The following is a 115,343-nucleotide window of genomic DNA, read 5'->3' on the forward strand; positions in this document are numbered from 1 at the left end:
GCTGGAGTCGGGGATGGAATCGTTACCAAAGCGTTAATACAGCCATTGGCGTGTTAATACCCTTGTGAATAAGTCGCGGGATAGAATGCAATCCCCATAATTCACAGGCCCTACTATCTACTAAAACCCTTTTAAATTTCTTTATTAAAGTTATTGTTCACCCGATTGGACGACCTTGAGCCAAGCCCGAAATCTCAAAAAAGCAAGCGAGCCGATGAACAGCCAGACCCAGACACAGAACAGCCGTTTGCCGGGCCAAGGAAAGCCGCTGATCCGTGCGTTGACCGGTCAGGCGCAAACCATACCTCCGATGTGGCTCATGCGACAGGCGGGCCGTTATTTGCCCGAGTACCGCACATTGCGACAGCAAGCGGGTGGGTTTCTGGATCTGGTTTACAATCCAACCTTTGCGGCGGAGGTGACGATCCAGCCCATTCGCCGGTTCGGGATGGATGCCGCGATTTTGTTTTCCGACATTCTGGTTATTCCGCAGGCGCTGGGCCAGCATCTGGAATTTCGTGAAGGGGATGGGCCGCGCCTGAACCCGATCCGGTCCGCGGCGGAGATGGCGCCGCTGTCCTTTGCCAATTTTGAAAAAACCTTGTCCCCGATTTACGAAACCATTCGCACCGTGCGGTCCCAGCTGGACCGTGAGGGATTTGCGGATACGGCGTTGATCGGCTTTGCGGGCGCGCCGTGGACGATTGCGTGCTACATGGTCGATGGCGGTGGGTCGCGCGATTTTGCCGAAACGAAAAAATGGGCCTATGGCGATCCCGACGGATTTGGCCGCTTGATTGATTTGATTACCGAAGCCACCGCCGCGTATCTGATCCAGCAGATCGATCATGGCGCGGAAGCGGTGCAATTGTTCGACAGTTGGGCCGGGGCCTGTGACGAGGGTTTGTTCCGTCGGTATTGCATTCAGCCCGCGAAAACCATCGTGAATTTGATCCGGGCGTCGCACCCGGACGTTCCAATCATTGGCTTTCCGCGGCAGGCGGGACGATTGGCGCTGGATTACGTGCAGGGCACGGGCGTGAATGCCATTGGGATTGATCAAATGATTCCGACGCGCTGGGCCGCGCAAAGTTTGCAACCGCTGGCGTGCGTGCAGGGCAATCTGGACCCGGTCTGTTTGCTGACCGGTGGGGATGCGATGCGCGAAAACGTGCAATCCATTCTGGACAATCTGGCGGGCGGGCCGTTCGTGTTCAATCTGGGTCATGGCATCATCAAGGAAACGCCGCCGGATCATGTGGCGCAACTGGTTGCGATGGTGCGTGAATATTCAACAGGCAAAGCGTAAAGACCATGACACAGGAAAAAATCGCCGTTGTTTTGTTTAATCTGGGCGGGCCGGACAAGGCGGAATCCATTCGCCCGTTCCTGCTGAATTTCTTCATGGATAAAAACATTATCCGCGCGCCGTTGCCGATCCGCGCGCTGATTGCGCGGTCCATTGCGAATAAACGCACGAAGAATGAGGCCGGAACATCATACGGTTTTATGGGCGGGCGATCCCCCTTGCTGGAAAACACGCAAAAACAGGCCGATGCCCTGCAAAATCATCTGCAGCAGACGCAGGGCGCGAAAGATTGGAAATGCTTTATCGCCATGCGCTATTGGCATCCGATGAGTGATGAAACCGCGCGCGCCGTGGCCGCGTATAATCCGGACCGCATCGTTCTGGTGCCGCTCTATCCGCAATTTTCAACCACCACGACATGGTCGTCATTGCAGCAATGGCGCAAGGCCGCGGACGCAATCGGGCTGGATAAACCGGAAAGCCTGTTGTGTTGCTATCCGACCGAAGACGGGTTTGTGCAAACATCCGCCAAACATGTGCGCGCCGCGTATGATGCCGCGATTGCCGACGGACACACGCCCCGCATTTTATTTTCCGCCCACGGGTTGCCGGAAATTGTTGTGAAGGACGGCGATCCGTATCAATGGCAATGCGAACAAACCGCCGCAGCGATTGCGCGCGCCGCTGGATTGGAGAACGCGGATTGGATGTCGTGTTACCAAAGCCGCGTTGGCCGCCTGAAATGGATTGGCCCATCCACGGATGAAGCGTTGGAACAAGCGGGCCGCGATAAGGTCGGCGTAATTGTTTATCCGCACGCCTTTGTCAGCGAACATGTGGAAACATTGGTTGAAATCGAAATTGAATATCGCCACAAGGCGGATGAATTGGGTCTGCCCTATTTCGCCCGCGTGCCCACCGTGATGGATGCGCCCGATTTTATTGCCGGGCTGGCCCGACAAATTGATCTGCGCTTGAACGGCGAAAAAATTGCCGCGCACGACAACCAAAAATCCATCTGCCCGGCGGAATTTTCGCAATGCTGCCAGCGGCGCGGGCAAGATCTCGTCAACTGCAAACATCAACAGAAAGCCGCATAAATGGCATCCTTCCTGCTGACCTATTACCTTTGGATCAAAGCCCTGCATATCATCGCGATTATCGCGTGGATGGCGGGCATGCTGTATCTGCCGCGCCTTTACGTTTATCACGCCGAAGCGCCCAAGGGATCGGACAAGAGTGAAACATTCAAGGTGATGGAGCGCCGCTTGCTGCGCTTTATCATGAATCCGGCGATGATTGCGTCACTGGTCTTTGGTGTTCTGATGATCTGGGCCAACCCGGATTTGATGAAACAGGGATGGATGCATGCCAAGCTGGGCTTGATTGTTTTGATGTTTGGCTTGCACGGCGTATTTTCAAAATGGCGCAAAGTGTTTGAGCGCGATGAAAACACCCGGTCCGCGAAATTTTATAAAATCTGGAACGAAGCCCCGACCCTTTTGATGATCATCATTGTGATTATGGCGGTGGCGGAGCCGTTTTAAAGGGGCCGTTTTAAACGATCCGTTTAATGAATGCGCAAAACCGGGGTGAGATCATCCCGGTTTTTGTTTGTGGCACAAAGGGCGGCGCGAATTTCATTGACGCCGTAATGAACAACGCTGCGATCATCCTTCGGGGCGCTGGCCAGGTCCCAGATATGCGCATAAAGATCCGCCGCACCCGCGTAGGTTTTCGTGGCCGGCAGTTGCAGCAACAATTGCGGATCGTTGTCCAACATGAAGCGGGCGGCATCCTGAAACGTTTCGCTTAAGGGGTCATGATGGCCGGGGTCGGTATTATCAACCACCAGCCCACGGTCATTCGCCACCTCCTGCAACAGCACCAGCAAGGCGGGCAGGGTGCGGGCGCGAATGGTCAGGGCGGCGGCCTCGATGATCAGGTCCCGGGGGTTATTGCGCACGCTGGCATAATCATTCATGCCGTGCAGGATGCGGAATATGGCATGGCGCAGCGGGCGGCCGGTTTTGTCCGTGGCGTTGCCCGGCGTCGCCGTCAGGGCGTAGCGCCCGGCTTGGTCAATGTCCTGGCGCAGGGACAGGGCATCCGTTCCGGCGAGGACGGCCAGCACGCGCGCGAAGTCCAGCGCCAGCATGCCAAAGGCCTGGGCGTCCGGGGTCGGTGGAGAAGAGGGCGCGTCCATCGTAACCATGATCAGAATACTCCTTGAAAATATTATGGGAACTATGGCGATGCGGGCCCGGCCTGTCAACAAAAACCACCAGAAAAAGGCCGGAAGGCGGGTGTGGGGCGATGCGGGCGGCATAAAAACTTGACGCACCTGCCTCTTTTGGGTATAAAAGCCCTGTCTTTGACGACTATATCCCACACATTGCCGGTTTTTTTGGAACGCCCGCCACGACGAACAGCCTTGGGCCGCCCGCGGTAAAACCTGTGACAGAGCGCCGCGGCCATAGACAAGACGGGCCGTTTGGATGGCAGACGGGATCAAGACAAAATTAACAACCCCATGGAATAATTGAGGAACGGCAGCTCGAAAGCGCCATCAGGATCAAAACAGACCCCAGAATAATCAGGCGGGTCGCCCCATCCCCCAGACTTTCCTTTCAGAGATTTTTTCAGCTTAACCAAGCCAACAAGGTGAATATTGCATGAACCTGCAAGAACTGAAAACACGGTCCCCGGCCGAATTGCTCGCTTTCGCGGAGGAGCTGGGTCTCGATAACTGCAACACCATGCGCAAACAGGACATGATGTTTGCCATTTTGAAGCAGCTGGCCGAGGAAGGGGTGCCCATCGCCGGGGCGGGGGTTTTGGAAGTGCTGCAGGACGGGTTCGGGTTCCTGCGCTCCCCGGAAGAAAACTATTTGCCTGGCCCGGACGATATTTACGTTTCCCCCTCCCAAGTGCGCCGTTTCGGCCTGCGGACCGGGGATATTGTTGAGGGTGAAATTCGCGCCCCGAAAGATTCCGAACGCTACTTCGCCCTTCTCAAGGTCGGCTCGATCAACGGGGAGGCCCCGGAAAAGATCCGCCACCGCATCAACTTCGACAACCTGACCCCGCTCTATCCGGAACGGAAAATCAAGCTGGAACTGGCTGATCCGACGAAAAAGGGCATGTCCCAGCGTGTGATCGAACTGGTTAGCCCGCTGGGCTTTGGCCAGCGTGCCTTGATCGTGGCCCCGCCGCGGACCGGTAAAACCGTTTTGATGCAGGACATTGCCCATTCCATCGCCACCAACCACCCGGATGCGTATCTGATCGTTCTGCTGATCGACGAGCGCCCGGAAGAGGTGACGGACATGGCCCGCTCGGTCCGGGGTGAGGTTATTTCCTCCACCTTCGACGAACCGGCGGCCCGCCACGTTCAGGTGGCCGAGATGGTCATGGAAAAAGCCAAGCGTCTGGTCGAACACAAACGCGATGTGATTATCCTGCTGGATTCCATCACCCGTCTGGCCCGTGCATACAACACCGTTGTGCCGTCATCGGGTAAAGTTCTGACCGGTGGTGTGGATGCCAACGCCCTGCAACGCCCGAAACGCTTCTTCGGTGCGGCCCGTAACATTGAACAGGGTGGGTCGTTGACCATCATCGCCACGGCCCTGATCGAAACAGGCAGCCGTATGGACGAGGTTATTTTCGAAGAATTCAAAGGCACCGGTAACAGCGAGATCGTTCTGGACCGCAAGATTTCCGACAAACGCGTTTTCCCGGCCATCGACATTCAGAAATCCGGCACCCGGAAGGAAGAATTGCTGGTCGACAAGGCCACGCTGTCGAAAATGTGGGTTCTGCGTCGGATCCTCAACCCGATGGGCACCACCGATGCGGTGGAGTTCCTGATCGACAAGATGCGCGACACGAAATCGAACGACGATTTCTTCCAGGCCATGAACCAGTAGAAATTTTTTCGTTTCATCGAATTGTGAAAACGCCCCGGCAAATTCGGGGCGTTTTTTTGTTCGCGTGATTTGTGCTGTACGGTAAGTGTGCATACGGCCCTGTACATTAGGATGACACACTCTTGCCACAGGGCGCGTTAGATAAAATTATCCATTGTTTTTAATAAGTTACCAATCAATTTCGAAACGAAAGACATGGACGGCAAAGCGTTACAGGCCTTAGGATTATAGAAGGTAGTGTAGCCTTTCTTTCATTGCGCATCGTCGTTTTTGCGGCGGACTGGTTTCAGTCCGATGCGACCGGCTGCGCCTTTTTCAATGGTGGGTATCATGTCTTTGATCATTTCCAATGGGCGGATCATGCCCAAAACACGCACATTCCAAAAAACAATTCTTGCCGGACTGGCTGTCATTGTCATGCTGGCCCCGGCTTCGGCGCGGGCGTTTGAAACCAGCTCCCCGACCAATACAGAGGCGGCGGCGATTGTGCCGTTTTCCTTGAAACTGCCCTTGCCGACGGCGGATGGGTGCCTGCCGTTATTGCACAAATCGACGGGCGAAAATCCGGCCTATGCGATGGATCAGACGCGCCGGTCCCAGGGCGAGTCCGCATCGGTGTCGATTGTTGTGGGGGTGCGTTTTGCTCTGGGGTCCGAGCCCAAACGTCGTCCATCCCATCGCGCGGCCCCGGATGAAACCATGGCCTTTGGCGCATGGACGGTGCGGGATGATGGTGTTGGCAATTCGCAGGCGCTGGCCATGTCGGACTATCGCCGATGCCGGGCGCAGCTGCAGGATCAGCGTTAATCCGGCTTGGGGCCCAGTTCCCGCCGCATGACGCGTCCGGCCCCTTGTGCCATGGCAAATCCGACCAGCCCACCCACAGCGAAGACGAAGGTGCTGAGAACTGTGATCTGGCCGCGCAATCCGGAGGATTGCCCCTGTTGTTCTTGCGCCGTGCCGAGACAGGCGAGCAAGGGCCATTTATGCAGGGTGCCGTCCTGTGTGCTGGCGGCATAGCAATGGCCGATTGATGTGTGGAGCGGGCCTTCTTGTTCAAATTCAAGCCGGGCTTGGACGCGGCGATAATCGGCCTCGGTGCCGTGTGTTTCAGAAAAGCGATCGGCAAAATTCTGGATCTGCGCGGCGGCCGACCAGTGATCCATCAAAGGCGGTACACCATGGGCCAAACCCATGACTGCGGCGCTGGCCGACACGCCGAGGACGAAATTGCCAATGGCCTTGAAACGAAAGGCGCGACGAAGCGATACAGGGTCCATTAGAGGGGGCCTTTTAACGTGTTTTCAACTTTGGCTTTTAGCGTTTTATACTCGGTCTGTAGCGCATTGATGGCCTGTTGATCGGCCTTGTTCCGGCGATAGGCGCCGGGCAGGCCATATAGCGACATCACCATCAGGACGCCCAGAAACCAAGTGCTCGGGTCGCGTACAATGCGGTCTTTCACCTGCACCCGATCCCGCACGGGGTCATAGTTTTTCAGGCATTTCAGGGCCGCATCACCATCCAGAACAAAAACAGTGTCGGCGGATGTCTGTGTGGTGTTTTGGTCCATGCAGGCCTTGTCCCGGGCCGTGGGGGCAAGCTGTTTTTGCAGATTGGTGTAAGCGGTATAATCGCGCGCACTGGCGGCAAAGGCCGCCATAAAGGTGCCGTCGGCATTCCGGATGTTTTCATTCGCGGTTTTATCGACGACGCCTTTGATGCCAAGTGCAAACACAATTGGCAAAACGGCGGTGATCAGGGCGAATTTGTTGAAATTGGTCCGCAAGGATGTGCGGCGGTTGATCTCGGTGCGCAATTCACGAACCCGCGCATAATCGGCGCGCAGGGATGGGATGTCGTCATGGCCATGATCGGGTGGTGTGCTGGACATTGCGGTCGGCCTTATCGTTGCGGCGTCAGGGGTTTGAATGTGTCGACAGGCACGTCGAGCAGGGCGGCTTTTTCCACCATGTTGGCCTGGTATTGCGCATCACCGTTTTTAACGGCCGCTTTAGTCTTTTGCTGTTTGACGAAAAACACCGCTGCGGTGAAGGCGAAGAACAGCGTCATGCTGCCAAAGGTTGGGCCGACCATGGGTTCGGCGTCACTGCCCTTGGCCCCGTTATAGGCCCCAAATGTTGCAGCGATGGAAGCCCCGGTGATGGCGGCGGTGGCCGGCGTCATCTTGCTGTAGAGGGCCAGCTTGCGCATGCGGGTTTCATGCTGGCGGATTTGCGCATTCAGAACGTCCAGCCGGTCGATGGCGGCGGAGAAATCAATATCGGTGTCGTCCGTATTGTGACTGTCGGTCATTTAGAAATCCTGATGCGTATGGGCTTTGATGCGGGCGTGCAGAACGTTGTGACGCTGCGCGTTGGCCTGATAGGCGGGCATGGCTTGATCGACATTCTGTCGCAGGGTTTTGGCTTTATACAGCAAGGCGGTCGCGCACAGGGCGAAGACGAGGCTGACCGACCCCGTGACGGCCAGGAACCCATCTTTGGTATCGTTTGCGGTCAGGCGCGCGTGCACGGTTTCGCTGTAAAACGGTGCGGCCCCGGCGGCGGCGGCCAAGCCACAGACCGCGAGCGATACAATCCCGTTGGTTTTGCATTCAAAGCGGCGGCGCTCCAGTTTTGCCAGCGCCGTGAACCCTTCACGCAGGGTTTTGATTTCGGCCAGATCGCGCTGCAAATCCTGCATCGCGGCGGCGTGGTCCGGTTTGGTGTAGGCGGGTTGATCCTGTTCCATGGTCTCGTCCTTGGTTTTATTTTTCAGCGTGAGACGGCCCGTACCCTAGGGCTGGAGCGGTTGACCGTCAAGGGAAAGCATATATTAGGGAAACGTTATCGTTCGAGTTTCGGCAAGGCCCGCTGGGGCAGGAGCGAGGGCAGGGGTTCGCCGTCATAAAGCGGATTGTTGCGGATGGCTTTCGATTGTTTGTGATGAGAGCGGATCTTGTTCCAGAAAATATCAGCACCCTTGTAGAGGGCCAGGCTCGACCCGACGATGCACAGCAGCCAGGCGGTGCTCAGATCCTTGTCGTCTGGCGTGTTCAGCGCGGCGATTTCATCGGCCAGACATTTTTGCACCAGTGTGCCATGGACGCTCCCGACGTCGGCGGGGTCGTTTGTATAGCGCGTCCAGCAAGCCAGACCTTCGGGCAGGGCGCGTAAATCCATCACCGCTTGTGATGTGTTGGGCAGCGGAGCGTCTGCGCCCTTGAAGGCGGCGGCCAGACTGACGATGTCGGCCTTATGCTCTGCGATGCGGATTTCTTCGGGTGTTTTATATTTGACTTTATAGGCCGCGGTTTGAAAGCCGATAACGGCCGCAGCACACAGCCCGGTTTTAGCGTAGGCGGATCGGATGGAGTTTCTGCGCTCCATATCCCATGCGAGGCTAATATCGAGGGCCAGCTTGCTGCGGGCCCATTCTGCATTTCTGGGTGCCGAAGGTTCGACCCGGACAATGATGTCGGCGGTCTCGAACGACGGATTGCGCAGCGGTTGTTCCGCACGCAGTTTGGCATAGTGGTGATAAGCTTTTTTAGCCATGGTGTAGCTTAGTCCAGTCGCGGGGCTTTGGGTGTTTGCGCATCGCGTTGTGCGATGAGGGCGGCCAGGTCTTTTTTGCTGTCCTTCCGCATCATTCCGATGAGGGCTGTTACAAGGGCGGCAGCAACAAACAAAAGCCCGGATTCCACGTAATGCGGGCCCTGTTCTGCGCCCTGTTTATGAACGTTCGCGGGGGGTGTGGTCAGCGTTTCATAAGCGCTGTATAACGCCGCGCCCAGCAAGCTGGTCGGAAGGGTGATTGATACAATACTCCCGGTAACCATGACCTTTTTCTCACTCGCGATCCGTGCCTCCAGTGTGCGCAAATCCTCTTCATCCGCGGGCGGAAGCGTGATGATGATATTGTCATCGTTCCATGTTGGAATGGTTTTTTCATCCGGCTGTACGGATGCTGTCGTATCCGCAAAGGCGGTGCGCGGGCGCGGCGGCGGTGTGCGTGAATCGGCGACCATGGCGATTTAATCCTTATCGAATGTCAGTGCGGGCTGCTTGATTTTGAACGGACCGGGCAAGGGCTGGCCGTTATATTCCGGGTTATTGACGATGAGATCGCGTTGGTGACGGATGTCCGCGCTTATCTGTTTGGTGCCGAATTTTGTAAGCACGGCTCCGACGAGGGCAATAACTGTGAAGACGGCACCAACAACGGTGTCGTTGTGATAGTCGGGGTTTGGGTCAATCAGAAAGGGGGAAAATTCATCACCCAGACATTTGTGCAATGTTGCGGTTTGAATGGTGCCGGAATCAGTTTGGGCGCTGGTGTATTTTTTCCAGCAGGCGTTACCTTCGGGTGTAGCGCGCACATCAATCACCACCTGTGCCGTGTTGTGCAGGGTGGTGTTCAAATCGGCCACGCTGTAATAGGCATCTTTCAAGCGAGATTTTTTAGCTTCGTTGTCCACCACTTGTTGTTGGAAGGCCGCCTTATGTGCGATTTCATCTGGCGTTGGAATGGTGGTGTAAAATGTAAAGCCACCAAGTGCAGCGGCTGCAGCGATACACGCGTTACCAGCGGCCAATGTGCGGGCCGTTTGGATCTGATCTGGACGGCTGTAATCATCCCAGGCGCGTTGTAACAGGATGCGATTGATCTTGCGTGTTTGTTCATCCATCGCGTCCGCAGTGGGTTCGGGCGCGGTGGTGACAATGATGTTATCACCTTCGGACCATGTTGGAATGATGGTTTGTTCGTCCGTTTGACCCTGTGCCGCGTGATCCGCAAAATCGGCGCGTCCGCGTGGGGCCGGTGATCGTTTGGGTGGGTAGCTCATTTTTGCCCCATAAATTCTTATGAAAATATTGGGGCAATATAGGGTGCTGGTGTCCGACGAGTCAATAAATTTTCATAATATTATATTAAGTAGAATTTATCTTTTAAAATCAGCGCATAAGGCCGGAAATCCACTCCGGCGTTCCGGTGCCCAGAACAAGCGTCACCCCCAAAATCACGGCCAGGGCGGCAACGGTGCAACCCCAGGCGGCCCAGCCGGTTTTTCCGGCGCGGGGCATGAATTTTTTGCGCTTGTCCGGCGGGATCATCGGGCGGACCAGATCGAGGATGCGGGCGCGGGTGACGAACCGCGCCGCATGGGTCAGGGCGTAGCCGAACAATCCGGCCCATGCGCAATCCACCACGGCGGACACGAACAAGGGCGCGGGCACCGGCGGCATCGCCGCCCAGAAGGTTCCACGCAAGCCACCCATAAACCACAGCGCATAAAATCCGCCCGTGGCGATTGTTCCGACGGCCAGCGTCATGATGCGGGACAGGCGGGTGAGGCGGGCCAGCCCCTGCGCCGATAACATCACCAGCCGTTCAATCGCATCAGCTTCAATCCCGGCGGTGTAGCGTTTGCGCACCATCGCGAAGGCTTTTTTCGGCGGCAGGGTGGCGGCGGCCAGCAGGGATGTGGCGATGATTTTTGTGCGCGCGGATTCGTGCAGGTTGTTTTTGACGCTGAACCCGTTGGCGGCCTGATGTAGGCGTTCCACGCCCGGCGCGATCAGCCGTTCCAGAAACGGCGGGAAGTGCAGCAATTCACCGTTAAACCCCAGCATCTGGCCGGATAAAACCTGATCCCCCAGCTTGAATTGGATCATGCCCCACGGCAGGCGGGCGTGATAGGGGATGATAACCTCGTCCCGGATATGTTCGGCGGTGCGCAGTTCTTTTTGCCAGGCCTGTTGTTCGTTCCCCTGCAGCACGAACAGTTCGGCGTGCCCGTCGGAGACCAGCGCCGGGCCGTATGTATCAATCATCGGCGGCAGGGCGACCGGCAGATCGTAAAGATCATAGGCAAAGCGTGTCAGGGCATCAAAGCTGACATAGGCGATATCGCTGATGCGGCCCGAGGCATTGCATTGTGCGCACCCGACGCGGCCCGTGCCGGTGCAGGGGCGGCATTTCATCTGCCCCGTTTGGTGGCAGGCTTCGCACCCAATGACGCGTTTGCCATGGCATCGGTTACAGGGCATGGGCTGGTTGGTGTTTTGATTGCGAATGGTGCCGTTGCCGTGACAGGCGGGGCAGTTCAATGTGCGTTGCCCGCGGCAGCGATGACACGGCAAACGCCCATCACCATTGCACGGCCCGCACGCCAGCTTGCCCGTCCCGCTGCAGGGATTGCAGCTGTTATGGTGCACAAAACTTTTGTTCAGACGGTCGAGTTTGATGACCAGATTATTGACGGCAAAGCCCTTGTCCGCGCGTTTTTCCAGCACGTCGATCGCGTAATTGACGATGACGCTGTTGCGTGTGGTTTTTTCAACCTCGGTCTGGATGCGCATGTGCAGGTCGGCGGTGGAGCCGACCACTTCGGCGTTGCCCTGTTTTCCGGGTACGGATTTGTGCGCGATCTGGTGACGGATTTCGAACAAGGTGCGGGCGTCGAAATTGATGATGGCCCCGTCGAATCCGTCCAGCATGACATCCTCGGCCTTGGCCCCGTTGCCATGGACCAGCGCCTTCATCCGCTTGGTGGCCAGTGCCAGAAGATGGGCATCGACCGGATCAATCTGCAACGGCTCACCCTCTGGCCCGATCATCAGGGCCAGCGTGGCATCGGTAAAGAGCGGACGGTCCGTCTGTGGATCGACGGGGCCGGTATAGGCGGGGTTTTCGTTCGGCGGCAATCCGGTCATGCGGGCGCGTTACGCCGCCGCCGATTTTTTCAGCGCTTTTTCCAGGAAATCGCGCGTGCGGCCATTGGCCAGATCGGCGGACGGAGCATCGAAATGTTCGCCATTGATGCGGGCAAAGGCATGGTTCACACCCGGATAGGAATGAATGGTAATGGCCGGGTTGGCGGACAAAGCGGATTTGATTTTCGCCTGCGCATCCTTGCTGACAAACTTGTCTTCCTCGGCGATGTGCATCAGCAGCGGGGTTTTGATGCCCTTGCCTTCGGCCAGCATGTCATCCAGACCAACGCCGTAATAGGATACGGACACATCCACTTTGCTGCGCGCGGCCATCAGGTAGGCCAGCTTGCCACCGAGGCAATACCCAACGCATCCGACATCGCCTGTGGAATGGGCGTGCCCGCGCATGGTGTGCAGCGTGGCGCGCAAATCTTCAACGCCCAGATCGACATCAAAGGCGTTGTACAGGGAAAAGGCCTTTTTCCATTCGGCTTCGGTTTTGTCGGTGATGTCGACACCCGGTTCAATGCGCCAGAACAAATCCGGGCAGACGGCCAGATAGCCCATTTCGGCCATGCGGTCGCAATGTTCGCGCATATCCGCATTCACGCCAAAAATTTCCTGAATCATGATCACGACCGGGGCCGGGGTGACGGCCGGGGTGGCGATATAGGCGGTGAAGGACTGACCGTCCTTGGTCGGAATTGTGATGGTGGGCATGGGGAAGACCTCTATTGAAATTGTTTGATTAAAAAACGACACACCCCAAGACGATACAGTGAGATCCATTGGGGGAAAAGGTGGGAATCGGGAAAAGTTTGCGCGGGGTGGATGTGAATGTTATGACATCCCCCATTCATAATCCAAACAATAGATCAGGGGCTTTTGTATGACCGATTCAGGCGCAAAAACAGAGATTGAGCAATTACAAGACGCGGTCGCACAGAGCAAAAAGCGGTGCGGACGCTTGCTGGCACTGGCCTTTGCGCTGGCCGTCGCCGGGGTTGCCGGCACCGTTTATTACGAGAATGAAATTGATAAAGCGCAAGAAGCGAACAGCAAGCTGCAACAGGATTTGCGCAAAGCCAACGATACAGCCCTTGGGGCTTTGTCCAAAGCCATTGAGAAGGCGCAGGAAAACATTCAATTGCATCGTGATCTGAACAAAAAGGCCGAGGCCAGCCAGATCGAGCAATTGGTTGTACAGGCCAATGCGATGGCCAAGGCATCGTGGGCGCTGTGTGAAAAGGAGGGGAGCAAGGGGTTCGGATTGGACAATGTTTACCATGACACAGCGGGGTACGTTGAAGGACTGGGCGGTTACACCCACCGGCAGATAACGCCCGTGGCCCAGACGTTGTCGATGGTGAATGACCTGCAGCAAAACAATATCCGGGTGGTGGAGCGTAACCTGCGCTCTCGCCTGAATCCGGTTTTGGCGCAATGGTTTAACAGCCCATCTTATGGCCAGGTTCTGGTGGTGGATGATTTGCTGTTCAGCGATGGGCAGCGGGCCGTGCGGGATTTGGTGGGTGATGTGGTGAGCGGGCGCGTCACTGTGCCGCAGGGGCAGGTTCTGGCGCTGGTGGCCGAGGAACAGGACGATCTGAAAGCGTATCCGGACGGGTATAAACTCCGCCGCGTGAATGCGCCAATCGGGGCAGAAAAGGTCACCATGACCAGCGACGATCTATCGTCTTATCGTGTGAAAATCCTTCCGCATCCATGCCCGCAATAAAAACGGCCTTTTCTTTGGCGGTTTAATCTCTATCCTGTCAAAGCGGCTCCCACGGGGCCGCTTTGATCGCTTTTGAAAGGATACGGCCATGAAAGTCGAGTTGGAGATTGAGTGCACGCCGGAAGAAGCCCGTGCGTTTTTTGGATTGCCCAACATTGCGCCTATGCAGGACCGCATGATGAAGGAAATGGAAGACCGGATCCTTGAAAATATCCGCAATCTGGACCCGGAAACATTGATCAACACATGGATGCCCATGACGATCAACAACTGGAACGAAATGCAGAAAATGTTCTGGTCGCAGATGGGGCAATCGATGCCGAATATGCCCGGTATGCCGGGGTTTGGGACAGCCGCGACCAGCGACGAAAAATCCAAAAAGACATCCAAAGACAAATAAAACCCGGCCATGACGACATCGCATTCCGATACGATTTTCGCCCTTGCCACACCCCCCGGACGGGGTGGGGTGGCGGTGGTGCGCGTGTCGGGACCGTTGGCGCATCAATCGGCGCGGGTGATTGCAGGCGACAAACCGCTGACCCCGCGTATGACCGTGGTGCGCATGGTGCGGGATCCCAACAGTGGCGCGGTGATCGACCACGCCATGGTGATCGGTTTTCAGGGCCCCGCCAGCTTCACCGGCGAAGACGTGGTGGAATACCATCTGCATGGCGGCCCGGCGGTGGTGCGGGCCATGCTGGACGCATTGAAAACACAGGCCGGACACCGCATGGCCGAGCCGGGGGAATTTACCCGCCGCGCCTTTGAAAACGGCAAGATGGATTTAACCGCCGCCGAAGCCATTGCGGATTTGATCCATGCCGAAACACAATTGCAGGCGCAACAGGCTTTGCGCCAGATGGATGGGGCGCTGTCCAGTCTGTATGAAGGCTGGCGCGATCAACTCAAACGGGCCTTGGCGCATTTGGAAGCCGATCTGGATTTCCCGGATGAGGATTTGCCCGACGGTGTCGCGGCACAGGTAACACCCGTCATTCTTGATCTGATCGAAGATGTGCAGGACCATTTGAACGACAACCGCCGCGGCGAACGGCTGCGTGATGGTATTCAAATTGCCGTCATTGGCGCGCCCAATGCGGGCAAATCATCACTGGTCAATGCGCTGGCCAAGCGCGATGTGGCGATTGTATCTGATCAGGCGGGCACCACCCGTGATGTGATTGAGGTGCATCTGGATCTCAACGGCTATCCGGTCATTCTGGCCGACACGGCGGGCCTGCGCCCCGATCAGATCGGCACAAGTGGCGCCGATGCGATTGAGGGCGAGGGCATTCGCCGCGCCCTGCAACGGGCCGAAAGTGCGGATATTCGTATGCTGGTGTTCGATGCCACGGACGACACGCTGGATCGCCACACACTGGGTCTGGTGGATGAAAATTGCATCATTGTGGCGAACAAGGCGGACACGCAAGGTGCACGCCCCGTTGATATCACGGGCTACACGGCGATCGATGTATCCGCTCGCACAGGCCAGGGTATGGATGGATTGATCAATGCCATGATTGAACGGCTGGAGCAGGTGGTGGGCCGCCGTGAGGCCCCGTCATTAACCCGCGCGCGTCACCGCGATGCGTTGGAACAATGCCACGATCATTTGACGCGGGCGCTGGCCGCACCATTGCCGGAATTGATGGCAGAGGATGTACGGCTGGCCTTACGCGCGCTGGGCCGCATCACGGGCCGCGTTGATGTTGAAGATTTGCTCGATGTTATTTTCCGCGATTTTTGTATCGGGAAATAATTACGGTTTTACGCCCGTCTGAAAGCAATAAGCCGGCACGTTCTGTTCCCGCATAAAACGCAGGAAGTCCTGAGCCGTCTCGCCCTCACAATTCTTTGACGTCATTTCATAGACCAGCGTGTCTTTATCCAGCGTGGCGGTCGGTGTGGATTCATCGGGGCCGCTGACCACCGCATTGAAAATGGTGTCCAGGCTGGGGGTGGCTGTGAGCACGGCGGCATAAAGCGCCATGGCGGCGGCATGGCCGGCCATATGGGACGGACCGTGATTTTTGACGAAGAGTTTGTTGTTCTCGCGAAACTCATGCTGGGCGCGGCCCGCGCGATAAGTCACATAACCACATGTGGCGGCGAGGCTGGCGGTTACGCCGGCGGCGGCGAAGGCCAGCACGGGTGTTATACCACCCAGCATGCCCAGCATCAGGGAAAGGGCTCCGCCATTGATCACGATGGGCGTAATGGCAAAGGCCGACGCAACGCCAACGACCATCAGGGCACCGCTGGTCACGCCCATCGAGAATGAGGCCAGTGCGTTGCTGTTTAAAAAATCGCGGGTTTTTTTGATCAGGGTCATTGGTTTTTTCTCTCTTGAAAAACTACGGAACAAATTTCGGCAGGCAGATGAAAGCGGTTTTTTGATCCACCATAAAACGCTCAAGCTCTTTCGCGCTTTCGCTGTCACAATCTTTCGACTCCAGCACATAGACCAAATGATCCGACGGGCCGGAAACATCGGTTTCATCGGTGTTTGTGTGATCGTCTTGCGGCGCGGCCTGTTGCGTATTGCGGGGCGCGTCAATCTGTGTGGCGGTGTTTTTTTGCGCGACCGTGTTGAAGGCGGCTTTGATGGGTGCCGGGATCATGTGGGGTGCGGCGTGCGTTAATCCGAACGCGAGAGCGGTCGGGGCCAGAACAGCGCCCACCATCTTGGTCACGCCATAACCCGGTACGGCGTTATATGCGGCGGCGGCGCGTTTGCAGGCATATTGCCCCAGCGCGAGCGACCCGCATGTTGTGGCGGCCACGGCGGCAAATGTGCCGAAGAAAGCGAGGGAGGATTGTGTGGCCAGATGCACACCAATCGACGCCCAAATCCCGATTGCGCCGCCGACAAAGGCAAAGATCACCAGCGGAACGCCAGCGGCGATCAGTAAACCGGCCTTGGCCCCTTTGATCAGGGCTTGGCCATCGTGTGTCGTGGGCTGAGTGTTCTGGGGTGTCTTCTGGGGCATATTCTGGGGCATGGGGCCTGTCCAAAAATTAAAAATGACAGCCGGGGTTATAGGCGCAGGGTGCGACCCTGTCCAGAAAAATATTCCCATAATTCTTGACGCTGGGATTGCGCGGAGGGTATAAGCGGGGGACTTGGAACGCGACCGAAAGGGGTCTTCGATGATTTTTGTTTTACACCGCCTGTTCACCCGCAAGGGATTCGAAGGCTATAGCGCGGCCCATCATTACAGTGACGTGGCAATTGGCGCCATGGCGGCGACCACGCTGGCGATCAAAGCGCTGGGCGAGGGGGATGTGGGTTCAGCCCAAACCGCTTTTGAAACGGCGGCCTATCTGGGGGCGGCGGTTGGCGCGGCGACCGCGTGGCGCACGGCCCTGATCAGTGAACAGGGCAAAGTGCGGGCTGGTCGTTTTGGGGTTCAGTTTCTGGCTGGCTCTGTGCTGGCCGCGGCCATGGCGTCGGGGATGAGTGCGTTGGCCGAAGGGGCGGACGCAGGGCACAAGCAACAGGCGCGCCTTCTGGCACAATGGGACATGATGCAGGCCAAGCAGCAGAACCCGTTGCATGTCTGCGCCCCTCGGGTCAGTGGGCCGGAGCGTGTCTTTTCGGTCTTGAAATGTGACACAACCCCGTTTCCCCGGACATGGGCGCTTTAAGCGGTTTCGCATCAGCAAAAACTGGAATTTTATCCACAGGCGGGATATAAGCGCCCGATGGACACCAAGATCATGAAAACCTCATTCGATGTCATTGTTGTGGGTGGCGGGCACGCGGGCTGTGAAGCCGCTGCGGCGGCCGCGCGTATGGGGGCCGATACGGCCCTGGTCACGCACCGCGCCGATACGATCGGGGTAATGTCGTGCAACCCGGCCATTGGCGGTCTGGGCAAGGGGCATCTGGTGCGCGAGATTGACGCGCTGGACGGTGTCATGGGTCGCGTGATCGACCAATCGGGCATCCAGTTCCGGGTTCTGAACGCATCCAAGGGCCCCGCCGTGCGTGGCCCCCGGGCGCAGGCCGACCGCAAACTGTACCGTGAAGCGATGCAGGCGTTGCTGGCCGACTACCCCAATCTGACGATTATTGAGGGTGGGGCGGATGATTTGATCCTGGACCCCGTATCTGGCGCGGTTGCGGGTTTAAAAACCCTTTCCGGTCAAGAGCTTAAGGCTAAATCCGTGGTGTTGACCACGGGCACGTTCCTGCGCGGGTTGATCCACCGGGGCGAAGAACGCATCCCGGCGGGCCGTGTGGGCGAGGCCCCGGCCGTGGGGCTGGCGCAGACATTGGAGAAGCTCGGCTTCCCGCTGGGCCGTCTGAAAACCGGAACCCCGGCGCGGCTGGATGGATCGACCATCAACTGGTCCATTCTGGAACCCCAGCACGGCGATACTCCGCCCGTGCCGTTTTCATTCATGACGGATGAAATCCGCGTGCCGCAGGTGCCGTGCTATATCACCCACACCACCCAGGCGACGCACGATATCATCCGCGCGAACCTGCACCGCGCGCCGATGTATTCCGGCGCGATCAAGGGCACGGGCCCGCGCTATTGCCCGTCGATTGAGGACAAGGTCGTCCGCTTCGCCGACAAGGAGCGCCACCAGATCTTCCTGGAGCCGGAAGGGCTGGACGACAACACCATCTATCCGAACGGCATTTCCAACGCCCTGCCGATTGAGGTGCAGGACCAGCTCCTCCGCACCATCCCGGGGCTGGAGAATGTCGTGGTCAAGGAATGGGCCTACGCCATTGAGTATGATTATTGCGACCCGCGCGATCTGGGCCCGACGCTGGAATCCAAGCGCCTGAGCGGCCTGTTCCTCGCGGGGCAGATCAATGGCACCACCGGCTATGAAGAAGCCGGGGCGCAAGGCCTGATGGCCGGGGTCAATGCCGCGCTGAAGGCGGAGGGTGCGGGCCGGACCTTTATCCTCGACCGGGCCGAGGCGTATATCGGGGTTTTGATTGACGACCTGATCAGCCGCGGCGCGCCCGAGCCATACCGCATGTTTACCAGCCGGGCGGAATACCGCCTGACCCTGCGCGCCGACAACGCGGACCAGCGCCTGACCGACCGTGGTCTGGACATTGGCTGTGTGTCTGTTTCACGTGAAACACATTGGGCGGCGAAGAAGGCGGCGTTGGAGTCTGGCCGTGCTTTGGCACAGGAACTCCGTGCATCCCCGAATGTTCTGGCCGAAAAAGGTCTGCGCGTGAATATGGACGGGCAGGTGCGCTCGGCCTATGACCTGCTGCGCTATCCGGATATTGATTGGGCGACGCTGTGCCGTGTTTGGCCGGAACTCTCCGCCATCAGCCCGGCGGTGGCTGAGCAGATTGGCATTGATGCCCTCTATGCCGGGTACATGGACCGGCAGGAAACCGACATCGCCGCCTTCCGCAAGGATGAGGCGCTGGTCCTGCCTGTGGATCTGGATTACACGGCGATTGGGTCGCTCTCGACCGAAATCCGCCTGAAACTGCAACAGGCCCGGCCCGTGACACTGGGCGCGGCGGCCCGTATCCCGGGCGTCACCCCGGCGGCGGTCGTGGCCTTGCTCCGTTTCGTCAAGCGCGGCGGTAAACGCCCTGATGAGGCGTCGGATGACCGTGATGTCGCCTAATCCCCTGACCATTCCCGCTGTTTCACGTGAAACAGAAGAAAAGCTCTCCCATTACCGCGCCCTGCTGGAAAAGTGGCAGGCGGCGATCAATCTGGTCAGCCCGGCCACCCTGCCCGAGGCGGATACCCGGCACTTCAAGGATTCCTTGCAGGTTCTGCCGCTGGTTCCGGTTGCGGCCCAGACGCTCTATGATCTGGGCAGCGGAGCAGGGTTTCCGGGACTGGTTCTGGCCATCGCCCGTCCGGATCTGGCTGTGACGCTGGTGGAATCGGACCAAAAGAAATGTTCCTTCCTCTCCACCGTTTCACGTGAAACAAAAGCCGGCGCGACCATCGCCAATGAGCGAATCGAAATGGCCACGGCCAATCGCCCAGCCCCGGACGTGATTACGGCCCGGGCGCTGGCGGCATTGCCCGCTTTGCTGGATCTGGTGGCCCCATGGGTGGCCGCCAATCCGGCCATCACCCTGATCTTCCCCAAGGGCGCCCGCGCCGAGGAAGAGGTGGCGGAAGCACGGAAAACCTGGGCGTTTGACCTGGCTGAACACCAAAGCGCCACCGACCCGGCGGCGCGCATTCTGGTGCTGGCCGCGATCTGCGCAAAATCGTAATAATATTGTGCCCTAAAAAGTTTGACGATCATCGACGCCATCGTGCATGATCGGCCCGCTAAAGATTATCAATTGAACCCCGCTGAATGGAGTGTCTCAATGACCGAACAGGCCGTCTCAACCCCTAAAATCCCGCGTATCATGGCGGTTGCCAACCAAAAGGGCGGCGTGGGTAAGACCACGACGGCGGTCAATCTGGCCACGGCGATGTGCGCAGTGGGCAAGACGGTTTTGCTGGTCGATCTGGATTCACAGGGTAACGCGTCCACGGGTCTGGGTATCAAGCGCGTCGATATCCGCCATTCCAGCTATGACGTCCTGTTCGGCGAAGTCGCGGTCGAAGATGCGATCATGCAGACCAAGGTGCCGAACCTGTCCATCGTTCCGTCTTCCATTCACCTGTCCGGGGCGGAGATTGAACTGGTGGATGTTGAACGCCGGGAATATTGCCTGCGCGATGCGCTGCGCCAACCGCTGCCGTTCGACTATATTATTATTGACTGCGCCCCGTCGCTCAGCCTGCTGACCCTGAATGCTTTGGTCGCGACCGATACGGTTGTGGTTCCCTTGCAATGTGAATTCTATGCGCTGGAGGGGTTGAGCCATCTGGTCAAAACCATCGAGCGCGTGCGCAAGGCCTTTAACCCGACGCTGGATATTCACGGCGTTGTGCTGACCATGTATGACCGCCGCAACAACCTGTCCAGCATGGTTGAAAATGACGTGCGTGAATTTTTCGGTGACAAGGTCTATCGCACCGTGATCCCGCGCAACGTCCGTGTGTCCGAAGCGCCGTCCTTCGGCCTTCCAGCGATTGTCTATGATATGAAAAGTCCGGGTGCGACCGCCTATATCCATCTGGCCAGTGAAGTGCTGAAACGCGAACGTACATTGATGCGCGAAGCGGCAGCGAATGAGCAACAACTTATTGAAAATAAATTACAAAACACCGAAGTGAAAGGGGCTGCATGATGAGTACAGCACGTCGTGGTCTGGGCCGGGGTCTCTCCGCTCTGTTTGATGATGAAGAATTGGTTGGCCCATCTGGTGCGTCGGCTTCGGCTGCGCCCGCCGCCGCATCTGCGGGTCAGGCCGCACCCGCTTGCGGTGCCACGGGGCGCGTGACCCTGTCGGTGACACAATTGATCCCGGGTCCGACCCAGCCGCGGAATGTTTTTGATGACGCGACGCTGAAGGAACTGGCGGAATCCATTTCCGCGCATGGCGTGTTGCAACCGCTGTTGGTGCGTCCGTCGAAGGTGAAGGCCGGATCATACGAAATCATCTGTGGTGAACGCCGCTGGCGCGCCTCGCAAAAGGCGGGCCTGCATGATGTGCCGGTGATCATCCGCGATCTGGATGACACGCAGGCGATGGAAATCGCCCTGATCGAAAACATCCAGCGTGAATCTTTGAGCGTGCTGGATGAGGCCGAGGCCTATATCCGCCTGATGAACGAATTTGGTCACACGCAGGAAAAGCTGGCCGGTGTTGTTGGCAAAAGCCGCAGCCACATCGCCAACACGATCCGTCTGATGGGCTTGCCGGAAAATGTGCGCAAGCTGATCGCGAAAGATGCATTGACCGCCGGTCATGCGCGCGCCTTGATCACCGCCGCCGATCCGGAAGGGTTGGCCCGCGTGGTGGTGGAGAAGGGTCTGTCGGTGCGTGAAACCGAACGTCTGGCCGCAAGCGCCGAAGGCAAAGCGGGCAGCGCAAAAGCCAAAACCGCCAAGCCGGTGAAGGATGTCGATACCCGCGCGTTGGAGCAGGACATCACCGAACGCCTCGGCATGAAAATGTCGATCGATCTGAAAAGCGCGACCAAGGGCACGGTGAAGATCAAGTTTGATGACCTGGATCAACTGGATGTCATTGTGCAAAAACTGGTCGCCATGGGCGCGCGCGGCTTGTAATTCCGCCGTTTTTTAGACCCCAAAATTTGTGCAAAAAGGGTGCAGCATAAAATCTGCACCCTTTTTTGTGCCCGGATTCCGTTGTGCGGTTTGTGGGGCTGGGTGTGAAAAACACCGAAAAAAGATGATTTTTATCCTGTTTTCCACAGGTATTATTCTAAATAAATATAACAAAATCAGTATCTTGTAATTTTTTCTGTGCATCGCACAAGAATGGGAGTAGAGGATTGCCCAGTTCTGAAAAAAACAGGATCCCTTTCAAAATGGTACTGAATATTACATCTGCGTTAGCCTTGTTTGTCCTGATTGCGATTTCGACCGTGATCTTCTTCGTCTCCAAGCGGATCAAAGTTCCTTATACGGTGTTGTTGGTCGCGGTGGGCGTGTTGCTGGTTCCAATTGTGAACCTGCCTTATCTCAAATCCGTGTTCGGCTTTTTGGGCGATATGGCCCTGACGCCTGAACTGCTCTTCTTCATCTTCCTGCCTGTCCTGATTTTTGAATCTGCCTTTAACATGAATATGCGCCGCATGCTGGACAGTGCGTGGGCGATTTCGTTGCTGGCGGTTGTCGGGATGGTGATTTCCACGATTACGGTGGCCACCTTGTTGTTCTTTGCACTGCCGCTGGTGGGCATTGAAATTCCGTTCATGCTGGCGCTGGTGTTCGGCGCGGTGATTTCACCGACCGATCCGGTGGCTGTGCTGGCCATCTTCAAGGAATGCCACGTGCCGCGTCGTCTGGGACTGGTGTTCGAAGGGGAAAGCCTGCTGAATGATGGTACGGCGGTGGCGTTGTTTATGGTGTTGCTGGGTGTGGCCACAACGGGCTTCCACGGCGCTGAAACAATCATGCACGGCATGTTTGAATTCGTCATGATGTTGGTTTTGGGTGTGGGTTTGGGTCTGGTGATGGCCGCGGTCTTTACCCGGGCTTTGCGCTACACCAAAAAGAACGAATTTGTGACGGTGACGCTGATCCTGATTTCCGCGCACCTGGTGTTTATCACCTGCGAATTGATCAACCATACCGGCGTGATCCACGTCTCATCCATTATCGCGACCACGGTTGCGGCGCTGTTCATGGGGAACTATTCCCGCAACACGCTGCACCCCGAAGTAGACGGCTATCTGGGCAAGCTGATCGAACACATGGCGTTCGTTGTGAACTCGCTGGTGTTCCTGATGGCGGGTCTGTTGTTCGCCAGCGCGGGTGTTGATCTGGCGCATCTGTGGCTGCCGATTTTGGTCACGGTGCTGGTGGTGGCGTTCTCGCGCGTGATTGCGGTGTATGCCGTGACCGTGCCGCTGAACCTCAGCAAGGTCGAGGCCCCAATCCCCGCCGCCTGGGAAAAATTGCTGGCCTGGGGCAGTTTGCGCGGGGCGTTGTCGATTATTATCGTCACGCTGATCCCGGCCGATTTCACGGTTCCGGGCTGGAATTTGCCCTACACGCCGCAGGAATTTCTGCTGTCCTTGACCATCGGGTGCATTCTGGCGACCTTGTTTATCAAGGCCCCGCTGATCGTGCCGATCATGAAAAAGCTGAAAGTCACGGATGAAAACCCGCTGAAAAAGGCGCACGAAGCCGATCTGGGGATCTATTACCTCCAGACTGAACGCGCGCGGCTGGTGAAGCACCATGAAAAGGGCTTCGTCCGTCCTGAGCATTTCGATGCGATGATGCAGCGTCTGGACCAAAAGCTGGCCGAAGCCGAAGCCTTGCGGGCGGATCTGGTGCGGGCCCATGGCCGGATCATTTTCGATCAATCCCTGCATCTGGCGATGGTTCACGTTGAAAAAACGGCCCTGAAAAACCTGTTCATCAACGAAGAGGTGAGCGAGCAAACCTATCGCCGCCTGTACAGCAAGCTGTGCCTGCAACAGGAAAAAATCGAACAAGCCCGCCACGATGAAATCGACCCGCGCGCCTACACCGACCGCAAGGACGTGTTCGACAAGCTGGTGGCGTTGGTCAACATGCCGTTTGACCGCAACCGCGGCCTGATCACCCCGGCCCAGCGGTTGGAATATTACCGCGCCCAGATGATCATTGCCCGCAAGGCGGTTCAGACCATCGAATGCATGCAGACCGAACACGGCAACCCGGTCTTCCTGCCGGAATCCTATGACCAGGTTCTGGCCCTGTACCGCCAATACAAAAAACGCTCCGGCGAAAAGGCGGATAATATGGTCGCGGAATACCGGGATGAATTGCTGCCCTATTTGCACAAGCTGGCGGAGCGGTCCTTGTTCGCCTCGGGTGGCCGGGCGCTGGATTACCTGCATGACAAGGGGTTGGTGGACGAACACGTCATGCACGATCTGCGCGAGCATTTCTCTGTCTAAACAGAGGGTTCACAGAATAGGGAAGGGCGCGGATCAAACCGCGCCCTTTTTGTTGGCGGAAAACCCTTGACTCTTTTTGTACCGAATGGTATATCTATATATAGATAGAATGAAACGAGGACGATGATGTCTGATATGCGCGAACAAGTCTTACAAGTGGCCGGGGACCTGACGCAGGCGCGGGGGTTCAACGGGTTCAGCTATATCGATTTGTCGAACGCGGTTGGGATCAAAACGTCCAGCATCCATTATTATTTCAAAAAGAAGGATGATCTGGCCGTCGCCCTGATTGACCGCCAGCGCAAGATCGTCGGCGAAAAATTGGCGGCGATTGATACGGCCCAAATGTCGCCTCAAGCGTCATTGCAGGCTTTGGGCGATTTATTCAAAAGCTTCATCACCGGGCGGCAGGATAATTTCTGCCTGTGCGGCATGCTGGCCGCGGAGTTTGCGGCCATGAATGAACCGGCCCGCGCGGCGTTGAAGGCGTATTTCGATGATGTGCGCGGCTGGCTGGCCGGGCAATTTGTGCGGCTGGACCCATCCATCCCATCCGATCAGGCACAGGCCAAAGCGCTGTGCTTTATCGGTGCGCTGGAGGGGGTGTTGCTGATCGCGCGGCTGGAGAAAAATCCGGCCCTGATTGATCAGGCTATTGCCCCATTTTTCAAGATTTCCGGGAGATAGAAAGGGTGGCGACCACCCGCCTTTTCTCTCTCCCTGAATATCTATCTTTATATAGATAGAATCGAACGACGACTATGCATTAAAACCCAAACCCAAGGAGACGATCATGACTATTCAACCTGTAAATCCGGATACCGCCACGGGCCGTGTTGCTGAATTGCTGTCCGGGGCGAAAGCCAAGCTGGGCATGGTGCCGAACATGTTCCGCGTCATCGCCAACGCCCCCAAAGTGCTGGAGGGGTATTTTGCCTTCTCCGGCGTTGTTGGCAACACGCTGAACGGCAAAGCCCGCGAACAATTGGCCATCGCCTTGGCCAGCAGCAATGATTGCGGCTATTGCCTGAGCGCCCACACGGCGCTGGGTCGCATGGCGGGAATTGGCGCGGATGATTTGCGCTCCGCCCAAAGCGGCACGGTGTCGGACCCGAAAACCCAGGCGATGATCGACTTCGCCCTGGAGGTCAACCGCACCCATGGCGAGAATATGCAGTCCGGCGTCGCCGCCGCCCGTGCTGCGGGCCTCAGCGATGAAGAATTGCTGGAAATCATCGCCAATGTCGCGCTGAACATTTTCACCAACGCGGTGAACGGCGTGGCGGAAACCGAGATCGATTTCCCGAAGGTCGAAATCATCAAAAAAGCCGCGTAAAATCAGCGGTTTCTAAACAGCAGACCCATCCGACGGAGCGCGTGAAAAGGCCACATTCATGCGCTCTTTCGCGTCCGCGCCTTGGTTGTTTTGCTGCATGTTTTTGTGCAGGCCCGTACCCGGTTCTGCCAGACGGCCCAGCCGGTCGAGATAGGTGCGCATGCTGGGCCGGGTGCCGGACGCCATTTCCAGCAGGATCAGCGGGCGGAAGCGGCCCGCTTGTGCAAACACACGGTCTTCGATGAAGGTGGCGTAGGGGCGCAAATAATCGGCCAATGTTGCAGCATTTTGATCAAGCCCGGGCGTATCCCGTGCCAGCGCATCATGCAGGGCGCTGGCCGCAATCGCGCCCGTCTGGTACGCCCAGAAATAGCCCATTTGTCGGTCAAACCAATGGCTTTCCGCCACCATGAAATCATCCGGATCATGCGGCTGGCCGGTAAATTGCTGCATGGTCTCGGCCCAGAAGCGGGGCAGGTCGGCGACGCGCATCTCCTCATCCAGAATGCGGCGTTCGGCCAGCACGCGCCACGCCATATTGGGCGGCAGGGCCAGTTCGCTGGTGCCCCAGTTCATGTCGTGCGGGTCGGGCCGGGTGGCCAGAGCGTGTAAATTCTCCGGCGCCCATTCCGGCCCGTCTACGTGCAATATGCTGCGGATCAGGGGGGCGGTAATGGCGAAGAAGCGTTTTTTGTACCCCGCCTGTTCAAAAAACATCGCGGCGGCTTCGTGTGTGTTGTATCCGTTCACGCGGCCCACGGGCTGGGACTTCACCGCATCGGGCAGGCGGTTGAGGGCCAGTAAATACAGCAGATGGCCGCATTCATGCATGGCATTGCTCAGGCCCCGGATCACGTCATCTTCGTAACATTCGATGGCCAGTTTGATGCGGTTGGGCGTGCCCCAGCAAAACCCGTTGGGCAGGGTGGTAAAATCAATCTCGATATCATGATGGTCCAGCTGGGCTTGATCCCATCCGCCCGCATCCAGAAAGGCGTTCAGCACATGGCGGAATAATTTTTGCTGCAGCTCTTCCGCAACATCGGGCAGGGGCAAAGGCGGCGGCGCATCGCGCAATTCTTTCGCCAACCCCTGTAAATTATGGGGGTATCGCGTTTTTGCGGATTCAATGGCGCGGTCAATATCGCTGTTGCGCGTGTGCGGGTTCCATTCATCCAGCAACACCTCCGACACCGCCACGCCCAACCGTCGGGCGGGTTCGGCGGCCAATTGGCGGCGCAAGGAAAAGATGTTTTCAAGGATCGGTTGCTGCGCGGCCCATGCGGCGCGCGGCCCGTCGCGCTCGGACAGTTCAAACGTCTCCAGCCACTGGGATTCCGAGTGTTTCAACGCATCTTCCAGCGCATCAATCAATTCCGGATGGGTCAGGCCGGATGACAAATCATGCAACCGCCGCATTTCCTGTAAATTCGCCTGATCCCAGTCGGGCAGGGCGTTGGCAATGCTATCGGCCTGATCCAGCAGGGTATCGACATGGTACCGGTCACTGTTGAGCAGGCGGAACTGGTTATGCCGGCGGCCCTTGATGTCGGCGACAATGGAATCCAGCGCCTCGTTGGACGCCAGCCATTTTTCGGCCTGCAAAATATCGATCTGGTCGGATTCACTCTGCCACGCGCCAAAGATACGGCGCAGCCGGTCATACGCGGCCAGCCCGTCCTCCGGCGTTGGTGGTGTGCGGGTCAGCGCCAGCGTCGTCCGTTCCGGTTCCACCCCGAACAGGCGCAAAACATTCTCCGCCACGCGCCGCCAGACGGCCCGCAGGAAAAAGATCGTCCGTGGTGTTTCATACGCGGAACGCATGGGGCTGATTGTCTTTGAAAACATTGAAAAAATGGATAATGTGGTGCGGCATATGGCGTGGCGGTTTTGCCGGGGCGCGCCTGTTATGATTTATCCTGCATTATCAACGAGATAGCGATGAGCAAATACAATATCCGCGACACCGAAGCCAAATGGCGCAAAGTCTGGGAAGACCGCCAGTCCTTTGCCAGCGCGGAAGATCAGAGCCAGAAAAAATACTACGTGCTGGAAATGTTCCCGTATCCGTCGGGGCGGATTCACATGGGGCACGTGCGGAATTACACGCTGGGCGACGTTGTGGCGCGCTATCGCAAGGCGCAGGGGTTTAACGTCATTCACCCGATGGGGTGGGATGCGTTCGGCCTGCCGGCGGAAAACGCGGCGATGGAACGCGGCGAACATCCCGGCACATGGACCTACGCGAATATTGCGGTCATGCGCGACCAGCTGAAATCCATGGGCCTGTCGATTGATTGGTCCCGTGAGGTCGCCACCTGCCACCCCGGGTACTACAAACACGAACAGAAAATGTTCCTGGAGTTCTATCGCAAGGGCTTGGCCTATCGCAAAGAAAGCTGGGTCAACTGGGACCCGGTCGATAACACCGTTCTGGCCAACGAACAGGTGGTGGACGGCAAGGGCTGGCGCACCGGGGCCCCGGTGGAACGCCGCAAATTGTCGCAATGGTTCCTGAAAATCACCGATTACGCCGAAGATTTGCTGCAGGGGATCCAGACGCTGGATCGCTGGCCGGAAAAGGTCCGCATCATGCAGGAAAACTGGATCGGCAAGTCCCAGGGCCTGCAATTCAAATTCGACATGGTCGGCTCTGATCAGCAGATCGAGGTGTACACCACCCGTCCGGACACGCTGTTTGGGGCGTCGTTCGTGGGCTTGTCCCCGAACCATCCGATGGCCGCGCAACTGGCCGGGCATCTGCCGGAATTTGAAGCCTTTATGGCCAAGGTGCAGCAAGGCGGCACATCCGAAGCGGCGATTGAACAGGGCGAAAAATTCGGTCTGGACACTGGTGCGCGGGTGAAACACCCGTTGATCCCGGGTGTGGAATTGCCGGTCTATCTGGCCAACTTCATCCTGATGGATTACGGCACGGGCGCGATTTTCGGCTGCCCGGCGCATGACCAACGCGACTTTGATTTCGCAACAAAATACGGCCTGTCCATCACCCGCGTTATTGGCGCAGCCAATGGGGAAGAGGGCGATTTGCCGTACACGGGCGATGGCGTTCTGGTCAATTCCGACTTCCTGAACGGTATGACCGTGGATGCAGCAAAATCCGAAGTGATCAAGCGGATGGAGGCAGATAAACGCGGCTTTGGCACCACGCAATATCGCCTGCGCGATTGGGGCATTTCACGCCAGCGGTACTGGGGTTGCCCGATCCCGATGGTGCATTGTGATGCGTGCGGCATCGTTCCGGTGCCGGATGATCAACTGCCTGTGACCCTGCCGGATGATGTGACGTTTGATAAACCGGGCAACCCGCTGGCGCACCATCCGACATGGAAAAATTGTGCATGCCCGTCCTGCGGCAAGCCGGCGCAACGCGAAACCGACACGTTCGATACGTTCTTTGAATCCAGCTGGTATTTCGCGCGTTATTGCGACCCGCGCAACGAAAACGAGGCGTTTTCAAAGGAAAAAGCGGGCTATTGGCTCCCGGTCGATCAATATATCGGCGGGGTGGAGCATGCCGTGCTGCACCTTCTCTATTCCCGTTTCTTCACCCGTGCGTTGAAGGATTGCGGGTATCTTGATGTGGCCGAACCCTTCGCCGGCCTGTTTACGCAAGGCATGGTCACCCACGCCACGTACAAGGATGCGGATGGCAAATGGCTGTTGCCCGATGATGCGGTCGAAGACGGCAAAGGCGGGTATAAACACGCCAAAACCGGCGCGCCCGTGACGCAAGGCCGCATTGAAAAAATGTCGAAATCCAAGAAAAACGTGGTCGATCCGGAAGTGATTTTGGGCACCTATGGCGCCGATGCGGCCCGGTTGTTCATCCTGTCGGATTCCCCGCCGGAACGCGATCTGGAATGGACGGATGCCGGGGTCGAAGGGTCCTGGCGGTTCGTCAACCGTGTGCATCGTATGGTGGATGACGTGCTGGCGACGCTGCCAACCGCAAAAACACCCGCGCCGTCCGCCTTTGGCGATGCGGCAACCGCATTGCGCCGGGCATCCCACGGCGTGATGGCCGGGGTGGCGACGGATATCGAAGCCTTCCATTTGAACAAGGCGGTGGCCCGTATTCGCGAACTGTCCAACACGATTGGATCGTTCAAGGCCAATGATGCCGCGGATCACTGGGCTGTGCGCGAAGCGGTGGAAACACTGGTTCAGTGCATGAACCCGATGATGCCGCATTTGGCCGAGGAATTGTGGGCCGCGCTGGGGCATGCCACCCTGCTGGTGGACACGCCGTGGCCGAAGGCCGATCCCGCTTTGCTGCAATCCGATACCGTGACCATCGCGGTGCAGGTGAACGGCAAAATGCGCGCCACCATCACCTTGCCCAAGGATGCGGATAAAACGCATGCCGAACAAACCGCCCTGGCCGATGCCAACGTGCAAAAGGCATTGGAGGGCAAGGATGTGCGCAAAATCATCATCGTGCCGAACCGGATCGTCAATGTGGTTGTGGGCTAAAAACACCGCCCTGATCGGGCTTCTGACCCTGTTGTCCACGCCCGCTTTGGCTGGGCTGGAGCAGGGGCGCTGGTCCACGCCCGTGGGTGGTGATTTGGTACAGGTGTACCAGGTGCCCCCACGGCAAAGCACCTCCTTTGCCCTGAACCGCACGCATTACGATGTGGCGGACCAGATGTTCATTCTGGATATGGCGGAATTGCCCGGGCACGTGAACGAAGCCGCCCCACCCAAGCCCGAAGATTTGCGCCACATGGCCTTTTTGCTGCGCCTGAATACGCAGCAAAGCCAATGGCTGACAACCGAGCAGGGGCGCGATTTATTTAATGCGGATGTGGTGCCTCTGCCGCCATTTGGGGCGGCGTTCACTCTGGCGCTGGATGATCTGCGGGCGGGTACAGCCGCCCCGGTCGAACAACCTTATGGCACGTTGGACCTGACGCCTGTGTTGCAGGAAGAGGCGCAAAAGCAAATGCGCCTGTGGCCACCGGGTATGGCGGAACAGGCCGGTGGGACCATCGGGTTTGATGTGCGTGATGATGCGGGGGCGGTGCTGGCATCGTTCCGCGCTGAATTTATTGATACGCCGCTGGCTTATCGCGGGGCGTGGTCGCCGGATGGGCGCTGGGTGTTCCTGCCCTTGCCGCAGCGGGCGAAAACCGAATGGGTTGCGGCGATGGGGGCGTTTGCCACGCGCGATATTCTGGTCTTGGGCCCGTTTGAAACCACCCGGTCCCGCGATGCCATTCGCATGGAATTGCGTGACCGCGCGGCCAAGGAAGGGCGCACCAGCCGGACCGCCGATTTTGCGGCCGGTAAGATCAGCGCCGATGAATTTTTTGGCCCCGCTTTGAATGATGCGCGGGCGCGGGTGCAACGCTGTGCCGATCTGCGGGATGCAATCGGCCCGATTTATGAACTCAGCATCAAAAATGCCAAGGATGCACGCCCGCTTTATCCGCCGGGGGATGGCGATCGCCTGCCCGTGGGCCAGCTTTTCACCCTGAAGCTGGATGCGGAAAAGGTGCGTGGTAAGGTGGTTGTGGCGGGGTTGGACCCGGCGGCGGCCCCGGCCATTGCGGCCTTTGCCGCGGATCAGGGCTGGACGAACGATGTCCAAACCGTCATGGTTCACACCACGGACGGGGTTTTGACGTTGAAATGCCCGTAGGGGGTTTGTGGTCGGAATGACAGGAATAGAGGAATAAGACGTGCGCTTTTTTGGATTGATGCTGACCTGTGTTGTTCTGGCGCTGAGCGTGTCCGCCTGCGGGTTCCGGCCCATGTATGGCACGGCGGCGATCCCGTCCGGCGCGCGCGTGGCCCTGAACGATGTGGCCATCAGCAATATTCCTGATCGCTCCGGCCAGCAATTGCGCAACGCTTTGATGGATCGGTTTTATGCCGAAGGCCGCCCGGCTGATGCACGCTATCGCCTTGATATCGCGCCGATTTCTGAAGTAAAAACCGAATTGGACATGACCAAAAGCGCCGATACAACCCGGGCCCAGCTGCGCCTGCGCACGACGATGGTGCTGGTCGATGGGGTGAGTGGGCAACCGGTGCTGGAGCGCGCTTTGTCCACGATCACCAGTTACAACGTTCTGGGCAGCCAGTTTTCAACCCGTGTGACCGAACAAAACGCGCGCGATAACGGCATCAATGACCTGTCCCGCCAGATTGAACAGGCGGTGATCCTGTACATGAACCGCACCCCGCAACAAAAAACACCGTATGAGGCGCAAGCCGTTGACGGTGTGCGTTATAAAATCCTGCCCTAAGATCCCGGTATGAAACTCACCTTTCGTCAGATTGAACCCTTCGTCAAAGCCCCGGACCCTGCGGCCCGGGTGGTGCTGGTGTTCGGCCCGGACGAGGGGTTGATGAAGGAACGGGCCGCCCTGATCGGTAAAACGGTGGTGGCAGATTTGAACGATCCGTTCAATGTTGCGGTGTTGAACGCGGATTCTCTGGGGTCTGACCCCGCGCGGTTGAATGACGAGGCGCGGGCCATTTCCATGATGGGCGGCAACCGCCTGATCCGCATCGAAAGCGGGGCGGACAGCTTGACCCCGTTGATCAAGGAGTATCTGGCCGACCCATCGCCCACGGCTTTGGTGGTGATTGAGGGGGGTGATCTATCCACCCGGTCATCCCTGCGTAAATTGGTCGAAAGTGCAAAAAATGCTGCGGCCTTGCCCTGCTATGTGGCCGAGGCACGGGATGTGTCCGGCCTGATCCGCGAAATGCTGCAGGATGCGGGATTGCGCATTGATAACGATGCCAATGCCTGGCTGGCGCAGCAATTGACGGGTGACCGCCTGTTGGCGCGGGCCGAAATTGAAAAACTGATCACCTATATGATCTCCGCCCCCGATAAATCCGTGCATCTGGATGATGTAATGGCCTGTTGTGGTCAGGGCGGGGCAAAATCGCTGGATGATCTGATTTTTGCGACCTTGGGCGGGGATACTGAAAGTGCCCTGCGCACCTTCCGCCAATTGCTGGATGAAGGCACGGCGATCATTGCCATGCTGCGGTCCCTGCAAAACCATGTCCGCCGCCTGCATCTGGCCCGCGTGGCGATGGATCAGGGTGCCAATGCGAAAGAGGCAATGGACAGCCTCAATCCCAAAGTGTTCTTCAAATGGGAAGATTCTTTCCGCGGCCAGTTGATGCGGTTCAGCGCCACGCGACTGGATACAATCATGCAACGCTTGATGCGGCTGGAAGCGGATTGCAAACAAACCGGCACGCCGGATGAACTGGTGACGGCGCAGGCCTTGCTGTCGATCAGTGCGGCAGCCAGACGCTAATTTCCCCCTTTTTTTATTTTGTCATTCCCGTGAAAACGGGAATCCATACGGTGCGCCGGATAATCACTATGGATTCCCGCCTTCGCGGGAATGACGACTGAGGGGGCCAACAAAAAGCCCCGCCATAACGGCAGGGCTTTTTCTTTATTCTCCGATCATCTGGTCATCCGATGATCCGTTCATCCTCTTAATCCTTCGCCAGTTGCTCCACCCGCATCTGACGGGCGCGGGTCAGGATGGCGTCTTCGACCTGACGGCCGGTTTCAACGCTGGCCGGGGCATCGCGCCATTCATTGCCTTTACGCACCTGGCGGAAGACTTTGACCTGAATCCCGTCAGACCGCAGCTGGCGATCCAGGATAAAGACGTTCAGCTTGATGCGCTCGCCCGGTGTTTCCGGCGGTGTGTACCAATCGGTCAGGATCACGCCACCAAACGGATCGGCGCTGGCCAGCGGCATAAAGGACACGGTGTCCAACGCCGCACGCCACAGATAGCTGTTGACGGTGACGCCATCGGCCCCGGTCGTGTCGGCCTTCTTCTTGCCCAGCAGGCTGATGCCGCCATCGCCGAAGATGCTCTGCGTGTCGCTGTAAATGTCGTTCTGGTCCACTTTGGTGTTGCGGTCCATCCCTGTCGGGTATTTGGCCTCACCCTTCGGCACGGAAGAGCAGGCGGATACGGCCGCAACGGCCATCAAAGACAGGGTTAAAACCAGAAAACGCGATGTCATGCGGGAAAACCTCTTTATATATAAGAACGTGTCTGATGATTTAGCATGCGGGGCAGCAAGCCTCAAGCGCGGGGTTTTTGCCGCCTCTTTCCTTACCTGTCATTCCCGCGAAAGCGGGAATCCATTGTGACCATCCCCAAAATCCCATGGATTCCCGCTTTCGCGGGAATGACGATGGGGGGTGCTTTATTTTTATCTAATTGAAAAACAATGATAATTTATCAATGTGGCAAAAAAATCACACCCGGGCCTCGAAATGTGGCTTCTTTGCACTTCTGTCGTTGAAAACCTGACCCTCCGGTGACATCCTTATGCCCATACGTGCCGTCCGGCATGGGGATCAGTGCAAATTGATAACCTTGAATCCGAACGGATGCGATTTTTTGTGAAACTGGAGGAACTATCCAAATGAAAAATATCCTGATGATGACCGTTGCTGTTGGTGCACTGGCTTTCGCTGCTGCTCCTGCAATGGCACAAGACGGCGGCGTTGATCTGAGCATCGCTGGCCACATGAAAGGTTACGTAACCTGGAACGACCAAGACGAAGCTGCTGGCCAGCCGGACGCTCGCTCGGTTGACATCCTGCGCGAAACCGAAATTCACTTCACCGGCGAAACCACGCTGGACAACGGCCTGACCGTTGGTTTCCACACGGAACTGGAAGATGACCTGGGTGATGGCTTTGCTACGGAAGAAAGCTATGCTTACTTCGCTGGCAACTGGGGCCGCGTAAACTTCGGTGCTGAAGATGGCGCTGGCTACTTGCTGCAAGTTGCTGCTCCGTCCGCTGACTCCAACGTTGACGGCATCCGTCAGTACATCAGCGCGTTCAACACGACCGTTGCTGGCGTTGCTGCTGGTGCAACCGGCGCTCTGGACTATGACATGGCTCCGACGGCTGCTGCTGACAAAATCACCTACATCTCCCCGAACTTCAACGGCTTCCAAGCTGGTGTGTCTTACACGCCGGACGTAGAAGATGTTGCTGGTACAGCTCTGGGTTCACGTTCTCTGGGCGTGTCCACGGATGATGTTGCTGACGCTCTGGGCCAAGCCTATGAAGGCGCTGTTCGTTACGAAGGTAACTTCGACGCGTTCCGTCTGGCCGTTGGCGCTGGTTATGCTCAAGTTGAAGTTGAGCAAGAAACCGCAGCTTCTGACGACGTTCAAACCTGGAACGTTGGCGCAAACGTTGGCTTCGGCGCGTTTAACGTTGGTGCAGTATACTTCGACGGCGAAAACACCGCCGGCACGAAAGATGCTGACACAGACGGTTTCGTTGTTGGTGTTGACTACACGACCGGCCCGTTCGTTATCGGCGCTTCCTACTACAACGCTGACGACATCGACGGTGTTGCTAACGTAGACGCTGAGCGTTATTCCGGTGGCGTAACCTACAACTACGGCCCGGGCATGTCCTTCCGTGGTTCCGTACACCACGTACAATATGACCAAGTTGGTGGCGACGTAGACGGTACGTCCCTGCTGCTGGGTACGCAAATCAACTTCTAATCTTCGGATTGGATGATGAATTGGGAAGGGGGGCCTCACGGCCTCCCTTCTTTTTTTGTTGTGGTCACGGGGCTGTCTTTGATCTGTATCTAAAGACCCTCACCCAACCCTCTCCCGGAGGGAGAGGGCTTTTAAGAGAGACGTATATTGTCCATGTTCCCTCTCCCTCTGGGAGAGGGTTAGGGTGAGGGTCTGCCCCCTTTTTTTGTCATCCCGAACGCATGTGAGGGATCTCACCTTCGAGGAAGAGGGGATCCCTCGTCGCTCGCTTTCGCTTCGCTACAGCGCGGCTCTGTCGGGATGACAATGGGGGAAATTGTGTCAATAAACCCTTCAGCCAATACGAAAAACACACCCGTATATCAAAGGGATAGGCTGTGCCCGCGGGCTGGACAGGCCCCTTTATGAATGGCATCCTTATGCCTCATAACGAATCAGTCTTTCTTTACTTCGGGGACCACTTAACATCATGAAAAAAATTCTTCTCTCCGCTTTGGTTGCGGGTTCAACATTCGCTGCGGTGCCGTCCGCAATGGCGCAGGACAATGCCATTGATCTGGGCATCGGCGGTTTTATGCGCGGCTATGTGGCTGTCCATGATCAGGATGATATGCCGGGCAACGAATCCCGCACCTTCGACATCCTGCGCGATACCGAAGTGCATTTTAAAGGCAAAACCACGCTGGATAACGGCCTGACCGTTGGTTTCCACACGGAAATCCGCAACGATTTGGGTGATGGTTCTGCGGTTGATGAATCCTACGTTTATTTCTCTGGTGATTGGGGCCGGGTCAATTTTGGTGCCGAAGATGGCGGTGCCTATTTGCTGCAGGTTGCGGCTCCGGCAGCGGATTCCAACATTGACGGTGTTCGCCAATACCTCAACCCGATCAACTATGACACGCTGACCAACGGTGCGTTTGGAACCGGGTTCCAGATTGATTACGCCACCAACTCCTCGGGTAAATCTGACAAGATCACCTATACCACACCGAAATTCTCCGGCTTCCAGGCCGCTGTTTCCTACACACCGGAAGTCAGCAGTTCGTCCCGTTCCCTCGGCGTTGCCGAAGATGACGAGCTGGATGATCGTGGTTCGGCCTATGAAATCGGTGCGCGTTATGAACGCGAAATCGGTGATTTCAACATCCTGCTGGGTGCTGGTTATGTGGCGGTGGATGTCGAACAGAAATCGGCAGCCAGTGATGATCTGAAATCCTGGAACACGGCGGCGGTTCTGGGCTGGAAAAACTTCCAGATCGGTGCAGTGTACTTCGATGAAGAAAACGTCGACACCGACGCCAACGAAAACCATGACGGCTTCGTCATCGGTGCCGATTACACCATGGGCCTGTGGGTTCTGGGTGCGTCTTACCTGAACGGCACCTACGAAGAACTGGCCGCGAACGAAGGCGATACAGAGCGTTACAGCGTCGGCCTGACCTATAACTACGGTCCGGGCATGTCCTTCCGCGGGTCTGTTCACCACGTTGAACACGAATTCGGCGGTGCCATCGGTGACCGCGACGCCACCAGCCTGTTGCTGGGTACGCAAATCAACTTCTAATCTTCGGATTGGATGAAGCGATTAAAAAAGGGGGCGGATATCGCCCCCTTTTCTTTTTTGCTATGCTGAAAAAATGATCGATCACACCATTCAGACCCGCATTGAAAACGCTGCCCGTGCCTGTGGGCGGGATGGGGCGTCTGTGCAATTGGTGGCGGTTAGCAAGACCCAGCCGGAGGAGAAGATTGACGCGGCCCTGCGCGCGGGCTTGTGCGTCTTCGGTGAAAACCGGGTGCAGGAGGCACAGAAACGCTGGACGGCCCGTCGGGCCGATTATCCGGATTTGTCCCTGCATCTGATTGGTCCACTGCAAACCAACAAGGTGGCGGATGCGGTGGCGTTGTTCGATGTCATTGAAACGGTGGATCGCCCCAAGCTGGCGCATGCGCTGGCGGCGGAAATGCGGGCGCAAAATCGGGCTTTACCCTGCTTTATTCAGGTGAATACGGGGGATGAGGCGCAAAAAGCCGGCTGTTCCGTCGCGGATTTGCCCGGTTTGTTGCAATTATGCCGTGATTTAGGGCTGAATATCACCGGATTGATGTGCATTCCTCCCGTTCAGGATGATCCCGCCCCGCATTTTCGGCTTTTGCGTGATTTGGCGGAGCGTCATGATTTGCCATGCCTTAGCATGGGCATGTCGGCGGATTTTGAAACCGCCATCGCCCACGGGGCCACCCATGTGCGCGTGGGCTCGGCGCTGTTCGGGGCGCGGGGGTAGGCCCTCACCCAGAGGGAGGAGGCATGTGGATGTGCTCAATGGAGCTCCCTCTCCCCACGGGAGAGGGTGGGGGTGAGGGGTTATTCGTTAAATTTCCACACCTGCCGCGTCGCGGCGTGGCCTGCTGCCGGTGTGATATCGCTTAAGGTGGCGGCGCTCTCGTAATGTTGTGTTGCATTGAACGCCAGCAGGGTTTCCGGTGTTGGCGGGGTTCGCGGCGCGGTGGTGGCGTGGTCCAACTGCGCCAGTGCAATCTGGCCGGCGGATGTTGCTGCGGCGGGCGGCGGGGTGATGGGTTCATCCTTCAGCGCGGCCATGGCGTGTTCGTCAATGGTCGCGCCTGTTTCTTCGGCCACAATCACGTTCACCAGCCCGGCCGCGGCCCCAACCGCGCCACCAAACAAGGCCCCGCCAAACACGCGCCCCGATGGGCGGATCGTATCGCCCGTAATTTCCCGGTACGCCGTGCCAACCAGCGGGATATGGTGCAGGGGGTTGATCATGTCGATCAGGTCGCCAAATCCGAATGGCTCCTCACCCTGCAGGGCGAGGTTCACGCTGTGATCGGATTGATAGGCCAGCGCCCCGTCTACGGTGGGCTGGACCGGCCCAGCCCCGGTCAGGGTGGCCAGCGTTTCTTCCTGGGCTGTTTTGGGTGCGCCCCAGACCGGAATGGATCCGGCCATGCGGTCATCGCCCTGTTCCATGCGAAAGACGGGGCGCGGTTTTGCGGCGGCCTGTGGGCCTGAAAAAACGGCCACGCCCGTCTGTTCCCGCGGGGAGGAAACCGCGGACGCAGAGGGCATGGCAATCGTGTCAGGCACCATCATGGGGAGAAACTTTTCCAGTTTGTTCAGTCACTACCCGTATGATTTTGCAAGGATCATGCCGTGGGGGTGATATTGTAACTTATTGTTATAAAACAAAAAATCTTTTGAATAGGGAGGCAGTTCGGGGGGGATGGTCCAATTTTGCCCGGCGTTTTGTTCCGCTCCGGTTTCTGGCATGATGCAGGCATGACCCAGACACCGCCTTCGCAAACATTACCCATCTCTCTGCGCGTTCCCCCGTCTTTGCCGGGGCGGGTGGGCGATGTTCTGGTGCGGGCGGCAACCCGGTACGGGATGAATGTGACCGTGACGACCATGCCTGCCGATATCGACCTCAGCGATATGCTGGACGGGTCGCGGCGTGTGCGGTTGGGGCTGGTGCTGGATATGATCCGGCGGCACAGCGTTGCGGGCGCGGCACCGGCCGTGCTGGGCATGTTTGAATTTTTGCCCGCCGATCTGGCGTTGCGCGGGGCGGACGGCATTGTCACCCGCCTGACGGAGAAAGAGCGCGATCTTCTTTCCGTCCTGCTGGCCGCGCGTGGGGCGGCGGTGGCGCGTGATGACTTGCTGGATCGAGTGTGGGGCTTTGCGCCGGGCGTGGAAACACACACGCTGGAAACGCATATTTACCGCTTGCGGCAAAAATTGGAAACCGACCCGACGGCCCCGGTTATTTTGACCACGGATGGCGATGGGTACCGGTTGATTACGGGGTAATCACGCCTGCAAAATCAAATCCACCGCCGTGCGCAGGCTTTGCAAAAACGTGTCGGCTTTCTTGATGGTCAATGTGGCAACGCCATGTTTGGCCAGCGTTTCCAGATCATTCATCAATCGCTGAATCGTCCGGATGTCTTCCGGGCTTAACTCCACCTTGGGGCCTGTGGGCGTCGGGGGTGGTGGGGGGGCCGTGTCACTGATGGAAATGGAATGGCTGCCCTGCCGCGCCGTGTTTTGATAGGCGTGTGCGGCCATGGACGCCTGTTGCGCCACAGGCGTGGGCGGTGGTGCTTCGGGCGGCGGGGCCGCAGGGGTGGTGGCCTGTGGCTGTTTTTTTTTTTTTCCGCCGTACCCGCCTGAATCAACAAATCGCGCAGAAAGACATACAGCGCCGAAACCGATACATGTGCATCATCATCAAATGAAAACTCATCGCTTTCATCCTTGTGTTCGTCTTTCTTTTTGCCGTGCCCGCGATCCTCGTCATGGCGAATGCCCAGCCATGAATCGGCATGCTCGGTCGTGCGGAATGTGGTGCGGAAAACACCGTCCAGTTTTGAATCCATCGCGCCAAAAAGCCTTAAAAAATCATCGTTATAACAGATTTATTATAACGCGTTTTGGCCGCGCGCGTCATTATTCCTTGCTGAACAGTAACATCAGCTCGCGTTCACGGCTGCTGACATAGCCGGGGGAGACATCTTCCCACAGGAGGATATCCTCCTCATCCTCTTTCCACAGGGCCAGAACCACGGGGCTGGCCACCATTGGAAACAACGGAACACCGGACACTTCCATCGGGGCTTTGCCGTCGGCTTCCTTGGCAAACGCCACGATTTCGGCGCGGATCAGGCGTTTATCCGCGCTGGTGCGAATGCGCATCAGGCTTTTAATACGGTCGTATTTCGCATCATCCAGCGGAAAGGTCATGGTGGGCTTGACCCCCGTGACAATCACGGCCAGCCACAAATCACCGACATTGAACGGGAAATAAATCGGATCGGCCATCGCGGGCAGGGTTAAAACCATGCGGCGCGGCTTGGCGGGTGTTTTGCCCGCGGCGTCACTGGCTTCGAAAAGTTGCAATGTGGCGGGGCTTTTGATGGTGAGCGGTGTGCGCTCGACATAGAAATTCAAAAACCCCTGTTGCAGGCGCAACGTGCCCTGCTGCACGATTTCATTACGCTGGCTGGGCTTGGCGTTTTTATAGGCTTCGGTCGGTGTGATCCAGGTGCGAAAATCCGGCAATGTGTCGGTCAGGCGATAAAATGCAAACGCGGCCTTTTCGCTTTCGGTATAAGACCGCATCAAATCGTCCTGCGCATGGGCGGTGCGATGGGGTGTGGCCACAGCCAACAACACCATAACAACAGAAAGAAAGCGCAGGGCAGATACGAACATCAACGGGATTTCCAAAACCGGATCCAGAACCGGACCGGGGCAGGGTGTGGTGGGACAGCGTCTATCCCATGATGCTATAATCTCTTTTATAATCTCTGAATACAACTGGGATATGTATTGCGATGGCGAAAAAACCGCCCCCGCCATCCGGGTCTGAAACCGGACGGCAAACTGGGGAAAAACACAAGAAAAACCCCAAAGAAAACAGGGGGTTGAGCGATGAGGATCAGGGGCTGTGGGCCTATGTCCTGCGCGATGTTTTGCCCCTGCCCGGAAAACGGGCCAAACCCGTTTTGGACGCCGGTGATCATACCCCTGCACGCGCCGCATCGCCCGTCCCCGCGCCCCCCCAGAGCGAGGTTGCTCCCGCGTCTGCACCCACGCCTGCCCCACCGCCCCGGATGGATTTATCGCCCGGCTCGGGGCTGGATCGGCGCAATGCCAATCGCCTGCGCAAGGGCCAGATGGTGATTGAGGGGCGGTTGGATTTGCATGGGTTGCGCCAGGCCGAAGCCCAGACACGGCTGACGCAGTTTTTGCTGAGCGCCCATGCGGCGGGAAAGCGTTGTGTGCTGGTGATCACGGGCAAGGGCAATTCAAAAATGACCGCCGCCATGGATGATGGGCTGCCGGGTTGGATGCGCAATGAGCCGGGTGTTCTGCGCCAGAATTTGCCGCTGTGGCTGCGCCAGGATCCGTTGCGCGCGATCGTGCTGGAGATGAGCGCGGCCACCCCGCGCGATGGCGGCAGTGGGGCCTTTTATATTCTCTTGCGCCGAGAGCGGGGCTGAGATTACGGCTCGACCGACGTGACGGTGACCATCCGCTCCAACGCGCGTGAAATGGTCTCGGTGGTAACGCCGTCGCCGGTGCGTTCCAGCGTCAGCGTGCCCGTATACGGGCCGGGCATCAATGTGCCCCGTACTTTACGTCCGACATAGTAAAACTGCCGGGCCCGGGTTTTATCCTGCGTGATGGCGCGGCTGGCAAAGGGGCGGCCCAGCGGGTCGGTGATGGTCATGTGGATCACATCCCCCTCACGCACCCCGTAAATACCCACCCAGAACGACAAAGCCGGGGCGTCGGCGCGAACGGTGGCGGCACCCGTCGCATCAATCCGCAAGCCATCCAGAACCGGCTCACCCGGCGTAAATCCGCCCGCATACAGGGCCACGGGTTCATAAGGCAGGGTCAGGCCCATCAGCCACAGCGGTTTCGGCGTGCCACCGCACCCGCCATCAATGGCTTCGCCACTGAACGGGTCGATAATCGTGCCGCCTTTGAACAGGCTGAAATGCAGATGCGGAAATTCCGCCGCCCCGGATTGGCCGATTTCGCCAATGCGTTCCCCGGCGCGCACCGGCTGGTTCGGCTTGACGGTGATGCTGCCTTTTTTCATGTGGCAGGAAATGCTCTGCCAGCCATTGCCATGGTCAATCAGGACGCCGTTGCCACAGCCCAGATTGGAGGACAGCATCGTCTGAATTTGTTCGCCGGTGGGCTGTTGATCATCCTGTCCGTCGCGGACGCGCACGACGCGGCCATTGGCGGCGGCGACAACACCCACACCAATATCCATGGCCACGCGATCGCGAATGGCGAAGTCCGTTCCATCATGCCCGTCATAGGTGCGCGGGCCACAGGTGTAATCGCGGGCGCTGTCCTTTTCGGTGTCGGTGTCGATGTAATTCACGACCCAGCAATCCGTGCCCAGCGCGCACGCCGCCGGCATCATCAATTGCGGCGGGCCAGAGGGCGTGGGTGCCGGTGTTTGGGCCTTGGACGGGGTTTGGACCAGTGCGGGGCCCGGAATTTTTTCTTCGGGGATGCTTTCTTCGAGGATCTGTTCTTGTTCAGCGGGCAGAGATGTCTGCGCCCAGAGGGGCGCGCCAAAACTGCACGAGAGGGTCAAAACAGCGATAAGAAGCCTGTTAAAAGCCATGATCCATTAAATTCAGACTGAGTTTGCGAATAATCGCCACATGCTGGGCCAGCGGCGCGGGCATGGTATCAGCCTTCAGGGCGTCAAGGCCACGCAAAATCTGCGGGCGGCGCGTATTGATCCGGTCCTGCGCCGGACCCAGACCTTCAGAAAGATAGGTCGGATTCATAAGCTGGTAATAGCTTGCGATCAGGGCACAGGCCATCGCCTCTTTTGTGCGGGGGTTCAGGGTGCGCGCGACCAACGGGGCCGCCCTGTTTCCCAGCAATGCCACCATGTGCGCGTTGTACAGGGCGCACGCCAACCCGGACGGGCTGAGGGGGCTGGTATAGGGCCGGGCGGCCTGTGCGAACAAGGCCGTGGCGGTGGGTGTGCGGTCCGTGCCATCATGGATGGACAATAATAGCCGCGCCGCCATGGCGCATTCATGCAGCCGCAGTTCCAGATGCTCAATCCGTTTGATCAGGTCGTGGGGATCTTTGCGCGTGTAATAGGCCACCCCCGCATCGTGCGCGGCGATAAAGGCATCGCGCAACGGCGGATGGTCGGGCAGGCCCGATTTCTTAAACACGACCAGCGCTTTGGACATGCGTGAATATCAATCAATCAAAGGGTTTAGGATTGCCGGGCACAGTAGGGGGTGCGGGGGCGGCTGTCAAATTTGACGCCTGTTCTTGCAGCGCATCATTCCGCTTCGATCAGCGTAATGAAATGCTGCATGATTTTGCGGTACAGGGCGTCGCCCAGATAGCCGTCTTCGACCCCGGAATCGATGCTGGGGTTGTCGTTGACCTCGATCACGTACACGCCGTCTTTGGTCTCTTTCAAATCGACGCCATACAGGCCCTTGCCAATCAGGCTGGCCGCCTTGGTGGCGATTTTGACGACGTTTTTCGGGGCTTCCTCAATCGGAATGGTGATGTGGTCACCATCCTGGAAGTTGTGATCGTCCAGATGCTGGTAAATCTGCCAGTGCCCCTTGGCCATGAAATATTTGCAGGCGAAAATCGCCTCACCATTCAGCACGCCGATGCGCCAGTCGAAATCCGACTGGATAAATTCCTGCGCCAGAATGATTTCCGATTTTTTCAAAAGCTCACGCGCCATGCGGTCGAAATCTTCGGGATTCTCGGCCTTCACCACGCCCTGACTGAACGCGCCGTCGGGAATTTTCAGTACGGCGGGATAGGCCAGCGTATCGCGGATTTTGCGTTCCGTGCGCTTGTCGATAATGGTGGTTTTCGGTGTCGGCACCTTGTTCGCGCTCAACAATTCAAACAAAAACACCTTGTTACAGCAGCGAATAATCGATTGCGGATCGTCAATGACCGGGATGCCTTCGCTTTCGGCCTTGTTGGCCAGGCGATAGGTGTGGTGGTTGATCGCCGTCGTTTCGCGGATAAACAACGCGTCATATTCCAAAATGGATGCGGAATCGTGCTTGGTGATAAATTCCACCGACAGGTTCAGTTCCTTGCCTGCCTTGACGAATTTTTGCAGGGCTTTTTTATCCGATGGTGGATGTTGTTCGTCGGGATCATGCAAAATACCGATCCAGTACTTCTCTTTTTTCCCGTTGTTCGTGCTGCTCCACGCTGACCCGGTGAATTTTTCCAGCGCGTCGGCCATGAACGACATTTTTTCATCCGGAATGTCGGACAAAGCCAGCGGCTCGATATTTTTCACTTCCCATTTCTTGCCGTAGTGCAATTCAATCGCCAGCAAGGGAAAGCGGAACAGGTCAAAGGCGCGGCGCGCAACGGCGTCCAGCTTTGGGTGCGATGTACGCCCGAAATACACGTAATATGTGCGTTCCAGCGGTTCGTCCGCCGGTTCCTTGAACACGCGGTCCAGCACCCCGTTCAATTCCGGCAGGGCGGATTGATAATTGCGTTTCCAGTTCAGCTGGATCATATGCGACACGGACGGGATGCAGCGCATGTTGCGCGCCTCCGCCAGCAGGGAGCAGTAATACCCCTTGCTCATATATTCGTAGTCGCTGCAGAGATTGATAACCTTGACGCGCTGGCAATGGTGCAAGTCGATGCCATGCAGGCGGTTGGCGATGAAATCATCCGGCGTCACGATCACGCGATCCGGGTGGTCCGGGATCGTTTCGCGGGCTTCGTCGGTGATTAAAATATATTTCAGCACGTGGTCTATAAAATCCGTGTGTCTATCACAGATTCAATAGCATTTTCAGCGCGTCCGCACCATCGGAATAGTAAGCGGGCACGCGTCTGTAGGGGACAAACCCCAGTTTTTCGTAAAGGGTGATGGCGGCTGTGTTGCGGGTGCGCACCTCCAGCCACAGGCGGGGGGTCTTGCGGGCCTTGGTCACGGCGATGGCCTTGGTCATCAAGGCCCGGCCTACGCCCTTGCCCCGGTGGGCCTTGTCCGCCACGACGGAATAAATCCGCGCCCCGCGCACAGCGTGGAAGAACACCAGAACATAGCCACAGATGCCCCCGCTGCCCCGATCCACTGCGACCCAGAATTCGGCATTCGGGTTGGTCGTGTGATTGGCCATTTGCCGGGCGCTCAGCCGATCACCGGCGAAATTGCGCTTTTCAAGAGCAGACAGGGCGTCGCAGTCCGAGCGGCGGGCCCGGCGGAGGGTGATCAGGGCGGCAGAACGGGATGGGGGCATGCGGGTACTCTGCAAAAATGTTTGATCTATGAAAAATACAGCGTTGCGTGCGGGCTGGCAAGATTGTCGTGAATGCCATAAACTGGCCCACATTCCACGCCACTATGGCCGTGGAATAACCAGCATTTTTAACAAAGCCGGGGGCTATGGCGGTTCTGCGGCTGGGGCTTCGTGTTGATGGACACTCTTCTGGATTTCTTTACACAAACCGCGCTCGGCCATCCGGTCTGGATGTGGGCTGCGTTTTTGGGCATCGTGCTGACGCTGCTGGTTTTTGACCTGGGCGTGTTGAACCGCAAGGACCATGAAATTGGCGTGCGGGAAAGTTTGCGTCTGACCGGCGTCTACGTCGCCATCGCCTTGCTGTTTGGTGTGTGGGTGTGGAATGCGCTCGGAGCTGATCCGGGGCTGGATTATTTTACCGCCTATCTGATCGAACTCAGCCTGTCGATCGACAATCTGTTCGTGATTTCGATGATCTTCGCCTATTACGGCGTGCCGCGGCAATATCAGCACCGTGTGCTGTTCTGGGGCATTATCGGTGTGATCGTCATGCGCGGTATCCTGATCGGCGTCGGCAGCGCCGTTGTGCATCGTTTTGAATGGGTTTTGCTGATCTTTGCGGCGTTCCTGATCTTTACCGGCTTGAAAATGCTGTTGGCCAAAGATGATGATGAAGACCGGATCGAAGACAGCGCGTTCCTGAAATTCCTGCAAAAACATTTGCGTGTGACGCCGTTCCTGCACGGGCACAAATTCTTCGTTCGGGAAAAGGGGATGGATTCCCTGACCGGATGGGTGGCGACGCCGTTGTTTCTGGCGCTGGTGACGGTTGAGGTTGCGGATCTGATCTTCGCGGTCGACAGCGTGCCCGCCGTGCTGGCCATCACCAACAATACGTTCGTGGTGTACACCAGCAACATCTTCGCCGTGGTTGGTTTGCGCGCCATGTATTTTGCCGTGGCGGCGATCATTCACCGGTTCCATTACATGAAATACGCGCTGGCCGTCATCCTGATGTTCATCGGAACCAAGGCGTTTATCGCGGAATTTGCCGGGTTTAAATTGCCGCCGGTCCTGTCGCTTGGGATTACGCTGACGTTGCTGGCTTCGGGTATCATCTTCTCGATGATCAAAACCCGGAAAGAGGCGGAAGCCGTGGTTCAGGCCGCGCTCAAAGGGGAGAGCATCGTTCATATCGGCCCAAAGCCGGGCGATGACCCCAAAACCCCGCCGGTGACCCAGGATACTTAAGCCCACCACACGTTCATTCACCATGCGTCACCTCGGACAAAGGCGGATAGCTTTTCCGGGATGACGGATGAGGAGATGGTTAACACAGGACACGATGCCGGGGTGAAATGCACACCCCGGCATCATCTTTTCGCCCGTGCTTTTGCCCCTAACCCCTTGAGATTTATGCCTGAAGAAATATTTATGGAAATAATGTTCCATATTTAAGGTTTGGCTTATATTTCATGGTATTCTGAAGAGAATATGAAAACACCACCGTGCTATAATGATGGTGGATGCCTGTTTCCGGTTGATCCGGACGGGCGGGCGAAGCGGCAGTCTAATCGGCCTTCTGACGCTTCGCAAAGGCCCCGGACAAGAGGGGCCAAGCGTGATCCGGGTTTGGTCGGGCAGTTCCGGGAAGGGGACCGCCCACCGCGTTAAAGCGTAATTGGTAGAGAGTTTTTAGACGGTCGATTCATGAAACAATCTGTTCGATGCCAACGGGCCCGCATGCGGGTGCCGATGCGGCTTTTTGTGCTTTTTTCCGGGTTTATTCTGGCCGGTGTGGGCGGGTTTTCCGCCGCCCAGGCGGCCAGCGCCTCGCTGCCGGTATCGGTGCGGGTGGTCAATTGTTCCACCCCCGATCTGGCGCGGGCCATGTGCAGTGGCGAAAATCTCTGCTGCGGCCTGATCCCCATGCTGGAGGCCCGGGACGGGGTGCAGGATCAGGCGCGGGCTATGACCCCTGAAGAGGCCCCGGCGACGGTGTCTTACGCCTCTGGAACGGTGTCCTTTGGGCCAGGCGATAATGGTGCGCCGGTCGTGTATGAATAGGCCCCGAACGGTCGCATTTTACGGTTTTGTTTCTCCTGTAAACCTTATTGCCACGCACAACATTGTGCGTGGCTCATTTTTTCGGAAAGTTTAACAATTTCTGTTTGAATCATAGGGACGGTCCCCGTATGGTCGGCGCAACAAAACCGCACCCAAGCGGTTCCCCTTCTCAGACAGGGTCTGTCAATCGAGTATCTTTGTGTGGATGAGGCTATGACAGAAACACCCCTACCGAAAGCAAGCGAACCAGTACCGACGGTGGAGCTGGTCACTGAACTGGCGCCCGGCGATCTGGATGATTTGATCGACGCGACCGATTCCGCCATTTCCGATGGCGGGGGATTTGGTTGGGTCCGCCTGCCCGCGCGTGAAGTTCTGGAACGCTATTGGCGCGGCGTCATGACGATGCCGTCACGCATTTTATTCGTCGGTCGTATGGACGGTGTCATTTGCGGTACCGCCCAACTGATCACGCCGCAGAAAAATAACGAAGCGCAAAATTTCTCTGTCACCATGACCACCGTGTTTGTTGCCCCCTGGGCCCGCGGCCATGGCTTGGCCCGTATGATGGTTGAAAAAATGGAAGAGGTGGCCCGGGACGAGGGATACAGCGCCATCAACCTCGACGTCCGCGAAAGCCAGGATGTCGCCATCAAATTGTATGAAAGCATGGGCTATGTGCATTTTGGCACGCACCCGTTTTACGCCCGGGTCGATGGCAAGATCATTCCGGGGCGGTATTATTACAAGGTTCTGGACCCATCCGGCCTGAAAGACCGTCCGGAGATTGATCTGGTCTGAACGGGCCCATCATCTTTTCATTCCTGATCCTGCGCGTTATGCTGGCCTGACCGGTTCGGTTTCCAGCAAAGGGGCGCATTCATGACCTATGACACCAACAATATTTTTGCCCGCATCCTGCGTGGGGAAATTCCCTGCAAAAAGGTGTATGAGGATGATCAGGTTCTGGCGTTCCACGACATCGCCCCGCATGCGCCGGTGCATGTTCTGGTGATCCCCAAGGGGGCCTATATCAATCAGGCTGATTTCGGTGCACGCGCCAGTGCCGATGAAATTGCGGCCCTGTATCGCGCTGTGGCAAAAATCGCCACCGATCTGGGCCTGCACGAAACGGGATTTCGCACCATCGCCAATACCGGCCTGAATGGCGGGCAGGAAGTGCCCCATTTCCACGTCCATATTCTGGGCGGCGGCGCGCTGGGGCCGATGCTGTCGAAAAAGCTGGTCTAGGGGTAGTGGATTGGTCAGGCGCGCAGGCGGCTGACCGCGTCATTCAACTGGTTCAGCGCGTCATGATAGGCGGCGTTCAAGCCTTCGACGGCCTCTGTATAGTCCTCTGTGGGCATTTCTTCGATCCGGTCCATCAAATCGCGGGACATGTGGGACAGGCGGTCCAGCCCGACACTGCCCGCCGTCGCGGCCAGCGCATGCAGGCTTTGATAGGCTGATTTGCGGTCTTTCTCCAACCCGGACAGGGCGCTCAGCCGTTCATCCGCGTCCGTGCGGAAGGCCTCGACCATTTTTCCGGTTTGTTCATCACCCAAAAACCCGCGCAGATTGGCCAGTTTCGCCGGGTCAAACAGGACGTCATTGTCATTGGCGTCTTTTAAAACCCCGGCATGCGCAACCATCCGTTCCGACAGGCCACACACCGTGTCGATTTTTTTGTACAGCATGTCGGCATCAAACGGTTTGATCAGGTAATCATCCATGCCCGCGTCGTAAAAAGACTGCGCGATTTTGGGCAAAGCATGCGCGGTCAGGGCAATGATGGGAATGTCCAGTTCCAGTTCCTCGCGAATGATGCGGGTGGCTTCCATCCCGTCCATCACCGGCATTTGAATATCCATCAGGATCAGGTCGTAATTGCGCCGATGTTTCAGTATGTCGATGGCTTCTTGCCCATTTTCCGCGTGGGTTACGGTGTGGCCAGCCCGGTGCAGCAAGGCATCAATCAAATCGCGGTTCAGCGGCGTGTCCTCAACCGCCAGAATGTTTTTCGGTTTGATGGATGTCACCAGGCGCGCGGTGCTGAAATTATTTTCACGCTGCTGACCGACGGCCATAGGAATGGTGACAAAGAAACGCGATCCGCGGCCCTTTTCACTTTCCACGCGGATGGTTCCGCCCATGACGATCACCAATTGGCGTGTGATGCTCAGCCCCAGTCCAGAGCCGCCGTAACGTCGCATCATGCCGGTTTCTTCCTGCACGAAATTTTCGAACACGTCGTCCAGCTTGTCTTTGGCAATCCCGATCCCGGTGTCTTCGAATTCCATCAGCAAATTGCCGTTGGCGTAATCAACGCGCAGAATAATACCGCCTTGCTCGGTGAATTTCACGGCGTTGGCCAGCAAATTGATGGCGATTTGTTTGATGCGGTATTTATCCCCGACCAGAACGGGTGGGCACCGTGCCGAAAAAACGCAATCCAGCGTCAGGTTTTTTTCCTGCGCGCGCGCCTGCACCAGATCGACGCACAGGCTTAAGGCGGTGCGGATATTAAAGGGGGCGCTGTCGATATCAATCTTGCCGGATTCAATACGGGACAGGTCCAGAATGTCGCCGATGACGCGCAGCAGCGTATTGCCCGCGATTTTCGCCTTCTCCAGATAGGCGCGTTGTTCCGTATCAAGCTTCGTGTCCTGTAAGATGTCGATGAATCCCAGAACGCCATTCATCGGGGTGCGGATTTCGTGGCTCATTTTCGCCAGGAAATCGGCTTTGGCCGATGCGGCTTTGATGGCTTCTTCTTTCTGGCGTTCGGCTTCCTGTGTCTTTTCCCGCACCAGTGATTCAATGATTTTCGTGCGGTTCAGCATGTTGAACAAAAACGCGGCGTACAGCCCCGAAAAAATCATCCCGCCAATCAGGATCATGGTCGGGGTCGGGCTGTAGGTCGCTCGTTCATAGGCGGGCGTGCTTTCCCAGGCGATGGTCCAGTTTTGTTGCATGATGCTGATGGTGCGCTGGGTGGTGAACATCGGCGCATGGGGGCCGTTTTGTGGCACACTGCTGTAAATCAGGTTTTTGGCCTGTGTGTCGGTGCCGTCATACACGCGAATATTCATGGTGCTGGCCTGGCTGTAGGTCAGGCCTTCAAAGAAATTGCGGCCGACAAAGGGGGCGTAAATCCACCCGACCAGATTGGCACGGCGCTCTTCCACTGTGTCGTGGACATCTTCGCCCTTTTTATAAATCGCCTGCAATAACAAGAAACCCGGTGTTTTATCCTGATCCTGAACCAGTTCTATCGCCCGGGTCATGGTTGGTTTTCCGGTGTCGCGTGCACGGATTGCGGCATCATACCGCTTTTTTTCAAACGCGATGTTCAGGCCAAAGGCGCCGGCATTTTTTGCGCGTGGTTCGATGTAGGTAATGATAAAATTTCCTGCATGGGGGCCGGGTGGGTGAATAACAAATTCCGAATTGCTTTCACGCGCGGTGCTTAGAAATTCGACGATGCCCCCTTCTGGCACATATTCGATGTAGCCAATACCCCCAATACCAGGGAAATTGTGCTCAATGTCCAGTGTGCCAACGAAGGTTTGCCATTCATCGCGCGAGACGGTGTCCGATCCACCAAAAAATCCAGACCCGCTGACCAGAACATGGGCGTAAGATTCGATACGGTGAAGCAGCGCGTGTTCGCTTTCTGCCGTCATATTGACGAACTGCCATTTGTTGTTTTCGTAGATAAACGTACCCGCGGTTTTCCACGCGTAAAACGTCACGATCAACGGCACGATCACCGTCATGATGATCAATGCAGATAAGGGTTTCAGCCCTTCGCGATATTTTTTGATTTCGTGATATTCGTTGATGAAAATCAAAACCAGCGGCAGGAACACAAACACGCCCAGCAGATCACCTAGCCACCACGTGTACCAGTTTTCAAAAACCAGATTGGCCGGCAACTGGCCAAAACTGTACAGCGTTGCCACCGCAATGGTGGATGCCGTCAGGCACGCCAATGGCCCACACAGGAAGAACAGCAGCAAACCCTGACGGGCGGTGTGGATTTTCGGCGGCGTGGCGCCAAAAACGCGCCGGACCAGCGTAAATCCGACCAGCGCCTGTAACGTTGATCCAAATCCCACGGCGGCGGCGGGCAGGATCGTGCTCCAATCCACCTGGTTGATGGTGACGAACGGGCCGCCCTGGAGTGATAGGTTGACGAAGAAAGACCCAATAAAAACCCCCGGCCACATGCGAAAGCCATACGCCAAAATAAAACCCATCGCGATACCGGATGGGGGCCAGACAATGGTGGCGTATCCCGGTTGCGCGGCCATGAACAAACCCAACCGCCCCATGACGAAATACAACACGGCCAGCATGGCGATGCGGGGGATCAGGATAGACAGATCGTTGGAATGGGCCGTGCCGCTATGCTGCATCAAAAAAACCAATAAATAAAAAACGCCGCGCCAGAGAGTGCGTCCCATAAAAAGGGACCACTCAAGGATCATACCATTCAATTCTGACGCGATTCTTGCAGGAACCTATATCAAAGAATAGACATAGGGTGCTGACCTAAAGAGACCAGCACCCGTAATTTATTTATATTTTACAGCGCGTTAGCTTGGTCGCGGGGCGCCCGGAAACACGATCACGTTGCTCTGGCCGCTGGGAATCCCGGGGCTGAACTGGGCCGGATGGGCGTCCATATCCTCGTAAATAATCCCTAAATCCTCGCCATTCACCATCGCATTGGTGTACGCGGCATAGGACCGCGCATGATCGGCCAGCAGGGTGCATAGTTGGGCCTGATCACTCTCGCCCGGCATATCGCCGCCGCACGTATCCAGCAAGTCGGCCAACGCTTCGAAATCTTCCGCCATGGAATCGGTGAACTGGGTTTGCGCGGCGTTCACCGCGGCGTCATTCAATTGCCCATCGGCATAGGCCAACCATGTCGGGCCATATTCATGCGTGATGCGGCGTGTCTCCACGGCCAGCGCGCCCGCCATCGGGTGCAGCCCGGTTAAATCATGCGCGATATGCGCGGCGGATAATGAAACGCACAACAACGCCGCATCCACCGGCATTTCCGCAATCATCACATCCATCGCGTATGTGGCGGTATCATCCAGCGGGCTCAGACCCTTCAGCACATCATGCACGGCACACGGCACCGTCAATTCACGGTGCAGCCGAATGATCTCCTGTTCGCTCAAATGATCCTTCACGTTTTTCAATCCCAAAACCGACACTTTTAAAACCCCATTGATCTTGAACTCTCAAAGCCCGTCCCCCGACGAACACCCCCACCATGGACCAGCGGGGGTGAAAAAGAGGTTAACGGGGGGTGTGGAGCGAAAAATACAAGGGTTTCTGCGGGGTTTTGGCTTTGCGTCGGGTGGGTTTTGTGGAAGGATAATGATGTATTTTAGGTTGTTTGGGGCCATGGCTGTCGGAGATTTCTTGGTTTTTTGTGCGCCCCTTTGTTTGCCGCCGATTTTATTGAATTAAAGGTACGGTTTTGGAAAAAAAGAATCGCGAGATCGCATTTGTGATGGGTCTGCTTTGGGGGTTAAAGCCCTCGGATCAATCTATTGTTGAAGCGTTCTGCTATCATATTCCGAATGATGAAGTTCATGTGAGCGTGAAGGCGAATAGCGCGAATGAACAATTCTACAAATCTCTACAGAAAATAAATTTAGCAACAGAATATTCCGCCGTCGTTACCGATGGGGTGAATATATCGAATTTTGTTTTATGCGCCGCAGCTCGTCCAGTTCTATCGGCAAGTTTGGAGCGTATAAAAAATATGCGTGACCAGCAATTTCCTGAAGACGCAATGCTATCCAGCGAACTCTACAAAATGCTCAAAAAATATGAAGCGGAAAAAGAAATTCATGCGATTAACAAGCTTGTTTCTTTTACTGTGGCGGGCATTGAGGCGCGAGTAAAAGAAGTAAGTGAAACTTCTAACACATCATCGGCACCCCTCTGGATCGTGATTCTTCGTAATGTTGCTTTGTCAGCTATTGCGGGCGCTTTGTTTGGATGTTTTTTATTCTCATTGCTTTGGGTTCTTCCCGAGCGGGCAGCGAATGCCGATACCATGGAATTGATCAAGATTTTCCTGACATCCCCCGTTCTTCTAATTTACATCATGCCGCTTTTTGTTCCTCTGGTTGGTGTGGCATGTGCCGTTGGGGTTTTGTTCCAAAAAAGCATTCAGCGGCATCTTCTTTTATGGTGTTGTGGCGCGCCTGTTTTCGTCTGGTTGACAGTTGTTGCGATTTTGAACTATTCCCCACACAATGAATATTACAGTCAATATGCTTGGTTCGAGCGGTTTTTGATGGATATACAAAATCCAGAACACTATATTTTTCTATTGTCTTCTGCGTTTTCATCCTTCGTTTTTTATAAATTGTCTTCCAAAGGTTTCAAATGGTAGCCCGCGTTCAAACCGTTGCTTTTCATGGCGTTGATGTCTGTCCTGTGGATGTGCAGGTGCAGATATCGTCGGGGTTGCCGTCTTTCACCATTGTTGGTTTGCCGGACAAGGCCGTGGGGGAAAGCCGCGAGCGGGTGCGGGCGGCGTTGCATGCGTTGGGGTTGTCGTTGCCGCCGAAAAAATTGACGGTCAATCTGGCTCCCGCCGATCTGGCGAAGGAAGGGTCGCATTACGATTTGCCGATTGCGTTGGGTGTGCTGGCCGCGATGGATGTGTTGCCGCGCGATGAATTGGCCAATGCGCTGGTGCTGGGTGAATTGTCGCTGGATGGTGGTATTCGGTCCGTGGCGGGTGTCTTGCCCGCGGCGTTGCATGCGGGGGCGAATGACAATCGATTGATCTGCCCGGCGTCGTGTGGTGGTGAGGCCGCGTGGGCGGGGGAACATCTGGATATTCTGGCCCCCGGCGATCTGTTGCAATTGATCAATCATATGAAGGGCACACAGGTGCTGACCCGTCCGACCGCGCGCATCGCGGCGGCGAATGATGGCGCACGGTTTATGGGCCCCGATCTGGCGCAGGTGCGGGGGCAGGAAACGGCGCGTCGTGCGCTCGAGATCACGGCGGCGGGTGGGCATAATTTATTGATGTCCGGGCCGCCGGGATCGGGCAAATCATTGCTGGCGGCATGTCTGGCGGGCATTTTGCCGCCGCTGAGCCCGCGTGAAGCGCTGGAAATTTCCATGATCCATTCATTGGCGGGCACGTTGCCTGATGGTGGGCTGGTGCAGATGCGCCCGTTCCGCGACCCGCATCATTCGGCGTCGTTGCCCGCGCTGGTCGGTGGTGGGGCCAAGGCGAAGCCGGGGGAAATTTCACTGGCGCATAATGGCGTTCTGTTTCTGGATGAGCTGCCGGAATTTGCACGCCAGACTTTGGAATCGTTACGCCAGCCATTGGAAACCGGGCAGGCCGTGGTCGCCCGCGCCAACCACCATGTGACGTACCCCGCGCGGGTGCAGGTGGTGGCGGCGTTGAACCCATGCCGGTGCGGATATCTGGGCGACCCCAGCCGCGAATGCACGAAAGCGCCGCGCTGTGGCGGGGATTATCAGGCGAAAATGTCGGGCCCGTTGCTGGACCGTTTTGATCTGCGCATCGACATGCCCGCCGTGGCGCTGGCGGATCTACAAGGCAACCAGCCGGGTGGTGAAGATTCTAAAACCGTCGCGGCGCGGGTGCTGCGCGCACGGCAGGTGCAGGCGGCCCGGTATGACGGGCGGGCGGAGATCAGCCCGACAGGGTTAAATGCGCATATATCCGGCGCGAAACTTGAAGACATTGTGGCCCTGGATGATGCGGCGCGTGCCATGGCGTTGAAAGCGGCGGAGGCGATGAAATTATCCGCGCGCGGCTGGCACCGTTTATTGCGCGTGGCGCGCACGATTGCCGATCTGGATGGGGCCGGGGATCGCGGCGTGGACACGGCCCATGTGGCCGAGGCGCTGTCGTATCGGCATATGGGGCATATGAACGGGGCGTGAAATTTGACGGCGACCTTGTTTTTCCTCTACCGTCAAAATATGGGACATCGCACGGATAAACATCAAAAACTCACCCGCCTGTTTGGCTTGGTGGCGGCCGCGCCGGATGGGGCGGTGGTGTTGAGCCGTTCTGGCATCATGCTGGCCCCGGTGTTGCACGATCTGGCGGCGGGGGTGGATGGGGATGCGTTGTTTGCCCGTCATCCCGGCATCAAACCCGAAGAAATCAAAACGGCTCTGGCCTATCACGCGCGCTTCGGCGATGACCCGGCGCATCCACGTGATTTGCCCGCAGGACCAAAAGCCGTGTTGCTGGATGAAAATATTCCCTACACGCTGTTGCCGCAAATGATCCGCGATTTTGGTGTGTGTTCGCATGTCGAGGCCGAAGGGTTGTCGCGCCAAAATCTGGCGCCGCATAACCGTGTCCATGCCAAGGCGCTGGATGCGCTGATCTGCACCCGCGCGGTGCAGGACCAGTTCGCGGCGATCGTGACGCAGGACAGTGACTTTCTGGCCATGATCAAAAATCCCGACCATCCGGTGCATGGTCTGCATGTGGTGATGATCCGGGATGCGCGCGATCCCGTGGCGGATGTTCTGGCCCGCAATGCCAATACGATCCGGACGGTGGTGGCCAAACGGGTGCCGGGCCTGACCTATCTGACCTGATTCGTTCGGCCCTGTTTTTTCTCCTAATTAATTGAAAAGGCTTAAATTTTAAGCCCTTGACCCCGGGTGGGGTTGGGGTAAAATCGTTGTCATATTAAGAGTATTTTAGGGCCTTAAGGCCTATGATCTTATGAAATATAAATAAAAGGGTGTTGTGGTGGGTGTTTTAGCCGGACAATTCAATCAGATAGACGGTCTGCGCGGCGCGGAGGCTGGTGTGATTCACATGCGGTCTGCGGATCTGCATGGGGACCTTCATTCCGACCTGAACGGGCTTGATGATGTCAACGCATCGATGGATGCGCAGGTGAATGTAACACCCTCACCCATGGCGTCCTTTGCCAGTGTGTTTGCCCCGGCGGCGATGGGCACGGGCCAGACCCAGACTGCGCAAACGCAAGACAACATGCGCGATCTCAAACAACAATTCACAGCGCTGACCACGACCAGCGCGATCTGGAATCCGACACAGAAACTGAACAACGATCAGGTGGCGAAGGGTGTTGAAACCAACCGCGCCGAAGGTCACGCCAAAGCCAACACCGCGACACAGGCGCAGGACAATATTCGCGAACAGGCTGCCGACCTGACCAAGCGCATGAACGCGCTGGATGCCGGCAATGACGGCCCCAGCGGCATGAACCAACCGGGTGGGCTGGGTGCGTTTGTTGCGGGCGAAGCCAAGGGCGCCGCCGCCGTGGCCGCCGTATCAACGGTCAGCCCGACCGCCGGGGCCGCGTTGGCCACCATTCAACTGGTATCCATGATGGGCCGCGGCACGTTCGGTATGATGAACCAGGGCGATTTGATTACGACGAAAGTGGACCGCAAGGGCCATGCGGTCGATGCTGGTTATGGTCGCGGTGATTCCGCACCGTCATCTCCGGCCGGTCCGCAACAAAACGCCGCCCAGCCGCAATCGCAAACCATGTTCAATCAGATGAGCAAAGGCCCGGGCTTTGGTGATCCGAAAGCGATGATGGATATGGATGAGGGCCGTGTCGGCCTGTCCGGTGCGGGCCTGCGTGATGTTGCCCGCATCAACATTGAACAAACACCGGCCATGAAGGCGTATGAAAGCATGCGTCTGGATGGGGTGAATGTCGCCAAACTGCACGAAGCCCGCCAGCAAAATGGCATTGCCGCCGATGCAGATAACGTGGCCAAGGCCAATGCATTGAGCCTCGAAGATCCAGCGATGCGTGGGCAGGCTATGCGCATGTCTGGCGCGATGATGTAACACGCTTTGTGAAACGGCCTGCAAAGGCCGTCTTTCTGCGCGTGTGGTTCTTGAAAACCATTATTTCCGACCCATTTTCCCGTGCGCATGCTTTTGTGCCAGGTATCACACTGGCTGTACAATGACGGGCGCGCCCTGTAATGTTGCCCCCTACACAATGAAAGATTGATTGAAAGACCGATGACCACTGATACGATTCAAACGAAAACCCTCTCCCAAAAACCGCGCCACCCCATTCGTAATGTCTGTGTCTATTGCGGCGCGTCGTCGAATGTCGCGCAGGTGCATAAAGACACCGCATGGGCGCTGGGGCGTGCGTTGGGCGAGGCTGGAATGCAACTGGTGTATGGCGGTGGTCGTGTTGGCCTGATGGGCCTGGTTGCGAAATCGACGATGGAACATGGCGGCACCGCCGTGGGCATCATTCCGCATCACATTGAAACACGCGAAGAAAAATACACCGAATTGACCGAACTGCACGTCGTGGATTCCATGCACGAACGCAAGCAAATGATGGTCGACCGGGCCGATGCTTTTGTGGTTCTCAGTGGCGGTCTGGGCACGCTGGATGAATTTTTTGAAATCATGACATGGCGGCAACTGGGCCTGCATGACAAACCCGTCGTGTTGTTGAACGTCAATAATTTCTGGACCCCGCTTTTGTCCCTGATTGATCACATGATCAATAACGGGTTTGCGCGCGAATCCGATCGGGCGGGCCTGATGGTCGCGGACCGGGTCGAGGCCGTCATGGCCGCCCTGCACTACGCCCCGCCGGAAACGATGGATGCGCAGTCGGGTTTGATCTAAAAGATCATTTACAAAGCCCCCTCCCTCTGGGAGGGGAAATAAGAAAAAAGCGTAGTATCAATCGGGGGTCTCGAAAGCGTCCGATAAATCATACGGGATCCTGTGCCTTTGCACGGTGTTCTGAATTTATGAAAAATGTTATGAATCAGGTTGTTAAGCCCCTGTTAAGGCCCTGTCTGCCATGATGGGGAAGGTCCGTTTCGCAGATTGCATCCTTTGATGCGGCGGGCCCGACTGGTACCATATTCTTCTTCGTTTCATCTTTTTAATTCAGGATCGAACCGCGTGAACTATCCGCACGAAGCACATCAGGCCCGGGAATTTGCCGAAAAAGCCATGACGCGCATCCTCGACGAAGGATTGGCGCCGTCACCGGATATTTACGAGCTGTGGTACGTCTACTATGCCGGGATTAGCCCGGAGGTGACGCGCGCGCTGGATATTCTGGTGTCCAACCGTCAGAAAATTACCGAAGATCGCTGCCGCGATCTGCATACCCGTTTCCTGAGCGATGCGCGGAACGAGGAAATGATCCGCCGCGCCGGCGATCAGGTGAAGGCCACGATCAAGAACGTGACCGGTGCCGTGCGCGATGTGAAAAACGCCACAACGTCCTATAGCGGCACGTTGGAAGATGTCTCCAGAAAAATGGGATCGGCGAAAACGGTCGATGAAATGCGGTCACTGGTCACCAACGTGATGGGCGACACGCAAAAAATGCTAGAACATAACCACAAGCTGGAACATGAACTGGAACAATCCTCCACCTTGATGGAAGAATTGCAACGCGATCTGGAACAGGTGCGGAAAGAAGCGATGACCGACGGTCTGACCGGCCTCGCCAACCGCAAGGCGTTTGACGCCGCGCTCGACCGCGTCAGCAGCGACATGCAAAGCGAACAGGGATCATTCACCTTGTTGATGGTCGATATCGACCACTTCAAATCTTTCAACGACAATTATGGTCACCAGGTGGGGGACCAGGTGTTGCGCCTTGTCGCCCGCACCCTGATCGAAGGGGTGAAGGGCAAGGACATTGCAGCCCGTTACGGCGGCGAAGAATTTGCGATTATCCTGCCCGATACGAATTTGACCGCGGGTGTGGCCGTTGGAAATAACCTGCGCAAGGCGGTTGCGACCAAAGACGTGATCAACCGCACCACGGGTGAAAAACTGGGTCGTATCACCATGTCTGTCGGCGTGGCCGAATATATTAACGGTGAAAATATGACGGACCTGATCGAACGGGCTGATGCCGCGCTATACACGGCGAAACATAATGGTCGCAACCAGGTTGCCGCCGCGCCAACCCCGATGGGCAAGCGCAGTACCGGGGCCTGAACCACCGCTTCGCAATCATCAATTCAATAGTCATAGGCCCGGCTTAGACCGGGCCTTGATTTTTATATCCAAAAGGATAGATCACATTCCCGGCAGCGGGACATAGGTTATTTTAATCAAAGTCCTATAGAATAAAAAAACGGGGAATTGGGCGCGAAAACTTTTAATGCCCCGGCGCGTATCTTTCAGTTGAGTAAATGGTGATGGCATTCGGCCACGTCAAGAATCGGACGTTCTATCGCTGGGCTGCCTTAACTGTCTTTTTGATGGTTGCGATGCCGTCTCATGCCCATGCCGATTGTGCGGGGCCGGTTGGTGTTGCCGGGGATGTTATCTGGTCATCACCCGCCAATGTTCCGGCCTATTGTAATGGGACGAACTGGATCGCTTTTCCCAAGACGGAAAACCCACTCTCGTGGGGGAATCCATCCCTTTCAACCACATTGAACAATCCTGCCGTCGCGGCGGGTGATATTTTTGGCGTTGTTGTGGCCGCGTCAGATGAATTGATTGCCGTGGCCGCGCACCAGGATGATCCGGGCGGTGTTGCCAATGCTGGCTCTGTCTATGTGCTGGATGCGGGCACTGGAGCGCTTGTGTCCACCCTGAACAGCCCGACCCCGGCGGCGGAAGACTGGTTCGGGAATTCTGTCTCGATCTCTGGCGGGAAGGTTGCGGTTGCGGCGTACAAGGCTGACCCGGGCGGCGTATCCGGTGCGGGTTCGGCCTTCGTTTATGATGCGCGAACGGGTGCGCTTGTGCACACATTCAACAACCCGGAACCGGCCGATGATGACGGGTATGGGAATTCCCTGTCGATGTTTTCCGGCCTGCTGGCTGTGGGTACGCCGTATGACCATGCCGGGGCCTATTTTGCTGATGGCACTGTGTATGTGTTCGATGTTGAAAGCGGTGCTCAGATCACTAAAATCAGCAATCCGACACCGGATAATGCCGATTATTTCGGTGTTTTTGTATCTGGATCCGGGAACAAGTTGGCCATCGGTGCGCACCAGGACGATCCCGGCGGCGTGGCGAATGCCGGGTCTGTCTATATCTATAACCCGCGCACAGGCGCGTTGCTCCGGACCATTTCCAATCCCGATCCGGCCCCGAATGACCTGTTTGGCATTTCGGTGTCACTGCATAAAAATATTCTGGCTGTTGGGGCGCCGTACAAAAGCCCGGGCGGCGTCAGCGCGGCGGGCGTTGCCTATGTGTTTAACGCAGAAACGGGCGCCTTGCTGGCGCAGTTAAATAATCCAAACCCGTCCGCCAATGACAATTTTGGTTATTCCGTATCCGTCTATGGGCACCAAGTTCTGGTGGGGGCGTATCAGGACACGTCCGGCGGGGTGCCGGGGGCGGGGGCCGCTTACATCTTTGATGCGCACACCGGGGCTTTGCTTTCAACACTCGAAAACCCCGCGCCGACCAATGGGGATGGTTTTGGTATTTCTGTGTCCATGATTCATGCAAAGGCCGTCATTGGCGCGTATCAGGACAGTCCCGGTGGTCTTACGGGTGCCGGCATCGCGTATGTCTTTGAATCGGGCGCACCCGTCGGGCCGTGTGCTTCTCCGGCCGGGCAAGCGGGTGATTTGCTTTACAGCTCCTCCCTCAATCTCTTGCAATATTGCGATGGAACGGCGTGGTATGCGGCGGGACCATATGGTGATGGCGGCGCGGGTTGTTCCGATCCCGTCGGCATTGCGGGGGACATTGTTTACAACAGCACGCACAATGTCCTGCAATATTGCGAAGGGGACAGCTGGGTCGGTATTGGACGATAAACGCCTTGCCTCTTGCCCCTGCGGAATTGCGCCATTAAGGTGGGCGCATGCAAGCACAAAGCCCCGAAAACATGATGTCTCCGCCCTATCTTCAAGGCCTGAACCCCCCGCAGCGCGAGGCGGTTGAAACGTTGGATGGTCCGGTTCTGGTTCTGGCCGGGGCGGGTACGGGCAAGACGCGGGCGCTGACCGCGCGGCTGGCGCATATTTTGACGACCGGGCGGGCCTATCCCAATCAAATTCTGGCCGTGACATTCACGAACAAAGCCGCCGGGGAAATGCGCGAACGCGTGTCTGCCCTGCTGGGTGGTGCGCCGGTTGAAGGCTGGTGGCTGGGGACATTTCACGCGTTGGCCGCGCGCATGTTACGCCGTCATGCTGAACTGGTCGGCTTGACCAGCGGCTTCACCATCATTGATGATGATGATCAGGTGCGCCTGTTGAAACAGTTGATGGAAGCCGAAAACATCGACACCAAAAAATGGGCGCCGCGCGCCATGATGGGGATGATCAGCCGGTGGAAAGACCGCGCGCGTTTGCCCTCCGATCTGCCGCCGCACGAAGGGGGCGAGGCCGCGGGCGGTAAACTGGTCCAGCTTTATGGGCAATATCAAGCGCGCTTGCGCGCGGTAAATGCCTGTGATTTCGGGGATTTGTTGTTGCATATGGTATGCATCCTGCGCGATCCGAAACATGCGGATGTGCTGGCGGAATGGCAACGCCGTTTCCGCTATATCATGGTGGATGAATATCAGGATACGAACATCGCGCAATATATGTGGCTGCGCCTGTTGGCGCAACGCGACGGTGCGGCGGCGAATATTTGCTGCGTCGGGGATGATGATCAATCCATTTACGGCTGGCGCGGGGCAGAGGTGGGTAACATCCTGCGTTTTGAACAGGATTTTCCGGGCGCGAAGATTATCCGCCTGGAACAGAATTATCGCTCCACCGGGCATATTCTGGCCGCGGCCAGCGGTGTGATTGCGCACAACGAAGATCGCTTGGGCAAGACTTTGTGGGCTGATGCCGAAGATGGCGAGAAGGTATCCGTGCGCGGCCTGTGGGATGGACCCGCCGAAGCCCGTTTCGTGGCGGAGGAGATTGAAGCCCTGCAAACAAAGGGCTGGAGCCTGGATCAAATCGCCGTTTTGGTGCGCGCCGGTTTCCAAACTCGTGAATTTGAAGAACGTTTTAATGCGCTGGGCATCCCGCATAAAATCGTTGGTGGGCAACGTTTTTATGAACGGGCCGAAATTCGCGATGCGCTCGCCTATCTGCGTGTGATTGCGCAGCCGCGTGATGACCTGGCGTTGGAACGCATCATCAATGTGCCGAAACGCGGGTTGGGTGATGTGGCGATGAAAACCGTGGTGACGCATGCGCGCGCGCGGAATTTATCCCTGTATGATGCGATTGCCGATATCGTTGAAACAGATGAATTGAAACCGAAGCCGCGCGAAACATTCCGCCGTTTGATCGCGGATTTTGAACGCTGGCGTGGGTTGCTGGCCACGATGGCGCATACCGAATTGACCGCGCAAATGCTGGATGAATCCGGCTATATGGCGATGTGGCAATCCGACCAGTCCCCCGAAGCCCCGGGCCGCATTGAAAACTTGAAAGAATTGGTCACGGGCATGGCGGATTTTGAATCCCTGCCTGATTTCCTGGAACATGTTTCGCTGGTGATGGAAAACCAAAACCGCAACGACACACCCCAAGTCACCATCATGACCCTGCACGGGGCCAAGGGGTTGGAATTTGATTGCGTCTTCCTGCCCGGTTGGGAAGATGGATTGTTCCCATCCCAACGCAGCATGGATGAAAACGGCCTGAAGGGGCTGGAGGAAGAACGCCGTCTGGCCTATGTCGGGATTACCCGCGCCCGCAAACGCGCGATGATTTCGTATGTGTCCAATCGTTTGACCTATGGCAACTGGGTCAATGCATTGCCATCGCGTTTTGTTGATGAATTGCCCGAAGACCACATCGAAATTGCCGCGCAATCCGGTGTCTATGGATCGGGGCGGTCCAGCCATTGGGATTCATCGGGCTTCGGTGGATCATCCCGTGTCAGCACGATGGCACAAACATCGCCCAAGGCCCCCGTCGTCGCGACGCAAACCCTGGCTGAACGCCAAGCCTTGTCTGATCACCCCTATGTCCGGGGCGACCGGGTCCAGCACGATGTGTTTGGGGCGGGTACGGTCGTGAATGTCGATGGGGCCAAGCTGGATATCGCGTTTGATAAAGGCGGGCATAAACGGGTGATGGATTCATTCGTCGCACCACTGGAAGATTAAACATTCTGTAAAATAAAGGCGCGCGAAACCATGTCGTGTCCCCTTTCGCATGGCTGGACAGGACGGGCTGGGATTGCCATAGTGGGCACAGTTTTTTTCACGCTTTTCAATGGGTTTAGCCAGGGGCTCCCTGGGAGGTTTTGGGTATGTCGATCGGACCAAAAATCGCAACAGTTTTCGGTGGTTCCGGCTTTGTCGGACGGTATGTGGTGCAGGCGTTGGCCCGGGCCGGATATACGGTCAAGGTCGCCAGCCGCGCGGCGGAAAGTGCGTATTTCCTCCGTCCCTATGGATCGGTGGGGCAGATCGTTCCGATGACCTGCAATGTGCGTGATCGCGCCAGTGTCGAACGTGCGATCGCCGGGTCATCCGTGGTCGTGAATTGCATCGGCATTTTGTATGAACGTAAACGCGGTGATTTCAAACGCCTGCATACCGATCTGCCGCAAATGATTGCGGAGATTTGCGCGGCGCAAAACGTATCGCGCTTTGTTCATATTTCCGCACTGGGCGCGGATCGCAATCCATCGCGCTACAGCCGCACGAAACTGGCCGGCGAACAGGCGGTGCTGGCCGCGTTCCCGAATGCCACCATTCTGCGCCCGTCCGTGATCTTTGGGCCGGAAGATGATTTCTTCAATCGGTTTGCGACGATGGCGGGCTTTATGCCGGCGCTGCCGTTGATCGGCGGGGGCATGACGCGGTTCCAACCGGTCTATGTGCGCGATGTCGCCGATGCCGTGATCGCCGCCGCCACCCATTCCGCCTTTGGCCACAGCGGCGCGCTGGGGCAGGTGTTTGAATTGGGTGGGCCGGAAGTTTTGAATTTCCGCGATATTTACAGCCGCCTGTTTTCCTATATCGGCAAACGCTGTGGCATGGTGAATTTGCCGTTCGGTCTGGCGTCGTTGCAGGCTGGCATGTTGCAGTTTATTCCGCCCAAACCCATCCTGACCCCGGATCAGGTGAAATCCCTGAAAACCGATAACGTGGTGCAGGATGATGCGATGACGCTGGATGATTTGGGCGTCACCGCCACGGGGATGAGCCTGATTGTCCCGGTCTATCTGGAACGGTTCCGTCCGGGTGGGCGTTTTGGCGACAAAAAAAGAGCCTGATTGATCAATGGAAAAACGAATGATGAAAACACAGATTCTGGCCGCTGTGGCTGTGCTGGCTTTGCTGGGCGGCGGTTTTGTTGCCGCATCCCCCGTGGCCTATGCCGCCGCGGCGCAGGAGGGCATCGCCGCCGTGGTCAATCAGGGCGTGATTACCCATTCCGACGTCAATGAACGCATGCGGTTGGTGATGGCGTCGTCCGGATTGCCGAACAATGACGATGTGCGCACCAAGATCCGTCCGCAGATTTTGAACATGCTGATTGACGAAGCCCTGCAATTGCAGGAAGCCCAGCGTCTGGATATTGAAGTCACGCCGGAGGAAGTTGAATCCGGTATCGACATGGTGGCCCAGAACAACAAGATCGACCCGGCCACGTTCCGCAAAATGCTGGCGGGCAGTGGGATCAAAATGTCCACCATGGCGGATCAGGTGCGGTCCCAGATGGCGTGGGGCAAGGTGATCCAGAAAAAACTGCGCCCGAAAGTGAATGTCAGCGAAACCGATATTGATGCACGACTGGATTTCATCAAATCCAGCGCCGGGAAAATGCAATATCTGGTCGGGGAAATTTTCCTGCCCGTTGATAATCCGGCGGAAGACGGCAGCGTGCGCCAATTGGCACAAAAACTGACCGCCGAAATTGCATCGGGTAAGGCCCCGTTCCCGCAAGTCGCGGCGCAATTTTCGCAAGGCCCCTCCGCCGCGCGGGGTGGGGACATTGGTTGGGTCCAGGAAGGGCAATTGCCCGAGGCGCTGGACCAGGCTCTGGCCACGATGAAAGATGGCGATATGTCGCAACCGCTGCGCTCGCTCACGGGGTATCATATCCTGCTGGTGCGGTCCAAACGCACATTGGCCGCCGATAACTTGCCCAGTCGCGATGACATTGCGCAAAAAATCGGCACCGAAACGCTGGACCGTTTGCAGCGTCGTTATCTGTTGGACCTGAAGTCCGAGGCGTTTATCGAACGTCGTGTCTGATATTTCCGCTTATAAAAAAACACCCGATATTGTGGCGGCGGTCGATGCACTGCCGCCCTTGCGCGATGTGATTGCCGCGCATGAATTGCGGGCCGAAAAAAAGCTGGGCCAGAATTTTATTCTCGATTTGAATATCACCGATAAAATCGCGCGGGCCGCCGGGGATTTGAACGGCGTCGTGGCGATTGAAATCGGCCCCGGTCCCGGCGGGCTGACGCGCGCGCTGGTGCGATCGGATGCTGATCGTGTTCTGGCCGTTGAATATGACACCCGCGCCATCGCCGCGTTACAGGGGTTGAAGGAGGCCGCGGGACCGCGCCTGGATCTGGTCCATGCGGATGCGCTGAAGCTGAATTTACTGGATCTGGTACCGGGCGCACGCCGGGCGATTATTGCGAACCTGCCATACAATATCGCGACGCCGCTTTTGATCGGCTGGCTGAAACAATGGCACGCCGATCCGCAGGCCTATGACAGCATCACCATCATGGTCCAGCGTGAAGTGGCCGAACGCATGTCCGCCGCACCGGGGACGGACCATTATGGGCGCCTGTCGGTGCTGGTGGGGTGGTTGTGCAAGGCGACGATGATGTTCGACCTGCCGCCCTCGGCCTTTGTTCCGCCGCCCAAAGTGACATCGACCGTGGTGCATTTAACCCGCCATGCTGTAACCGGGGCCGAGGCAGGGACGGCACAAATCCCCAGTTTTAAAACAGTGGAGCGGGTGACCGCCGCCGCCTTTGGCCAGCGCCGGAAAATGCTGCGCCAATCCTTAAAAACCTTCCCGGGTTTGCTGGAATCCTGCGGGATTGACGGGACGAAACGGGCGGAACAATTGCCCGTGTCCGATTTCCTGGCCATGGCCGCGCATCTGGATCAAACCGGGGTTTAGCCGTGTTGGGGGCTTGACCAACGGGCTTTGGACCCTTAGGAAAAAGCATGACCACAGATCATCTTTTACGCATCACCATCACCGGCGATCCGGGCAGCGGCAAAACCACCTTTGCCCGCACCGTGTCGGAAAAAACGGGCTTCCCGCTGATCACCACCGGGAATATTTTCCGCCAATTGGCCGCGGAAAAGGGCGTATCGGTCACCGAACTCAACGAAATGGCTGAAAAACAGGCGGAATTGGACCATCTGGTGGACCATTATCTGGTCGGCCTGAATGATCAGCCGGGTGACATGGTTCTGGATTCCCGCATGGCTTGGCACTTCGTGAAAAACACGCTGAAGGTGCGCCTGACCGTGGATCTGGATGTTGCGGTTCAGCGCATTTTCAAGGATACGGCCGAATTGCGCGAAACATTCCGCGACCTCGACCACGCGATGGAAGAAGTCGATCGTCGCCGCAAAAGCGAAATCCTGCGCTATAAAACCCTGTACGGCGTTGATATTGGCGATGAGCGGAATTTCGATCTGGTCATCAACACATCGCACAAGGCGAAGGAAGACATCACGGTCGAGTTCGACAAGACCTTCGCCGCTTATTGCGCAAAAATGGGCCGGACCGTCACCGGGTTTTAATCCATGCAAAATCCAAAAACGATTATTATCACCGGCGCGTCCAGTGGCATTGGCGCGGCGTTGGCGCTGTATTATGCGGGCTCTGGCGTTGCGCTGGGTCTGACGGGCCGCGATGCGGCCCGGCTGGAAGCGGTGGCGAATGCGTGCCAGCGCAAGGGGGCCAGCGTTGAGGCGCGCGTCATCAGCGTGACGGATCGCGCCCGTATGGCGGAATGGATCGGGGCGTTCCACGCCCGGCACGGCGTGCTGGATCTGGTGATTGCGAATGCTGGGATTTCCGGTGGAACGGGCGGCACGCCCACAGCGGGCGAAGACCCGGATCAGGTGCGGGCGCTGTTCGCCACCAATGTTGATGGTGTCCTGAACACGGTCGAGCCCGCTTTGCCCATCATGGCGGCGCAGAAGGCGGGCCAGATCGCGATTATGAGCTCACTGGCCAGCTTTGGCCCATGGCCGGGTGCACCAGCCTATGGCGCAACCAAAGCCGCTGTACGCCTGTATGGCGAGGCGCTGGCCGGGTCTGTGCGTAATAAGGGGATTGAGGTCAGTGTGATTTGCCCCGGCTTTGTTCGCAGCAACATGACGGCAGTGAACGATTATCCGATGCCATTTTTGATGGATGCGGATCGGGCCGCCGCGCGGATTGCCACGGGGCTGGCGGTCGGACGGGTGCGTGTTGCGTTTCCGTGGCCCGCCTATGTCATCGCTGGATTCTTGGGATTTTTGCCACCGGAATGGAGCACGCGCTGGTTGGCGAAACTGCCGGAAAAGCCGCAATCCCGTTGAATCTGAAGCGTTTATTAATATTCACTAAACCAGACAGTTTATAAAAAATTTCACTCAATTAGCATCTTTTCATGCGATAATAGAAACACTACTCTGGGGGTTCAATTTTAAAGGGTGGTGGGTTTTTCCTGCATCTGTCCGTATGTGAAGCCTTAAACTGCGACGCATACGCAAAAACAATAATAAACATGACGGACGCATTTCCCATCATACGCTTGCTGCGTAACGGTGCGCCTGCACCGTCTGTGAGTAGAGTGAGACTGGGGCGTCGCAGTACGATGTTGCACCATTTCGTGCCATCAGGATTGTGACAGGGCGGATAGAAAACCGGCGGCCATTATGGACGTTAAAGAAGTCGAACGAAATATTGAGGTTGCGGTAAACCTCCTGAAGGCGTTGTCCAATGAACGGCGTTTGATGGTTATTTGCGCCTTGTACCAGGGCGAAAAAAGCGTTGGCGAGCTGGAAAAAATCGTTGGCCTGTCGCAATCGGCTTTATCCCAGCATCTGGCGCGCCTGCGCCGCGACGGTCTGGTCAACACGCGCCGCGATGCGCAAACCATTTATTATTCCATGAATGATCGGGCGACGAAGGCCATTCTGGGCACGCTGTACGATATCTACAGCCCGCATATGGGCGACGGGTCCGTGACCTGATTTTCTGTCTCAGGTGCGGAAATCACGCGCCCGTAAAACATTCATCACATCATTGACGCTCAGATCATCCAGACTGGATCGTTGGATCGTGCGCACCCACGGATATTGCGGCGCGTGGCGTTTCGGGTCGCTGGATGCGGAAAACAACACCCATGTCGGGCATCCGGTGGGCGCGATCATGTGGACGGGTCCAGTGTCGTTGCCAATCACACCAGCCGCGAAGCGGCCCAGCGTTGGCAAATCCGACAACGCGGTCTGTCCCGTCAGGTCGATGGCTTGCGCGCAATGACCGGCAATTATTTTCGCCAAGGGTTGTTCATCGTGTGTGCCGATGATCACCGGCGTCAGGCCCCAGCCATACAAGCGGCGGGCCAGATCGCCATAATGATCGGCGGGCCATCGTTTTTCCGGTCGGCTGGGCGCGCAGCCCGGTACGATCAGGACATAGGGTTCGGGAATTTCAAACAGGCCCCGCAACGCGGTGTGATCGCCACCCAGCCAGTGCAAATCATCCCCCTGAACATTTTCAATACCCGTCAGGGCCAGCAAGCGCGCATGGCGCAGGGCGGCGGGTTCGGTATCCTTGGATGAAATCACATCGCGCCATGTGGCCCCGGCCATGGTGCCGGCCCATTGTGGCTTTGGTTTCATCATTTGTGACAGGCGGAAATACAGCGCCGTGCGTTGATTATTTTGCAAATCATACACGCGGTTAAAGCGGCCTGTTTTGAAAACATGACGCACGCGCATCCATCCGGCAGGGTCGAATTTTTTCGGGCGCTGATCAATGATGATGTCGTTAAACAGGCCGCTTTGAATCGCCAGTGATTCAAATGGCTGTGTTGTCATCAATGTGATGTGGGCGGCGGCATGGTGTGTACGAATGGCACGCATGGCACCAAGCGCAATAATAAAATCACCCAGAGCGCTGAGTTTAATGACAAGGATACGCTCAGGATCATCCATCCGGGTAAGGGCCTTTGTGTTTACTCGGCCGCGCGGCGCAGGGCTGCGCTATCGGCGGGGCGGGATTGCTTTTTGGTCTTGGTGGCCGTGGGTTGTTTTTTCTTGCCGTTGATGGGGGCCGATTTTGTTTTCTTTGCCGGGGCGAATTTTTCGGCCAGCAATTCGGAATACACGTTCAGCGTATCAAACGCCATGCGTTCCTTGGTGAAATTGGCCGCAATGTGGGCCATGGCGCGTGTTGCCAAAACGGCACGCTGTGTCGCGTTCAGGGCCAGCGCCTCGGAAATGGCGCGGGCCAGGGCGGTGGAATCGCCCGGCGGGATCAGCCATCCGGTTTCGCCGCGTTGGATGGTTTCGCGCACGCCGCCATGATCGGTGGCCACCACCGGGCGGCCCATGGCCTGGGCTTCGACCGGTACGCGGCCAAACCCCTCCGGTTCGGTCGATGCGGAGACCACAACATTGGTCAGCATGTAGGCGGCGGGCATGTCGGAGCAATGATCGACGATGCGAACATACCCTTCCAATTTACGGGCGCGGATTTCGTCTTCCAGTTCCTTGCGGTATTCCACCCGCCCCTGATCCGACCCGATCAGGACGCAGAAAACATCGGTGCGTTTTAATTGCGCGATGGCATCAATCAAAACATGGTGCCCCTTCAGGCGTGTGATGCGCCCCGGCATCATCACCACGTTGGCCCCATCGGGCAGACGCCATTCGCGGCTGATCTTGATCATACGTTCGGCGCTGACCGCGGTGGGATGGAATTTTTCCAACGCGACACCGCGATGCACGACACGGATGACATCGTCATCAATCCCGAATGTGGCTTTCAAATAATTGGCGACGTAACGTGATACGGCGATCACGCGTTCACCGCGCGCGATGGAACTGTTGTAAAAACGTTTCAGTCCCGTTTGCGTTTTGTACGGCGCGTGACAGGTGGTCATGAATTTGGCCTGCGTGCCCATACAGGCGCGCCACGCGCTCCATGCCGGGGCGCGGCTGCGAACGTGGACGATATCAACGTCGTAATCACGGATCAGGCGGCGAATGCGCTTGATGTTCTTCCACATCACCAACGGGTGTTTGCTGTGCACCGGCAAATCAATGTGCAATGTTCCGGCGCGTGCCAGTTCCGGCACACGGGACCCACCATGGGATACAACGATGGATTTCGCGCCCACATTGTTCAATTCGGCGGCGATGTCGATGCATCCCTGTTCCGCGCCACCGGGGCCCAAAACGGGAATGATCTGCATCACAACGGGGGTTTTCTGGGCCGTGAAGCCACCCATCATGCTGGACATGGGCATAAGGCTGGTGCCTTTGCGCTCAGGGCTTGTCGATGAATCGGTTGGTGTCATATTGTTCAACTATGATCTCGTGAATGAGCGCCCCGCCACTATCGGAGGGCGCTTAAGAAACGCCGAATCAATTTAAACTATATTTTTCCTGCCGTCCAAGCCCCCATAAAGGTCATGGAGGGCTATCCCGGAGTGTGTCATGCCCGACTTTCTGATCCGCAGCCAAGGCCCCCGCCTGGCCTATGTCCGCACGGCGGCCCAGGGGCCGGGGACGGCCCTGCCAACCGTGATGTTTCTGGGTGGGTTCCGGTCCGATATGACGGGCACCAAAGCCACCGATCTGGAGGTGCGGTCCTCCATTCGCGGGCAGGGGTTTTTACGCTTTGATTACAGCGGTCACGGTGCCTCTGCCGGCCGGTTTGAAGAGGGTACAATCGAAAGCTGGCGCGACGATGCGCTGGCCGTGCTGGACCGTCTGACCGATGGTCCGGTGGTGCTGGTTGGATCGTCCATGGGGGGCTGGATTGCCCTGTTGCTGGCGCTGGCGCGCCCCGATCGCGTATGCGGCTTGATCGGTCTGGCCGCGGCCCCGGATTTTACCCGCAATATGGTCGACGAATCTTTTGATGATGCCATGCGTTTAAGCCTGCAAACACGGGGCTTTGCCGATGTGCCGACGGAATATAGCCCCGAACCCTATCGCATTACGCAAGCTTTGATCGATTCCGGCAACCGCGTGTGTCTGCTTGACCAGGGCCATGATCTTTCAATCCCTGTCCGTTTGATTCAGGGACAGCGCGATGCCGACGTGCCATGGGAAACGGCGGAGCACATCGCCGCCCGCCTGCCGCATGCGGATGTGCGCGTGACGTTGGTGCCCGATGGCGACCACCGTCTGTCCCGTCCGCAGGATCTGGATCTGATTGATGGATGTGTGCGGGAACTCTCGGCGTCTGTCGCCCGCCGTGTCAGCGCGTAACGCCTATTTCCGCTTGTATTTAAAGGCTGTTTTGGACTCGCCCGCCTTGCCGACAAATTGGCGTTTGGTGGTCTTGGCGGGGATGCTGCGCGTCATTAACCCCTTGGCGCCGACAATTTCCAACCCCTTCAGCAACAGGATCAACGCCAGTGTGGCCAGAAAGGGAACACCGGTCAAAATTACCGTGCGCATTTTCAGCACTGGGGTAATCACAGTGTCCCACGTCGTGGGCTCGACACTGTCCTTGGTGATGCCCAGTGAATCCGGGGCATAGGTCTGCAACAACCATCCCACCTGCGAGAACTTCATCGGCTGGTCATAGTTCTGGTCCTGATAGGTGATATAGGCATCGTGGCCCAAAGCCGCCAAAAACGGGATCGCCAGAATAAAGCACAGGATCTGCAACGCGCGCATGGGAAAAATCCGTTGAATATCAAATGGATGGTCGGAATGACTCGGATATTGTACCACGCCCCCCGACACCACGCAAAGCGTCCCGGTTTTGGCGAAAAGACCCTTGCATTGCACGGGTTTGCTGGGGTAGGGTGCGGCCCTGTCGGATCAACCCCGACGATCCCCGTTTGCGCGGGGTCCTTTGATGGAATGGACAGGTGGCCGAGTGGTTGAAGGCGCACGCCTGGAAAGTGTGTATAGGTTAATAGCCTATCGCGGGTTCGAATCCCGCCCTGTCCGCCATTCATGCCTCCGCCATTAAAAAAGCCCCCGCTCGGGGGCTTTTTTAATGGGCGATCGGGTGTGCGAAAGCTGAAGGGCCTTGAAGCCCTCTAAACGAATGAAAGAAACATTTTAAGGCTGAGGGCCAACGAGACGGCGGCAAATATTTTTTTCAGATGCATGTCGGACAGTTTTTGGGCGCAAGCGGCGCCGTAAGGGGCCGCAATAAAGCTGGATATCGAGATGGCCAGAAATGCCGGGACACAAATAAACCCGAAAGTATGTGGGTCGTCTGTGGTTTTGGACCATCCGCTCACCATATAACCAATTGTGCCTGCGATGGCGATGGGAAACCCGATGGCGGATGATGTCCCCACAGCCTTCCGCATCGGGAAGTTTTTATAGCTTAAATAGCTTATTGTCAGAAACCCACCACCGACGGCCGCAAGGGCTGAGATTGTTCCAATCCCTGTTCCCACAAAAATTAAATCGCGAAGTTTTGTCGGTGTGGCGCTGGTTTTTGGTTGCCAATTAAAGAACATCATCCCGGCAATGAGGGCCATAAAAAAGGCAAAGAAAATAGAAAGATAAAGTGAATTAATATGTGTCGCCATATGTGTTGTGATGAAGGCGCCTACAATGATCCCGGGCGTCATGCTTGCAAAAATAGCCCATGAAACATTCTGTTTTGACGCGTGCGCGCGAATACTTGCTGTTGATGAAATGATCATACAGGCAAGGGACGTTCCCAGAGCCAGATGGACGACGTTATCAATATCAGCGCCTTGATAGAGAAAGATCGATGTCAGCAGCGGCACCAATATTCCGCCTCCGCCGACGCCTAGGAGGCCGCTCATGAAGCCAACGAATCCTCCAAGTAAAGTATAAACAGCGACCCATTCAAAATCTGACATATTGGAACCTTCTTTCCAGGGCGTCTTGTCGAGATTGGCAATTAATTATAGGATATCACTTCAAGTTAACTTGAGGTCAAGCTGTATAATTTTTGTGGGGAATCGATGGATATAAATGCTGTTTCAAAGGCTTCTGGTCTACCAGCCTCCACTTTGCGTTTTTATGAAGAAAAGGGGCTGATCCAGTCCTGTGGCAGACATGGTTTGCGACGGGTTTTCGATGATAATGTTTTGGAAAAACTGGCGTTGATTTCACTTGGGCGCACATCTGGATTTTCGTTGGAAGAAATGCGCGCGATGTTTTGCTCCGGACGGCGAGAGATAGATAGGACTCTTTTGTCTGCGAAGGCGGATGAGTTAGATAAAAAAATAAAGGAGCTCGAATCTATGCGTGATGGTCTTCGTCATGCAGCGCGCTGTCCTGCGCCCAATCATTTTGCGTGCCCGAAATTTTTGCGTTTATTACGAATTGCTGAAAAAAATCGTGTGCGCAAGCCGACAAAAAAGAATAAATAAGATCAGGTTTTACGTAGTTTTTAGCGTAATGGAATGAATATATCGTTTGGACGGTGAAAATGACCGAAACAATCATCTGGCGTGAATCACCCTTTGGTCCGTGTGTTAGTGATCATGACGGGGTTTTGATGTATGGCATTCTGGTTGAATCCGGACATGCGTCGTATGATTTTGACTTTGTCATTCAGGATTCGGATTTGCAGGTGTTGAAAGCGAACCCCGCGCGGGCCGACGCGCTGTATTGGGCGTTGACGACCTGTCTGCAAAAACACAAAAACGATTTCACGCAGGACCAGATGGATATATTGCTGCGTGACACGCTGCATTCGTCTGCGGCGGATTTTGAATCGTTTCTGGATCGTTTCAGCGCCGCGCATCACATCGCCCTGCGCGGGTATATTGAACGATCAACTCGCTGAAAAATATATTATTTTCGTTCTTGTTCGCCCCCTCTTGTGCTGCGCTGCGAGGATCGGCTATCAATGCCGTCCTGATTTTTAAAATCTATAACAACAAGAATATTCGGGGCCGGGAAGGCAACAGGGGACGCGCATGACGACAGAGACAAATTTTTCCGAAGATATTCAAATCGACGCAAAATCCATCACGGGCATTCGCGTGTTTGAACATGAAGACCGCGTGTCCATCTATACCACGAAGGGAGAAATCTTTCGTGGTTCAAAGAACGTGTTCGGGCCTGACATCGAACGTGCGTTGAGCGTTTTTCAGGATGCGGGGGCGGAATTATTTCGATTTCCTGTCTATGGCCCGGAAGGGCGCAATCATCTTTATACCAGTTATATTCGACACCATGCGATTACCTTTGCGCGCGTGGGTGAATCGCGGGTCAAAGGGTATAAACACGTCCAGATCGGTGTTGATGGCATGCCGGGTGAACACTCTCATGCGATTGGCAAGCGGGAATTAAAACCGTTCTATGATGCGCTTCAAATGCATCATGGCAGCATGCGTCATTACGAAGCGCCGTCCGTTGTGATTGCAGGCAAGGACACCACCTACGTTCACGCATGGCTGGTCACGCATATGCAGGCCAGGGCGGATAACACGCTGCACATTCAATTCGGCGCCGGAAACGACGCCGTTGATCTGCCTGTCTGTGATGGCCATGCGCAGCGCGTGGCCAAGACGTTGTATCAGGAAGATTTGATCGAAAACAACAGTCTGCGCGCGTATGTAGAGGCTGAATCCGCAACCGAAATGCATGCCATCATGGAGGTGTTGGCGGGGGATATTGCGTGCTATACGCCGCATATATTCCAGGTGCCAAATGCCCTGAACACCACATATCTGCCCAAGGCGCGCGCGGCCTGGGTGTGTTGTGCCGATGGGGGTGATGCAGAGCAAAAAATCTTGACGCTGCAGACGGCTGAAACGAGGCCGTTGGCGTTGTCACTGCGCTTCAACACAGAAGCCGATCGCAAGGCCGCGATCCAAAAAATTTCCGAGGAGATGAACGTGAGGTTTGTCTGCTCTAACCCGTCCTGTCACCCTTGAGCAGGGTGGCCGTGATGGATTGAAAGAAAGAAGCCAGTATCATTGATGATGCTGGCTTTTTTCTGGTGCGGATCCTCTTCCAGAGAGGCGGTCTTTTTTTTAATTGCCGCGATATGTTGAGTATCCATAGGGGCTGACCACGACCGGGACATGATAATGGTCAATGTTTTCATCAACCTTAAAGATGACATTGATCTCCGGAAAGAATGGTTCTGCTGATCCGTTATCATAGGCGGTCATATCAAAGGTGAGTTGGTATGTGCCGGACTTAAAATCGGCATTGTCTATAAATTGTTTGATCCGGCCATTCTCACCAGTTTTAGCATCCGCGATTTTGACCCAGTTCTGGCCTTCTTTTTTAGATAGAACAACGGGGATATTGCTGCCACCTGCGCCGCTGGCCAAGTCTAATACATGCGTTGATATCTCTGTTGCCATCGCTGATGTTGTTGTCATCAGTGTCAGCACTGTTGTTAAGAGTAGTTTTTTCATGATTAGAGACCCTTGCATTTTCTAACTGCGTGAACAGGTTAAATTCAAAGCCGATAGTCCTGAGATGATGGCCTTTGGAGAAGGATGTAGGGCACGCACCGCGCTTTTCCAATCTGAATGATAAAAAGGCGGATGGGCTTTTGGGCCTCATCCGCCTTCTTTGTTGTGGGATTATCGTTTAATGCGCGTGGTGGCCGGCGTGCGGATCTGATCCGTGCATCATGTGGTCCATGCCATGCACCATTGATGGATCGATTTTGACGTCGTCCGGGTTGCCCGCATATTTGCCGATGATGGATTTCATTAAATCAATTTCCATCTTCTGATCGCGCAGGATGTCCAGCGACATCAGTTTCAGATAGCCATTATTCGCATCGGGGTCGGCCAAATAGGCATTGGCCATGTCCAACGCCCCTTCGTGGTGAATGATCATGGCCTTGGCAAAGCGGACATCTTCGGCGGAAACGGCGCGTGTGCCCGCCCACCTATCCAGCGGGCCGGGCATCGGCGCGCGCTTGAATTGCTGTTGCTGGGCCAGGCCGCGCGTGGCGATCTGGCCACGGACGGCGCGGTTGCCGGTGAAGCTGAAATCGTCGATATGGCTTTCGACTTTATCCAGCATGGAAATTTCAAACGTCTGGTTATGAATGATGCCGCGCGCCAATTGTTTCAAGGTCGCGTTGGTGGCATCCGGGTTGGACAGATATTCCGTCGACATGGTCAGCGCACCGGCATGGTGCGGCCGCATTCCGGTGATGAAGGTCATGTCGGCCTTCTGGTTGGCGGCGGTCATCATGCCGTACCACGGCGTAGTGACGCGGGGTTTGGACGGGTCGTAATCGGGTTCAACACTGGCCAAAGCCGGGGTGGAAACGCCCGCCAGCAAGGCCAGCGCGGCAACAAGACGAATGGTGCGAATCATGATGGATGTGGTCCTTTCTATAATACCCTCTAGGGGTATTATATACCCACAGGGGGTATATTAGTCAAGGCCCATGGAGCCATTGGATTCATTCCCTCAGGAACCGAATCGCGCGGCGGCGGTCTTCTTCCTGCGCCTGAATCAGTTTGTAGCTGACATAGTATTTGTAAATGTTGCGCACGTAATTCACCGGTTCCATACCGACCCGTTTCGCGGCGATATGTTCGACATTGCCCAGCCATTTATTCGGGTCCAGCCCAGCCTCTTTGGCCTCGTCGCGCAGCTTCTGGATGCGATTGGGCCCGGCGTTATAAGCGGCGAAGGCGAACAGCGCGCGATTTTGTTCATCCAGATTTGAATCATCCAGATACACATCCATAACGTAATCCAGATATTTTGTGCCGGCATGAATATTGTGCTCTGTGACTTTGATGTCGCCGACATTCATTTGTTTTCCCGTGGCGGGCATCACCTGCATAATGCCGATCGCGCCGACGGGGCTGACCGTTTTCTGGTCAAGGCGCGATTCCTGATATCCCTGTGCCATCAGCATCAGATAATCAAAATTGTAATCGTGACCATAGGTGCGGAACAGCGTGACCGTATCCTGAAAACGTTGACGGGCCTCGGCCTTGTTGGGATTGTCCAGCGTGGCGATGCGGTGTGCAATCTGTTTGGCGATGATGTTTGTCATGCCCTGACCGATCAGGACGTCATCGACAAAACCATTCAAAAACGCGCCCAGTTGCGGATTTTTCTTGCGGTAAGCCCAGCCAATTTCATCCTTGGATGAAAGGACCATCGCCGGATCCTCATAGGCGATCACGTCGGGCAATTGTTTTCGCCACATGTCGAACAACCACCCGTCAATCACGCTATAGGGCAGGATGCCGGCATTGACCATGTCCAACATATCTTCGTCTTCCAGATTGTCGGGCAAATTCTCAATCTTGACTTTCTTGACGTGGTTTTTACGAAACCGCTTGTTCAAATTCTCCAACGCGGCGTGATAAGATGTGGCGTCATGCGCATACACCGTCTTTCCTGCCAGATCGTCCAGCGTGGTCAGGGGTGGCGCGTCCTTGTGCGCGACAATGACCATGTTAAATGGCTTGGCGACGGGATGGGTGAAATTGACGATCTTTTTCCGTTTCGGGGTGATGGTGATATTGCCCAGGGCAATGTCCCCCTTGCCCGCGTTCAAATCGCTCAGAAGCCGTTCCCGGGGCGTGGCAATCAACGCAACGGTCACTGGCGGTGCGCCCTTTTTATTCAGCTTTTGCGATACGTATTTGGAAAATTCCTGCACCATGCGCACGGAAAATCCATCTTCCTTGCCCATGTCGACGGTGTACAGTGTGCGGCTATAGGGGACCAGAACGCGAATAACAGTGCGTTCAACCATGGTGTCCAGATCGCCCTTGCTGGGCTGCAGTTTGACCGCTAATTGCCGTGTGGGGGACGTGTCTTTGCTGTCCTGCCCGTGGGTGGGATTTGAGAAAACAACAAGGCACAGACCCATAAAGAAACACAGAATACGGCTACGCATCGACAGATTCCTTCTCTCGAGAACTCCGAAAGAAGTATCGCATGCGCACTTAATGAAGGTGTAAATGCCAGTATTTTTTAAGGTTTTCAGCGGGTTGCGATGCTGGTGTTCAGCTTGCGATGGGAACGTTGATGTTGCCTTGGTTGATCAGGTCTTCAAGGCTCAGCCCGTTGGTGCCGCCAATAATGGTGGCAAAGTGAACGAAGTTGCCGTCGCTGTTCGGGCTGGCGTAAATATCTGTGTCGGCCCCGTTGGCCTGGAAATAAAGGTTGGCCAGAATATCCGCCAGATCGTCACCGGTTTCCAGGATGTCATTTTGCAGGATTAGAACATCACTGCCCGGATCGGTTTCAAAATTATAAATGGTGGTGACGCCATTGATGGCATTGCCCGACAGCGTCAGAATATCGCGCGCATCATCGCTGCCGTACAATGTGGTGTTGGCACCGGATATGTCGTATTCGTTCACATCGTCACCGGTGCTGTGCACCGTGTTGCCATTTCCTTCCAGCGTGACGGAATGATAACCATTTCCGATGGTCAGTGTGTTGTTGTCATTGTGAATGGTAATGATGTCGCCATCGGGGCCATCGCCGGCCCCTGTGTTGATGGTGTTGTTGTTGCCCCAGATTTCGATGTCGTCGTCACCTGTGGCGCCTGTATTGATGGTGTTTCCGTTCCCGCTCATCTCGATGGACAGGCTGTCGCTGCTGTGCGCATCTGACATGGTCAGGATGTTGTCGTCACCGTAAATCTCCACGCTTGTTCCTGCGGCACGGTAAAGGGTACCGGTGTTTGAATTGCCATGAAACTGGATGTCCAACTCACCGGTCCCGCCGTTCACAACATTGCCGTCGCCCGAAATTTCCAGGAAATAATATTCATCCCCGGTGGTTATGGTGTTGTTGTTTCCGTTAAACTCCGCGGCGCCGGTGCCGTTATCGGTTGCAAAGCTGTTGTTGTTGCCTGTGATCATGGAGTTGTCGTTTCCATCCCCGGCCGAGATGGTGGTGGTGTTTGCAAAAACGCCGATGATGTCATCCCCGTCACCGGCGTGAATGGTGGATCCATCTCCATACATAAAAATCAGGTCGTTGCCCGCGCCCGCATTGATTTGATAAATCACGCTCCAGTCGAGATCCGCCAGATAGGTTTTAATACCGCCGCCATTGGGTTCAAAAAAATATCCCGTGGCATCATTGCCGATGGAATAGGCGTCAAAATCGGGTTCCAGTTCGATGCTGGCGCCGCCATAAAATAATCCGTACAACGCCCCGGCAAAGAATTCATTGCTGCCTGTTCCGTTGATGATGCGTGTTTCGATGGCCGGTTCGGTATCTCCGCCATGGGATGATGTGTGTCCCGGATGTGCAATGGTCAGCGTTTCATGCGTGTACGCCATCACGGTGGCCGCCTGATGCGCCAGATGCGACGCGCCAATCGGCCCCAGCGGTTGATCCAGTTCGTCCAGCGGCGTCAATGACGGGTCGTCGCTGGAGAGCGAGAACACGCTCTGGGCCTGTGACTGAAAACCAAATCCGGATGATTGCGGGGCGTTGGGCGCGGGTTGTGCCGGGGCATGGGCCTGTGTCGCGGCGGCGGGGGATGCCTGTGCCTCCGGCTCTGCTGGTTGGGGGATGATCGTGGGGCGCGCGTCCGCCGCGGATGGGTCGGGCGTGGGATCAGGTGAAGGTGCGTTTGTTATGGTGCTGTCATCCGCCGCCGCGGTGTTCGCGGCGGGGTCATGCGCATCGTTTTGCGCAGCCTCAGCGGCAGAAATATCAGAAACCCGGATACTCACCATACGCATAAACCCAGAAAAGACCTTATCCAAAGTCTATAAGAGAAGGGAATACTCTCCCCTTACTCTAGGGCCAGATGGTTAAAATTTTACGAAAATTCTTGGTTTTTCGCGGTCTTCAGCCGGGGTCAGGGGACCGGCTGGAACGTTCCGTCGGCCTGTAATGTTTCCAGCACGCCGGATTCAATCGCGTACCATGCGCCGTGCAGGCTGAGCGTGCCTTGCTCCACGCGCTCCGCAATCCATGGGAACGTCATCAGGTTGTTCAGGGACACTTTGATGACCTCGTGTTCGCAACAGGTTTGGCGCTCCACCGCATCGGGGATGGCCGTGGTTTTCACACGGGCGGATTCGGCGATTTGCATCCAGGGGGCGACGAAATCCTGCGCGTGGGCCGGAGCCCCGTTCAGCAACGCGCTGACCCCGCCGCACATGCCGTGACCCAGCACGATCAAATGCGGAATTTCCAGCACACGCACACCAAATTCCAATGCGGCGCTGGTGCCGTGATAGGCGCTGTCCGGGGCGTAAGGTGGAACCAGGTTGGCGACATTGCGCACGATTAAAATTTCACCGGGGCCGCAATCAAAAATCATGGTCGGGTCCACGCGGCTGTCGACGCACGACACGATCAAGGCCCGTGGCTTCTGGCCACGTTCGGCCAATTGCCGGAAAATACGTTTGCGTTCGGGCCATCCGGTTTCACGAAAACGGCGATAGCCCTCGATCAGCTGGTCCATGGGTGCTTCTCCTCATCTTGCGGGCGCAGTCTAAAACGCCCGGCGCAGGCCAGCAAGTATGCGGTTTGCTTTATGCCTAACAATATGATTTTAAAAGGGAAAATTGACATATGTTGCAATGCAACTTTTGCATTGCAATAAACGCATGGCTGAGCCATATTCCGCGCATAGGTGCATTTCATTGGTTTTTTAAAGGAGCAAAACATGATCCCGGCCGATATTGCGTGGATGTTGATGGCGACGGCGTTGGTGCTGTTGATGACGCCCGGCGTTGCGTTTTTCTACGGCGGCATGGTCCCCGTCCGCAGTGTGATTTCAACAAAGTTCCAAAGCTTCGCCTGTATGGGTGTGGTCGGTCTGATCTGGGCCGTGTGCGGATACTCATTGGTTTTTTCCGAAGGCAATATTTTTATCGGCGGGTTTGATTATCTGATGCTGAGCAATGTTGGCGTGGACCCGAATGCATCATACGGCCCCACCATTCCGCATGTTCTGTTCATGCTGTTCCAGGCGACCTTTGCCATTATCACGCCGGCCTTGATCACTGGGGCCGTTGCCGAACGCGTGCGGTTCAAGGCGTGGCTGATCATCATGGCGCTGTGGTCGTTGTGCGTCTATGTGCCGGTGGCGCATTGGGTTTGGGGTCCGGGCGGATGGATTGCCAAAATGGGCGGTCTGGATTTTGCCGGGGGTCTGGTTGTGCATATGACATCGGGTTTTGCGGCTCTGGTCGCGGCGATCATGCTGGGCAATCGTGCCGGATTTAAACCGGAAGAAAACAATTCGTTCAGCGTGCTGATGGTCTGGCTGGGGGCGACGTTCCTGTGGTTTGGCTGGTTCGGTTTTAATGCCGGTTCGGCGTTGGGGGCCAACGGTCTGGCGGCGTATGCGGCGGGCACAACATTTTTTGCGGCGGCGACATCCATGACCATCTGGATGATTTGCGACTGGGTGATCGGCGGAAAACCCACGGCGGTCGGTGCGGCCGTGGGCGCTGTGGCGGGTCTGGTCGCCATTACACCGGCGGCGGGTTATGTCAGTTTACAGGCGGCCTTGATCATTGGTGTTGTGGCGGCTGTCGGATGCTATTTCGCCGCCCGTCTGGTGAAGCATACGTTGAAAACGGATGATACGGTCGACGTGTTCGCCTGCCACGGTGTGGGCGGCATGATTGGCACGATCCTGACCGCTGTGTTCGCCAGCACCGCCATCAACCCCGCCGGGGCGGATGGCCTGTTGTTCGGCGGCGTGGATTTGTTCCGCGCCAACGTGATCGGTGCATTGGTTGTTGTCGGTTATACGGGTGTCGTAACGGCGGTCATCTTCAAACTGGTCGGCCTGATCACCCCGGTCCGCGTGAGCCAGAGCGAAGAAAAATCCGGCCTGGATATGACCCAACACGGCGAGCGGGCCTTTGCCTTGCGCTAAAAAATAGCGGGTTTGAACGGGGAAACAGGCAGAAGGCGGGTCAGCAATGGCCCGCCTTCTTTGTTGGTCTTTTGTGCGGGTTCCTGTATTCATAGGCAGATGACACAGGCGAAAAAACACATCGTAATTATCGGCGGCGGCCCGGCGGGGTTGTTCGCGGCGGAGTATCTGGCGGGAGCTGGACACGCTGTGCATGTGTATGAGCATAAGCCGACCCTGGCGCGGAAATTTTTGATGGCCGGGCGCGGTGGATTGAACCTGACCCATTCCGAAGATCTGGAATCATTCATCGCACGGTATGGCGCGGCCAGCGATTGGGTGGGGCCGATGGTACGGGATTTTACGCCGTCGGATCTGCGCGATTGGTGTAAAGGGCTGGGCGAAGAAACATTTGTCGGGTCCAGTGGGCGCGTATTTCCGCGCAGTTTCAAGGCTTCGCCGCTGTTGCGTGCATGGCAGGCGCGGTTGGATGGGTTGGGCGTGACGTTTCATTTCAACCATCATTGGGCGGGATGGAATGATGCCGGCGCATTGATGTTTACCGACAAAAACGGGATGGCGGTTGTTGCGCGTGCCGAGGCCACCCTGTTGGCACTGGGTGGGGCGTCGTGGCCGAAACTGGGGTCGGATGCGGGGTGGGTGGATTTGTTGCGCGGGCGTGGTGTTGCGATGGCGCCGTTCCGCCCGGCCAATTCCGGTTTTACCCATCCTTGGTCGGATCATTTCGCGGACCGTTTTGCGGGCCAGCCCTTGAAATCCATCACCCTGACCCACAGCGGGCGCAGTGTGCCCGGTGAAATGATGATCGCGGCCAAAAGCCATGAACGGGGTGTTGAAGGGGGCGTGATTTATGCGCTGTCCGCGTCAATCCGCACCGCGGTGGAGCATGATGGCGAAACAATCGTGCATATTGATTTACGCCCAGGTGTTACGCTGGAGGATCTGGCGCGCCGTCTGTCCGGGCCGCGCGGTCGCGCATCGTTTTCCACACACATGAAAAAGGCCGGTGGCTTGTCCCCGCTGGCGGCGGCGTTGCTGCGTGAACTGGGTGGCGAGGAGGTGAGCACGTTGTCGCCAATTATGCTGGCCACCCTGATAAAGGCTCTGCCGCTGCCGTTGTCAGCACCGTTTGGTCTGGCCCGTGCGATTTCATCGGCCGGGGGTATTGCGCGCGAGGCGGTGAAGGGTGATCTCATGCTGCAATCCCTCCCCGGCGTGTTTGTCGCTGGTGAAATGCTGGATTGGGAGGCGCCGACCGGTGGGTATTTGTTGCAGGCAACCTTCGCCACGGCGTTGCACGCCGCGCGCGGGATAGAGCGTTTTTTGAAAGCGTCTGATTAAGCGGGGCTGTGCGCCAGTTCGGCCGTTGTCATGTGCTGTTTATTGCGCCAGTGGTAATACAGGCCCGTGCCGATATTGGCGATGGCGATGGAGGTGAACACACCGATCACGCCAAAGAAATGATTGCCGATAAAGGCCAGCGGGATTTGCACGATAATCATTTTCACCCCAATCATCGCCGCGGATCGTTGCGGCAAACCGATGGCGTTAAACGCGCTGGACCAGCCGGGCACCAGATTGCCCGCGGCGTAGCTAAACGGCACGATCAGGAAGTACAAGGCTGTCATGCGCACGGTTTCCGCGTCGGTGGAAAACAATCCGGCCAGCGGATAGGCCCCAATCATCAGGATGGCCGCCACCGCCACCGACCACAGCACGCAAAAGCGAATGGCCAGACGCAGTGTTTCATGCACACGGTCAAACCGGCGGGCGCCCCAATTCTGGCCCAGAATGGGCGACATGCCGGTGGCCAGCGCCATGATGACGATAAAGGCAAACGCCTCAACCCGTGTGGCCACACCAAAGGCGGCCACGGCATGGGTGCCGCTTTGCGCCAGAATGGCGGTTAAAACACCGCTGGTCATGGGCTGGATCGTGCTGGTAATGCCGGCGGGCAGGGCGATGAACAACAAGCGGCGCGCCGAGTCGCCGAATTGATCGAGATGCAGCCCGTCCTGAAAAATAATGCGTTTTTTGTATTTCAAAATCCACAATGCCACGATCATGGATAAGCCATAGGAAATGATGGTGGCCAATGCCGCCCCATGCATTTCCATCCGGGGTAGGCCGAACAGGCCGAAAATCAGCAACGGGTCCAGCACGACCAGAAACGCCGTGGTGCCCATCATGATCAGGGCCGGGGTTAATGTATCGCCCGTGGCGCGAATGGCGGAATTGCCGACCATGGGCACGGTGATGAATACAATCCCCGTGAACCACAGCCCCATATAATCCAACACCATCGGCATCATATCGTCCGTGGCGCCCATGGCGCGGAACAGCGGGTCCATGATGGCGTGCCCGGCCAGCGCCATGATCACACCGGCTATCACAGCCAGGATCAAGCCATGGCTGGACAACCGAACAACCGTATCGTGATTGCCCTCGCCAATCGCGCGCGACACGACGGACGACATGCCAATGCCCAGCCCGATGATCAGGCTCAGGACCGTCATGGTGACGGGGAAGGTAAAGCTGATCGCGGCCAGGTGGGCCGGGCTGATCATCGAAATGTAAAATGTGTTGACCAGCTGCGAGGCGACGATGGCCAGAATGCCCCAGATCATCGGCACGGATAACCGCACCAGATGGCCCTGAACCGGACCGCTGGTCAGATCGCCATGACGGCCCCGCCCGTGCAGGGGGTTCGCAGTGGACGATGGGGCGGCGTGGTCGGTGGTGTCGGTTTCTGAACGCATGATGGACCTTATATCTGCCTGTTACCGCGGCGCGTCAAGCTTTTGGGAGTTTTTTGCGCCGGGTCCAGCGGGCGAAAACCCTATGGGATCAATACGAAGGGATAGTTTAGTAAGTCTTTACATAAAAATTTAACCGATTCTGCGCTATTCTTAACCATCGGTGCGCCCGGTCGGGGGACAAGGGTGCCCCGGAATCAGTATCGTATGATCCGTCAGGCCGTACGTCCGGCCGCAAAAAAAGCGGACATCAGTGTGTGCGGGGGCGAAAGCGTCGGGTATGGCGGATACAGTCTTTACGGGTACAGCCAGTGGGGATTTCATGGTGATGCAGGGTGACCTGCAGCATATGACCATGACTCTGACCAACCCCTACACCGGTGAAACCGTTAACATCAACGATGTGTACAAGGTCAATAACGCCGCCTATGACGGGCTGGGCGGGACCGATGCGCTGTTGATGAGCGAGCATGGCGACATGCTGCTGATCAAAGACGCGGACGGGGACCAGACCCTGAAAAACATCGAACAGATTATCGCCGGAGATGGCGGCGACGTGATCGTTCTGGCGGATGCAGAAATTCAATACGGCAACGTGGCGATTGATGGTGGCGGATCGGGTGATATCATCTGGTCCAACAACGGCAATGACACGATCTTTGCGCTGGATGGCAATGATATCGTCGATGGTGGCGGCGGGCTGGATAAGATTTATGGCGGGTGGGGCAGCGATTATCTGCGCGGCGGCAATGGCGATGATATTGTTTATGGCGGCAGCAAGAACGATTCAGAGTCTGATTATCACACCGTTTCGACATACGAAAAATTCTTCACGATTACGCACAGCTTCCCAACCCTGAATGAAGGCGTGCAAATCACACCGGACCAGCAACAATATCTGGGTCATCCGGCTGGGGAAACGGTTGTCACGTTTACCACCACCGCCACGCTGAAATTCGTCTCCACCGATGCTGGGTATAAAAACACCGTCGGCGTTTATACCGTCGATCCGGATGGCACCATCCGTAACGCTGATTTCGCGTTTATGAATGCCCGCGCGACGGCGTCAGGAACCAGCCATGAATTTGAAATTTCCGGTGCGGTCGGTGTGCAAATCGGCCTGTTCATGATTGCCAACGGATACAATGCCAATGGCGGCTACGGCGGCATTGACATGAATACGGGCACGCTGAATTTCTATTACAATTTTGGGCAGGCGGATCAACGTCTGGCCAAGGTGACCGATGATGGCGACAATGTCAGCCTGATCTGGAGCGATGGCACGACGGACAAGCTGATCGCCGGAACGATCTATCATTCCTCGGCCAGCGACGGGTCCAGCTCATTGAACAGGGATGACAATATTCATGTCATCACCGGTCTGTCCACACCGGGCGATAACACCACCTTGCGCCTAGGGTTTGAAGACCAAGACCATTTGGGTGATGCCGATTTCAACGATGTCATCGTTGATTTACAGGTGGAAACGCAAGTGGTGGAAACCATCCTGCGCCCCGATGATGACATTCTGTATGGTGATGCCGGGAATGACACGCTGTATGGCGGGTTTGGCAATGACGTGCTGAATGGTGGCACGGGTTCGGACCATCTGTATGGCGGCCAGGGCGCAGACACATTCGTGTTCGACAATATGGATGGGTTTGTCGACACCGTGCATGATTTCAAAGCCAGCGAGGGCGATGTGCTGGATATTTCCGACATCCTGTCCGGTTATGATGGCGGGGTCGACGATATAACGGATTTCCTGAAGTTTGTGCAAAACGGGTCCAACGTGGATCTGTATGTCAATGCCGATGGGGACAGTGGTGGCGCGTTTGACCGCGTGGCCGTCATTGTCGGCGGCGTTGGCGGCGCCAGCGTTCAGGATTTGCTGGATGGTGGGGCCATCGTGGCCGCCCAGACGGCAGTGTAATCAACGTGGGATGACCGGTTAGATATCCGGAGGGCGAAAAGGGGAAGCACCCGGTCATTGTGTGCAACGACAATCAGCGAACCGCGATGGGGAGGTAAGGGGCCCCATCGCGGTTTTATTTGCGCATTGTTATGAGGGGCCACTCTAAAGGTTAGGGTGGGTGGGAATAGATCATATTATCATAAAGTTTTAACGAAGTTGGATTTATCATTAAGTTCTAATGTAACGAATATTCTGCGTGAGTGTTCCGGGTATGCGTACAGACACAAACTCTCTTCCTGCTGACCAGACAATCAACGCCGTGCCTCAGGACAATGGGGCCGCTGATCCGATTGTGGTTGCTGCCGCGGACATTGATGCCGCCACAGAGGATGCCCCGGCGGTAGAACCATCGGACGACGATGTGGTGGTGGCCCAGGATGCCGATGATACGCAACCCACAGATTCCCCATCTATTGTTGATACTTTGAAATCAAGCGCTGCGGCGGCTCCTGCGCCTTCGCCCAAACCTGTGCCCGCGAACGAGGGCTTTGGCTTTCAAAGCACAGCCCCCACTGTTTCCGCGTTGTATGATGATGATCTTTTCGCGCTGGGGGTCATTACGGATGACGATGATAATGCGGGCGCGTTTATATCGGTGTCCCTGTTCGATCTGGCCTTGGGGCAAGAATTTCGTCCGGCGGATTTGTTCCGGCCCGTGACCGATGCGGGATCAGATTCCGGTGGCGGCGGCGGTCCTGTTGCGCCCAGCTATGATTTCACGATCAACGGCACGGCGGGGCATGATTTTATTTCAAACCTGCATATCGGTACGGTGACAAACCTCAATCCTGTGGGCAGCCCCTTCTTTGGCCCGGCGCGGTTTTATTTCGATCACCTGCCGGGGCAGGAATATTCGTGGGATGGCGCGGTTTTTACCAGCACGATTGATGCCAGCACGTTTGATCCGTATGCGGTTGTGCCACCTGCTGGCACCTATGCGATTTATGGCGATGACGGGACGGATTTCATTATTGCGCTGAGCAGTGACGGCTTGGTCGATGCCGGAAACGGCAATAACAGCATCGAAATCTACGGTGATAACAACACCGTTTCCTCGGGCGATGGCAATGATCTTTATTACGTGTCCGGCAACAATAATACGATTGATGGCGGCGAAGCCAGCGACCGTATCGTTGTGCGTGGCGATAACAATACAATTGAAACCGGCGGCAGCGATCCGGGCCATAATACGGGCAGTTATTACGTCAGTGTGTCCGGCAATAACAACACCATCAATGCCGATGATGTCGAAGGGTGGCACGCCGTTTATGGTGACGATAACGTCATGAACACCTATGGCGGTGAAGACGATGTGACGATTTCCGGTAATCGTAACACGCTGGATGCGGGCGCGGACGACGATCACATTACAATCGATGGTGATGAAAACGATCTTTATGGCGGCGCGGGCGCGGACTGGTTTGATTTTCAATTCGGGGCAACGGACAACGTCATTCACGATTTTAACCGTGGCGAAGGGGATTTTATCGACATTCGCGATGTTTTGTCCGGATATGATCACGGTGTTGACGATGCCGACGATTTCATCCAATTGGTCGCGAATGGTGCGGATACGGATGTGTATGTCAGCGCCAGCGGCGATGGTAATTTTGATCGCCTGGCCACCATTATCGGCGGATTTGGCGGGGCCAGTGTTGATGATTTGATCACCAACGGGTCCCTGGCCGTGGCTGATGTGTAGATTTTTTTCTCCTTCCGTGCGGGTATTTGCGCTAAATTGCCCGTATGAAAAATGAAAATCCCATCCTTGTTGCCCTGTCGCATGGGTTGAAGTCTGACCTGTTCCCGTCTGCTGGGCCGGGGGCTGCGGTGCTGGCGATCGGTTTCGATGGTGATGTCGATGATTCACTGTTCCCGGCTTCGGTCACAACCATGGTGCAATATTGGGCGGGTCCGGCGGCGCGGTTGCGCGCGCTGGGTTATGCCGTGCGCGGGGATGTTCCGGCCGACGCCGCGTTTGATCGCGTGATTATTCACACGCCAAAACAGATGGATGAAATGCAGTATCTTCTGGCGGCGGGGTGGCGTGCGTTAAGGCCCGGTGGCGACTTGATCGCCGTTGCGGCCAATGATGCGGGTGGGGCACGATTGGGTCCGGTGTTGCGGGATGCCGGGTTGAATATATCGGAATCATCCAAGGCCAAATGCCGCGTTGTGCGTGTCATCAAAAATGATGACGTGAGTGTCCCGCCCGATTGGTTGGCTCATGGTGATTTTCGCGTTCACCCCGATACGGGCATGACCACCTGTCCCGGCCTGTTCAGTTGGGACCGTGTCGATGCTGGTTCCGCCCTGTTACGCGATCATTTGCCCGCCGATTTGTCCGGGGTGGGTGCGGATTTTGGATGTGGGTATGGGTTTTTATCCCGCACAGTGTTGGATCGCTGTGCGCACGTGACATGCCTGCACGGGCTGGATGCGGATTCACGCGCGGTCGCGGCCGCCGGGGCCAATATGCAATCCGATGGCCCACGTTTTTGTGGCCATCATGTTGATATTCCATCCGGATCGGGTCTGACGGGGCTGGATTTTATTGTCATGAACCCGCCGTTCCATACGGGCGCGCGGGAAAGCCACGATCTGGGCCGGGCCTTTATCGCCCGCGCGCATGAAGCGTTGCGCAAGGGTGGTACACTGGTCATGGTCGCCAATGCCCATCTGGGATACGAAGCAGACTTATTGCGCCTTTTTTCCGCCGTGAATAAATTATATGAAGGTGGCGTCTTCAAAATCTATCAATGCGTAAAGTAAAGCCATGCTGATAAAACCGAAAGCCCCCATCATTGGTCGCGATATTTCCGGCGTCCTCTGGGATCTGGATAATACGCTGTATCGTCTGGATACGATGATTGAACATGCATTCAATCATGCGGTTGCGCGCGCGGCGTTGTCATTGGGTGTGGCGTTGCCGCTGGATGAGGCGGTGACGATGGCGCATCAATCCTATGTTGATCATGGGTTCAGTGGGTATCGGTTTTTACGGGATTACGGCCTCAATCGGCTCGATCTGCACCATCGTTTCCATGAATATATTGATGAAACGGTGATTGCGAAAAACCATGAAACGCGCGATCTGTTTGCGTCGGTGCAAACGGACCATGCATTAATTACGCATGGATCACGCGTATGGGCGTTGAAGGTTCTGGAGCATTTGGAACTGCAACCCTGGTTCCCGGACCCGCGCGTTTTTGCGTATGAAAATTACGATTTTGAAAGCAAGGCCAAAAGCCGCAAGCCCTTTGAAATGGCGTTGTCATCCATCAACAAAAATCCGGAAGCGGTGGTGATGGTGGAAGACACGCTGGACAATCTGCGCATCCCGCATGAAATGGGCATGACCACGATTTTTCTGCACCATGGGCGTGATCCGGGCGAACTGCCCGACTTCGTCGATCACACCATGCAAACGGCGCAGGATGTTTTGGTCAATGTTTTAAAGGCTCCAAAGGATTAAAGCGCCCCGGCGTGCAGCCCTGATTCCTTCGATACGATATAGGTGATGGATTTATCATCCAAAACCCCGCCGCGACCGTGATGCAGGACGTGCAGCGCCATGGCGGCATCCATCACGATAATGGATTTATCCGGCTGGTATCGTTTGCGCATATGTTCGTCGGTCAGTTTGATAATCCGGCGCAGTGATTCCGGTTCCACAGTGATGTGGTGATGCTTTTCATAGCCGGATTTCAAATTCATCAAAATATTGAACGTTTCTTCCGCGTTCGGAATACGCAGCGGAATTTTTTGGAAACGGCGATCCATGGCGGGGTCGATGGCGACGAAAATGCGGAATTCGTCCAGTGTCGTCGCGCCAATGACGTGCAGGTCACCCGCGGTCAAATACGGTTTCAAAACTTCCGATAAACCCTTGTACGCCGATCCGTCACAGGTCGGCATGATGGTGTGCATTTCGTCAATAAACAGAATGGTTTTCGGATATTCTTCGAACCGGTACCGTTCGGCAATACCGCGGCAAATCGGAATAAAGCGGCCCTGAAATTCCGCCGGGCCGGATGTGCCCGCCGCCATCGCGGCCAGATCAAGTTCCAGAACGCGCGCGTCTTTCAGATAGTCAGGTACGGTGCCCGCGACAATCTGTTGGGCCAATCCGGCAACCAAGGCGGTTTTACCCACACCGGCGGGGGCTTGCAGCGCGGCGTTCTTTCGTCCCTTTTGCAGAAGGATCAAAACCATCTGCTGGATTTCGTCATCACGGCCTGTGATCGGGTCGAATTTTCCTTCGCGCGCCAATTGCGTGAAGTCGCGGCAATAACGATGGATCAACGCATCCAGTTCATCGTCGGAAAACACCAACGGGTAATCGACTCTGTTTTTTCCGGGCGTCTTTTTCTCGGTAGTCATGATGGATTTGTTCCGAATCGTGGATGGTGTGGCGGGGTGCGCGGATGGCGCCCCATCATGGTAAACCATGCCTGTAAAAGCTTAAAGCTTTGTAAATTCAATGTATTATGTCTTTGGGATCAGCCCTTGCGCGTACAACGCGGCGGTCAGGTCGCCATGCAGGATTAGATTGTCCACGGCCGCGGCCACGGCGGGTTTCGGGTGATATCCGATGCCCAGCCCCGCGGCCTGCAACATGGGAATGTCATTTGATCCATCCCCAATCGCCAGAACATCGTCGGCCGTGATGTCCAATTGTTCGACATAGTGATTGAGGAAATGCAGTTTTGCGGTCTTGTCCAAAACAGGGTCGAGCACCCGGCCCGTGAGGGCGCCGTCCTGCATATCCAGAACATTTCCATGATGCTGGGTAAAGCCGACCCGCTGTGCGATACCGCCGGTAAAGAATGTGAACCCGCTGGAAACCAGAACAGTAATGGCACCAATCTGCCGCATGCCCGCGACCAGCAAAGCCGCCCCGGGTGAAAGCTCCATCGCGTTTAATGTCTGATGCAATTGAAGTTCGCTGACACCCGCCAGCAGGCTCATGCGCTGTTCCAGCGCCTCACGAAATCCGATGGTGCCGTTCATGGCGGCGGATGTGATGGCGGCGACTTCGTCATGCTTGCCGACCAGGGCGGCCAGATCATCCAGCGTTTCGCCCGTGATGATGGTCGAATCCATATCGGCCAGCATGATTTTCTTGCGTCGCGTGCCCGCATTCACGACCAGAATATCAATCCGGTCCGTCATCAGCGCGTCGCGCAGATCCCGCATCTGATCCGGGTTGGGACGATGTTGCAGCAGGATGTCCGCCGCCTTGTGCTGGTCCAGCCATCGCGGCCCGGCGGTCACGGACAACCCTTGCCCGTCGCAATAGCGCATCACCCCCGCCAGATGGGCCGGGGTTAAGGGATGGTCAGATGCAATGAGGGTCAGAACGAAGCGCATGGCCTATAAAATAACCGCGCCCCTCTCCTTGGGGAAGGGGCGCGTATCCGAAAAATGCACGATCACGGGATTTTGTGAAACTGGAGGTATCTATAAATCCTGATGGCCTCTTCGAATTTTGTTCCTATCTATGTTTATCGGCCCGGTTTGAACGGGGTCAGCGACGGTGTGGCCGCCGGTCCGCTCGGGTTTTGGGCGGTCATTTCGGCGGCGGCTTCGTGGGCCGTGGCCTGTTTGACCTTGTGTTCAAAATTGCGGGCATCCAAACCACTCTGGCTCAGGATATCGCGCATGGCGGTCAGACCTTCTTGGCTCATGCTGCGCGTATGCGGCGTGGCTTCGGTTTTCAGGCCGTCCAGCGTCGGTTTAAAGGTTCGCGCATTTTTAAATTCAACATTCACCATGATAATGATCTTTCGTTCTTAAAAGTCCGCCCAAAAATTCTCTGCTTGCCCTAACCTTAAGCGAAATTGGTTAACGAATATTAAAGGGTGAAAAGAAACATCGAATCAGGTGCTTCGCAGTTGCAAAAAACGGCGGAAGGCTCATACTTATCCGGTTTTTGAACCGTTTCCGGGAGGGCTTTATCATGACCGCGCAACCATCTCACCGTCCTGTGAACCCGTGTTTTTCATCCGGCCCCTGCGCCAAACGCCCGGGCTGGTCGCTGGACAATCTGAAGGGCGCGTTTCTGGGCCGGTCCCACCGCGCGGCCGAGGGGAAAAACCGCCTGAACGCGGTGATCGAACAGCACCGCAAAATTCTGAACATTCCGGCGGATTACCGCGTGGCGATCGTGGCCGCATCCGATACGGGCGCGGTGGAAATGGCGTTGTGGTCCCTGCTGGGTCAACGCGGTGTGGATGTGCTGGGCTGGGAAGTGTTCGGTCTGGACTGGATCAAGGATATTACGACCCAGTTGAAAATCGCCGACACCCGCGTGATGAAGGCACCGTTCGGATCATTGCCGGATTTATCCGCCGTCGATGGCGCTCGCGACATTGTCTTTACATGGAATGGCACCACCGGCGGCGTGCGTGTGCCGAACGGGGACTGGATCCCGGCGAACCGCGAAGGGTTAACCATCTGCGACGCCACCTCCGCCGTGTTTGCCTATGATCTGCCGTGGGACAAGCTGGATGTCGTCACATGGTCGTGGCAGAAAGTGCTGGGCGGTGAAGCCGCACACGGCATGATCGTTTTGTCCCCGCGTGCGGTGGAACGGCTGTTGACCTACACGCCAGATCGTCCGTTGCCGAAAATTTTCCGCCTGGTGAATAACGGTAAATTGATTGACGGCGTATTCGTTGGTGAAACCATCAACACCCCGTCAATGCTGGCGGTGGAAGATTGTCTGGATGCCCTGACATGGGCCGAAGGCATAGGTGGCCTGCCCGCGATGATCAAACGGGTGGAGGCCAATTACCAAACCATCAAGGATTGGGTTGCCAAAACCGACTGGGTTGATTTTCTGGCGGCGGATGAATCCTACCGTTCCAAAACATCCGTATGCCTGGCCATTACCGATCCGGATTTTGCCGCGATGGATGACGATTCGCGTCAGGCCTTCGTCAAATCCATGACCAAGCTGCTGGAAAAAGACGGTATTGCCTATGATACCGCGGGCCACCGCGACGCGCCGGCGGGCTTGCGCATCTGGTGCGGGGCGACGGTGGAACAATCCGATGTGGCGGCCCTGCTGCCGTGGCTGGATTGGGCGTATACGCAAACAAAAAATAAAAACTAAGATATTGAGGATTGTGAAAATGCCAAAAGTTTTAATTGCCGACAAAATGGACGCGGTTGCCGCGCAGATTTTTAAAGACAACAAAATCGACGTGGATGTGAAGCCGGGCCTGTCCCCCGAGGAATTAAGCGCCATCATTGGCCAGTATGACGGCCTGGCCGTCCGGTCCGCGACGAAGGTCAAGGCCGACGCCATTGGTGTGGCGGGCCCGCGTTTGAAAATCATTGGCCGTGCCGGGATTGGCGTTGATACCATTGACGTTCCGGCGGCAACCAATGCCGGGATTGTGGTGATGAACACGCCGTTCGGCAATTCCATCACCACCGCCGAACATGCCATCGCCATGATGTTTGCACTGGCCCGCCAAATTCCGCAGGCTAATGAATCCACCCATGCCGGAAAATGGGAAAAGGCCAAATTTATGGGCGTGGAACTTTACGGCAAAACGCTGGGTGTGATCGGGTGCGGTAATATCGGGTCCATCGTCGCGTCGCGCGCTCTGGGTCTGCAAATGCGTGTGATCGCCTTTGATCCGTTCCTGACCGATGATCGTGCCCGCGATTTGGGGGTGGAGAAGGTGGATCTGGATACGCTGCTGGCCCGTGCGGATTTCATCACATTGCACACGCCGCTGACCGATCAGACGCGCAATATTCTGGATGCGGCCGCTTTGGCGAAAACCAAGAAAGGCGTGCGCATCATCAACTGCGCCCGCGGCGGATTGATTGTTGAGGCGGATTTGAAAGCCGCCCTTGATTCCGGCCATGTCGCCGGCGCTGCGCTGGACGTGTTCGAGGAAGAACCCGCTACGGCCAACCCGTTGTTCGGTCATGCCAATGTGATCTGCACCCCGCATCTGGGGGCCTCGACGACCGAGGCGCAGGTGAATGTGGCCATTCAGGTCGCGGAACAAATGTCTGACTTCCTGTTGAATGGCGCGGTATCCAACGCCGTCAACATGCCGTCGATCAGTGCGGAGGATGCGCCGCGCCTAAAGCCCTATATGAAACTGGCCGAACAGATGGGAGCGCTGGCGGGGCAAATTGCCGATGGGGCCATCACCAAAATCGCCATTGAATTTATGGGCGATGCGGCGGCGCTGAACACCAAGCCGCTCAGTGCCTTGATCCTGGCGTCTGTCCTGCGCGCGACGCTGGACGGTGTGAACATGGTCAACGCGCCCCAGGTGGCAAAATCACGCGGCATCGCCGTGTCTGATACGCACAGCACCGATTGCCCGGATTTCCATACGGCCCTGCGCCTAACCGTCACAACGGAAAAGGGTGACCATGCCGTTACGGGCACGCTGTTTGCCGGGAAAGAACCGCGCATCATGGACATTGAAAATGTCCCGGTCGAAGCCGCATTGGCGGGCCGCGTCCTGTTTATCCGCAATGATGATACGCCGGGCCTGATCGGTGCGGTGGGAACGATGCTGGGCAATGCCAAGGTCAATATTGCCGATTTCCGTCTGGGCCGTGTGCCGGGCGGGAACAGCGCGGTGGCTTTGGTGTCGATTGATAACGATGTGCCGGATGATCTGTTCGCGGCCCTGTCGGCCCTGCCGCAAATCCAATCGGCGAAATTGTTGCGGTTTTAATCGCTGTTATTCAATCCGCCATTCTGGCCATGCGGTCGGAATGGCGGATTTTTTATCCGACGAAATACCCATCCGCCGCTGGAATCGCGCCGACCTTCTTGGTGAAATAGCGTTTGCACGCGTCACGCAATTCCGATTCCAGTTGTGTGCCATAGGCCCCACCGTCACCGGACATTTTGTTTTTGATCAAGATGTTGAGCGTTTTGTGGTGGGCGTCGACAATGTCCAAAACAACACTGTCGATCTTTTCAATGTTTTCCAGGAAGTTTAAAACGACGTTCGCCAGATTGCTGACCATTTTATAATTGAACATGGCGGCGTTGCCTTTGATCTGCATCACCGGCTCGGTCATGTTTTTGATCAAGACCTTCACATCGCCTTCGCCAATGCGGGCGGCGGATATGGCGGCCTCCAGCTGGGCCAGAAATTGTGCGGCCATGGGGGCGAAATCGATTTTATTGTTTTCCAGCGCCGTTTGCATGGTCTGGACTTTTTCTTCGCTGATCGTGCCGGTGCCGACCTTGGCCTGCAAATTCAGGTTCGCCTTGATCACGCGGGCTTTTGATTGTTCGCTGCTCATAATGTTCTCTTTACAACCCGTTTAAAAAATCAGATACGCAGTAAAGAAACGCTGGAGAATGAAGGTCTACGCCGATTTGCTGGCGTTTTGCTGGCTTTCGCCAAAACGGCGATATGGGCCCTTGAAATCCGGCATGACGCGGCGGCGGCGGTCGGGGCCGAAATACCCGGTGCAATCGATAAAGTCGCGCGGCTTGTTAATCACGTGGGCGATGCGCTTGGCGATATCGTTGGCGGAAAAGGGTTTGACCAGAAATTCGGTCACGCCCGCATCGCGCGCTTCGGCCACACGGGCCAACGCGCTGTACCCGGTGACCAGAATGATCGGGGCCATGCGGTTGGGTGATAAAGTATTGGTGCGAATTTCGCGTGTCAGGTCGATGCCCGATGCCGGCGTCATGTGCCAGTCGGCAATAACGATATCGGTGTTGAACCGTTGAAATTGTTCAAAGGCGCGGTTGCCGTCCGACGCGGTGTAGATATAGCCAACACCCAGCGATTCCAGAACCGATGCCATCAATTTCTGCATCGGCACTGTGTCTTCGGCAATCAGGACGCTCAATTTATCAAATCTAAATGCCATAACGGTGCCTGATAAAAATGCCCGATAAAAAGGGGGCGAATCAAAAAACTATAGGCACAAGTTTACACATTTACGGCATGCGGCAAAAGACGCAATCCAACCCTGCGTCGCAAAAAGCAATGAAATTCCGTGTATTAACAAACGCTTAAGTAAAGTGCCACGCGACGAAGGTGCTGAGATACAAGGCAAAACACATCCACGCAAAAAGCGGCACCAACGCCAGCGCCGCCCAGCGATCCAGTTTGTATGTCTGTTTGATCAACACGCCTACGGCCGTAATCAGCCCGACAATCCATGCAACAGCCAGCCACAGCGCCTGCATCTGGAAAAAAATAAAACTCCACGCCAGGTTGGCGATCAACTGTGCGATGAACAGGCGAAGCAGGAAGCGGCGCGAATCATCACCCGAATCATCAGGCGTGCGGCGCACGATTCGCCACAAATAAAATCCCATCAACAGGTACAATGTGGACCATACAATCCCGAACACATAATCCGGCGGGGTCAGGGCGGATTTCACCGCGGTTTGATACCACCCATCCACGCCGGGCCGTGTGGCAAACCCAACCAGCGCCCCCAAAAGCGGCAGGCTCAGAATACAGGCAGGCAGCAGGAAAAGGTCGCGGCGGGTGATCATGAACGGTGGTCCTGTTGGTGTGTGGTTGATCTTGTGTGGACAGGGGTAAAACCACCCCCTATCCTTGGCGCATGTGACCAGAGGGAGATCGAAAACCATGTCCGCATCCTACGCCGATTTTATCAGGGACCGCGCCTTTATCAATGGCCAGTGGTCGCCCGCGTATTCGGAACGTATTTTTGCCGTGACCAACCCGGCGACGGGGGCGGTCATTGGCACCGTGCCCGACATGGGTGCGGATGAAACGGTTGCGGCGGTTGCGGCGGCAAAGGATGCCATGCCCGCCTGGCGCAAACGCACGGCCAAGGATCGCGCGAATATCATGCGCGCCTGGTTTAATCTGATCGTTGAACACGCCGATGCACTGGCCGCGCTCTTGACGGCGGAGCAGGGCAAGCCGCTGGCCGAGGCGCGGGGCGAAATTATTTACGGCGCGTCCTTCGTCGAATGGTTCGCCGAGGAAGGCAAGCGCATTTACGGCGACACCATCCCCTCGCACAAGGTGGACGCGCGCATCATGGTGACCAAGGAACCGATCGGCGTTGTCGGGGCCATCACGCCGTGGAATTTTCCCTGCGCCATGATCACGCGCAAGATTGCTCCGGCGCTGGCCGCCGGATGCACGGTGGTTTTGAAACCGGCTGAAGATACGCCGCTCTCTGCGTTGGCGCTGGCCGTTCTGGCCGAGGCCGCGGGGTTCCCGCCCGGCGTCATCAATATTGTCACCGGATCCTATGCCTCCGCCCCGGCGATTGGTGAGGTTCTGACCACGCATCCGGATGTGCGGAAAATTTCCTTCACCGGGTCGACCGAGGTGGGAAAAATTCTGATGCGCCAATCCGCCAGCACGGTGAAACGCCTGTCGCTGGAACTGGGTGGCAATGCGCCATTCATTGTGTTTGATTCCGCCAATATCGACCGTGCGGTCGATGGGGCGATGGCGTGCAAATTTCGCAACGCCGGGCAAACCTGTGTCTGCGCCAACCGGATTTATGTGCAGGACGGCGTCTATGACGAATTCGCCAAGAAATTGACGGCCAAGGTTGCGGCCCTGTCGGTGGGGTCGGGGGACAAAGACGGCGTGCAAATCGGCCCGCTGATCAACGAAGACGGCATTGAAAAGGTCAAAACCCATGTTGCCGATGCCGTGGCGCGCGGGGCAAAACTGGTGTGTGGCGGCAATACGCACGATGCGGGGCCGTTGTTCTTTGAACCCACGGTGCTGACCAACATGACGCCGGACATGCTGTTGAACAACGAAGAAACCTTCGGTCCCGTTGCGGGCCTGTTCCGCTTCACGGACGAAGCCGACGCGATTGCGCTGGCCAATGATACGCGCTTTGGCTTGGCATCCTATTTCTACACCAACGATCTGGCCCAAGCCTTCCGCGTGGCCGAATCGCTGGAATACGGCATGGTCGCCATCAACGAACCCATCCTCTCCACCGAAGTCGCCCCCTTCGGCGGCGTCAAGGAATCCGGCATGGGCCGCGAAGGCTCGCATTACGGCGTCGAAGATTTCGTGACGGTGAAATATACGTTGGTGGGCGGGTTGTAGGATGCGGGTTTGGGTGATTTCGGCTCTGCTGGTGGTGCTTCTATGCGCCACATCAAATTATGCAGAGGCAAGCGATCTTCGGAACATTCATCCTATCCGTAAACTAGAGGTGAAAAATCTGACGATCACGGAGCTTTCTGTGCTGGACCCTCTTTTGGGTGAAGGCATTGAGTTCGCTGGGAGCGAGCAAGGCGGTCAGATCGAAGTTGTGCAGTTTACTGATCAGCAAGGTCGTGAATTTTTAATCCGTAATGCGCAAAGCCCTTATAGTTGTGGCACGCGCGGATGCAGTACAGATTTTTTTCGGAAACTTCCAACCAGTTCTTATCAACGAATGAATATGGATATGGTGACGCTCCCACCATATTATCTGAAGACCTGTGGTGATTCGGTCAGCCTTCTCCTTTATGGCGGATCCGGCATGCCGGATCGGTATCCGGAATGGGGGTATGACGAGGTGTTGGATCAGTTCATCCTGATTCTATCCCACGAAACACAGGTTGAGGCCGAGACCTGCCCGGTAGAGTGAACTGAGGGCCAGCCCGCATCCTGAGATTTTGTTAACCATTCTTCGCTACGGTGGGTCCGGTGGGGTGGGGGCCTGTCCGGCAACCCATTTTTCATATATGTTCTGCGTTCGTTTTCTGCGTACCGTCCCGCCTTTTTTGTGCATCGTGTCATAACCTTGAGCGGTAGAGGGGCAATAATAAACCGCTCAGATCTGGATGTTATGTTGGTATCAGGTGGACCCAGGCCCGCACCCCGTTCCAGGGGGACAAGCCCGGATCGAAAAAAACACTCCGTATTAACATAATAAAGTTTGACTCTCCTGCACAAAAGGGGTAGAACTCTGCCATTCCTAAAAGGGATTGGTGTGCCTATGGTGTGCCCAATTTTCGGGCAATAAAAACGCGGTGAAACGCGCAATAGAGGAGAAGTTATAATGGCCGAACAAAAATCATCCACCGCACAGGTGTTTTCCGCGGATCAATCCAACGGCTTGCCGTTTGGTTCTGCGGATATCCAAGGCATGAGCCTGTCGCCCACTGGCGCACTGGTCATCAAGCTGACGGATGGGTCATCTCTCCAGATTGAAAATTTTAAAGAGCTGAGCGCGCAGGGTGCGCAGATCGCTCTGGCCGATGGCGAAGTCATCGACACAGCAAAATTACTGGCGACGTTGTCCGGCGCCACCAACGCTCCTGCGAATGATCGCGCCGACGGCCAGGCTGTGATCGTTGCTGCACCGGGCGCTGGCAAGACCGTCGAAATCACCATGGCAGACGGCACGGTTTACGAACTCTCCTTCGACCTCGATGCACAAACAACCCGCGTTGAAAGCAATGGCGATCTGGTCATTACATTTGCTGATGGCGGCGTTCTGGTTCTGCAAGGGTACAGCGATGCGGTGAAGGGTGATAACCCGCCGTCTTTGTCTCTGGCGGATGGCACCGTGATCAATGGTGTGGACGTTCTGACCATGGTGGCCAAAGACGTCGAAGCGGAAAAAGCTGCGCAGGTTGAACCGGCCTCCGGTCAAACCGATAATGTTGATCTGGCGCAACTGGCTGAACAATTGGCGGCTGTTGAACCGGCGGCTGGTGAAGCGGGCGGTGCAGGCGGATCCCGTGGTGGTTTTGGTTTCCAAAGCGCGGTTGATTCCGCCCCGCTGGACAGCCCGGATGCCATCGGCCCGATTGGCCCGACAGCGTTGCAATACAATATCCCGGAATTCAAGGAAGACATTTTCTTCGAAGAAGGCCCGGCCCCGACCCCGGTGGCCCCGCCGCCGCCGTCTCTGGAAGTTGGCGATTCTGTTGTGAAGGAAGATGGTTCGGTTCAACTGGTGATTCTGGCTGATTCGGGCACGGCAACGGGTGTGAACCTGGTCATCACCGTCTCCGGCATTCCGGCGGACTGGACCGTAACACCGGGTCTGGGTACCTATGACAGCACGACCGGCACATGGACCTTCACATTGCTGGGCGGTGGTTCCACCTCTCAGGCCCCGACATTGTCCCCGCCGGCCCAATCCGACGTTGACCTGCCGAACCTGCAAGTCACCGCAACGAACATCAGCACCACAACCGGCCTCAGCTCCAGCAGCAACGGCACGATTGACGTGACGGTTGATGCCGTGGCCGATGCGCCGACCGTGAATGGCAGCGATGCCACCGGCAACGAAGGCGTTGTTCTGCCGGTCTCCATCAACGGCGCGCTGGGCGTTGATAATTTCGACTCATCCGAATCCATTTCCCACTACATCATTTCCGGTGTTCCGACGGGCTTCACCCTGTCCGCTGGCGTTGACCAAGGTGGTGGCGTCTGGCGTCTGGACCCGTCCGATCTGGCGGGCCTGACCATCAATCCGAACGATGCCGATTATTTCGGTACGTTTGATCTGGACGTGACGATCCACACCGTGGATACGCCGACTGACGTTGAATTTGATTCAACCGACAACATCAATTCCGCGACGGATAAACTGACCCTGACCTGGAAGCCGGAAGCCAATCCGCCGACCATTCAGGTCAATGGCGGTGTCGATGACGTCGTCGTCAAGGAAGACAAATCTGTAGATGTGGATATTGTTGCAGCTCTGGACCCGCTGGGTTCCGGCAACGAAGTGCTGACTGTCACCGTGACTGGCATTGATCCGACATGGATCGTGACGGACAAGAACGCCGATGGATGGGTTAACCTCGGCGGTGGTGTCTGGCAAATCACAATGCCGGCTGGCCAAAACTATACTGGCACCCTGACCTTTACACCGCCGGCTCAATCCGATCTGGATTTGACCGGACTGAACGCAACGGCCACCGCCTTTGAACCGGCAACGGGTACGTCTGCGAATGCTAATGATGCGTTCCAGATCATCACCGACGCCGTTGCGGATGCACCGGATGTGACGGCCAATGGTGGTACCGAAGTTGAGGGTACACCGATTGCCATTACCATCAACGGCATGTTGGGTGTTGATACGGATGGTTCCGAATCCATCAGCCACTACACCATCTCCGGCGTTCTGCCGGGCTTCAATCTGTCCGCGGGTCTGAATTTGGGTGGTGGTGTCTGGCAATTGACCCCGGCGCAGCTGGCTGGCCTGACGATCACGCCGTCCAGCTCCAATTTTAATGGTACGCTTGGCCTGACGGCGACCGTACACACGGTGGATACGCCGAACGACGTTGAAAACGACACGGGTGACAACACCAACTCTGACTCCGCTCCGCTGAACGTCACATGGACTCCGGTCATCAACCCGCCGTCCATTTTGGCGAATGGTGGTGTTGATAACGCACAAGTGAAAGAAGATGGCACCGTTGGTGTTGATCTGGTCGCCAATTTGGGTGCAAACCCGGCTGTGGGCGAATACATGGTCGTGACCGTCACGGGCATTCCGTCCAGCTGGGGCTTCTCTGCTCCGGTTGGCACATACAATGCTGCCACGGGCACGTGGACTTACACGGTTCCGGCAAACTCCAACCTGACCACCACACTGACCTTCACGCCACCGGCTGAATCCGATGTGGATTTGTCGGGCCTGAACGCATCCGTTGTGGCGTTTGATCCGACCGCCGGTATCCAAACTGCGCCGGTCAATGACGGTTTTGGCATTATTGTTGACGCTGTCGCCGACAAACCGGACATCACCGCCAATGGCGGCACCGCTGCCGAAGGGACGCCGATCGCGCTGACCCTGAACGGCATGCTGGGCTCGGATAATTTTGACGGTTCCGAATCGATCAGCCACTACACCATTTCCGGTGTTGATCCGGGCTTCACCCTGTCCGCTGGGACGAATTTGGGTGGTGGTGTCTGGCAATTGACGCCGGCGCAACTGGCTGGCCTGACGATCACGCCGCCGAACTCCAACTTCAACGGCACGTTGGACCTGACCGCGACCGTTCACACGGTGGACACACCGACCGATGGTGAATTTGCAACAGGTGACAACACCAATTCCGACTCGGCCCCGCTGACCGTAACCTGGACCCCGGGCATCAACCCGCCGAGCATTCTGGTCAATGGTGGCGTTGACGATGCATGGGTGAAGGAAGACGGCTCCGTGAATGTGGCGCTGGTCGCCAATCTGGGTGCCAATGCCGATAGCGATGAATACATGGTTGTGACCGTAACGGGTATCGACGCCAGCTGGGGCTTCTCCGCTCCGGTCGGGACGTACAATGCCGCAACGGGCACCTGGACCTATACCGTTCCGGCGGGCCAAAACCTGTCGACGGTTATGACCTTTACGCCGCCGGCAAACAAAGACATCGACCTGACGGGTCTGGTGGCCACGGCTGTGTCGAAGGATGTGTCCTCAGGCCAAACCAGCGCTCCGGCGAATGACGGCTTCAACGTCCGCACAGACGCGGTGATTGATGCTCCGAATTTGAGCGCAAGCAACGCATCCGGCTCCGACAACACCCCGATCGCGCTGAACATCGCGACCAGCGTGGGCGACACGGACGGGTCCGAAGTCATTACGCACCTGACCATCACGGGCGTGCCGTCTGGCGCAACCCTGTCGGCGGGTACGTACAATGCCGCAACCGATACATGGACATTGACCCCGGCGCAATTGGCGGGTCTGACCATGACCCCGGTGCGCGGGACCGAAGGGTCTTACACGCTGACGGTTAAAACCTTTGCCAAGGAACAAAACCTGAGCGGCCTGGAAAATGATCTGAGCGACAACGATGCAACCAAACAGGTTACATTGAATGTGACGGTCACCGATGATGAGCCGCAAAACTTCAACGCACCGGGTAAAACGGTCGATGAAACGACACTGCACACATCGCCGACAGTCACGGTGACCAACACCCTGACCGCGAATTTCGGTTCCGATGCCCCGGGCAGCTTCGGCTTCGCCGGTGCGGCACCGAGCGGCCTGACCTCGAACGGGGTTCCGGTTGTTGTGACCTTGTCCGGTAACACCTACACGGCGACTGCCGGTGGTGACCCGATCTTTACCCTCAGCCTGAACCCGGCCACGGGCACCTACACGTTCAACCTGACCGGTGTTCTGGATCACCCGATTGCGGGCAACCCGAACGAACCGATCAACCTGAACTTCGGCGTAACGGCCACCGACGCCGATGGCGATGTGGCCAACGGCACCGTGACCATCACGGTTCTGGACGATGCCCCGACCGCCCATGACGATGTCAACAACTTCGACATTCTGGATGGTGGCACGACTGGTAACGTGATCACGGGTCTGAACGCTGACAATGTCGGCGCGGCGGATCTGGGTTCACAAGACGTTCCGAACAAAGTGACGGCTGTGTCCTTCGGTGGCACGACCGTGACCGTTCCGGCCACGGGCGAAGCCACGATCGAGGGCGATCACGGCACCCTGAAAATCAAGGCGGACGGATCTTACACGTATGAAGTGAAAGCGGGCCCGGCTCCGGATCAGGATTATAACGTTGTCATGATGCTGGACGTGTCCGGTTCCATGGGCGATGCGAATGATCCGTCGTCGAAAATGGCGAAACTGATCGACGCCGTTCAAAACCTGATGAACGACTTCAACGCCTATCCGAACGGCGACATCAATGTTCACATTGTTCCGTTCGGCACCGACTCGCTGACGGGGCAGACATTCAATGTCACCGATGCGTCCGGTCTGGCGGCTGTTCTGGCCTATCTCGAAGGGTTGAATACCACGGGCGGCTTCACCAACTACGAAGCCCCGCTGGCGGATGCGGCGGCATGGCTGGCTGCACAGCCGGCTGGCGCAACGAACATCAGCTATTTCGTGTCTGATGGCGAACCGAACCGTTATATCGACAGCAACGGCAACGTTGCCTCCGGTAACCTGTCCACCATCCTGAGCCAGTTGAATGGCGGTGATGGTTCCCCGGAAATCTCCACCCTGCAAGGTCTGGGTGAAGTGATTGCCGTGGGTATCGGCGTCAATTCTTCGACGCTGGACAATCTGGATTACATCGATACGGGTGCAAACGCGATCGACGTTCAAGATCCGGATGACCTCAGCTCCGCGCTGGCCAACGCCAGCCCGATTGGCGGCGCGACACCGGGCACGGATGTGTTCGAATACACGCTGACCGACGCCGATGGCGATCCGTCCAAAGCCACGCTGACCCTGAATGGCGAAGCACCGGACGTTCTGCCGCCGACCATTACGGTCAATAACGGTGTGGACGATGCGATTGTGAAGGAAGACGGGTCCGTTTTCGTCTCGATCGTGGCCAACCTGGACCCGGCGGGTCCGGCGGGTCAGGTCCTGACCGTAAAAGTCACGGGCATCAATGCCGACTGGACGATCACCAATGCCAACGGCACCTATAATGCTGGTACCGGCACCTGGACGATCACTCTGCCGGCGGGCCAAAATTACAATGGTGGCCTGACCTTCAAACCGAAAGCCAATAGCGATGTTGATTTGTCCGGTCTGGTTGCAACCGCAACCGCAACGGAACCGGTGACGGGTCTGACGGCCTCCAACACCGACGCGTTCCGCGTTGTCACGGATGCGGTTGCCGATGCGCCGAATTTGGTGGTCAGCAACGCCGCAGGGTCTGATAACGGCGCCATCGCGCTGAACATCCTGACCTCGGTCAATGATCTGGACGGTTCGGAAACGATCTCCAGTGTTGTCATCTCCGGTGTTCCGGCGGATGCGACATTGTCCGCTGGTGTGAAACAGTCCAACGGCGATTGGGTTTTGACCAAGGCGCAATTGATGGGTCTGGCTATTACCCCTGCGCGTGGGTCCGAAGGCACCTTTACGCTGACCGTGAAATCCACCGCGACCGAAACCAATCTGGCTGGCGTGGAAGTGGATTTGACTGACAACAATGCGTCGATCACCAAAACCTTGACCGTGACGGTGACGGATGACGAGCCGCAAAACTTCTCGGCTCCGGCGAAATCGGTTGATGAAACCAACATGGCGGCAACCGGTTCGACCAGCGTGTCGGGCACGTTGAGCGCAAACTTTGGCACGGATGCACCGGGCGCCTTTGGTGCAACGGGCACGTTTAATGGCCCAACGGGTTTGACCTCGGGTGGCGTGCCTGTGATTGTTACTCTGTCCGGCAATACCTACACGGGTATGGCGGGTACGGAGCCGGTCTTTACGCTGAGCGTGGGTTCGAACGGGTCCTATACCTTCAACTTGACGGGAACGCTGGATCATCCGAACACATCCAACCACAATGACAGCCTGATTCTGAATTTTGGTGTCAAGGCAACGGACGCGGATGGTGATACGGCAACGGCAACAGTGCAGATCAATGTTCTGGATGACGGCCTGACCGCGCGTGACGATATGGCGACGGTGGACATTGCTACCGGTGTAACCACCGGTACGGTCGTCACCAACGACAGTTTCAGCCAGGATGCCCCGAACAAAGTCACGGCTGTGTCCTTTGGTGGTACAACGGTTGCTGTTCCTGCCACGGGCGAGGCTACGATCAACGGTGATCATGGCACGCTGAAAATCAAGGCTGACGGAACCTATACCTACACCCTGTCCCCGTATCCAGGCGTAGGCGCACCTGCGACGCAGGTGGCTCTGTTGTCCGACGCGACCACGGGCGTCACGGTTCAGGTTCTGGCCAGCCAGACAGCCAGCGGTGTTGAATTCACCGTGAAATTGCTCAGCGGAACGGCGGACCTGAATGGGTTCTTCCTGGATGTTGATGGCAATGGCGGCCCGATCTTCTCGATCGGTGAATCCGGCAACAACATGTCGGGCACGTCCGGTTTCGACTATGCCCAGGTTCTGGGCACTGTCGGCGGCGGCGATCCGGCTGTGACGCAATCAACATTCACGATCGCCGGTCTGACACTGGCGGATGTGGATGGTGGTAAGATTGGTATTCGTGCGACCAGCTCCGGGTCTGGCGGCAGCCAGAGCCTGAAACTGGTGGGCGACTCCGATGTGTCGACGGGTGATACGCAAGATCAATTCACGTACACACTGAAAGACTTTGACGGGGATTCTGACACGGCCGTTCTGACGATCAACAGCCAGGCCCCGGTTGCTCCGGTCCTGCTGGTTGGCACCAACGCCGATGACAAAACGGGTTCGACAACGGATTATGTTGTAGGCAATGACGAAGGTGTGATCACCGGCGGCGCGGCCAGCGATATCCTGATTGGCGATGCCGGTGGATCGTCCATGCAGAACGTGAACAAAGACTACAACATCGTCATGATGCTGGACGTTTCTGGTTCCATGGGCAGCAATGATCGTTCGGGCGACCGGATGTACAAGCTGATCCAGGCGGTGAAAAACCTGGTGGGTGATCTGGATCAATATACGGGCGGCGATGTGATCATTCACTTCGTTCCGTTCGCAACCAATGTTGGTACAGAACGCACCTTCAACCTGGCCACGGATTCGCTGAGCAGCATTTACGCTTACATCGAATCGCTGGACGGCAACGGCTTCACCAACTACGAAGCCCCGATGCAGGCCGCGATTGAATGGATGGAAGATGCCGCCGCCGCTAACCCGGATGCGGAACGCATCAGCTACTTCATCTCTGACGGTGCGCCGAACCATTATGTTGATAATAATGGTACCGTGCGTGAAGCGTCGTGGGGTGCGGACGAGGCCATGGATCAAATTCGCGGCAGCGCGGACTATGGTCAAGTTGGCTACGGTGATAATGTCCGCGATGACAACACCAATGAGATCGCAATGCTGCAAGCACTGAGCGAAGTGATCGGTGTTGGTATCAACCTGGGTGCCACCAGCACAAACTTTGGCTATATCAAGGAAATCGACTCCGACGGTGTTGCCATCAACGTGAACGACTCCGATGACCTGTCCGCGGCTCTGCAAGGCGCGAGCCCGCTGAACCAGCTGGCGGATCTGGGTGATGACGTTCTGGTTGGCGGGAATGGCAATGACATCCTGTTCGGCGACTCGGTCTTCACCGACGATCTGGCTTTGGCGCAGGGCTTGTCCACGCTGAAAGGCGCGGGCTGGGACGTCTTCGCGAAGCTGGAAGCGGGTCAAGGCACCAATGCGGGCTGGACCCGTGCGGATACGATTGATTACATCCGCACCCATGCCGAAGCTTTGGCCACTGAATCGGTCACCAGCACGGGTGACACCCGTGACGGCGGCGACGATACGCTGAACGGTGGGGCCGGCAACGACCTGATCTTCGGTCAGGAAGGCAACGACACCATTAATGGTGGCGCGGGCGATGACACGCTGTATGGCGGTTCGGGTGCCGATACCTTCCTGTATCAGTCGATGGCCGATGGTAAAGACACGATCAAGGACTTTGATGCGGCCGAAGGTGACCGTGTTGACCTGTCCGATCTGCTCTCCGGTCTGGGTTACAACCCGGCGCAGGATGCGATCAACGACTTCGTGTTCGCACGGACCGAAAGCGGCAAGACCATCCTGTCGATCGATACGACGGGTATGGGGAACGCCGCTGGTGCCCAAGACATCGTGGTTCTGGACGGCGTCAATGCCACCCTGAATCAACTGTTGACCGCCGGTGTTGTGACCGACGTTTAATTGATCGGATTTACAGAATAATAAAAATGGCCCGGGGGTGTCCTCGGGCCATTTTTTTATGAACGGATCGGGGTGAGGGTGGAGGGGCCGCCGTCCATCTGCATACAAAAACACCCTATATGAATTACGGAAATCGCCCTCTGGACCCCGGCCCCGTTTCGCGCTATAAGTGACGGGCAAATTTATATTGGAACACAATGGGTTTCGGTATAAAACGGGTGTGCCGGGCGATCCCGTCATTCCAAAGGTTATCCACTTTGGGCTGTACGTTTCTTGGACCGCGCCGGATCATATTGTTCGTCATGATTTAAATGGGGAAAGCAGTGACCTCTGTTCGTCTTTTCAAATATTTGACCGTTGGTGTTTCGGCGCTGGCCCTGTCTTCCACTCTGTCGTTCGGTGCGCTGGCACAGGATATGGGCATGACCGCCTCCGCCTCTGGCGAAATGGTGGCCAAGGACCCGATGCAAATCTCGCTGAGTGAAGCGGTTGCCATCGGTGTGCGCACCAACCCGGAATATAACATCGTGGCCAACAACCGCCGCGCAACGGACGAAGAATTGAACCAAGCGAAAGCTTTGTATCTGCCGTCCATCGACGTTGCTGCTGATACCGGTTTTGAGCACAGCGATGACCCGTCCACCCGCGGTGGTCTGGATGAAGATGACGAAGAAAACATGTGGCGCTACGAAGCGGGCATCACATTGACGCAGATGCTGTTTGACGGCTTCGAAACCAAACACGAAGTCGGTCGTCAAAAAGCCCGCGTTGAATCCGCATCGCACCGCGTACGCGAAGCATCCGAACTGACCGGTCTGGCCATTGTTGAGGCCTATCTGGACGTGATGCGCCAACGCGAATTGTTGCGCATCGCCCGCCAGAACGTGGCCGATCACATCACCATTCTGGAACAGATCGAAGACAGCTCCGACGTGGGTCGCACCACGACGGCTGACCTGGAACAAACCCGTGCGCGTCTGGCATCCGCCCGTGCGAACGAATCCAGCGTGCGTGAATCCCTGCGCATTTCTGAGGCGGCATACATGCGCGCCGTTGGCGAAGCACCGAAAAATCTGGTGATGCCGCTGGTTCCGGTTGATGGCCTGGCCGCCGATGTCGAAGCGGAGGTGAAAACCGCTCTGCACCAATCCCCGACGCTGGATATTTTCGAAGCCGACATGCGTGTCGCGAACGAAGAATATCAAGGCGCATACTCCACCTTCTACCCGCAGGTTGATTTCCAGGCCAACGCCCGGAACGGTGAAGACCTGAACGGTGTTGAAGGTCGCGATACCAGCGCATCCGCTTTGCTGGTGCTGAACTGGAACCTGTATCGCGGCGGTGCCGATAACGCCCGCGTCCGCGAGTTCATGAGCCGCGAAGCCCAGACGAAAGAAGAACGCGCCAAGGCCGCCCGTGGCGTTGAAAACGAAGTGCGTCAAACCTGGGCCCGTATGGTGTCCGCCGGTGAACGCGCCCGTGAATTCGCCGCCCAGGCCGCCGCCAACCAGGAAGTCGTAAAAGCGTACAAGGACCAGTTCGATCTGTCCCGCCGTACGTTGCTGGACGTTCTGGACGCGCAAAACGAATTGTTCGTATCCCAAAGCAACACGGTAAACTCCGAATTCCTGGAAATGTTCGCGGTGTACCGCCTGCTGGGCCTGAAGGGCGAATTGCTTCCGGTTCTGGGCGTAGCCTATTCCCGCGAAGCCGATCCGGCGAAAATGTAATCGCCGCCTTCGTAATCTTGAATTTAAACCCCCGGCCTGTGTGCCGGGGGTTTGTTTTTTGTGCCTCTTGCCATTGCGCCGCACCCTGTGCCAGTCTGGGGCCATATTTAAAAAATGCGAAAAATAACAGGGGTTTTTATGACCGGGACATCGTTTGAAGAACGCAAAAAAGCCTTTAATGACGCCGCTGAAACAGCGTTGCAAAACATGGAATATCGGATCTATCGCGACCCGTTGATCACCATGGGGGTGATGGCGTTTGCCAAAAAGGTGCTGGATCTGACCGATCATGGTGCGCGCATCCGCGCGGCGCAATTGCTGGCCCCCTATGTGATGCAGGGTGGCACGATGGGCTATGCCGTGTTCCAGACCTGGGAACCGCTGGTCCGTAAAATTGGTGAGGTGGACCCGATCCGGGCGGAAAAGCTCTCCGGGGCCTATTTCAATATGATGGATGACAGCGCGGACCCGCGTTTCGCCAAGGCCTATAAATTGTACTCCGATATGTCCAATCTGGTTCAGCAGAACCAAGCCATGGCTTATCGCCCATTCCGGGATTAAGACGGATTCGGGGTGGGCGGACTAGGCTCCGCGCACAAGGTCTGATAGAATAAAGCCCTCTTCCTGCACGTCCCGGTGTCGCCGGGGTGCCCTTCCTTTTATTTCTATCCGGGATTTTATCGCCGTGACCTTATCGCCATCTGATGCCGCCCCAGAAGCGCAATCTGAACAATCCGCTCCGGATCAGGACAATACCTGGCCGTTGCAAGCCGATCGCATGGCATCGCATTCGCCATTGGTCGATTGCCTGCGTCTGCTGGCCGGGCATTATGGCCGCCGCACCTCTGCCGCCAGCCTGACCGCTGGCCTTCCCATTCCGCCCACGGGCATCACGCCCGCCTTGTTTGTGCGCGCCGCCGAACGCGCCGACATGAATGCGCAACTGGTCGATCGTGGCGTTGATGCGCTGGCGATTGCGCCGAATTTGCCGTGCATTCTGGTGCTGGAAAAGGGGCAGGCCTGTATCCTCTGGGATGTGAAATATCCGGCCAAGCACCCGCCGAAAAAAGAACCGGGCCATGCGGTTGAACTGCACCCCGAAACAACCTTCGTTGTGCAATTTGCCGAAACCGCAGATGCGCGCGAAGACATTCCGCTGGCGCGTATGCGTGACCTGTATGCAGGGTATGCGTTCTTTGTGCGCCCGGTCGCGCGTACGGATGACCGTGCGGGTCCGGCAGAAATCAACACCGCGCGTGATTGGTTCTGGGGCGCGCTCAAGGAACATAAGCGCCTGTACAAGGAAGTGGCGGTGGCCGCGGTCCTGATCAATATTTTCGCGTTGGTCAGTTCGCTGTTCACCATGAATGTGTATGACCGCGTGGTGCCTAATGCGGCGTTCGATACGCTGTGGGTGCTGGCCGCCGGTGTAGCGACGGTTTATACCTTTGATTTTATTCTTAAAAATTTGCGGGCGCAGTTTCTGGATTTTGCCGGACGCAAGGCCGATATCAAAATCTCCGCCAGCCTGTTTGAACAAATTCTCGGCATGACCATGGCCGCCCGTCCAGCCAGCGCCGGTGTTCTGGCCAGTAACATGCGCGAATTTGAAGGGCTGCGCGATTTCTTCACCTCGGCCACGCTGGTCGCGCTGATCGATCTGCCTTTCATTGTCATGTTCATTCTGCTGATCCTTGTGATTGCGGGCCCATGGGTGGCGTTGGTGCCAACCGTATGTGTGCCATTGGTGATTCTGTTCGGGTATCTGATGCAGCGTCCGTTGGCCAAGATCATGAAAGAATCGATGATGGAAAGCGCGCTGAAAAATGCGCTGCTGTTCGAGGCCATTTCCGGTCTGGAAACGGTCAAGGTCCAGGCGGCGGAAGGCCACACCCAACGCAAGTGGGAAGAGCTGAACGAAAAATCATCGCGCACCGGAATGAAGTCGCGAAAATTATCGTCCTTCGCCATGAACTTCACCATGTATATCCAGCAACTGGCCAGCGCGGCGGTGGTCATCGTCGGCGTGTACCAGATTGTTGAGGGCAATATCACCATGGGTGCGCTGATCGCCTCGGTGATCCTGTCGGGCCGCGCCATGGCACCGTTGGCGCAGGTGGCGGGCCTTTTGACACGCATGAGTCAATCAAGACAGGCACTTATTCAGCTTGATGATCTAATGAAACGCCCGGTCGAACGCCCGGCGGGCAAGCATTTTATCTCCATGCCGGCGATCAAGGGCAATGTCGAATTCCGTGATGTTGTTTTCAAATATCCGGGCCAAACCATTCCGGCCCTGAACCATGTCAGCTTTACCATCAACCCGGGTGATCGCATTGGTGTGATTGGTGCGGTGGGGTCGGGCAAGACGACATTGGAACGGTTGCTTCTGAACCTGTACCAACCCGACAGCGGGTCGGTGCAGATTGACGGCACCGATGTGCGCCAGATTGATCCGGGTGATTTGCGCCGTTCCGTTGGTGCGGTTCAACAAAGCCCGCAACTGTTCTACGGCACCGTGCGTGAAAACATAACCATGGGGCATGAAACCGCACCGGACCGTTCCGTCCTGCGCGCCGCCGATCTGGCTGGGGTGATGGAATTTTTGCGCGAAACCCAGGCCGGGTTGGATACACAAGTGGGTGAACGGGGCGAAGCTTTGTCCGGTGGTCAACGTCAGGCCGTCGCGATTGCGCGCGCACTGCTGTACGATCCCCCGGTGCTGGTTCTGGACGAACCGACCGCGTCGCTCGACCCCGCGTCGGAACAACGTTTAATGAAACGTTTGAATGTCCTGTGTGAAAATAAAACGACGATTCTGATCACGCACAAAGGGACAATGCTGGGGCTGGTGAATAAAATCATCCTGCTGGATCGTGGCCGTGTGGTTGATTTCGGACCCAAGGATGATGTCATCCGTAAATTACAGGCCCGCCAATATGGCACCCAGGCCGAACAAACCGACGTTTAAATGGACACAGTGTCATGAATACACCTGTAAAAAAACAGAACGCCGAAAAAAAACCTGCTGAAGACACCATCAATTCCAGCGCGGGCTGGGCCAAGGCGCAGCAGGATTGGGCCAAGCAGAATTTTGAAAAAATGCAGGCCCACGCCGACCGCTATTTTACGACGGACGAAGAACTCCCTTTGTCGCGTCATTTGATTCTGGTGTTTTCGGTCTTGTTCTTTGTGGTCTTTGTCCTGTGGGCCAGTTTTGCCCCCATTGACGAAGTGACGCGCGGGCAGGGCAAGGTTATTCCTTCGGGCGAGGTGCAGATTGTCCAAAGTCTGGACGGCGGCATTGTCGACGAATTTATGGTACGCGAAGGCGATGATGTGACGGCGGGGCAGGTGATTATGCGCCTGCGCGATGTTGATGCGTCATCAGATCTGGGTGTGAACCAGGCCAAATATCTGGGCCTTTTGGCCACGATCGCCCGGTTGCGCGCCGAAGCCGAGGGTAAAGCCACGCCGGAATTCCCTGAATCGGTCATGAAGGGCGCCCCGCAAAGCGTGACGGAACAACTGGAGGCCTTCCGGGCCAATACGCAAAGCTTGAACGCGCAACTGGCCGTATATGAACAACAATTGGCCCAGCGGGAACAGGAAGTACGCGAACTGAACACCCGTGCCGCCGATTTGCGCGAAGTGATCCGCCTGTCCCGGTCTGAACGCGACATGATCGCGCCGCTGGTTGAACGTGGTTCGGCGCCGAAGATTGAATTGATTCAATTGGAACGGGGTTTGAAGGAAAAACAATCCGAATTGAACTCGGCTTTGTCGGCCCTGCCGCGTGCGCAATCCGCCGTGGCCGAAGCCAAGGCGAAAATTGACGAAGTAACCGACACCGTACGGGCACAGGCGCAAACGGAATTGTCGGCCAAACAAATCGAAATGAATGCGATCAGCCAGACATTGGGATCGTTGGAAGATCGTAAAACCCGCACCGAAATCCGCTCGCCTGTGAATGGCACGGTAAAGGATTTAAAAATCAATACGGTTGGCGGTGTGGTCAAGCCCGGGGACCCGATTTTGGAAATCGTGCCGAAGGATGACCAGCTGCTGGTCGAGGCTCAGATTCGCCCATCCGATATTGCGTTTCTCTATCCAGGGCAGGTTGCCGTGGTAAAAATCACCGCCTATGATTTTTCCATCTATGGCGGGTTGAAGGGTGAGCTGGTCGATATTTCCGCCGACTCCATCACCAATGAAAAGGGCGAAAGTTTTTACCGTGTGAAAGTACGCACGAATGAAAACAGCCTGAAGCGCAAGGGTGAGGTTTTGCCGATCATTCCCGGCATGGTGGCGTCGGTCGATATTATGACGGGCAAGAAAACGGTGATGGAATATATCCTGAAACCGCTGATCAAAACCGTCGACGGCGCGATGCGCGAGCGTTAAGGGCCAGCATTCAACGCTCCCCACAATGTCATTCCCGCGAAAGCGGGAATCCATGGGATGGTGGCGGGGGTTGTATGGATTCCCGCTTTCGCGGGAGTGACAGCGGGGAAGATAGAAAAGGGCTTCGTTTCCCCGGATTCCGCTTCATCACGCAGGCTCGTTGCTTTTGATCCAGCGCACGGCCTCTTCCAATTCGCCGGCCGGGTAGATGCGCATAACACCCAGTATTTTTGGTGGCAGGATCAATCGTGATTTCATCATCGCCCGTTCGGTCGGGTTAATGTACGCCAGCCGTGTTGCGAACGGAGCCTGGTAAAAGATGGTTTTCAAGTTCAATTCCGCCGCGTCATCTTCCCACCCCAGAAAATCGACATATTCGATCAACATGCGCAATTGGCCGTGTTTTTCGATTATGGCGTTGCCGATATCAACGCAGACATCTTTATAGTCTTGGGTGTTGATAATCCCGGTATAGCGGACGCAGAATGTGTCCAGCTCGGTATAAGGCAGGTTGATAACGGTTTTCCCGACCGTGGGGTTTGTCTGATCGTTTGGCATCTATGATTTAAAAACAAAAAAGAAATCTATAGACGTTATATAAGAAGGGTCAGACACCCTTGTCTACATATCTAAGGTGGTGTTATGCGGCGGGGGTTTTGTGATTGGTCCGCTCCGGGCGGTTCAACCATTCCACGGCTTCGGCGATTTTTCCGGCTTCAAACATGCGCATATTATTTTTCAAATCTGTCGGCAGCAGCATGTGGGCCTTGGCCAGTGTGCGCTTGCTGGGGTTGATATAGACCAGCTTGCGGACGAACGGACATTGGCGCAGTACCGTTTTAAAATTTAATTCGGCGGCAT

General features: G+C 56.5%; 103 protein-coding genes and 1 tRNA gene (1 of these 104 running past the window's edge). 63 read left to right on the forward strand and 41 right to left on the reverse strand.

The annotated features are described in order from the left end of the window. The first annotated feature begins 214 nt into the window (after positions 1-214). Genes hemE through hemJ form a run of 3 tightly spaced genes read left to right on the forward strand, consistent with a single transcriptional unit; the run spans position 215 to position 2,856 of the window. On the forward strand, positions 215-1,309 hold the full coding sequence (gene hemE, locus A11S_RS00005) for a uroporphyrinogen decarboxylase (protein ID WP_015466406.1): 1,095 nt from the start codon (positions 215-217) through the stop codon (positions 1,307-1,309). 5 nt (positions 1,310-1,314) lie between these two features. Next, positions 1,315-2,409, forward strand: coding sequence for a ferrochelatase (gene hemH, locus A11S_RS00010; protein ID WP_015466407.1), 1,095 nt, complete (start codon positions 1,315-1,317; stop codon positions 2,407-2,409). Next, positions 2,410-2,856, forward strand: coding sequence for a protoporphyrinogen oxidase HemJ (hemJ, locus tag A11S_RS00015; protein ID WP_015466408.1), 447 nt, complete (start codon positions 2,410-2,412; stop codon positions 2,854-2,856). Positions 2,857-2,879: 23 nt separating this feature from the next. Here hemJ and A11S_RS00020 read toward each other — a convergent pair whose 3' ends face one another. Then, a complete protein-coding gene (locus A11S_RS00020; RefSeq protein ID WP_015466409.1) occupies positions 2,880-3,524 on the reverse strand; it encodes a hypothetical protein in 645 nt (214 codons plus the stop codon). Between the two features lie 460 nt (positions 3,525-3,984). Here A11S_RS00020 and rho point away from each other — a divergent pair, with 460 nt between their 5' ends. After that, positions 3,985-5,241 carry a transcription termination factor Rho gene (gene rho / locus A11S_RS00025; RefSeq protein ID WP_014101577.1) on the forward strand — a complete coding sequence of 419 codons (1,257 nt, stop codon included), beginning with the start codon at positions 3,985-3,987 and terminating at the stop codon, positions 5,239-5,241. Positions 5,242-5,571: 330 nt separating this feature from the next. Further along, on the forward strand, positions 5,572-6,048 hold the full coding sequence (locus A11S_RS00030; protein WP_148285070.1) for a hypothetical protein: 477 nt from the start codon (positions 5,572-5,574) through the stop codon (positions 6,046-6,048). Here A11S_RS00030 and A11S_RS00035 read toward each other — a convergent pair. The 9 genes from A11S_RS00035 to A11S_RS00075 form a co-directional block, all read right to left on the reverse strand. Then, entirely contained in the window at positions 6,045-6,521 is a 477-nt protein-coding gene (locus tag A11S_RS00035) for a hypothetical protein (protein WP_015466412.1), read from the reverse strand. The genes A11S_RS00030 and A11S_RS00035 overlap by 4 nt on opposite strands. After that, positions 6,521-7,135 carry a hypothetical protein gene (locus tag A11S_RS00040; RefSeq protein ID WP_015466413.1) on the reverse strand — a complete coding sequence of 205 codons (615 nt, stop codon included), beginning with the start codon at positions 7,133-7,135 and terminating at the stop codon, positions 6,521-6,523. The genes A11S_RS00035 and A11S_RS00040 overlap by 1 nt, the downstream gene beginning before the upstream one ends. Positions 7,136-7,146: 11 nt before the next feature. Continuing rightward, on the reverse strand, positions 7,147-7,557 hold the full coding sequence (locus A11S_RS00045) for a hypothetical protein (RefSeq protein ID WP_015466414.1): 411 nt from the start codon (positions 7,555-7,557) through the stop codon (positions 7,147-7,149). Continuing rightward, positions 7,558-7,995 (reverse strand): hypothetical protein, encoded by a 438-nt coding sequence (locus A11S_RS00050; RefSeq protein ID WP_015466415.1) that lies wholly within the window; start codon positions 7,993-7,995, stop codon positions 7,558-7,560. It abuts the gene before it with no gap. Positions 7,996-8,090: 95 nt separating this feature from the next. Beyond that, positions 8,091-8,801 (reverse strand): hypothetical protein, encoded by a 711-nt coding sequence (locus tag A11S_RS00055; RefSeq protein WP_015466416.1) that lies wholly within the window; start codon positions 8,799-8,801, stop codon positions 8,091-8,093. Between the two features lie 8 nt (positions 8,802-8,809). Continuing rightward, positions 8,810-9,274 carry a hypothetical protein gene (locus tag A11S_RS00060; RefSeq protein ID WP_015466417.1) on the reverse strand — a complete coding sequence of 155 codons (465 nt, stop codon included), beginning with the start codon at positions 9,272-9,274 and terminating at the stop codon, positions 8,810-8,812. A 6-nt stretch (positions 9,275-9,280) separates the two neighbouring features. Then, complete coding sequence (locus A11S_RS00065) at positions 9,281-10,093, reverse strand: hypothetical protein (protein WP_015466418.1); 813 nt, start codon at positions 10,091-10,093, stop codon at positions 9,281-9,283. Positions 10,094-10,202: 109 nt separating this feature from the next. Then, entirely contained in the window at positions 10,203-11,963 is a 1,761-nt protein-coding gene (locus tag A11S_RS00070; RefSeq protein ID WP_015466419.1) for a hypothetical protein, read from the reverse strand. 9 nt (positions 11,964-11,972) lie between these two features. Beyond that, positions 11,973-12,683 carry a dienelactone hydrolase family protein gene (locus A11S_RS00075; RefSeq protein WP_015466420.1) on the reverse strand — a complete coding sequence of 237 codons (711 nt, stop codon included), beginning with the start codon at positions 12,681-12,683 and terminating at the stop codon, positions 11,973-11,975. A gap of 169 nt (positions 12,684-12,852) precedes the next feature. Between A11S_RS00075 and A11S_RS00080 the strand changes: the two genes are divergently transcribed. The 3 genes from A11S_RS00080 (at position 12,853) to mnmE (ending at position 15,466) form a co-directional block, all read left to right on the forward strand. Then, positions 12,853-13,701, forward strand: coding sequence for a hypothetical protein (locus A11S_RS00080; protein ID WP_015466421.1), 849 nt, complete (start codon positions 12,853-12,855; stop codon positions 13,699-13,701). Positions 13,702-13,789: 88 nt separating this feature from the next. Further along, complete coding sequence (locus A11S_RS00085; RefSeq protein WP_015466422.1) at positions 13,790-14,101, forward strand: DUF6489 family protein; 312 nt, start codon at positions 13,790-13,792, stop codon at positions 14,099-14,101. A gap of 9 nt (positions 14,102-14,110) precedes the next feature. Then, positions 14,111-15,466 (forward strand): tRNA uridine-5-carboxymethylaminomethyl(34) synthesis GTPase MnmE, encoded by a 1,356-nt coding sequence (gene mnmE / locus A11S_RS00090; protein WP_015466423.1) that lies wholly within the window; start codon positions 14,111-14,113, stop codon positions 15,464-15,466. On the opposite strand, the gene A11S_RS00095 is transcribed toward mnmE, so the two are convergent. Together A11S_RS00095 and A11S_RS00100 are read right to left on the reverse strand one after the other, a co-directional pair. Next, complete coding sequence (locus tag A11S_RS00095; protein WP_015466424.1) at positions 15,467-16,039, reverse strand: hypothetical protein; 573 nt, start codon at positions 16,037-16,039, stop codon at positions 15,467-15,469. 22 nt (positions 16,040-16,061) lie between these two features. Further along, the gene (locus tag A11S_RS00100) at positions 16,062-16,709 is read right to left on the reverse strand and encodes a hypothetical protein (protein WP_015466425.1); all 648 of its coding nucleotides are present in this window, start codon (positions 16,707-16,709) and stop codon (positions 16,062-16,064) included. 148 nt (positions 16,710-16,857) lie between these two features. Here A11S_RS00100 and A11S_RS00105 point away from each other — a divergent pair, with 148 nt between their 5' ends. The 8 genes from A11S_RS00105 (at position 16,858) to A11S_RS00140 (ending at position 25,536) form a co-directional block, all read left to right on the forward strand. After that, a complete protein-coding gene (locus tag A11S_RS00105) occupies positions 16,858-17,355 on the forward strand; it encodes a hypothetical protein (RefSeq protein ID WP_015466426.1) in 498 nt (165 codons plus the stop codon). A gap of 72 nt (positions 17,356-17,427) precedes the next feature. Next, entirely contained in the window at positions 17,428-19,326 is a 1,899-nt protein-coding gene (gene mnmG, locus A11S_RS00110; RefSeq protein WP_041802791.1) for a tRNA uridine-5-carboxymethylaminomethyl(34) synthesis enzyme MnmG, read from the forward strand. After that, a complete protein-coding gene (gene rsmG / locus A11S_RS00115; RefSeq protein ID WP_041802794.1) occupies positions 19,316-19,936 on the forward strand; it encodes a 16S rRNA (guanine(527)-N(7))-methyltransferase RsmG in 621 nt (206 codons plus the stop codon). Before mnmG ends, rsmG begins: the two co-directional genes overlap by 11 nt. Before the next feature lie 99 nt (positions 19,937-20,035). Further along, positions 20,036-20,908: a ParA family protein gene (locus A11S_RS00120; RefSeq protein ID WP_015466429.1), complete on the forward strand. Its 873-nt coding sequence runs from the start codon at positions 20,036-20,038 to the stop codon at positions 20,906-20,908. Next, positions 20,905-21,852 carry a ParB/RepB/Spo0J family partition protein gene (locus A11S_RS00125; protein WP_015466430.1) on the forward strand — a complete coding sequence of 316 codons (948 nt, stop codon included), beginning with the start codon at positions 20,905-20,907 and terminating at the stop codon, positions 21,850-21,852. Before A11S_RS00120 ends, A11S_RS00125 begins: the two co-directional genes overlap by 4 nt. A 263-nt stretch (positions 21,853-22,115) precedes the next feature. Next, on the forward strand, positions 22,116-24,200 hold the full coding sequence (locus tag A11S_RS00130; protein WP_015466431.1) for a cation:proton antiporter: 2,085 nt from the start codon (positions 22,116-22,118) through the stop codon (positions 24,198-24,200). A 135-nt stretch (positions 24,201-24,335) separates the two neighbouring features. After that, positions 24,336-24,887, forward strand: coding sequence for a TetR/AcrR family transcriptional regulator (locus tag A11S_RS00135; RefSeq protein ID WP_235067813.1), 552 nt, complete (start codon positions 24,336-24,338; stop codon positions 24,885-24,887). 106 nt (positions 24,888-24,993) lie between these two features. Next, positions 24,994-25,536, forward strand: a complete 543-nt coding sequence (locus A11S_RS00140; RefSeq protein ID WP_015466433.1) for a carboxymuconolactone decarboxylase family protein — start codon at positions 24,994-24,996, stop codon at positions 25,534-25,536. 12 nt (positions 25,537-25,548) lie between these two features. Here A11S_RS00140 and A11S_RS00145 read toward each other — a convergent pair whose 3' ends face one another. Continuing rightward, a complete protein-coding gene (locus A11S_RS00145) occupies positions 25,549-27,360 on the reverse strand; it encodes a gluzincin family metallopeptidase (RefSeq protein ID WP_015466434.1) in 1,812 nt (603 codons plus the stop codon). A gap of 117 nt (positions 27,361-27,477) precedes the next feature. Between A11S_RS00145 and leuS the strand changes: the two genes are divergently transcribed. From leuS to holA, 4 genes are read left to right on the forward strand one after another with little or no spacing between them, the layout of a single operon-like run. Continuing rightward, positions 27,478-30,033 (forward strand): leucine--tRNA ligase, encoded by a 2,556-nt coding sequence (gene leuS / locus A11S_RS00150; RefSeq protein WP_015466436.1) that lies wholly within the window; start codon positions 27,478-27,480, stop codon positions 30,031-30,033. Continuing rightward, a complete protein-coding gene (locus tag A11S_RS00155) occupies positions 30,017-31,204 on the forward strand; it encodes a hypothetical protein (protein ID WP_015466437.1) in 1,188 nt (395 codons plus the stop codon). Before leuS ends, A11S_RS00155 begins: the two co-directional genes overlap by 17 nt. A 40-nt stretch (positions 31,205-31,244) precedes the next feature. Continuing rightward, on the forward strand, positions 31,245-31,814 hold the full coding sequence (gene lptE, locus A11S_RS11650; protein WP_015466438.1) for an LPS assembly lipoprotein LptE: 570 nt from the start codon (positions 31,245-31,247) through the stop codon (positions 31,812-31,814). Between the two features lie 9 nt (positions 31,815-31,823). Next, positions 31,824-32,849 carry a DNA polymerase III subunit delta gene (gene holA / locus A11S_RS00165; protein ID WP_015466439.1) on the forward strand — a complete coding sequence of 342 codons (1,026 nt, stop codon included), beginning with the start codon at positions 31,824-31,826 and terminating at the stop codon, positions 32,847-32,849. A gap of 187 nt (positions 32,850-33,036) precedes the next feature. Here the strand turns inward: holA and A11S_RS00170 are convergent, their stop codons facing one another. Then, positions 33,037-33,582: a DUF3576 domain-containing protein gene (locus A11S_RS00170; RefSeq protein WP_015466440.1), complete on the reverse strand. Its 546-nt coding sequence runs from the start codon at positions 33,580-33,582 to the stop codon at positions 33,037-33,039. A gap of 408 nt (positions 33,583-33,990) precedes the next feature. Between A11S_RS00170 and A11S_RS00175 the strand changes: the two genes are divergently transcribed. The 3 genes from A11S_RS00175 to A11S_RS00185 all read left to right on the forward strand — a co-directional run bounded on the left by A11S_RS00175 (position 33,991) and on the right by A11S_RS00185 (position 37,385). Next, positions 33,991-35,097, forward strand: a complete 1,107-nt coding sequence (locus A11S_RS00175) for a porin (RefSeq protein ID WP_015466441.1) — start codon at positions 33,991-33,993, stop codon at positions 35,095-35,097. Between the two features lie 469 nt (positions 35,098-35,566). Next, a complete protein-coding gene (locus A11S_RS00180; RefSeq protein ID WP_015466442.1) occupies positions 35,567-36,664 on the forward strand; it encodes a porin in 1,098 nt (365 codons plus the stop codon). 73 nt (positions 36,665-36,737) lie between these two features. Then, positions 36,738-37,385 (forward strand): YggS family pyridoxal phosphate-dependent enzyme, encoded by a 648-nt coding sequence (locus tag A11S_RS00185; RefSeq protein WP_015466443.1) that lies wholly within the window; start codon positions 36,738-36,740, stop codon positions 37,383-37,385. 80 nt (positions 37,386-37,465) lie between these two features. Here A11S_RS00185 and A11S_RS00190 read toward each other — a convergent pair whose 3' ends face one another. Then, positions 37,466-38,215 (reverse strand): hypothetical protein, encoded by a 750-nt coding sequence (locus A11S_RS00190; RefSeq protein ID WP_015466444.1) that lies wholly within the window; start codon positions 38,213-38,215, stop codon positions 37,466-37,468. A 186-nt stretch (positions 38,216-38,401) separates the two neighbouring features. On the opposite strand from A11S_RS00190, the gene A11S_RS00195 reads away from it, so the two are divergent. Further along, positions 38,402-38,935, forward strand: a complete 534-nt coding sequence (locus tag A11S_RS00195; protein ID WP_235067815.1) for a winged helix-turn-helix domain-containing protein — start codon at positions 38,402-38,404, stop codon at positions 38,933-38,935. Here the strand turns inward: A11S_RS00195 and A11S_RS11860 are convergent, their stop codons facing one another. Continuing rightward, the gene (locus A11S_RS11860; RefSeq protein ID WP_015466446.1) at positions 38,936-39,193 is read right to left on the reverse strand and encodes a hypothetical protein; all 258 of its coding nucleotides are present in this window, start codon (positions 39,191-39,193) and stop codon (positions 38,936-38,938) included. 381 nt (positions 39,194-39,574) lie between these two features. Beyond that, positions 39,575-40,339, reverse strand: a complete 765-nt coding sequence (locus A11S_RS00205; RefSeq protein ID WP_235067817.1) for a hypothetical protein — start codon at positions 40,337-40,339, stop codon at positions 39,575-39,577. 212 nt (positions 40,340-40,551) lie between these two features. Between A11S_RS00205 and A11S_RS00210 the strand changes: the two genes are divergently transcribed. After that, on the forward strand, positions 40,552-41,130 hold the full coding sequence (locus tag A11S_RS00210; protein ID WP_235067826.1) for a Smr/MutS family protein: 579 nt from the start codon (positions 40,552-40,554) through the stop codon (positions 41,128-41,130). 2 nt (positions 41,131-41,132) lie between these two features. Here A11S_RS00210 and A11S_RS00215 read toward each other — a convergent pair whose 3' ends face one another. From A11S_RS00215 to A11S_RS00230, 4 genes are all read right to left on the reverse strand, one after another. Beyond that, positions 41,133-42,281: a M23 family metallopeptidase gene (locus tag A11S_RS00215; RefSeq protein WP_041802292.1), complete on the reverse strand. Its 1,149-nt coding sequence runs from the start codon at positions 42,279-42,281 to the stop codon at positions 41,133-41,135. Next, positions 42,271-42,870 (reverse strand): hypothetical protein, encoded by a 600-nt coding sequence (locus A11S_RS00220; RefSeq protein ID WP_015466450.1) that lies wholly within the window; start codon positions 42,868-42,870, stop codon positions 42,271-42,273. Before A11S_RS00220 ends, A11S_RS00215 begins: the two co-directional genes overlap by 11 nt. 95 nt (positions 42,871-42,965) lie before the next feature. Beyond that, positions 42,966-44,435: a RimK family protein gene (locus tag A11S_RS00225; protein WP_015466451.1), complete on the reverse strand. Its 1,470-nt coding sequence runs from the start codon at positions 44,433-44,435 to the stop codon at positions 42,966-42,968. Positions 44,436-44,460: 25 nt separating this feature from the next. Further along, positions 44,461-44,931, reverse strand: a complete 471-nt coding sequence (locus A11S_RS00230) for a GNAT family N-acetyltransferase (RefSeq protein ID WP_015466452.1) — start codon at positions 44,929-44,931, stop codon at positions 44,461-44,463. Between the two features lie 177 nt (positions 44,932-45,108). On the opposite strand from A11S_RS00230, the gene A11S_RS00235 reads away from it, so the two are divergent. The 4 genes from A11S_RS00235 (at position 45,109) to A11S_RS00250 (ending at position 48,252) form a co-directional block, all read left to right on the forward strand. Further along, a complete protein-coding gene (locus A11S_RS00235) occupies positions 45,109-46,185 on the forward strand; it encodes a TerC family protein (RefSeq protein WP_051054866.1) in 1,077 nt (358 codons plus the stop codon). Positions 46,186-46,644: 459 nt separating this feature from the next. Further along, entirely contained in the window at positions 46,645-47,001 is a 357-nt protein-coding gene (locus tag A11S_RS00240) for a hypothetical protein (RefSeq protein WP_235067828.1), read from the forward strand. 213 nt (positions 47,002-47,214) lie between these two features. Then, entirely contained in the window at positions 47,215-47,802 is a 588-nt protein-coding gene (locus A11S_RS00245; protein ID WP_041802294.1) for a GNAT family N-acetyltransferase, read from the forward strand. An 81-nt stretch (positions 47,803-47,883) separates the two neighbouring features. Beyond that, positions 47,884-48,252: a histidine triad nucleotide-binding protein gene (locus tag A11S_RS00250; protein ID WP_015466456.1), complete on the forward strand. Its 369-nt coding sequence runs from the start codon at positions 47,884-47,886 to the stop codon at positions 48,250-48,252. A 14-nt stretch (positions 48,253-48,266) separates the two neighbouring features. Here the strand turns inward: A11S_RS00250 and A11S_RS00255 are convergent, their stop codons facing one another. Both A11S_RS00255 and A11S_RS00260 read right to left on the reverse strand, forming a co-directional pair. Beyond that, positions 48,267-51,422: a CHASE domain-containing protein gene (locus A11S_RS00255; protein ID WP_041802800.1), complete on the reverse strand. Its 3,156-nt coding sequence runs from the start codon at positions 51,420-51,422 to the stop codon at positions 48,267-48,269. Between the two features lie 180 nt (positions 51,423-51,602). After that, positions 51,603-52,238, reverse strand: a complete 636-nt coding sequence (locus A11S_RS00260) for a hypothetical protein (protein WP_015466458.1) — start codon at positions 52,236-52,238, stop codon at positions 51,603-51,605. 269 nt (positions 52,239-52,507) lie between these two features. Here A11S_RS00260 and A11S_RS00265 point away from each other — a divergent pair, with 269 nt between their 5' ends. The 14 genes from A11S_RS00265 to A11S_RS00330 all read left to right on the forward strand — a co-directional run bounded on the left by A11S_RS00265 (position 52,508) and on the right by A11S_RS00330 (position 68,213). Continuing rightward, complete coding sequence (locus A11S_RS00265; protein ID WP_015466459.1) at positions 52,508-53,434, forward strand: hypothetical protein; 927 nt, start codon at positions 52,508-52,510, stop codon at positions 53,432-53,434. Continuing rightward, the gene (locus A11S_RS00270) at positions 53,428-54,978 is read left to right on the forward strand and encodes a YifB family Mg chelatase-like AAA ATPase (protein WP_015466460.1); all 1,551 of its coding nucleotides are present in this window, start codon (positions 53,428-53,430) and stop codon (positions 54,976-54,978) included. The genes A11S_RS00265 and A11S_RS00270 overlap by 7 nt, the downstream gene beginning before the upstream one ends. Positions 54,979-55,017: 39 nt before the next feature. Next, a complete protein-coding gene (locus A11S_RS00275; protein ID WP_051054904.1) occupies positions 55,018-55,650 on the forward strand; it encodes a DUF5615 family PIN-like protein in 633 nt (210 codons plus the stop codon). Positions 55,651-55,807: 157 nt separating this feature from the next. Beyond that, positions 55,808-56,890 carry a hypothetical protein gene (locus tag A11S_RS00280; protein WP_148285072.1) on the forward strand — a complete coding sequence of 361 codons (1,083 nt, stop codon included), beginning with the start codon at positions 55,808-55,810 and terminating at the stop codon, positions 56,888-56,890. A gap of 180 nt (positions 56,891-57,070) precedes the next feature. Next, positions 57,071-57,700 carry an LOG family protein gene (locus A11S_RS00285; protein WP_015466463.1) on the forward strand — a complete coding sequence of 210 codons (630 nt, stop codon included), beginning with the start codon at positions 57,071-57,073 and terminating at the stop codon, positions 57,698-57,700. A gap of 285 nt (positions 57,701-57,985) precedes the next feature. Beyond that, positions 57,986-59,041 carry a GGDEF domain-containing protein gene (locus A11S_RS00290; protein ID WP_015466464.1) on the forward strand — a complete coding sequence of 352 codons (1,056 nt, stop codon included), beginning with the start codon at positions 57,986-57,988 and terminating at the stop codon, positions 59,039-59,041. A 203-nt stretch (positions 59,042-59,244) separates the two neighbouring features. Further along, a complete protein-coding gene (locus tag A11S_RS00295) occupies positions 59,245-60,834 on the forward strand; it encodes a WD40 repeat domain-containing protein (RefSeq protein ID WP_235067831.1) in 1,590 nt (529 codons plus the stop codon). A gap of 47 nt (positions 60,835-60,881) precedes the next feature. Further along, the gene (locus tag A11S_RS00300; RefSeq protein WP_015466466.1) at positions 60,882-63,140 is read left to right on the forward strand and encodes an ATP-dependent helicase; all 2,259 of its coding nucleotides are present in this window, start codon (positions 60,882-60,884) and stop codon (positions 63,138-63,140) included. 146 nt (positions 63,141-63,286) lie between these two features. Then, positions 63,287-64,258: a complex I NDUFA9 subunit family protein gene (locus A11S_RS00305; protein ID WP_015466467.1), complete on the forward strand. Its 972-nt coding sequence runs from the start codon at positions 63,287-63,289 to the stop codon at positions 64,256-64,258. Positions 64,259-64,277: 19 nt separating this feature from the next. Beyond that, positions 64,278-65,243, forward strand: a complete 966-nt coding sequence (locus tag A11S_RS00310; RefSeq protein WP_015466468.1) for a peptidylprolyl isomerase — start codon at positions 64,278-64,280, stop codon at positions 65,241-65,243. Positions 65,244-65,274: 31 nt separating this feature from the next. Further along, complete coding sequence (rsmA, locus tag A11S_RS00315; RefSeq protein ID WP_041802804.1) at positions 65,275-66,135, forward strand: 16S rRNA (adenine(1518)-N(6)/adenine(1519)-N(6))-dimethyltransferase RsmA; 861 nt, start codon at positions 65,275-65,277, stop codon at positions 66,133-66,135. Positions 66,136-66,182: 47 nt separating this feature from the next. Beyond that, positions 66,183-66,770 (forward strand): (d)CMP kinase, encoded by a 588-nt coding sequence (gene cmk, locus A11S_RS00320; RefSeq protein ID WP_015466470.1) that lies wholly within the window; start codon positions 66,183-66,185, stop codon positions 66,768-66,770. Positions 66,771-66,773: 3 nt separating this feature from the next. After that, the gene (locus A11S_RS00325) at positions 66,774-67,556 is read left to right on the forward strand and encodes an SDR family NAD(P)-dependent oxidoreductase (protein ID WP_015466471.1); all 783 of its coding nucleotides are present in this window, start codon (positions 66,774-66,776) and stop codon (positions 67,554-67,556) included. Between the two features lie 339 nt (positions 67,557-67,895). Further along, positions 67,896-68,213, forward strand: a complete 318-nt coding sequence (locus A11S_RS00330; RefSeq protein ID WP_014101648.1) for an ArsR/SmtB family transcription factor — start codon at positions 67,896-67,898, stop codon at positions 68,211-68,213. Positions 68,214-68,222: 9 nt separating this feature from the next. On the opposite strand, the gene A11S_RS00335 is transcribed toward A11S_RS00330, so the two are convergent. Both A11S_RS00335 and A11S_RS00340 read right to left on the reverse strand, forming a co-directional pair. Beyond that, positions 68,223-69,179 carry a glycosyltransferase family 9 protein gene (locus tag A11S_RS00335; protein WP_015466472.1) on the reverse strand — a complete coding sequence of 319 codons (957 nt, stop codon included), beginning with the start codon at positions 69,177-69,179 and terminating at the stop codon, positions 68,223-68,225. 20 nt (positions 69,180-69,199) lie between these two features. Next, positions 69,200-70,546: a glycosyltransferase family 4 protein gene (locus A11S_RS00340; protein ID WP_235067839.1), complete on the reverse strand. Its 1,347-nt coding sequence runs from the start codon at positions 70,544-70,546 to the stop codon at positions 69,200-69,202. Positions 70,547-70,685: 139 nt separating this feature from the next. On the opposite strand from A11S_RS00340, the gene A11S_RS00345 reads away from it, so the two are divergent. Continuing rightward, positions 70,686-71,465: an alpha/beta fold hydrolase gene (locus A11S_RS00345; protein ID WP_015466474.1), complete on the forward strand. Its 780-nt coding sequence runs from the start codon at positions 70,686-70,688 to the stop codon at positions 71,463-71,465. A gap of 3 nt (positions 71,466-71,468) precedes the next feature. Here A11S_RS00345 and A11S_RS00350 read toward each other — a convergent pair whose 3' ends face one another. After that, positions 71,469-71,879, reverse strand: coding sequence for a hypothetical protein (locus tag A11S_RS00350; RefSeq protein ID WP_015466475.1), 411 nt, complete (start codon positions 71,877-71,879; stop codon positions 71,469-71,471). A gap of 191 nt (positions 71,880-72,070) precedes the next feature. Between A11S_RS00350 and A11S_RS00355 the strand changes: the two genes are divergently transcribed. Next, positions 72,071-72,161, forward strand: a tRNA-Ser gene (locus A11S_RS00355). Positions 72,162-72,250: 89 nt separating this feature from the next. On the opposite strand, the gene A11S_RS00360 is transcribed toward A11S_RS00355, so the two are convergent. Beyond that, entirely contained in the window at positions 72,251-73,054 is an 804-nt protein-coding gene (locus tag A11S_RS00360) for a sulfite exporter TauE/SafE family protein (protein WP_041802296.1), read from the reverse strand. A gap of 105 nt (positions 73,055-73,159) precedes the next feature. On the opposite strand from A11S_RS00360, the gene A11S_RS11745 reads away from it, so the two are divergent. From A11S_RS11745 to A11S_RS00375, 3 genes are all read left to right on the forward strand, one after another. After that, a complete protein-coding gene (locus A11S_RS11745) occupies positions 73,160-73,570 on the forward strand; it encodes a helix-turn-helix domain-containing protein (protein ID WP_081604731.1) in 411 nt (136 codons plus the stop codon). A 59-nt stretch (positions 73,571-73,629) separates the two neighbouring features. Continuing rightward, complete coding sequence (locus A11S_RS00370; RefSeq protein WP_015466477.1) at positions 73,630-73,989, forward strand: hypothetical protein; 360 nt, start codon at positions 73,630-73,632, stop codon at positions 73,987-73,989. Between the two features lie 133 nt (positions 73,990-74,122). Then, positions 74,123-75,085: a hypothetical protein gene (locus A11S_RS00375; RefSeq protein ID WP_015466478.1), complete on the forward strand. Its 963-nt coding sequence runs from the start codon at positions 74,123-74,125 to the stop codon at positions 75,083-75,085. 99 nt (positions 75,086-75,184) lie between these two features. Here the strand turns inward: A11S_RS00375 and uraH are convergent, their stop codons facing one another. The 5 genes from uraH to A11S_RS00400 all read right to left on the reverse strand — a co-directional run bounded on the left by uraH (position 75,185) and on the right by A11S_RS00400 (position 80,589). Then, positions 75,185-75,577, reverse strand: coding sequence for a hydroxyisourate hydrolase (uraH, locus tag A11S_RS00380; RefSeq protein ID WP_051054868.1), 393 nt, complete (start codon positions 75,575-75,577; stop codon positions 75,185-75,187). Between the two features lie 178 nt (positions 75,578-75,755). Next, on the reverse strand, positions 75,756-76,499 hold the full coding sequence (locus A11S_RS00385) for a DUF305 domain-containing protein (RefSeq protein WP_015466481.1): 744 nt from the start codon (positions 76,497-76,499) through the stop codon (positions 75,756-75,758). Positions 76,500-76,587: 88 nt separating this feature from the next. Further along, the gene (locus tag A11S_RS00390; protein WP_015466482.1) at positions 76,588-78,048 is read right to left on the reverse strand and encodes an MltF family protein; all 1,461 of its coding nucleotides are present in this window, start codon (positions 78,046-78,048) and stop codon (positions 76,588-76,590) included. A 109-nt stretch (positions 78,049-78,157) separates the two neighbouring features. Continuing rightward, the gene (locus tag A11S_RS00395; RefSeq protein ID WP_015466483.1) at positions 78,158-79,852 is read right to left on the reverse strand and encodes an autotransporter outer membrane beta-barrel domain-containing protein; all 1,695 of its coding nucleotides are present in this window, start codon (positions 79,850-79,852) and stop codon (positions 78,158-78,160) included. 125 nt (positions 79,853-79,977) lie between these two features. Further along, on the reverse strand, positions 79,978-80,589 hold the full coding sequence (locus A11S_RS00400; protein WP_015466484.1) for a carbonic anhydrase: 612 nt from the start codon (positions 80,587-80,589) through the stop codon (positions 79,978-79,980). A gap of 204 nt (positions 80,590-80,793) precedes the next feature. Here A11S_RS00400 and A11S_RS00405 point away from each other — a divergent pair, with 204 nt between their 5' ends. Both A11S_RS00405 and A11S_RS00410 read left to right on the forward strand, forming a co-directional pair. Continuing rightward, positions 80,794-82,017 carry an ammonium transporter gene (locus A11S_RS00405; protein ID WP_015466485.1) on the forward strand — a complete coding sequence of 408 codons (1,224 nt, stop codon included), beginning with the start codon at positions 80,794-80,796 and terminating at the stop codon, positions 82,015-82,017. A 99-nt stretch (positions 82,018-82,116) separates the two neighbouring features. Then, complete coding sequence (locus tag A11S_RS00410) at positions 82,117-83,358, forward strand: BaiN/RdsA family NAD(P)/FAD-dependent oxidoreductase (RefSeq protein ID WP_015466486.1); 1,242 nt, start codon at positions 82,117-82,119, stop codon at positions 83,356-83,358. Here the strand turns inward: A11S_RS00410 and A11S_RS00415 are convergent. Continuing rightward, a complete protein-coding gene (locus A11S_RS00415) occupies positions 83,355-84,776 on the reverse strand; it encodes an MATE family efflux transporter (protein WP_015466487.1) in 1,422 nt (473 codons plus the stop codon). The genes A11S_RS00410 and A11S_RS00415 overlap by 4 nt on opposite strands. Positions 84,777-85,053: 277 nt before the next feature. On the opposite strand from A11S_RS00415, the gene A11S_RS12170 reads away from it, so the two are divergent. The 4 genes from A11S_RS12170 (at position 85,054) to A11S_RS00435 (ending at position 90,223) form a co-directional block, all read left to right on the forward strand. Beyond that, positions 85,054-86,706 (forward strand): calcium-binding protein, encoded by a 1,653-nt coding sequence (locus tag A11S_RS12170; protein ID WP_015466488.1) that lies wholly within the window; start codon positions 85,054-85,056, stop codon positions 86,704-86,706. A 253-nt stretch (positions 86,707-86,959) separates the two neighbouring features. Continuing rightward, on the forward strand, positions 86,960-88,450 hold the full coding sequence (locus A11S_RS00425) for a type I secretion C-terminal target domain-containing protein (RefSeq protein WP_081604732.1): 1,491 nt from the start codon (positions 86,960-86,962) through the stop codon (positions 88,448-88,450). A gap of 44 nt (positions 88,451-88,494) precedes the next feature. Next, positions 88,495-89,520 carry a methyltransferase gene (locus A11S_RS00430; RefSeq protein WP_015466490.1) on the forward strand — a complete coding sequence of 342 codons (1,026 nt, stop codon included), beginning with the start codon at positions 88,495-88,497 and terminating at the stop codon, positions 89,518-89,520. 4 nt (positions 89,521-89,524) lie between these two features. Beyond that, the gene (locus tag A11S_RS00435; protein WP_015466491.1) at positions 89,525-90,223 is read left to right on the forward strand and encodes an HAD family hydrolase; all 699 of its coding nucleotides are present in this window, start codon (positions 89,525-89,527) and stop codon (positions 90,221-90,223) included. Here A11S_RS00435 and A11S_RS00440 read toward each other — a convergent pair. The 3 genes from A11S_RS00440 to A11S_RS00450 all read right to left on the reverse strand — a co-directional run bounded on the left by A11S_RS00440 (position 90,220) and on the right by A11S_RS00450 (position 92,525). Continuing rightward, the gene (locus A11S_RS00440) at positions 90,220-91,131 is read right to left on the reverse strand and encodes an AAA family ATPase (RefSeq protein ID WP_148285074.1); all 912 of its coding nucleotides are present in this window, start codon (positions 91,129-91,131) and stop codon (positions 90,220-90,222) included. The genes A11S_RS00435 and A11S_RS00440 overlap by 4 nt on opposite strands. Positions 91,132-91,236: 105 nt before the next feature. Beyond that, positions 91,237-92,121 (reverse strand): phosphoserine phosphatase SerB, encoded by an 885-nt coding sequence (gene serB, locus A11S_RS00445; protein WP_015466493.1) that lies wholly within the window; start codon positions 92,119-92,121, stop codon positions 91,237-91,239. Positions 92,122-92,255: 134 nt separating this feature from the next. After that, a complete protein-coding gene (locus A11S_RS00450; protein ID WP_015466494.1) occupies positions 92,256-92,525 on the reverse strand; it encodes a hypothetical protein in 270 nt (89 codons plus the stop codon). Positions 92,526-92,710: 185 nt separating this feature from the next. Here A11S_RS00450 and A11S_RS00455 point away from each other — a divergent pair, with 185 nt between their 5' ends. Both A11S_RS00455 and serA read left to right on the forward strand, forming a co-directional pair. Then, positions 92,711-93,868: a phosphoserine transaminase gene (locus tag A11S_RS00455; RefSeq protein WP_015466495.1), complete on the forward strand. Its 1,158-nt coding sequence runs from the start codon at positions 92,711-92,713 to the stop codon at positions 93,866-93,868. Positions 93,869-93,887: 19 nt separating this feature from the next. Further along, positions 93,888-95,468, forward strand: coding sequence for a phosphoglycerate dehydrogenase (serA, locus tag A11S_RS00460; protein ID WP_015466496.1), 1,581 nt, complete (start codon positions 93,888-93,890; stop codon positions 95,466-95,468). Positions 95,469-95,520: 52 nt separating this feature from the next. Here serA and A11S_RS00465 read toward each other — a convergent pair whose 3' ends face one another. From A11S_RS00465 to A11S_RS00475, 3 genes are all read right to left on the reverse strand, one after another. Continuing rightward, positions 95,521-96,048, reverse strand: a complete 528-nt coding sequence (locus A11S_RS00465) for a hypothetical protein (RefSeq protein WP_015466497.1) — start codon at positions 96,046-96,048, stop codon at positions 95,521-95,523. A gap of 66 nt (positions 96,049-96,114) precedes the next feature. Beyond that, a complete protein-coding gene (locus tag A11S_RS00470) occupies positions 96,115-96,630 on the reverse strand; it encodes a response regulator (RefSeq protein ID WP_015466498.1) in 516 nt (171 codons plus the stop codon). Positions 96,631-96,775: 145 nt separating this feature from the next. Next, positions 96,776-97,267: a TspO/MBR family protein gene (locus A11S_RS00475; protein WP_015466499.1), complete on the reverse strand. Its 492-nt coding sequence runs from the start codon at positions 97,265-97,267 to the stop codon at positions 96,776-96,778. A 97-nt stretch (positions 97,268-97,364) separates the two neighbouring features. Between A11S_RS00475 and A11S_RS00480 the strand changes: the two genes are divergently transcribed. The 7 genes from A11S_RS00480 (at position 97,365) to A11S_RS00510 (ending at position 114,482) form a co-directional block, all read left to right on the forward strand. After that, positions 97,365-98,825 (forward strand): NAD-dependent succinate-semialdehyde dehydrogenase, encoded by a 1,461-nt coding sequence (locus tag A11S_RS00480; RefSeq protein ID WP_015466500.1) that lies wholly within the window; start codon positions 97,365-97,367, stop codon positions 98,823-98,825. 13 nt (positions 98,826-98,838) lie between these two features. Continuing rightward, positions 98,839-99,354 carry a hypothetical protein gene (locus A11S_RS00485; protein ID WP_148285076.1) on the forward strand — a complete coding sequence of 172 codons (516 nt, stop codon included), beginning with the start codon at positions 98,839-98,841 and terminating at the stop codon, positions 99,352-99,354. 414 nt (positions 99,355-99,768) lie between these two features. After that, positions 99,769-108,348, forward strand: coding sequence for a T1SS-143 repeat domain-containing protein (locus tag A11S_RS00490; RefSeq protein WP_015466503.1), 8,580 nt, complete (start codon positions 99,769-99,771; stop codon positions 108,346-108,348). Between the two features lie 323 nt (positions 108,349-108,671). Next, positions 108,672-110,078 carry a TolC family outer membrane protein gene (locus A11S_RS00495; RefSeq protein WP_015466504.1) on the forward strand — a complete coding sequence of 469 codons (1,407 nt, stop codon included), beginning with the start codon at positions 108,672-108,674 and terminating at the stop codon, positions 110,076-110,078. Positions 110,079-110,216: 138 nt separating this feature from the next. Next, entirely contained in the window at positions 110,217-110,639 is a 423-nt protein-coding gene (locus A11S_RS00500) for a hypothetical protein (RefSeq protein ID WP_015466505.1), read from the forward strand. A gap of 124 nt (positions 110,640-110,763) precedes the next feature. After that, positions 110,764-113,049 carry a type I secretion system permease/ATPase gene (locus tag A11S_RS00505; protein ID WP_015466506.1) on the forward strand — a complete coding sequence of 762 codons (2,286 nt, stop codon included), beginning with the start codon at positions 110,764-110,766 and terminating at the stop codon, positions 113,047-113,049. Between the two features lie 14 nt (positions 113,050-113,063). Beyond that, positions 113,064-114,482 carry an HlyD family type I secretion periplasmic adaptor subunit gene (locus tag A11S_RS00510; RefSeq protein ID WP_015466507.1) on the forward strand — a complete coding sequence of 473 codons (1,419 nt, stop codon included), beginning with the start codon at positions 113,064-113,066 and terminating at the stop codon, positions 114,480-114,482. A gap of 147 nt (positions 114,483-114,629) precedes the next feature. Here A11S_RS00510 and A11S_RS00515 read toward each other — a convergent pair whose 3' ends face one another. Together A11S_RS00515 and A11S_RS00520 are read right to left on the reverse strand one after the other, a co-directional pair. Continuing rightward, positions 114,630-115,040 (reverse strand): SpoIIAA family protein, encoded by a 411-nt coding sequence (locus A11S_RS00515; protein WP_015466508.1) that lies wholly within the window; start codon positions 115,038-115,040, stop codon positions 114,630-114,632. A gap of 82 nt (positions 115,041-115,122) precedes the next feature. Continuing rightward, positions 115,123-115,343, reverse strand: partial view of a SpoIIAA family protein gene (locus A11S_RS00520; RefSeq protein ID WP_015466509.1) — the 3' portion only. The gene runs 199 nt beyond the window's last position; 221 of the gene's 420 nt are visible here — the last part of the coding sequence; its start codon lies off the right edge, out of view; its stop codon occupies positions 115,123-115,125.

Source organism: Micavibrio aeruginosavorus EPB (assembly GCF_000348745.1).
GTDB lineage: Bacteria > Pseudomonadota > Alphaproteobacteria > Micavibrionales > Micavibrionaceae > Micavibrio > Micavibrio aeruginosavorus_A.

What these genes read in the sequence shown, in the direction of transcription:
- A11S_RS00395 (WP_015466483.1), bottom strand. Translation starts at nt 79,852, where the DNA reads ATGGTGAGTATCCGGGTTTCTGATATTTCTGCCGCTGAGGCTGCGCAA.
- A11S_RS00100 (WP_015466425.1), bottom strand. Translation starts at nt 16,709, where the DNA reads ATGCCCCAGAATATGCCCCAGAAGACACCCCAGAACACTCAGCCCACG.
- cmk (WP_015466470.1), top strand. Translation starts at nt 66,183, where the DNA reads ATGACCACAGATCATCTTTTACGCATCACCATCACCGGCGATCCGGGC.
- A11S_RS00500 (WP_015466505.1), top strand. Translation starts at nt 110,217, where the DNA reads ATGACCGGGACATCGTTTGAAGAACGCAAAAAAGCCTTTAATGACGCC.
- mnmG (WP_041802791.1), top strand. Translation starts at nt 17,428, where the DNA reads ATGAAAACCTCATTCGATGTCATTGTTGTGGGTGGCGGGCACGCGGGC.
- rsmG (WP_041802794.1), top strand. Translation starts at nt 19,316, where the DNA reads ATGTCGCCTAATCCCCTGACCATTCCCGCTGTTTCACGTGAAACAGAA.
- A11S_RS00170 (WP_015466440.1), bottom strand. Translation starts at nt 33,582, where the DNA reads ATGACATCGCGTTTTCTGGTTTTAACCCTGTCTTTGATGGCCGTTGCG.
- A11S_RS00190 (WP_015466444.1), bottom strand. Translation starts at nt 38,215, where the DNA reads ATGATGGTGCCTGACACGATTGCCATGCCCTCTGCGTCCGCGGTTTCC.
- A11S_RS00285 (WP_015466463.1), top strand. Translation starts at nt 57,071, where the DNA reads ATGACCACTGATACGATTCAAACGAAAACCCTCTCCCAAAAACCGCGC.
- A11S_RS00375 (WP_015466478.1), top strand. Translation starts at nt 74,123, where the DNA reads ATGACGACAGAGACAAATTTTTCCGAAGATATTCAAATCGACGCAAAA.
- A11S_RS00020 (WP_015466409.1), bottom strand. Translation starts at nt 3,524, where the DNA reads ATGGTTACGATGGACGCGCCCTCTTCTCCACCGACCCCGGACGCCCAG.
- A11S_RS00185 (WP_015466443.1), top strand. Translation starts at nt 36,738, where the DNA reads ATGATCGATCACACCATTCAGACCCGCATTGAAAACGCTGCCCGTGCC.
- A11S_RS00350 (WP_015466475.1), bottom strand. Translation starts at nt 71,879, where the DNA reads ATGCGCGCGTTGCAGATCCTGTGCTTTATTCTGGCGATCCCGTTTTTG.
- A11S_RS00295 (WP_235067831.1), top strand. Translation starts at nt 59,245, where the DNA reads ATGGCATTCGGCCACGTCAAGAATCGGACGTTCTATCGCTGGGCTGCC.
- A11S_RS00455 (WP_015466495.1), top strand. Translation starts at nt 92,711, where the DNA reads ATGACCGCGCAACCATCTCACCGTCCTGTGAACCCGTGTTTTTCATCC.
- A11S_RS00450 (WP_015466494.1), bottom strand. Translation starts at nt 92,525, where the DNA reads ATGGTGAATGTTGAATTTAAAAATGCGCGAACCTTTAAACCGACGCTG.
- A11S_RS00040 (WP_015466413.1), bottom strand. Translation starts at nt 7,135, where the DNA reads ATGTCCAGCACACCACCCGATCATGGCCATGACGACATCCCATCCCTG.
- leuS (WP_015466436.1), top strand. Translation starts at nt 27,478, where the DNA reads ATGAGCAAATACAATATCCGCGACACCGAAGCCAAATGGCGCAAAGTC.
- A11S_RS00475 (WP_015466499.1), bottom strand. Translation starts at nt 97,267, where the DNA reads ATGATCACCCGCCGCGACCTTTTCCTGCTGCCTGCCTGTATTCTGAGC.
- A11S_RS00105 (WP_015466426.1), top strand. Translation starts at nt 16,858, where the DNA reads ATGATTTTTGTTTTACACCGCCTGTTCACCCGCAAGGGATTCGAAGGC.
- A11S_RS00175 (WP_015466441.1), top strand. Translation starts at nt 33,991, where the DNA reads ATGAAAAATATCCTGATGATGACCGTTGCTGTTGGTGCACTGGCTTTC.
- uraH (WP_051054868.1), bottom strand. Translation starts at nt 75,577, where the DNA reads ATGAAAAAACTACTCTTAACAACAGTGCTGACACTGATGACAACAACA.
- A11S_RS00310 (WP_015466468.1), top strand. Translation starts at nt 64,278, where the DNA reads ATGATGAAAACACAGATTCTGGCCGCTGTGGCTGTGCTGGCTTTGCTG.
- A11S_RS00480 (WP_015466500.1), top strand. Translation starts at nt 97,365, where the DNA reads ATGTCCGCATCCTACGCCGATTTTATCAGGGACCGCGCCTTTATCAAT.
- A11S_RS00080 (WP_015466421.1), top strand. Translation starts at nt 12,853, where the DNA reads ATGACCGATTCAGGCGCAAAAACAGAGATTGAGCAATTACAAGACGCG.
- A11S_RS00220 (WP_015466450.1), bottom strand. Translation starts at nt 42,870, where the DNA reads ATGTCCAAAGCGCTGGTCGTGTTTAAGAAATCGGGCCTGCCCGACCAT.
- mnmE (WP_015466423.1), top strand. Translation starts at nt 14,111, where the DNA reads ATGACGACATCGCATTCCGATACGATTTTCGCCCTTGCCACACCCCCC.
- A11S_RS00065 (WP_015466418.1), bottom strand. Translation starts at nt 10,093, where the DNA reads ATGAGCTACCCACCCAAACGATCACCGGCCCCACGCGGACGCGCCGAT.
- A11S_RS00390 (WP_015466482.1), bottom strand. Translation starts at nt 78,048, where the DNA reads ATGCGTAGCCGTATTCTGTGTTTCTTTATGGGTCTGTGCCTTGTTGTT.
- A11S_RS00305 (WP_015466467.1), top strand. Translation starts at nt 63,287, where the DNA reads ATGTCGATCGGACCAAAAATCGCAACAGTTTTCGGTGGTTCCGGCTTT.
- A11S_RS00030 (WP_148285070.1), top strand. Translation starts at nt 5,572, where the DNA reads ATGTCTTTGATCATTTCCAATGGGCGGATCATGCCCAAAACACGCACA.
- A11S_RS00070 (WP_015466419.1), bottom strand. Translation starts at nt 11,963, where the DNA reads ATGACCGGATTGCCGCCGAACGAAAACCCCGCCTATACCGGCCCCGTC.
- A11S_RS00205 (WP_235067817.1), bottom strand. Translation starts at nt 40,339, where the DNA reads ATGTTCGTATCTGCCCTGCGCTTTCTTTCTGTTGTTATGGTGTTGTTG.
- A11S_RS00230 (WP_015466452.1), bottom strand. Translation starts at nt 44,931, where the DNA reads ATGCCCCCATCCCGTTCTGCCGCCCTGATCACCCTCCGCCGGGCCCGC.
- A11S_RS11860 (WP_015466446.1), bottom strand. Translation starts at nt 39,193, where the DNA reads ATGGCCGCACACGCCTATCAAAACACGGCGCGGCAGGGCAGCCATTCC.
- A11S_RS00085 (WP_015466422.1), top strand. Translation starts at nt 13,790, where the DNA reads ATGAAAGTCGAGTTGGAGATTGAGTGCACGCCGGAAGAAGCCCGTGCG.
- A11S_RS00465 (WP_015466497.1), bottom strand. Translation starts at nt 96,048, where the DNA reads ATGAGCAGCGAACAATCAAAAGCCCGCGTGATCAAGGCGAACCTGAAT.
- hemH (WP_015466407.1), top strand. Translation starts at nt 1,315, where the DNA reads ATGACACAGGAAAAAATCGCCGTTGTTTTGTTTAATCTGGGCGGGCCG.
- A11S_RS00235 (WP_051054866.1), top strand. Translation starts at nt 45,109, where the DNA reads ATGGACACTCTTCTGGATTTCTTTACACAAACCGCGCTCGGCCATCCG.
- A11S_RS00045 (WP_015466414.1), bottom strand. Translation starts at nt 7,557, where the DNA reads ATGACCGACAGTCACAATACGGACGACACCGATATTGATTTCTCCGCC.
- A11S_RS00075 (WP_015466420.1), bottom strand. Translation starts at nt 12,683, where the DNA reads ATGCCCACCATCACAATTCCGACCAAGGACGGTCAGTCCTTCACCGCC.
- A11S_RS00370 (WP_015466477.1), top strand. Translation starts at nt 73,630, where the DNA reads ATGACCGAAACAATCATCTGGCGTGAATCACCCTTTGGTCCGTGTGTT.
- A11S_RS00515 (WP_015466508.1), bottom strand. Translation starts at nt 115,040, where the DNA reads ATGCCAAACGATCAGACAAACCCCACGGTCGGGAAAACCGTTATCAAC.
- A11S_RS00300 (WP_015466466.1), top strand. Translation starts at nt 60,882, where the DNA reads ATGCAAGCACAAAGCCCCGAAAACATGATGTCTCCGCCCTATCTTCAA.
- A11S_RS00340 (WP_235067839.1), bottom strand. Translation starts at nt 70,546, where the DNA reads ATGACACCAACCGATTCATCGACAAGCCCTGAGCGCAAAGGCACCAGC.
- A11S_RS00440 (WP_148285074.1), bottom strand. Translation starts at nt 91,131, where the DNA reads ATGACTACCGAGAAAAAGACGCCCGGAAAAAACAGAGTCGATTACCCG.
- A11S_RS00180 (WP_015466442.1), top strand. Translation starts at nt 35,567, where the DNA reads ATGAAAAAAATTCTTCTCTCCGCTTTGGTTGCGGGTTCAACATTCGCT.
- hemE (WP_015466406.1), top strand. Translation starts at nt 215, where the DNA reads ATGAACAGCCAGACCCAGACACAGAACAGCCGTTTGCCGGGCCAAGGA.
- A11S_RS00385 (WP_015466481.1), bottom strand. Translation starts at nt 76,499, where the DNA reads ATGATTCGCACCATTCGTCTTGTTGCCGCGCTGGCCTTGCTGGCGGGC.
- A11S_RS00155 (WP_015466437.1), top strand. Translation starts at nt 30,017, where the DNA reads ATGTGGTTGTGGGCTAAAAACACCGCCCTGATCGGGCTTCTGACCCTG.
- serB (WP_015466493.1), bottom strand. Translation starts at nt 92,121, where the DNA reads ATGCGCTTCGTTCTGACCCTCATTGCATCTGACCATCCCTTAACCCCG.
- A11S_RS00145 (WP_015466434.1), bottom strand. Translation starts at nt 27,360, where the DNA reads ATGCGTTCCGCGTATGAAACACCACGGACGATCTTTTTCCTGCGGGCC.
- A11S_RS00400 (WP_015466484.1), bottom strand. Translation starts at nt 80,589, where the DNA reads ATGGACCAGCTGATCGAGGGCTATCGCCGTTTTCGTGAAACCGGATGG.
- hemJ (WP_015466408.1), top strand. Translation starts at nt 2,410, where the DNA reads ATGGCATCCTTCCTGCTGACCTATTACCTTTGGATCAAAGCCCTGCAT.
- A11S_RS00255 (WP_041802800.1), bottom strand. Translation starts at nt 51,422, where the DNA reads ATGCAGCATAGCGGCACGGCCCATTCCAACGATCTGTCTATCCTGATC.
- A11S_RS00405 (WP_015466485.1), top strand. Translation starts at nt 80,794, where the DNA reads ATGATCCCGGCCGATATTGCGTGGATGTTGATGGCGACGGCGTTGGTG.
- holA (WP_015466439.1), top strand. Translation starts at nt 31,824, where the DNA reads ATGAAACTCACCTTTCGTCAGATTGAACCCTTCGTCAAAGCCCCGGAC.
- A11S_RS00245 (WP_041802294.1), top strand. Translation starts at nt 47,215, where the DNA reads ATGACAGAAACACCCCTACCGAAAGCAAGCGAACCAGTACCGACGGTG.
- A11S_RS00055 (WP_015466416.1), bottom strand. Translation starts at nt 8,801, where the DNA reads ATGGCTAAAAAAGCTTATCACCACTATGCCAAACTGCGTGCGGAACAA.
- A11S_RS00050 (WP_015466415.1), bottom strand. Translation starts at nt 7,995, where the DNA reads ATGGAACAGGATCAACCCGCCTACACCAAACCGGACCACGCCGCCGCG.
- A11S_RS00275 (WP_051054904.1), top strand. Translation starts at nt 55,018, where the DNA reads ATGGGACATCGCACGGATAAACATCAAAAACTCACCCGCCTGTTTGGC.
- A11S_RS12170 (WP_015466488.1), top strand. Translation starts at nt 85,054, where the DNA reads ATGGCGGATACAGTCTTTACGGGTACAGCCAGTGGGGATTTCATGGTG.
- A11S_RS00510 (WP_015466507.1), top strand. Translation starts at nt 113,064, where the DNA reads ATGAATACACCTGTAAAAAAACAGAACGCCGAAAAAAAACCTGCTGAA.
- A11S_RS00215 (WP_041802292.1), bottom strand. Translation starts at nt 42,281, where the DNA reads ATGGCTTTTAACAGGCTTCTTATCGCTGTTTTGACCCTCTCGTGCAGT.
- A11S_RS00360 (WP_041802296.1), bottom strand. Translation starts at nt 73,054, where the DNA reads ATGTCAGATTTTGAATGGGTCGCTGTTTATACTTTACTTGGAGGATTC.
- A11S_RS00125 (WP_015466430.1), top strand. Translation starts at nt 20,905, where the DNA reads ATGATGAGTACAGCACGTCGTGGTCTGGGCCGGGGTCTCTCCGCTCTG.
- A11S_RS00410 (WP_015466486.1), top strand. Translation starts at nt 82,117, where the DNA reads ATGACACAGGCGAAAAAACACATCGTAATTATCGGCGGCGGCCCGGCG.
- A11S_RS00130 (WP_015466431.1), top strand. Translation starts at nt 22,116, where the DNA reads ATGGTACTGAATATTACATCTGCGTTAGCCTTGTTTGTCCTGATTGCG.
- A11S_RS00060 (WP_015466417.1), bottom strand. Translation starts at nt 9,274, where the DNA reads ATGGTCGCCGATTCACGCACACCGCCGCCGCGCCCGCGCACCGCCTTT.
- A11S_RS00240 (WP_235067828.1), top strand. Translation starts at nt 46,645, where the DNA reads ATGAAACAATCTGTTCGATGCCAACGGGCCCGCATGCGGGTGCCGATG.
- A11S_RS00490 (WP_015466503.1), top strand. Translation starts at nt 99,769, where the DNA reads ATGGCCGAACAAAAATCATCCACCGCACAGGTGTTTTCCGCGGATCAA.
- A11S_RS00120 (WP_015466429.1), top strand. Translation starts at nt 20,036, where the DNA reads ATGACCGAACAGGCCGTCTCAACCCCTAAAATCCCGCGTATCATGGCG.
- A11S_RS00095 (WP_015466424.1), bottom strand. Translation starts at nt 16,039, where the DNA reads ATGACCCTGATCAAAAAAACCCGCGATTTTTTAAACAGCAACGCACTG.
- A11S_RS11745 (WP_081604731.1), top strand. Translation starts at nt 73,160, where the DNA reads ATGGATATAAATGCTGTTTCAAAGGCTTCTGGTCTACCAGCCTCCACT.
- A11S_RS00415 (WP_015466487.1), bottom strand. Translation starts at nt 84,776, where the DNA reads ATGCGTTCAGAAACCGACACCACCGACCACGCCGCCCCATCGTCCACT.
- A11S_RS00250 (WP_015466456.1), top strand. Translation starts at nt 47,884, where the DNA reads ATGACCTATGACACCAACAATATTTTTGCCCGCATCCTGCGTGGGGAA.
- A11S_RS00330 (WP_014101648.1), top strand. Translation starts at nt 67,896, where the DNA reads ATGGACGTTAAAGAAGTCGAACGAAATATTGAGGTTGCGGTAAACCTC.
- A11S_RS00345 (WP_015466474.1), top strand. Translation starts at nt 70,686, where the DNA reads ATGCCCGACTTTCTGATCCGCAGCCAAGGCCCCCGCCTGGCCTATGTC.
- A11S_RS00325 (WP_015466471.1), top strand. Translation starts at nt 66,774, where the DNA reads ATGCAAAATCCAAAAACGATTATTATCACCGGCGCGTCCAGTGGCATT.
- A11S_RS00135 (WP_235067813.1), top strand. Translation starts at nt 24,336, where the DNA reads ATGCGCGAACAAGTCTTACAAGTGGCCGGGGACCTGACGCAGGCGCGG.
- A11S_RS00470 (WP_015466498.1), bottom strand. Translation starts at nt 96,630, where the DNA reads ATGGCATTTAGATTTGATAAATTGAGCGTCCTGATTGCCGAAGACACA.
- A11S_RS00270 (WP_015466460.1), top strand. Translation starts at nt 53,428, where the DNA reads ATGGTAGCCCGCGTTCAAACCGTTGCTTTTCATGGCGTTGATGTCTGT.
- rho (WP_014101577.1), top strand. Translation starts at nt 3,985, where the DNA reads ATGAACCTGCAAGAACTGAAAACACGGTCCCCGGCCGAATTGCTCGCT.
- A11S_RS00140 (WP_015466433.1), top strand. Translation starts at nt 24,994, where the DNA reads ATGACTATTCAACCTGTAAATCCGGATACCGCCACGGGCCGTGTTGCT.
- A11S_RS00430 (WP_015466490.1), top strand. Translation starts at nt 88,495, where the DNA reads ATGAAAAATGAAAATCCCATCCTTGTTGCCCTGTCGCATGGGTTGAAG.
- A11S_RS00035 (WP_015466412.1), bottom strand. Translation starts at nt 6,521, where the DNA reads ATGGACCCTGTATCGCTTCGTCGCGCCTTTCGTTTCAAGGCCATTGGC.
- A11S_RS00435 (WP_015466491.1), top strand. Translation starts at nt 89,525, where the DNA reads ATGCTGATAAAACCGAAAGCCCCCATCATTGGTCGCGATATTTCCGGC.
- serA (WP_015466496.1), top strand. Translation starts at nt 93,888, where the DNA reads ATGCCAAAAGTTTTAATTGCCGACAAAATGGACGCGGTTGCCGCGCAG.
- A11S_RS00335 (WP_015466472.1), bottom strand. Translation starts at nt 69,179, where the DNA reads ATGGATGATCCTGAGCGTATCCTTGTCATTAAACTCAGCGCTCTGGGT.
- A11S_RS00195 (WP_235067815.1), top strand. Translation starts at nt 38,402, where the DNA reads ATGACCCAGACACCGCCTTCGCAAACATTACCCATCTCTCTGCGCGTT.
- A11S_RS00425 (WP_081604732.1), top strand. Translation starts at nt 86,960, where the DNA reads ATGCGTACAGACACAAACTCTCTTCCTGCTGACCAGACAATCAACGCC.